The sequence below is a fragment of the Vibrio sp. 10N.261.55.F4 genome (genome assembly GCF_041470465.1).
Taxonomy (GTDB): Bacteria; Pseudomonadota; Gammaproteobacteria; order Enterobacterales; family Vibrionaceae; genus Vibrio; species Vibrio crassostreae_C.
Genome location: NZ_JBFRMM010000008.1, coordinates 57,672 through 173,014, shown reverse-complemented (window position 1 = coordinate 173,014; position 115,343 = coordinate 57,672). Strand labels below are relative to the sequence as shown.

Here is a 115,343-nt window from a genome sequence, read left to right as displayed (position 1 = left end):
TAAGGTGTCGATGATGGAACACCAAAACCATGCGACTTACCAAGGCTTACCTTCGCCATTGGCTATCGCTCGCTACCACTCTTTAGTGGCAACGCATGTATCTGATAGCCTAACAGTGACCGCTGAAGTAGATGATTTGGTGATGTCTGTGGTTCAAGAACAAGACAAGGTGTGTGGATTCCAATTCCACCCTGAATCAATTATGACGACCTACGGTGCAACGCTTCTAGCAAACGCTATCGAATGGGCTCTTGAGAAACCTCTTCGCCTTGAAAAGACTGGAAAATAGGAAACGATCATGGAACAGATTAATAAACTTTACGAACAGCAGTCTCTTACTCAAGAAGAAAGCCAACAGTTATTTGATGTGATCATCAAGGGTGAACTAGACCCAATCTTGATGGCTTCTGCGCTAACTGCACTGAAAATCAAAGGCGAAACGCCCGATGAAATTGCAGGCGCAGCAAAAGCACTACTTGCGAATGCAAACCCGTTCCCGCGCCCTGATTACGATTTCGCAGACATCGTAGGTACAGGTGGCGACGGTCACAACACCATCAATATCTCGACGACTTCTGCATTTGTTGCCGCAGCGTGTGGCTTAAAAGTCGCGAAGCACGGTAACCGCAGCGTATCGAGCAAATCAGGCTCTTCTGACTTACTGGATTCGTTCGGTATCAACCTAGCGATGACAGCTGAAGACACACGTACGGCTGTTGATGAACTTGGCGTAGCATTCCTATTTGCTCCGCAATATCACGTTGGTGTACGTCACGCGATGCCGGTTCGTCAAACAATGAAAACGCGCACTATCTTCAATATTCTTGGCCCACTGATTAACCCTGCTCGCCCTAACATCGAGCTAATGGGTGTTTACAGCAAAGAGCTGGTACGCCCTATCGCAGAAACCATGCTGCAAATGGGCATGAAGCGTGCAGCTGTTGTGCACGGTAGCGGCCTAGATGAAGTAGCGATTCACGGCGAGACTATCGTTGCTGAGATTAAAGATGGCAAGATTCACGAGTACACAGTGACTCCGGCTGACTTTGGTTTGAACACTCACCCTCTTGAAGCGATTAAGGGCGGCGAGCCAGAAGAGAACAAAGCCATCACAACTGATATCCTGACGGGTAAAGGCACTGATGCTCAAGTTGGCGCAGTGGCAGTCAACGTAGCTCTGCTGATGCGTCTATTTGGTCACGAAGACCTAAAAGCCAACGCTCAGCAAGCGATTGACGCGATGAACTCTGGCAAAGCGTACGAGCTTGTACATAAGCTTGCTGCACACGCCTAACGAACGACGAATTGAGACAAAGAACATGACACAGACTACCGATAAACTGTCGACCCACGTTTCAGTCAAAGAAGCTGAAATGGCGGAAGTATTAGCAAAAATCGTTCGTGATAAATACCAATGGGTTGAAGCGCGTAAGCAGACTCAACCATTAGACGAGTTTAAAGCGTCACTAACTGCAACAGACCGCAGCTTTTATGACGCTCTGAGCGGAGAACAAACGGTTTTCATCACTGAATGTAAAAAGGCCTCTCCGTCAAAAGGTTTAATCCGTGACGAGTTTGACCTCGACTACATTGCTTCTGTTTACAACAACCACGCAAACGCGATTTCTGTGCTGACAGACGAGAAGTACTTCCAAGGTGACTTTGAGTTTTTACCTAAAGTTCGCAGCATTGCTAAGCAGCCTATCCTGTGTAAAGACTTCATGGTTGATACCTACCAAGTGTATCTAGCTCGTCATTACTCAGCTGATGCTATCTTGCTAATGCTATCGGTATTAGATGACGAAGAGTACAAAGCGCTGGCGGAAGTCGCTCACTCACTCAACATGGGTGTATTGACCGAAGTCAGCAACGAAGAAGAGCTTCACCGTGCAGTCGCTCTAAACGCTAAGGTGATCGGCATTAACAACCGTAATCTTCGTGACCTTTCGACTGATTTGAACCGTACTAAAGAGTTGGCGCCGCTGATTCGCGAACTGGCTCCAAACGCAGTTGTGATTTCAGAGTCTGGCATCTACACACATCAACAAGTTCGTGACCTTTCAACGTTTGCAGATGGCTTCCTAATCGGTAGCTCTCTAATGGCAGAGAAGAACCTCGAGCTTGCGGTACGCAAAGTAACACTGGGTGAAAACAAGGTGTGTGGTTTAACTCACTCTGACGATGCAGCAAAGGCTTATCAAGCTGGTGCGGTATTCGGTGGTCTGATATTCGTTGAAGCATCTAAGCGTCATGTGGATATCGAAGCGGCTCGTTTGACTATGAGCGGCGCACCTTTGAACTACGTGGGTGTGTTCCAAAACCACAGCGTTACTGACGTTGCGAAAACGGTTTCTGAGCTAGGCCTGTTCGCTGTGCAATTGCACGGTGATGAGTCTCAAGCGTTTGTCGATGAGCTAAAACAGTCACTACCTGAAAGCGTTGAGATTTGGAAAGCTTACGGTGTTTCTCCCGATGCTGAGAGCTCGCTACCAGAATTACTGGAAAGCAACGTGACTCGTCACCTGCTAGATACTAAAGTGGGTTCTCAAACTGGTGGCACAGGCCAAGTGTTCGATTGGAACCTAATCAACAACCAAAGCGCAATCATGTTAGCGGGTGGCCTAAACCCAGACAATGCTAACCAAGCGGCTAAGTTGGGTTGTTTAGGGCTAGACCTAAACTCAGGCGTTGAATCAGCTCCAGGTAAAAAAGACGCAGACAAACTGCAACGCGCTTTTGCAGCGATTCGCAATTACTAGTCCAAACTCGGCGCTAGAAATTAGAAAGCAGAAACTAAAAACATATTTGTGAGCTTTGCCTTTTGCGAAGCTCAAACAAGATTAAATGACTTGGTGTGAATACACATCAGTAGAATTGAAGGAATAACACAATGGCTAAACTCGATGCCTACTTTGGTGAATACGGTGGTCAATACGTACCGCAGATCCTAGTGCCAGCACTAGACCAACTTGAACAAGCATTTATCGATGCACAAGCCGATCCTGAGTTCCGCAGCGAATTCATGACGCTTCTTCAAGAGTACGCTGGTCGTCCAACGGCGCTAACGCTAGCACGCAACCTAACAAAAGGTACAAAAACCAAACTGTACCTAAAGCGTGAAGATCTACTTCACGGCGGTGCTCACAAGACAAACCAAGTTCTTGGTCAGGCATTGCTAGCAAAACGTATGGGTAAGCAGGAAATCATCGCTGAAACTGGGGCAGGCCAACACGGTGTGGCAACGGCTCTAGCGTGTGCTCTACTAGGTCTTAAGTGTCGTGTATACATGGGTGCAAAAGACGTTGAACGTCAAAGCCCGAACGTGTTCCGTATGAAGCTAATGGGCGCAGAGGTTATCCCTGTTCATTCTGGCTCTTCAACGCTAAAAGATGCATGTAACGAAGCGCTACGTGACTGGTCGGCAACTTATGAAGACGCGCACTACCTATTGGGTACTGCAGCGGGCCCTCACCCATTCCCAACGATTGTTCGTGATTTCCAACGCATGATTGGTGAAGAAACGAAGAACCAAATTCTAGCTCGTGAAGGTCGCCTTCCTGATGCAGTTATCGCGTGTGTCGGCGGTGGTTCAAACGCTATCGGTATGTTCGCGGATTTCATTGAAGAAGAGTCTGTACGCCTAATCGGTGTAGAGCCTGCTGGTAAAGGTATTGATACCGACCAACACGGCGCGCCGCTTAAACACGGTAAAACTGGTATCTTCTTCGGTATGAAAGCACCACTGATGCAAGATGAGAATGGTCAAGTAGAAGAGTCTTACTCTGTATCTGCGGGTCTAGACTTCCCATCAGTTGGCCCTCAACACGCGCACCTAAATGCTATTGGCCGTGCTGAATACGACAACGTAACCGATGACGAAGCACTAGAAGCTTTCCAAGCTATCGCACGTAACGAAGGTATTATCGCAGCGCTAGAGTCATCTCATGCTTTGGCTCATGCTGTTAAAATGGCTCACGATGACCCAGAGAAAGAACAGCTATTAGTGGTTAATCTATCTGGTCGTGGTGATAAAGACATCTTCTCTGTACACGACATTCTTAAAGAGAAAGGAGCATTATAATGGATCGCTATCAATCACTCTTCACTCGCTTAGCTGAAAAGAATCAGGGCGCATTTGTACCATTCGTAACGGTTGGCGATCCTAACCCTCAGCAGTCTCTTAAGATCATGGAAACTTTGGTTGAAGCGGGTGCAGATGCACTTGAGCTTGGTATTCCATTCTCCGATCCGCTTGCAGATGGCCCGACAATCCAAGGCGCAAATATTCGCGCGTTAGATTCAAAAGTAACGCCAGATGTGTGTTTTGATCTTATTGGTCAAATTCGTGCTAAATACCCAGATCTGCCAATCGGCCTACTGATGTACGCAAACTTGGTGTACGCACGTGGTATCGAGAACTTCTACGAGCGTTGTGCGAATGCAGGTATCGATTCAGTATTGATTGCTGATGTACCAACCAACGAGAGTGGCGAGTTTGTTGCTGCAGCTAAGAAGTTTGGTATTCACCCAATCTTTATTGCTCCACCAACAGCAAGTGATGAGACGCTTCAATCGGTTTCTGAGCTAGGTGGTGGTTACACTTACCTACTTTCTCGTGCTGGCGTAACGGGTGCAGAAACCAAAGCAAACATGCCTGTGACAGCCCTACTTGACCGTTTGAACAAGTTTGATGCGCCACCAGCACTGCTTGGTTTCGGTATCTCTGCTCCTGAGCAAGTAAAAGAAGCCATCGAAGCTGGCGCTGCTGGTGCTATCTCTGGCTCTGCGGTTGTGAAAATCATTGAAAACAACGTTGAACAACCAGAAGCAATGCTTAAAGCACTTGCTGAGTTTGTTACGCCAATGAAAGCGGCAACGCAAAAATAATAAATAGGCTCCCACTAGTGCGATAATTTGCGCTGTGGGAGTTTTTCTCCGAGAACACGTCCAAACCCTCTCAATTGTTAAATTTCTGATAAAAACAACACCTCATACAAACCTGTAGCACACCTATAATACCCCACCAAAACATCACCACCATTTATAAAAATAATGACAAACCAAAAGGCAAACGTTTGCTTTAGTGTGAAAAATCATCAAATGACATTTGATTACTGCTTTTTGGTGTTCTTTCATCTCTGCTCATATTGATAAATGTAAAAGATACGTGTAAAACTTCTCGCGAAATATTAATCCAATGGTACATCGTACATTGGTGAGTAGTTCTGGGATTTTTATATTTAGTAGCACAGAGGTTATGGAAGTGTTAAAAGAAAAGAGTTTACTAAGCAACATCGGCGTTCAAGTCGTTATTGCAATGATCATCGGTACCCTAGTCGGTGCGATGATGGGTGACAGCGCAACTATGTTCGCTCCACTGGGTGCTATCTTCATCAATTTGATCAAGATGCTGGTTATCCCTCTAGTCGCGGTTGCCCTAATTTCAGGTGCTGCTGGTCTAGGCAACAGCTCATCAGCAGGTAAAGTGGGCGTGACCACTCTAGGTTACTTTGCACTAACGTCTGCACTTGCTGTAGCACTAGCGCTAGTAATGGGTGAAATATTCGAACCAGGTCGTGGTATCGATGTTTCTGGCGTTGAAGGCATGTTCTCTTCTGAATACGCTGCGAAAGGTGAACTTCCTACGTTCTGGGCAACCATCACAGGCATGATCCCGACCAACGTTTTCCAATCACTGAATGAAGCAAACATTCTGCAAATTCTAGTTTTCTGCTTATTCTTCGGTATTGCGATTTCTAAACAAGCGAAAGAGAAACGTGACCCTATCATCAATGGCGTAAACGCGATTGTTGACGCTATGGTTTGGATGATCAACAAGGTTATGATCATTGCACCACTAGGCGTATTCGGCCTAATGGCAGAAGCTGTGGGTACATTCGGCTTTGGCGCACTTATGGTTGTGTTCAAACTGTTCGTTGTCTACATCGCTGCGATTCTGATCTTCGGCTTTGTTGCTTACCCGCTAATGATTCAAATCTTCACTAAGACTTCTGCTAAGAAGTTCCTAGTGGCAATGAAGAAGCCTCAAGCGGTTGCACTATCAACAGCCTCTTCAATGGCGACACTGCCAGTAACAATGGAAACGGTAGAGAAAGAACTTGGCGTTCGTAACTCTACGGCTTCATTCGTTCTGCCACTTGGTGCGACGATCAACATGTCTGGTAACGCAATTTACTACGGCCTAGTTGCTATCTTCTTCGCACAGCTGTTCAACATCGACCTGTCTATGGGCGCTTACATTGCTATCATCGTAACGTCGACTCTAGGCGCAGTTGGTCAAGCAGGTGTTCCAGGTCCTTCTTTCCTAGTGGTTGCGGTTCTTCTAGCAGCTGGTATCCCTATTGAAGGTCTACCTCTGTTGTTCGCTCTAGACCGTATCTTCGACATGATCCGTACTGCTCTAAACATCACTGGTGATGCAGCATGTGCAGTCATCGTTGATTCTCTAATCGAAGACGAAGCGAAAGAAGCTGAGCTACAAAAACAGCAAGCGTAATATTAAGCTTCAGTTTGATTGATAAATAAAACCGCCTTCATGAGGCGGTTTTTTTATTAGGTAATGATCGATATTGATTCGGTAAATCTCACCCTTGTCAGGCTAATTGATGAGTCCAAACGCACGAGGCAGAGCCAAACTAATTTCAGGAATAAAAGTAATGGCCAACAGTGTGACGATCAATACGGCACAAAACGGCATGATACTTCTTATAACGTTTTCAATCTTAGAGCCACTGACACTACAACCCACAAATAGCGCCGTACCAACGGGTGGCGTTGCAATGCCAATACATAAGTTGAAGATAATCATCATCGCGAAGTGAATTGGATGCATGCCTAAATGCTCAGCAATCGGCATAAAGATAGGGGTAAAGATCAATACGGCTGGCGTAAGGTCCATAAACATACCCACAATCAGTAGAATCAGGTTCATCAGAATAAAGATGATAATTGGATTGTCTGAAATAGAGAGCATCCAATCACTGATCATGGTTGGTAGACCGGTAAACGCCATTGCCCATGACATAATGGTAGAAGCACCAATCAAGAACAGCATAATGCCAGTAACCTGAACCGTTTCTCTACAAATTATCGGAAAGTGTGCCCATTTGAGGGTTCGGTAACAGAGTGACAGTATAAAAGAGTATAGAACCGCTATACATGCCCCTTCTGTTGCAGTGAATATACCACCAATAATACCGCCAATAACAACAACAATAAGCCCTAAGCTTGGTGTTGCTTGCCAAACAATATTCAGCACATCTTTCGTTGTGAAGCCGTCATTCGCACTTGTTTTGTAGCCCTTCTTTTTAGCGATGAAATAGGCGACGACCATACAACTTAAGCCCATTAGAATACCTGGGACATACCCTGCGATAAACAACGCCGCAACGGATGTTCCACCCGATACCACTGAAAATACGATCAGTGAATTACTCGGCGGTATTAATAAGCCTGCCGGGCAAGATGCAACGTTTACTGCTGTTGCTAAGTTTTTATCATAACCATCTTTTTCTAATTCTGGGCCTAAGGTTTTACCAACCGCAGCTGCTGCTGCAACGGCTGATCCTGAAACGGCGCCAAACATCATATTGGCGAAGATGTTCACGTGAAAAAGTGAGCCCGGGATCCAACCAACCAAGAGCTTTGCAAGGTTGATGAGTCGACTCGCGATGCCACCTACATTCATTATATTCCCCGCGAGGATAAAGAAAGGGATGGCTAATAAACTGAAACTATCAATACCGGTAATGATTTTTTGACCCGCAGTAATACTGGCGACTTCAAACGGTAAGATGAAATACATGATGGTTAAAGATGACATGGCAATTGCAATCGCAATCGGCATGCTTATCGCGATCATGAATAAGAATAGGCCTAGCAGCCAAACACCAATGGACAAATCCATAATATAGAGTCCTTTTAAAACTTATTTTTTGTTGGGTTCACAAAAAAGATCAAACGTATTCATGACCAAATAGATGAGGATAATAACGGCTGAAATCGGCAAGATTGAATACACCGTCGACATCGGTAATTGTAGTGCTGGAGAGAGTTGTTGTGTGGTTCTTCCCATTAAGGCGATGCCACCTTGAAGCATTGCTAGAAATACAAATGCGCCAGAAATGAAATTGATGAGCACATGTAATGCGATATGTGCTTTACCCTTAAGATAACCATCCAATAACGTTATTGCTAAGTGTCCTTTGATACCGAATAAGTAGCTTGCTCCTAATAAGCCAAGCCATACCATCGCATAACGAGCAAGTTCATCAGTCCAGTTACTTGGATCATTCAAAACATAGCGACTAAAGACCTGCCAAGTGACAGTAACGACAAGTAACATTAGTGCAAAAGAAGAGACAAAAAGAATCAGCCTATCAAGTAGGTTTCTGAAAGTTGCTAACATGGTGTGATACCTCAAAAAATTTTGCCTTAGCAAAGCCAAGGCAAAATTATATTTTCACTAAGACTGATTAAAGAGCTTCAATTTTTTCAATGAATGGAGCTAGTTTTGGATCTTTTTTCGCCTCATCAATCATAGGTTTAACAGCTGCACGGAAAGGGGCTTTATCAACTTCAACAAACGTGACACCTTCTTTCATTCCTTTCTCTTTGTTCATGTCATCTGTTGCATCCCAGATTTTGATCTGCTCTTCAAGAGACTCAGCAGCAGCTTCTTTTAAGATCTTTTGCTCTTCTGCCGTTAATGAACCCCATTTGTATTCTGAAATGATGATCACGTCAGGTGTCATCATGTGCTGGTCCATAGAGTAAAATTTGGCAACTTCACTGTGTTTCATTTCAACTAAGCTAGAAATATTATTCTCAGCACCATCAATTACACCTTGTTGCAGAGCCGTGTATACCTCATTGAAAGGTACAGGTGTTGCTTTACCACCAAGTAAGTTAACCATTTCCATCATGGTTGGAGAACCAGGAACTCGAACTTTCATGCCAGCTAGATCTGCTGGTGAGTTGATGGCTTTCTTAGCGTAGAAGCTACGTGTGCCTGAATCATAGAATGTAAGACCGATGAAACCTTTACCTTCGCTTGAAAGCAGCATCTCTTGTGCAGCTTCACTTCGCATGAAGGTTCTCATATGTGGAACGTCACGGAATAAGAAAGGCAGTGCATTAACCTTAAACGTTGGTTCAAAAGATTCGGCTAACCCACCATTGATTTTGGCCATATCAATCGCGCCAGTAACAACTTGCTCCGCTTGGTCACGTTCAGAGCCTAATTGACCGTTTGGAAAGATCTTAATCGTAAGTTCACCATTCGATTTTTCTTTAACTTTATCAGCCATGATCACCATGCCTTGGTGAGCTGCGCTTTCTAATGACATTGCATGCCCTAACGTCAAAGTTTTTGCTTGAGCGCCAAATGCCATAAGAATTGAAGCCGCTGCAATCGTCAGTAGGTGTTTTTTCATGTTCTTCTCCAGAATCCATTTTGTAAGAGGTACAGTTTTTATATGCAACGCTATAGCTAAGTTTGAAATCTAACGTTCAATTGCACATCGCTCATAGCAGTAACGTTTCATTACAATATTCTTACCCTATGAATCTTGTATTACAATACTATATGTATATTTTGTGAACTAAGGTTTATCTATTGGCCTGAGAACCTAATTGATTGTGATACCAATCATATTTGGGACTAATTAGACCATTAATCAGTTCTACTTTGGATTTTTTTGTAATTTCGATTACTTTCAACTGCTTTAAGAACAATCTCTTAGTAAAAGAGTATCGATCTATTTATGTTATTTTAAGACATTAAATTCAGTTATGGAGCACGACAAAGAAGGTCTCCTCGCTCGAAAACGCGAGTCGTGAACAGTGCTTTGTGAGGTGATGAAGGCAAGGTTTTCGGTTGGATTTAGGTAACAAGAATAGATAAAAGCAATAGAGAGAAGCTTGAGAGGATGAATTGTTTGTAACAAAAATCCGAGAGCCTTACAGCCCTCGGATTTTTGTTTTTGGTGTTCTAATTTTTAGGCGTTAAACGAATTACAAATCAGCGCCATAGATATCAAACGTGAAGTACTTAGCGGCGATCTTGTCGTAAGTACCGTTTGCTCTGATCTCTTCAATCGCAGCATTGAATTGTTTCGCCAATTTTGAATCCTGCTTTCTTAATGCTAACGCCGTACCCTCACCGATGTAGGCTTTGTCGGTAACGGCTTTGCCTTTGAACTCAAAACCCTCGCCTTCTTTCTTATCTAAGAAAGCCAATGACAGTTGATCTGAGTTGCCGAAGGTTAGATCTAAGCGACCGTTTTGCAGATCCAGATACACTTCATCTTGCCCTGTGTAACGCTTAATGTTGGCAACACTACCAAACTTGTCGGTTACGTAGCGATCGTGAATCGTACCTTGCTGAACACCGATGGTTTTACCCGCTAAGCCTGCCTCATCAACGCTGAATTCTGCGCTTTTAGCAGCAACAAATACGGCTGGTGTTTGGTAGTACTTGTCAGTAAATAAGATTTTACGCTTACGCTCTTCGGTAATGCGCATCGAAGCCATGATCACATCCGACTTTCTTGCCAACAAACTTGGAATTAGCGAATCCCAGCTTTGTGAAACCCAAGTACAATCGAGTTTAGCTTGCTCACACAAAGCATCAGCTATCTCAATATCAAACCCGACAGGCACACCGTCGCTGTTTTTATAGTTGAATGGCGGATACGTAAAGTCCGACGCTAAACGGATTTCTTTCGCCTGTACCGTTGTACCAAGTAAAGCGGCCGCACAAGCGAGTCCTAGTATTATCTTTTTCATCATTGCCATCCTAGATATGATCTTTATCGAGTTGAGATTGAATTTCTTTATGTTGAGCTTGTTGAATTTGTTTGCCTTGTTGACTCTGTTCTAATTCGGTTTGGTAACGTGTTAGTGACGTTATCACTTCTAGCATGCTCTCTTGGCTACCAATACTGATTCGAACACAGTTACGCAAAGCCGGTTCATGGTTTTGGTTCCTTGTCACAATGCCGTCCTTCGCCAAGACACTGAACACTTGGTGCCCTGCTTTTTGACGCAGCAAAATGAAGTTTGTCGATGAAGGGTAAACAGACTCGATGAAATCAAACCGCGTTAGCTCACAAGCAAACCAGTTACGTAGTTCAACCAGCTTTTGCGTCGCGTCTTGCATCACTGAGACTCGTTCATCGGACAAAGCGTCTAGCACGATTTGAGATGAGCAATCTGGCATCGGATACGGTGGAATCAGCTTCGCGACATACTGCATCACATTTTGACTCGCTAAGATAAAACCACAACGAACCGCAGCCAGTCCAAATGCCTTAGACAAGGTGCGAATCACAACCAAATGTGGATAGCGTTCAATAAGACTAACGGCTGACGTTTGTGGTTCAAATTCGATATACGCTTCATCGACGACCACTAGCGACTTCCCAATCGTGCCTTCCAATACCTGAATCAAATCCGATTTAGGAATCACATTGCCCGTTGGATTGTTTGGTGAGCAAAGAAACACGATATTCGCCAGTTCTGCCTTATTCACAATATCAGCGACGTTCAGGCTAAAGTCTTCCTGCAATGGAGAGTCCAAGGTATTAATCGCCAATGCATCAGCGCAAAACTCATACATCGCATACGTTGGAGAGCAGATAAGTATGTTGTCGCACGCCGGTTTACAGAATGTTCTGATCAGCAAATCAATCGCTTCATCTGCACCACGAACAGCCACAGTCGCGGCATCGGTACTACAGTAATCTTGATAAGCCTTAGCAATATCTTGTGGTAAGAAGTCTGGGTATCGGTTGTGACTTGCTTCTCCTTGAAACAGCGAGCTTTCCAATTCATTGGCGTTTAGCCAGACACGTCCATCACCACCAATTCTTCTTGCCGATTGATAAGGTATTAATTTTTTTACAGCCTGAGGCACTAAGCTATCAATAAAAGATGTCAAGAAGCTATCCCTTTCACAAAATCACAATGTCTTCATCATTGCCTTCATATTCAAAAAATGTGACTTATACACATATTGAATCACAAATGATGATTAAGCATTTACATTCAAACAGAACACTATTGATAAATGAATCGAAATAATCACATAATAGCCATGATAAAAAGTCATAGGTAAAGATATGAATCGCACACTTCCTTCAACCAAAACCTTGCTCGCGTTTTTGTCTACGGCAAGGCACCTCAACTTTACACGCGCGGCACATGAGCTCAATGTTACGCAAGGTGCAGTGAGTCGTCAGGTATTGTCGTTTGAAGAAAGCCTTGGCTGTGATCTCTTCTATCGCCATGCTCGCGGATTGTCTTTAACGCCGAAAGGAGAAGAACTGGTTCCCCTGATACAAGGAACGATTCATCAGCTGCAATCGGCTCTAAATCAAGTGGCTAGCTCTCCGTCTAAGATCAAACTCAACGCACCGAGCTGTATTACCTCTTGGCTACTACCTAAGTTGATGTCTTTTCAGCAAGCCTATCCTGAAATTGATGTCGAACTGACGTCGACCATCAAGCACGTCTTCGAACCAAGCTTTGATCCGTTTGACGCCGTAATTACCTATGGTAAGAAGCCAAACCAACAATCGATTATCAGCCAATTATTGTTTAACGAGCAGCTAGCGCCCGTTTGCCAAGCACAAAGCATTACACAGAGCCATCTTGTCGACGACGCATCGACCATCATCAAGCCACACAAGCTTGCCCAATACACTTGGCTACACGCCAACAATGAGCAAAGTGATTGGCGACTTTGGTTAGAGCACATAGGCAGCCACGACCTTTCAAGCAAGAACAACCAACAATTTGCGACACTCGATCAAGCTATGAACGCCGCCATTCAAGGGTTTGGCATTGCCATAGGCGACATCACACTGGCCAAGCAAGATATTGATTTAGGTAGATTGGTAAAAGTGAGTGAAGGCAGTGTTTTCTCTGGAAATGGTTACTTCTTGCTGCAACCCAAGAATCGACAAAATACATCCTTATCTACGCTTGTTGATTGGCTCGTCGATTAGCGGCAATCATTGTTGGTAGGCCTCTTTATAAGCGGCAGGAGAGCGTCATAATGAGAATTTTTCCGTTCTCAAAATGAAACTATTTGATGTCTGTTTCGTATTGATTGTCAGAGAATAGAACGTACCTTCCTTTAACTATTTGAAAAGAAGTTCAATTCTATTTAGCCGGGAATTTATTCTGTTCCGTTGGAGAAAATGGCATTCGAGTTGCTTTGTCATAGATAACCCAACCAATATACAGCAGGTTGCACCAGTTTCACTGCAGCTTGTCACGGAGGATAGGCTATGACCTTACAAAGACACACGTATTACGGCTTGATTCACCATGGAATTAAAACCCTATTAATGGACAGAATTGGCCACTTCACAGAGCGTGAATATCACGAGTATCTCGACTTAACGACCGGTAAATCGACATGTTTTGCCATGAGTGAGCAAGAGCTCGAAAACACCTTAGACAGCTTAAAGAGCGAAGGTTACCTTGAAGATATCAAAAAGCTGATACCTCGCTATCAAACCTCGTCAATGCGATAACCTGCTTCAACTCTTTAAACACGATGAGTGGTTAGATTGAATTAATTGGCACCCAATTGTCTCGAGCTATTTAGCATCGAGACAGTTTTCGTTAGACTGTCAGCAACTCAACTAACTGGATAGTCAGTGTCTCATGAAACAAATTCTTGATTTCATTCCTCTCATTATTTTCTTTGCGCTTTATAAGATGTACGACATCTATACCGCGACCGGCGCTTTGATCGTTGCCTCTGCAGTTCAAATTATTTTGACTTATTTCATCTACAAGAAAGTCGAAAAAATGCAGGTCATCACCTTTCTAATGGTTGCCGTATTTGGTGGCATGACCATCTTCTTGCACGACGACAACTTCATTAAATGGAAAGTCACCATCGTTTACGCACTGTTTGCGATTGGCCTGACGGTCAGTCACATCATGGGCAAATCAGCGATTAAAGGTATGTTAGGCAAAGAGATCACACTGCCTGATTCGGTATGGGGCAAGATCAACTGGGCATGGACGCTGTTCTTTACCCTATGTGCCGTTCTCAACGTTTACGTTGCTTTCAGCCTACCGTTGGATGTTTGGGTCAACTTCAAAGTGTTTGGTCTACTCATCGCGACCTTGCTCTTCACCTTGCTCACTGGTGTTTATATCTATAAGCATCTACCAAAAGACCAGCAGAAAGAGTTAACGGATAAAAATACCGACGAGAAGTAACCCTAAGGGATGAGTCCTCATCCCCTTTTTGATACAATTATTATCAATATGCTATTTAACAGTGGCCAATGATACTCGTGATCATTGGCCACTGATTGTTTGTGTTCGGTGAATACGTTAAAAATACGACCACCGCGAGCGCGGCAAACACATCTATTTAAATTTAAAACAATCAATACCATTAAGAGTACAACAATGACTATTCAATCAACTTTGAACCCGATTGGTTCTTTACTTCTTCGCACATTGGCGATGCCTTCTGATACCAATGCAGCAGGCCAGATTTTCGGTGGTTGGATAATGTCTCAGCTTGACCTTGCTGGCGGCATACTGGCGAAGGAGATCTCTAACGGCAAGATTGTCACTGTTTCAGTATCGAGTATTGAGTTCAAACAGCCGGTTTCAGTGGGTGATGTTGTGTGTGTTTATGGTGACTGCACCAAGATTGGCCGTAGCTCGATGAATATCGACCTAGAAGTGTGGGTTAAGCCTGTACTTGATCACGGCATCGGCGACCGATATAAGGTTTGTGGAGCAACGTTCAACTACGTTGCTGTCGATGAGGGTGGTAAGCCTCGCCCGATCAATAAGTAGTACTTTTCACCAAGCTGCTAATGTAGACGGTCTTTAGTTTCAACGAATGAAATCGCTAAAGACCATACTTCTCTCTCGCACCATTTCACAATTTCTTATCATTAGCTCTTCCAATACCAATTAGTTCGCGTAAATTAGCAAGATAGCGAATTTAAACGCCCCAATTTAGTGAAGTAAAATAAGGATATCTCAATATGTGGTACGTGATTTTTTCTCAAGACGTCGAAAATTCATTAGAAAAGCGCCTAAGTGTTCGCCCACAACATCTAGAACGCCTACAAACACTTCACGATGAAGGCCGACTGTTAACAGCAGGCCCAATGCCAGCCATTGACTCAGATAACCCTGGTGAAGCTGGCTTCACAGGCTCTACTGTAATTGCTGAGTTTAATTCTTTAGAGGACGCACAGGTATGGGCAGACGCAGATCCGTACATTGAGGCAGGTGTCTACCAAAATGTCATTGTAAAACCATTCAAGAAAGTATTTTAACGTGAAAAAATGGATTATTGGCTCTCTGGCTTTAGCTCTGCTCGCAGGCTGTGCTTCAAGTGAGCAAGACCAACAAAGACAGCTTGAAATGATGGCGCAACACCGTGCTGGCGTTTTATCTGCCGGCCTGCCGATTGAGTATGGCCCACTGTCAGTCATGCGTGTACTGGCAAAAAACACCGTTATCGAGATCATGATGATCTACAACCAAGACGCTAAAGGTGCTAAGCCTTTAAACCAAGTCGTAGATATGAGTGTTAACAGCTACTGCACCAACTCTGAAGTTAGAGCAAACCTTGACATGGGCTTGGCTTACAACATTAAGGTTCGCAACACTCGCGGACAACTGATGGTTGAAAAGCTAATCAGCAAAGAGACATGTCAGAGCATTAACTAGATTTGATTTCTAACGTTAAGCTAGTAACAAACAAGAAAGGCCTTGCAGATGCGAGGCCTTTGTTGTGGTTCATCGTGGATTAGCAGGTCAATCAAAATCCTAGACTGAATTATGCCTCGGCTGATCCCCACTCTTTACGCAGTGCTTTAGTTGCCGACACAAGGTTTGTCAGTGCGGCTTCTGTTTCTGCCCAGTTACGAGTCTTTAATCCACAATCTGGGTTCGCCCACAAACGTTCTGCTGGGATTCTTTCTGCCGCTTTCTTAAGTAAATCCACAATCCACTCCTCTGAAGGAATGTTTGGCGAGTGAATGTCATAAACGCCAGGCCCAATCGCATTCGGGTAGTTGAACTCTTCAAACGCTTTCAGCAGTTCCATGTTCGAACGAGAAGTCTCTATGGTAATCACATCGGCGTCTAGCGCAGCGACTGAATCAATGATCTCGTTGAACTCGCTGTAACACATGTGGGTGTGAATCTGAGTTTCTGGTTTAGCACTCGCAGCTGAAATCTTAAAGGCATCCACTGCCCACTCTAAGTATTCTGCATGGTCACGCTTTTTCAATGGCAAACCTTCACGAATGGCAGGCTCATCAATTTGAATAATGTTGATACCTGCGTCTTGCAAATCAGACACCTCATCTCGCAACGCAAACGCCAGTTGATTGGTTATCTCTTTGCGTGAAATATCTTCACGTGGGAATGTCCAACACAAGATAGTAACAGGCCCAGTTAGCATGCCTTTCATCTGCTTTGAAGTCAGAGATTGAGCATAGGTCGACCATTCCACCGTCATTGGTTTTTCACGCTCGATATCCGCAACCACAATCGCAGGTTTCACGCAACGAGAGCCATAACTTTGTACCCAACCAAATTTGGTAGTTTGGAAGCCTGCTAGATTTTCAGCAAAGTACTCCACCATATCATTACGTTCAGCTTCACCATGAACCAGTACATCCAAATCCAGTGCTTCTTGACGTTTAACGGCATCCGCAATATGGCCTTTCAATGCAGTGTTATATTCCGCTTCACTCAGTTTGCCAGTGCGGTAAGCGCTACGTTGAACACGGATCTCGCCTGTCTGTGGGAATGAACCAATGGTTGTGGTTGGTAACAGCGGTAAGCCTAACACCTCAGACTGGTGCGCGGCACGTTCTGCGTATGGAGCAGTGCGCTCTGCTAGCGCTTTAGTTATCGTGTTAATACGAGCTTGAACTTGCGGCTTATTCACATGAGTCGCGCTCTTGCGTGCAACAATCGGCTGGCTGTAGGTTTCACACGCCAAGATAGCATTGTGGTTACCGTCTAGTGCAGCACCCAATATACTCACCTCGGTCACTTTCTGTTTCGCGAAAGCAAACCAACTCTTCACTTCATCGCTGAGTGAATCTTCTAACTCAAGGTCGACTGGACTATGCAAAAGTGAACATGAACTTGCTACCCAAAGTTTGTCTCCTAGCTTCTCTTTCACTGGTTGTAGTAACTCTAGTTGAGCGGCTAAATCAGCTCGCCAAACGTTTCGTCCATTAATCACCCCTGCTGAAAGTACCCAGTGTTCAGGTAACTTACCCACTACTTCATCAAGTTGCTGTGGTGCTGCTGCTAAGTCGATATGTAGGCCATTAACTGGTAGCTCTACTATCTTATCTAAGGTATCAGTCACCGAATCAAAATAAGTAGTGAGCAGCAGTTTTACATCACCTTGAATCACTTGATACGCCAACTTGAATGAATCTGCCCATTGACTCTCAAGCTCAAGCGAAAGAATTGGTTCATCGATTTGAACCCACTCAACCCCCAACTTAGCGAGTTTTGCCAAAATTGCTTGGTAAGCGGTAAGAAGGCGCGGAAGAAGAGATAAACGATCAAAACCCTCCTCCACTTCTTTACCAAGATATAAATAAGATAACGGGCCTAACAAAACTGGCTTCACCTTATGCCCGGATTTTATCGCTTCACTCACTTCGTCAAACAGTTGTGGCCAGCTCACTTCAAAGGAATCGTCTTTGCTGAACTCAGGCACAATGTAATGGTAGTTGGTGTTGAACCACTTAGTCATATCAGAAGCCGCAGAGCTATCTTTAGTGCCGTCACTAGACGTATGCGTACCACCGCAACAAGTCGACTGAACCTGAGATTGACCACGCCCCACACGGAACAAAGTATCTAAATCTGGGAAGGATTTTTCATCTTCAGAACCACCAGTATGGCGCTTTGGTACGTGGCCTAGAAGTAAAGTCGTTGTTAATACATGGTCGTACCATGCGAAGTCACCCGCAGTTGCAAAGCTAAGATTCGCGTCAGCTTGTACATTCCAGTTACGATTTCTTAGTTCGCTACCGAGTTGCTTTAAATCTGATTGGCTAATCTCACCGCGCCAGTATTTTTCTAAAGTGAATTTGAGTTCGCGTTTTTCGCCGATACGTGGGTAGCCTAAAATATGCGTTGTCGTAGTCATGAACCTGTTCCTTATTCAATAATTTTTAGTGTTCGATCAAACTGCCTAGCTTATGGTTTAAGTTCTTTATAAGGCGTCTGGATGGCTAAACTATCTCCCTAATCTGAACGATGAACAACGTCCAAATATTCATCTTGTTTATTAAAAATATTCATCTTGAATAATCTAAAGCTGAAAAAATTAAATCCATCTGGACATCTAGACGTTTACAAATGGAAGAAAACCCCGTAGGGTGATTATTAAGAAATATTGAATTAGCTTAGGGAATATGAGGAAAACTCATGATAGAGCTTAAACACCTTCGAACATTGACTACCTTAAGAGACAGCGGCTCGCTAACAGCGACGGCAACTTCTCTTCACTTGACTCAGTCGGCGCTTTCTCACCAACTGAAAGACCTTGAGGCGCGTATCGGTGGTCAGCTTTTCCTACGTAAAACTAGACCAGTTAAGTTCACCTCTGAAGGTGAGATTTTGCTTAGGCTTGCCGATGAGATACAGCCAAGAATAGCTAAAGCGGAGAACGAACTCGCGAGCCTGAAAGAGGATGTGAATGGTCGTTTGCACATGGCGATTGAATGTCACTCATGCTTCCAATGGTTAATGCCTGCTTTGAAGGAATATCAAGTGGCTTGGCCAAGCGTAACGCTAGATTTCTCGTCAGGCTTTGGGTTTGAGCCGCTACCCGCGCTAATGGCAGGCGAGCTAGATTTGGTGATCACCTCTGATATACAGCCTCGCTCTGAGGTTCACTACGAACCACTCTTTGATTTTGAGATGCGTTTGATCACCGCAATCAACTCACCTTTGGCAGAAAAAGCGAGCATTGAACCGCAAGATCTTAGCGATCTCACCATGCTCACCTACCCTGTTCAAAAACAGCGTTTAGATGTCGTGAAGCACTTTTTACAGCCTGCGGGTGTAGAACCTAAAAAGTGGAAACAAGCGGACAACACGTTAATGCTAGTTCAAATGGTATCAGCAGGTTTGGGAGTAGCGGCTCTACCAAACTGGGCGATCAGTGAATTCTCAAGACAAGGGCTGATTGCCAGCAAGCCATTAGGCAAAGGACTATCAAGAAGACTATTCGCAGCGGTAAGAAACTCTGAGAAAGATAAACGTTACCTGCAAGCTTTCTTTAGCACGGCAAGACAGCAAAGTAAGAGTCACTTAGATGGCATAGAGGTCGTTTAAAGATGATTTATGGCTAAGTTAAGCTCGATCGATTCGTCAGAAACAAAAAAGTCACAGATAATCTGTGACTTTTTTTCTCTCAACACCCACAACACGCGATGCATGTCATTTTCGATAAAAGATGCGCTAATCTTTAGCTTATCTCGAGTAAGACTTAAACTGGTTAGTCAATGGATCGTATTGATAGCCAAGCATATCGAGCTTGCCCACAACACTTTCTGTATCCATTTCATACATGCTGATCAGCTCTTCAAAGCTATCGCATTCTAGGCGAAGTTTTTCATTAACGATTCCTAGCAAAATAATGCTATCGAAACCTTTGACGTTGCTTAAATCCATCTCGTACTCCTTACGAACACACTGACTAGAGTTAAGTTTAGAACGCTTACCAACGTCACGCTAAAAAACAGATCACACTTCTTAACAAGAATACGTAATTAATGAAAGTGCGTGATTAAAGCGCCCAAACTGGCGTTAAACCCACAACGGCCACCAATAACATCAACAACGAAATACTCAGTTGAAGCTTTTCAGGCGTTCTTGCGAACAGTAAATGCCAGCACCACACCACGATTGAGGAGATCAACAAAGCAAAACTAAATAGCAAAGTGGAAATCACAGGTTCTAATTGAGCTTCAGACAAAGAGTAAACACTCACGACGGTCGCCAGTACTACCAACATACCGGTTAGCACGCCCACAACAGGAAGCACTCGATGAAATGCCTGCAACCGTGTCCTTGCAATCGTCAGTAGTAGATGGCCAAACGCTGCTCCTAACAGTACCACTAGCAGCAAAGTAGTAATGATACCAACAGCGGTTGCTTGCTCAGTCGCTTGTATAGCAACATATGACAACGCTAAACCACAGGCCAAGTACATCACCCAGATAGGACCAGAATCGCGAGTCTTCTTGGTTTGAACTTGAGAATAGAAATAAAAGATCGCGAACACGACCAGAAAGGCTTCAATTTTTACTGAAGCGACGGCAAGCCACAGCACGCCAATCGCAGGTAACATCTTGTGGATCCGACCACGCTGCCCCGGACAAATATCCCCTTTCACCAAGATGAGGGTTAAGATCAGTTGGGTTCCTAAAAGCATCGGAGCAAATTGTACTAATAACGTTTCGACCATTGTGGATCCACTTCTTCAGACTTATTTTCGCGAATAATATCAAAAACTGCTGCGAACACTAATCAAAATCACAAATTAGCGACGTTATTCAAGGCTTCAACTATGCTGTTGTATGGCTCTTTTATCGCCATTTACCGTAAAAAGACGAAAGACACCAGAACTAACAGGGGCATGTTCTACTGGCTAGTCTAGGCTCATGCCGCTATAATTCCCGCCTCAAAAATCAGAGGTTGAAATATGTACAGCGATATCACTCCTATTCACGAACACAAAAAATACTGGGCCGAGTGCTACGGAACTGCACCCTTTTTGCCTACCAGTAGAAAGGAGATGGATGCTCTTGGATGGGATAGCTGTGACATTATTATTGTAACTGGTGACGCTTATGTCGATCACCCGAGCTTTGGTATGGCTATCATCGGCCGTCTGCTTGAAGCTCAAGGTTTCCGCGTGGGCATTATTGCTCAACCAAAGTGGGACAATAAAGATGCCTTCATGAAGCTAGGTAAACCTAACCTATTCTTCGGCATCACAGCGGGTAACATGGACTCCATGATCAACCGCTACACCTCTGATCGCAAATTACGTCACGATGATGCTTATACTCCGAACAATGAAGGTGGCAAGCGTCCTGATCGTGCAACTCTGGTTTATTCTCAACGTTGTCGTGAAGCTTACAAAGGCACGCCAATCGTGCTTGGTGGTATTGAAGCGAGCTTACGTCGTGTAGCTCACTACGACTACTGGTCAGATAAAGTTCGCCGCTCTGTATTGTTTGATGCAAAAGCTGACATTCTTCTTTTTGGTAACGCTGAGCGTGCATTGGTTGAAGTAGCACACCGCATTGCCGATGGTGAAGACATGTCTACGCTGACCAATATCCGCGGTACTGCTATCAATCTTCCTGCGGCCCCTGAAGGCTTCAAGATCATTGACTCTTCTCGTATCGAAAAGCCGAACAAAGCGTATGTTCCGGTTAACCCGTACGAAGTTGAAACTCAGTGTGATACCAAGAAAGACGAAAAAGAAGAAGTAAAAGCGCAACCTATTACTATTCGCCCTTCTCGTCACGATGCAAAAACTACAGCGGTTCGTATCCCAGCTTACGAAAAGCTAAACAATGACCGTATTCTTTACGCTCACGCTAGTCGTATCCTGCACCTTGAGACAAACCCGTACTCAGGTCGTGCTCTGATTCAACGTCACGGTGATCGCGAGCTTTGGATTAACCAAGCGCCTATTCCATTGACCACAGAAGAGATGGACTACGTGTTTGGCCTTGCGTACAAGCGTGTTCCGCACCCGATGTACGGCAAAGCGAAAATCCCAGCATACGACATGATCAAAACCTCGGTTAACATCATGCGTGGTTGTTTTGGTGGTTGTTCTTTCTGTTCAATCACAGAGCACGAAGGTCGCATCATTCAGAACCGTTCGAAAGAATCTATCTTGGATGAGATCGAAGACATTAAAGATAAAGTACCGGGCTTCACAGGTACTATTTCTGACTTGGGCGGCCCAACGGCGAACATGTACCGTTTAGGTTGTTCAGATCCAAAAGCTGAAATTAACTGTCGTCGTCCATCATGTGTGTTCCCGAAAATCTGTGAAAAGCTAAACACAGACCATCAACACACTATCGACCTGTACCGCTCTGCGAGAAAAGTACCGGGTGTTAAGAAGATCATGATCGCTTCTGGTGTACGTTACGACTTAGCGATTGAATCTCCAGAATACGTTCGTGAGCTTGTGACTCACCACGTTGGTGGTTACTTGAAGATTGCTCCAGAGCATACTGAAAAAGGCCCACTGGATCTGATGATGAAGCCGGGCATGGGCACTTACGATCGTTTCAAAGAGATGTTCGAGAAGTACAGCGCTGAAGCCGGTAAGAAACAGTACTTAATTCCTTACTTTATCTCTGCTCACCCGGGCACAGAAGATGAAGACATGCTTAACCTAGCAATGTGGCTGAAAAAGCACAACTACGAGTGTGACCAAGTACAGAACTTCTACCCATCGCCAATGTGTAATGCAACGTCGATGTACTACTCAGAGACTAACCCTCTGAAACGCGTGAAATATAAGAAGCGTGAAGATGTTCCTGTGCCGAAAGGTGATCGTCAACGTCGTCTGCATAAAGCACTGCTTCGTTACCACGATCCTGAAAACTGGAAAATCATCCGTGAAGCACTGATCAGCATGGGTAAACAGCACCTAATTGGTGACAAAGCAAACTGCCTAGTACCAGCAGAAGACTTTGATGCACAAACACCGGCACAACGTCGTAAGTCTGGTCGTCACGGTTCACAACGCTTTGCGACTAAGCACAGTAAATCTCAGCCAGGTCTTGGTGGCGAAAGCCCACGTAACCACTCTGGTAAGAAACCGGGTGGCAAGAAGCCTAATGGTAACGGCAACGGTAGCCAAGGTGGCGGTAATGGCAATGCTCGTAAACCAGCGACTGGCTTCATTAAGAAAGGTCCTGGTGGTCAGCAATCACAAGGTAATGGCGGCGGAAATGGCAAACCAAACCGTAACAAAGCGGGCAATGGTCAAGGTGGCAAACCTGCAAGTAACGGCAAGAACCGCCAGCGCGCAGCACAACGCTAATATCGCGAACCGATTGACTTCGCTATCGTAAAAACACAAAGCGCAGCTATTTAGCTGCGCTTTTTTGTGTCTGTTACAAGATAGCCTAACGAGCAAACACCCAATACTGACTAAGCAAATAGTTACTGACCATGCCCACCAAGATGCCAACCGCCATTGCGATAAACACTGCCCCAGTAAATGCAGGCAGCAATTCAGTCATCAACTTAAAGCACAGCAAATTAGGTATCGCCGATATTGATGCAGAGAACATGAACTTTTGCCATTGAATCAGCTTTTCGGACCAATTCCCCTGCCCTTTGAATTCAAAGGTCAACACTCGATTTCCAAACCAGGTTGTCGTTGCTGCAACGATGAAAGAGCCAATTCGAGCACTCATTAACGGCAGCCCAATAACGTAATGCAGCAACGCAAACACGGCACAATCGACAACAAAGCCACCCGACCCCACCATAGCGAATTTAATCATCTTATGATGAGGTTGTAGTTTTTGGTTTAGCACGTCGAACTTGTGGCTAAACAGTCTCGATGACGAGTTAAAATTGAACATCGCCATCACTTCGAATATGGCTCAACGATAGATTTGGTTTGATGTTTTGGCTATGACAACTAAATAGAGCGCGCTTGATCTTCACCGTCGGCTCTAAAATACAGGTCAACGCATTGTCTTTAATCTTGGTTTCCACTTCCGCTCTTTTACCAATCAGATAGAACTTGTCGATACCATCTAACTGTTTAACATCAAGTAGCTTTTTCGCTTGTCCATGACTGTAAAATTGCCCAGAGAACGGTCGTTTACCGATGTAAAAGCTCGGCGCTTCATCCGTGATCTGCTCGAAGATAATACGGTCACTTTTCTCGTTCGCTTTGCCTAGGTTGAGGTAGACCATCGCAATCATTAACAGCACAGGTAGCACCAAAGCCACACTCGAGAACCACTTCTTATCTTTTTCTACCACAAGCGTTGCCACCAGCAAGCCAAGGGCTGGAATACCCGGTAGGACGTAAGCTGGAAGAATATTACCCGCCATAGTGAAAAGAATTAGAGGAGAGACCAACCAACACACAAGGAATGAAAACAACCCACTATGTTCAGCGTTAACTTCTGCGATTTTCTTACGACGGGCGAAAGTCAAAATAGGCAACACAATCGACCACGGCGCAGCCGCTTGAATCCAGAAAATCCAAATCATGCCTCTTGCTTGGTCATGGGCAGAACCGTATAAATCGCCCTCCCAACCACTCACAACAAAACGCTTAAAGTGCTCGCCAACAATAAAGTAATCAATAAAACCCGGTGTTGCCATTTCAGCCATGATGTACCACGGCAAAGCAATCGCTAGCATCACGCCTAAGCCTGACAACAGTGGAAAGCGTTGCCATAACACTTTAAAAGCGCCAAAAAATCCATGTTGCAATACTAACCAAGGGAAAACGGCGATACCCATAATCACAATCGCTACCGGCCCTTTTGCCAGCAAGCCTAGTGCTAAGCCAATGAAACCGACATAGCCCCAAGACCGATTAGTCTTCGCGCTCCCTTCTCCCTTCGAACCCTCTCCTCCTAACCAACATAGGTAGAAACCTAACATGGCTATGGTCATCGCTAACGTTAATGCCATGTCAGTCATAACAGCACCCGCCGCAATAGAGAAAATCCCACATGTCGCCAATACCACGGCCGCCACCAAGGCACTTTGTCCGGTGCGCTTAGCCATGTACGCAACCAACAAAATCGTCGCAAAACCTGCTAACCAGTGTGGCGCACGCACAGCAAACTCACTCAAACCAAACAGCTCAATGCCAATCGCGCTCATCCAGGTAAACATCGGAGGCTTACCCCAGAAAGGGATGCCGTAATCAAATTGAGGGGTTAACCAATTGCCGGTTTCGACCATCAAGCGAGCCATCTCACCGTAGCGCGCTTCCGTAGTGTCCATTAAAGGGTATGTCGCCAGAGATAAGAGCCTTAGAACCAATGCAAAAGCCAACAAATACCATAGGTGCGTTCGGTTCAGGCTCATGCTGACTCCTCTAATTTAAAATGCGTTTTTAATGCAGGGGTATCGACCACCGATTGGATCAGATACAAAGGACGGTTCTTGGTTTCGATGAAAATACGACCTATGTATTCCCCCATTAAACCAATACTCAGAAGTTGAATGCCGCCAAGGGCAAGTTGAACCACCATCATTGACGGGTAGCCCGTAATAGGCTCACCAAACATCATGGTTTTGAGCACGATGAAGACGCCATACACGAAAGCAGTAAGCGCCACTAATCCACCAACGGCCGTCGCAATACGCAGTGGGCGGATAGAAAATGATGTGATGCCATCCATCGCCAATCCGATGAGTTTCAGGTAGTTCCACTTGGTCTCGCCACAGAAGCGAGCGTCGCGCTTAAACTGAATCGTTGCTTGTCTAAAACCTGGCCATGAAAAGATGCCTTTCATGTAACGGTTACGTTCAGGCAGTTGGTTGATATGGTCGACAACCTCTCGGCTTAACAGTCGGAAATCACCGACATTTTCTGGAACATCGATCTTCGCTGCCACGTTCATGACTTTGTAAAAGCTTGCTGCTGAAAACTTCTTAAACCACGTTTCACCATCACGTTGGCTACGCTGCATATTGACGACGTCATAACCTTCGCGCCATTTGGCAATCATTTGAGGAATCAGCTCGGGTGGGTCTTGTAGATCGGCATCGAGCAAGATCACAGCTTGTCCTCGGCAGTGTTCGAGGCCAGCACTCATCGCTGATTCTTTACCAAAGTTACGGCTTAAACCGATCACAGAAATTGAGCTATTGATTGAAGTGAATGAACTCACCAAATCCAAGCTGTTGTCTTTGCTGCCATCATCGACATAAACAATTTCACTGGTGATGGGTAAGCTATCCAGTACCTTGGTTAAGCGAGAATGAAACTCTTCTAACACCTCTTGTTCATCGTAAAACGGCACAATGATCGATAGTGAAACGGCGGGATTGATCCGTGATGTGGAGACTTTAGGTCGGCTAATATGAAGTTCAGACATAATACGTTCTTCTATTTTTTAATCTGAATCCAATCTACCCCCTCATAAGTGAAAGTTATGTTATTGACATATTTTTCACGCTCACTCAGGATAATGTTACCGTCTATTTCTGTATGAGAATCAAAATGAAACGAGTTCTATTAGTCGAAGATAACCGTGAAATCGCAGGTGTCTTGTTTGATTATTTTGAGTGTATTGGCATGGAACTCGATTATGCGGACAACGGCGAACTCGGCCTGCAACTCGCGTTGGAAAACTCATTTGATATCATCATATTGGATCTGATGTTGCCAAGAATGGACGGCCTCACGGTTTGTAATAAACTGCGAGACCAAGGCAACGCGACACCTATTTTGATGTTGACTGCGTTAGATAGCCGCGATGATATGTTAAAAGGGTTTGAGCATGGTGCCGATGACTATCTAACCAAACCTTTTGATTTGGATATTTTGGAAGCCAGAATGAAAGCGCTTGTTCGTCGTTACCGAGGAAAAGTGGCTTCTTCTAAATTGCAGTTTGATGAACTCACCATCGACCAAAAAACGCGTAAAGCGTACCGTCAAGATAAGTTACTCGCACTCAACCCAACCACTTACACCATCCTTGAGATGTTGTGCCAAAAAGCACCAGAAGTGGTTACTCGCGAAGATATTTCCTACAAACTCTGGGAAGAAGACGAACCCAACAATGACGTGTTGCGCAGTCACATCTATCAATTACGTAACCAACTCGACAAGCCGTTTGATACTCAGATGTTGATTACCGTCCCTAAAGTTGGATTCCGTCTGGAGTCATCGAATTGATTTTAAATGTTCTCACGAGCACCAAAACCCTAACCGGCCGCTTAGCGGTTTTCTTTGGGTTAATGGCCGTGATTGTATCGGCCTTTGTCTATTTAGTCTTTGTTGCCGCACTCTACATGTCAGAAGATCGCGTCGGTGAAAGACGCATCCTGATCGACCGTAACTATGCGGTTGGTTTATTCCAAGCAGGGGAAAGCGGTACGTTAAGAATTGATGACCTGACAATCGCCTACAATGATCTTTCATTGATACCTGCCGAATACCTCAAATACATTAAAGGCAAAGAAAGCTTTGTTGGCGAGGTAGGTGAAGAACCTAACTCTCGCATGGTGTATGTTGGTGAGTATTCTGATAAAGGTCAAACCCACCCAATCGTTCTGCTTTCCGAGATCGACCGCGTCGAGTTTGAGATTTACGAACTGGTTTATGCGACCACCTTTGTACTAACATTACTCTCTATTCTAATTTTTAGCTTTGGTGCTCTGCTCTATCGATTATCTAAACGACTGATTGAACCCTTCAATTCTATTTCCGAACAATTGGAATCCAATAAGCTCAACCTCAATGAAGAATTTAGTGTCAATGACGACGCCGCAGTTGAGTTTCGTCAGCTCACAGATCAACTCAATCAGTACCGAAGAGAAATCAATTCCTTACTCAAACGTGAACAAGCCTTTGCTCGCTACTCAAGTCATGAACTAAGAACACCGTTAACGGTCGCTCGTGGCGCAAATAAATTACTGCTAAGAAGCGAAACCACCGAGTTTCAATCTCGCCAGATTGAGCGCATTGATGAAGCCATTGTTCAGATGTCAGAGATGGTCGATGCCCTACTCGGCCTCGTGCGTTACGAAAGAAACAGTGACGATGCGCCACTGCGATTGTTTAGCCAACAAGAGTTAGAGACTATCGTCTCAAAAAACTCAGCACAGGCGGATGAGAAAGACGTCGACATCTCCATGTACGTTCAATCAGAACCCACAATTCAGGCCACCAGCGCGATAATGAATATGTTGGTCGGAAACTTGTTGAGAAATGCCATTGCAGCGACCAATAGTGGCACCGTAACGGTCACTCTGTCCCACGAGAGTGTTGTGATTGAAGACCAAGGAGAAGGCCTCCAAGAACAATACAATCCAAATGGGCATGGGTTAGGTTTATTGATTGTCGAGGACTTATGTCAACGCTTCCAATGGGGCTTTGAATTGGTCAATCGCAGCTGTGGTGGATGTACCGCTAAGATCACCTTTCAAACCGATCTATCCGCATCCACCCCAGAGTAAATGAGTTCATAGTTCGAAGCTCAATATCGAACGAAAACTTGATTTAGTTGGTTTACAGCGGTCCCTAGCTACTAGATACTCGTCAGTCCTATTTGAACTATAAATGCTGGCTCTGAGTCAGCATTTTGTCTAAGTGCGATGAAACTAAATAATAGCCCTGTAACTCAACATCAATACAACGAGCACACCTTTTTCTTAAAGCGTGACGATCAGCTTCACTCCCACTTTTGCGGCAACAAAGCCAGAAAGTTCATGAAGCTACTGGAAGACGATAGCCCAAACACCACCACTCTAATAAGCTATGGTTCCGCTCAGGCTAACTCCTTGTTCTCACTCGCCGCACTTGCGAAAATCAAAGGCTGGACGCTTGAGTTTTACGTCGACCACCTGCCTCAATGGCTACAAGAACGCCCACTCGGCAACTACCGTGGCGCTATCGATCTCGGGGCTAAGGTTATTTCAGTCAAAGAAACAGGCTCTGAGCTTCATCCTCAGGAGTATATTGAGCAAATAAGACAGCCAGATTCTCAGTGCATTGTATTGCCTGAAGGTGGACGCTCTCAGCTTTCTGAATACGGCGTGAAGCAACTGGCGATGGAAATACTCAGCTGGACGCGTTTCGAAAACAAACACGATTTCGTGGTCGCACTACCAGCAGGCACCGGCAGTACGGCTCTGTATCTGCATAAGCATTTAAAAGTGCACAACATCCCGGTGTTAACCTGTGCGTGTGTTGGCGGTAATGACTATTTAACGCAGCAATTCAATGAACTTGGCGAATCCGATCACCCACAGATCTTACCGCTCAAAACCAAGCACCACTTTGGTAAGTTGTATCAACAGGACTATCAAACCTGGTTGGATCTACAAGAACAAACGGATATTGAATTCGACCTACTCTACGACCCATTGATGTGGCAATGCCTAGAGCGATGGCAAGAAGACAACCCAACCAAAACCGTCATCTATATCCATCAAGGTGGCATCTTAGGTAATGAGTCGATGTTGCCGCGCTATCAACGTAAGTATCCAGAGATGAGCATTAGCAAAACCAACGCATCTTGGTAGTTGTTTTCCTTTATTCCCCAGTTTAGCTATTCAAGTTTTGGTAAGCTGAGACATCACAAAACAGCCATCGCACTCACTCTCGATGGCTATTCATCAGCAATAGCCCCCGGCTATCCCTGCCATACATTTCAAGTTAGAAACAGAAATCTGGCGAGAATCATCGCGTTATCTATACTTTCGATTGGAACGTCAATTGTCATCGAAAGGAATCACGCATGCGAACAATCACTACGCTCGGCCTGTTTTCAGTTTTACTGCCCTTCTCTGCGATTTCAGGAGAAAACATCACTTACCAAGTCGATGGTATGGATTACGAAGGTTATTGGAGTGAGGCCAGTAACCAAGCGCCTTTGGTGCTGCTAATTCACGATTGGGATGGCTTAACTGATTACGAAAAGAAACGTTCTGAGATGCTCAACGAACTCGGTTACAACGTGTTCGCCATCGATCTATTTGGTAAAGGCATTCGCCCGACCGAAGTGAAAGATAAAAAGCAACACACAGGCGAACTGTATAAAGACAGAGAAAAAATGCGTACGTTGCTCAACGCTGGTGCCATGGAAGCGAAAAGACTTGGCGGCAACTTAGATAACAACGTAATGATGGGATACTGTTTCGGCGGAGCCGCTGTATTGGAAGCCGCTCGTGCGGGCATTCCTTCGAAGGCTTATGTCACCTTCCATGGCGGTTTATCAACACCAAAAGGTCAAGACTACTCGCAGACAAAGGCTCCGGTTGTCGTGTTCCACGGTACGGCTGATGCCATGATTTCAATGCAAGACTTTGGCAACCTTGCCGCTGAACTTGAAACAACCAAAGTTCCGCATGAAATGATCACCTACAGTGGGGCGCCGCATGCCTTTACCGTATTCGGCTCAAACAACTATCAACAAGAAGCTGACCAAAAATCCTGGGATAGATTTACCCATGTGCTAGAAACCACCACCAGATAACCTTCGACATCCACCCAGAAAAACAACCCTATTCTAAAACTTAAGAATGGGGTTACTTTCACTATCATTACATCATGTTGTTACAAATAACGATGAATACTCAAGTCATCTGTTTTGATATCACTTGAAGAACCACTGACTACGCTTGCCAAGATCTTTCCTGAACCACACGCCATCGTCCAACCTAATGTTCCATGGCCCGTATTGGTAAATAAGTTCTCAATCGGAGTCTTGCCGATAATAGGAGTGCCATCTGGCGTCATTGGCCTTAGCCCAGTCCAGTATTCAGCCTTAGAAAAGTCACCCGCTTGTGGAAAGAGATCTTTGACAACCATATCAATCGTGGCTTTGCGTTTTTCTGGGATTAGGTAGTCAAAACCAGCGAGCTCTGCCGTACCCGCAATACGAATTCGGTCATCAAAACGCGTCATCGCTACTTTGTAGGTTTCATCCATTACAGTCGAGGCCGGTGACTTATCTGCATTCACGATCGGTAGTGTTAGCGAGTACCCTTTCACTGGATAAACAGGAATAGACAGGTCAACTTGCTTCAACAAGTCTCGAGAATAGCTTCCTGAAGCGACCACGTAAGCGTCCGCTTTGAATTCACCTTGAGTCGTAGTAATACTCTCAATGGTTTGATTCTGATAATTGAGCTTGACCACTTCAGTATCAAACACGAACCTAACACCGAGTTGCTTGGCTTTTTCGGTCAAGGTTAAACAGAACTGATGACAATCACCGGTTTCATCATGAGGTAAGTATAAGCCGCCCACCAGCTTGTATTTAACGTCCGCTAAACCCGACTCCACTGACAGACACTGCTCAACATCAAACAACGAATGCTCGATCCCGCTCTCTTGTAGCAACTTCATGTCTTGCTGAATGAAATCCAATTGCTTTTCGCTTCGAAACACTTGTAGCGTCCCTTTCTGCCTACCTTCATAAGCCAATTGCTCACTGGTTCTTAGCTCAGTCAGACAATCTCGGCTGTAGTTTGCGACTCTCAACATCCGCGATTTGTTCTGTGCATATCTAGCTTCGTTACAGTTGGCGAGCATCTTCGTCGCCCAAGAAACTAACTCAGGAGAAAGCGAAGGCTTTACTTTGAGAGGGGCATGTTCTTGGGTTAACCATTTCATCGCTTTCAAAGGGATACCAGGCGCAGCCCATGGTGAAGAATAGCCATAAGAAATTTGCCCTGCATTCGCAAAGCTGGTTTCTTTGCCACTGCAATCTTGACGATCAATAACCGTGACCGAGTGACCTTCTTTTGCCAGATACCAAGCACTGGTCAATCCAATAACACCGCTGCCAATTACAATAACTTCCATTCTCTTCCCCTAATGCCCGACAAAGCCAAAACCAGCCGAACACAACTGTCAGTGTAAAACTCGTTTCGTTAATGGTTTGTAACTTATTCCGCACGTGTTGACTTAACAATAGAGAAAGTGTTGACAAAAACTCAATTCGACTTAAAAACGAATTCGGCAGTTTGGAACTGTGATATTGAGGGGTATTTGAAAGCTTGGGAGGGATAGCTACATAAATCTACAATGCCTAGATATTGTAAGCGTCATGACTCAAGAAAGTGGCGTTTTCAAGTAAGAAATCCAACAAGGTTTCGGCCTGTAACGTAAGTGCGCGACCTTTCAAAGATTGAACCTTAACCGTCGCCTTCGATAGCATCTCCAACTCGGTCGCAACCACTTCGATCTGCCCTGACTTTATCTCATCGATCACGGTGAGTTTGGGCATAAAGGTTACGCCCAGCCCTGCTGAAACAAAGTTAGTCAGTGCAGTGACCGAGTTAGTTTGAAGCTTGGGCTGCAAGGTAAGATGGGAAATTTGTTCGGCCTGCTTTACCAACCTCCCCATGCCGGTCGAATTATCGATTAAGGCGAGAGAAGCGTCTTGAATATCTTGCATTACCACAGGCGATTCTTTCATCGTAAGGAAGTGCCCTTTCGGAGCAATCAATTCGAGCGGATGGCTGCGTTCAACGTGAGAGTGCAGTTTAGGGTGCGGTGCAGAAGCATAGGTAATCGCGAAATCGATCTGTTGATCTTCCAACATTTTTACGGCGTCCAATGCCCCAGCAATCTCAATTGATAAGTTGATATCAGGGTATCGAGCCATGAAGGTTTGCATCGGCTTTGACACCAAGTTGGTAATAAACCCTTCACCGATGGCAATGCTGACATTGCCTCCTTTGAGGTTTTTAAGCTTGGTTAGTCGAGCAAGTACTGCGGCCTCTCCACGAACAATGGAACGGTAGTAATTCAGCAGTTCATTACCCGCTTCAGTTAACAGTGATTGGCGGTTATTGCGCTCCCATACTTTCATTTCCGCTTGCGCTTCTAACTGTGTCAGCATCCGACTCATTGCCGCAGGATCAACGTTCATCATCTTAGATGCCTTACGCAATGACCCGTATTTCGATAAAGCATTAAGGTATTCCAGCGCGCGGATATTAAAGTGGTGCATTCAACTTCCTTGTGATTCAACTGACACTGATTCAAGCGTCTCACAAATTTACTGCGAACATGTATCCCAATTTATCAAGATCGTGTTTGCACTTACTAACTTGTGCACCGAGTCACTTCAAGTGCATTACATCAAAGGCTGATATACGTATTTTTAACTTGCTGTAGATAAAACAAAGGCGACAACTTTCGTTATCGCCTTTGTGGTCATTATCCTGATGTAAACATCGAGCAGTTAATAACCGGTCACTTCACTACATCCCAACAAAAAAGCTAATCACCAACGCATTAATCAAATCAACAAAGAAACCACACACTAATGGCACCACAATGAATGCTTGTGGGCTTGCGCCATAGCGGTGAGTTACCGCGGTCATGTTAACAATTGCTGTTGCTGTCGAGCCAAGAGTGATACCACCGAAGCCTGAACATATCACCACAGAATCATAGTTTCGCCCCATTAGGTAATAAACGACAAATATCGTAAACAGCAGTGAAAGCAGGATCTGGATACTCATGACAACAGAGATATAGCCAAACAGTCCATCGAGATCCCAGATACGCAGCCCCATCAAGGCCATGGTCAAGAACATACCTAAACAGATGTCAGAGATCATCGCTAAGCCTTTGCGGCCTTGAGCAATTTTCTCTTGTGTACGGCGCTTCTTGAACAGCGCTCGACCAATGTTTCCGATCAGGATACCGGCAATTAAGCAGCTTACGAATAACGGCAGTTTTAGGCCCATCGAGTCGATAACTTCGCTCAGGCTGTAACCGAGCATCAGTGTTAAGTTGAGAATCAACCACGCCCACAAGACACCGTAATGGCTCAATTCACTGCGAGTTTCACTTTCTTGGTATGCACCAACTGTCACTTCTTCTTCATTGGATGGGCTCACTTTGTGCTTGTTTAGTAGGTAGTTGGCAATTGGACCACCAATCACACACGCAGCAATTAAACCAACCGTATTTGACGCCACACCTAGCTCTAGCGCGTTAGCGATACCAAACTCTTCCACAAACATTGGCGCCCACGCTAACGTTGTACCTACGCCACCGATTAAGCTAACAGAGCCCGATAACAAACCAGCTTTAGGATCCATTCCAAAGCCAGAAGCTACTGCCATCCCTACCACGTTTTGCAGAACGATAAAGACGGCAGCAAGAAACAATAGAATGAACAACGGTCGCCCACCCTTAATCAGTGTCTTAATATCCGCTTGGAGTCCGATACCAGCAAAAAAGTAGAGAAGTAAAAAGTCTCTGACATCTAGGCTAAAGGTGATTTGGATTTCAAAAATATAGTAAAGCGCCGCTACGGTCGCAGCACAAACAAAGCCACCAATTACAGGCTCTGGTAGTGAATACTTTCTTAATACTTCAGATCGTTCAATCAAACCTTTACCGATAAACAGTAACGAAATCGCGATAGTAAAAGAGAGCATTGGAGAAACTAGGGTTTCTGTCATGGGGTAATGGATTCCTAATAGTTAGATTATTAATAATATTTCATACTATTAATAATCTAGATTCATACCAAAAGATCAAGCGTTTATCGATGATAAAAACACCAAATATGGTTCATTCTGCGACGCCATTAATAGAGGAAATAACTATAAAGAAATGATTAAAGGAACTGATACTAGGGATGGATGTAGATGACGTGAAATATAGGGGCTCTAAAACGAGAAAACCCCAGCATTTCTGCTAGGGTTTTGAATAGTGGTGGAAGGATGGGGATTTGAACCCCAGATACGCTATAAACGTATACTCGCTTTCCAGGCGAGCGCCTTAAGCCACTCAGCCATCCTTCCACAAATTGTGTGTTGAGCTTGTACTCAACGAGGCGCTACTTTATTGATTCTGCTTGCTTTGGTCAAGGGGCATTGTCAAAAAAAGTGCCTTTTTCGGTTTGTTCGATTACAAATTAACTCATTAGATCAAAAACAAACCAAATTTCATTCTTTCGTTGCACTTACGCTTGTTGCTTTTCTTAAGCTTGTTGATAGTAGCCCGGAACTCGAAACCATTTACGGCACATATCTAGGAAGTAGCCATAAAGTACGCCCATACCACACGAGATAACCGCATTACTGGTTACAGCCGTAACGATCTGGTCGCTTGAAGCACCCACCGCCAATAAAATACCGGCATACACAGGCGACTGGAACAACACGTAAGCTAAAAGGTCAGAAATATTCTTCATCAACGAACTTTGTGAAAGCTTTGCACCATTACGTAAAAACCAATCACGAAAAAGACCATAAGGCCAAGCAATAGCAATGTTCACTGGGATAGATAACGTTCGAGAAGCGAGAGACTGCTCAAATGTCATACCAGAAATAAACACTTCTACGATCATGCCTGAAATAAAACAGAAAACGACCATAGCAAATGTATCCGCAGCTGCGTTTCGAATACAAAATGGACCACGAGACTTCATCGACGCCAAACCTAAAATATATCACTGCCTATTGAGTGAATTAGTAACATATAAACAAGGTGTATTTACACCCTACCAGATAATGTCGCTATTAAATCACAAGATTAGCAGTCATACATTCCAAATTAAAAATAAAGTTGTAAATTAACAACCAAAAACCTCTTCAAAAGCAGTAGCTTCCACCAAAAAATCAAACCAAGGTCAAATATTGGACAATTCGTCATTTACTTACCGTAATTAAACAACATTTAAGCCATCGGTAGATTTACGGTAATGATATTAATGACATCTTGTGTAGGTGGTGCTCCTAAAGAAACCTGCTCTAGCGCTTTATCGACTTGTTCAGTAAGTTCAGCGTTGTTCATAGGTTCAACGTGGACACGTAGGCTCTCTAGTGCAAATTGAATCAGTTCTAGGTTGTTGTCTTCTAGCGCCACATACAGAGTCACCAATAGCTCTTCGGTGTTATCTTTATTTCGCAGATCAGGTTTAGGCAGTGACTCGCTTTTACTTTTCGAGTCGTGTTTTTTTACATCTTGGCTTTCGAGAGCATCCGCTTTTACTTCATGGTATTGGTAAAGCTTATTTGAATAACGGAACAAGGCGTCATCCAGTTCACGCTCATCAATCGGCTTAGCGATAATGTAGTCCACACCCGCCCCTAGCATACGTTCGCGAGTCTCTTTAAAGACATCAGCCGTACAACCAAATACCAGTACCGATGACACATCACCTATCAAAGCACGAATCGCAGTGGTTGATTCAACGCCATCCATCACAGGCATATGGTTATCCATGAGTACCAAATCAAAGCGCTCGGCAACCACGGCTTGTATTGCAAGTTCACCATTTTCGACGCTCTTACAAGTGAAACCTTTGCTGCTCATGAAGGTTTCAATGATCACCGTATTCGTTCGGTTATCCTCGACAATCAATACTTTTAAGCCTGAGTAGTCCAACTTCTTATGTGGCAAGCTCTCTATCTCGCCAGGCTGGCATGGCTGAATCTTCAAGCGAACATCAAAGCTCGTGCCTATCCCTTCTTCACTGGTGACGGTAATACTGCCATCCATGAGTTGGGCAATTTTCTTCACTATCGCTAAGCCAAGGCCTGTGCCGCCAAAACGCCTTGTTGTGGAAGACTCCGCTTGTTCGAAAGGTTTGAAAATACGCTTTTGAGCCTCCTTAGAAATACCAATTCCGGTGTCGCGAACTCGAATACTAAGGTAGGTGTCACTCCCCTCTATGACTTCTTTCAGGTACACCTCGACAAAGCCTCTGGAAGTAAACTTCACCGCGTTGTTCAAAAGATTAAACAAGATTTGTCTTAGACGTGCTTTATCTGAGAAGTACCAACGACCAGAAGGCACCTCAGAATACACTTTGAATTGCAGCCCTTTCTCTGAAGAGAGTGTGAAGTAGACACTGTTGATACTGCCGATGATCGAATCGAGTGGGAAGCGAGTCTCATCAAGATCCAACCTTCCCTGCTCGATCTTCGAAAAGTCTAAGATCTCGTTAAGTAAGGTCATCATGTGATCACCAGACTCATACAAACTCTTAAGATGCTTCTCTTGTTCAGAATTTAGAGGCGTTTTTAATAGGATCTGAGCAGTACCCAATACCCCATTCATAGGGGTACGAATTTCATGTGACAGGGTCGCAAGGAAAGCGGTTTTTGCATTGGTGGATGCCTGAGCTTTAACCTTTTCCGCTTCAAGATAAATGGTCTTTTCGTTGAACGTTTTAATCAAGTGACCAATTTCGTCTTCACTTGAGTAGTCAACATCTATGATTTCGCCTGCTTTCGAGCTATCTAGCTGTGCGGCAATCGTTGTAATTGGACTAATCAAATAACAGTTCAATAAGTAATAGCCCGCCATCACACAAAGTAGCAAGAGCGGAACAATACCGCCTTCAATGCTCATCACCTGACGAAACACTTCGTCTTCTACTCGTGATTTGGAGTTCACCACATCCACTTGCCAGCCGAAATCACCAAATTGATTGCTACTGATGTAAATGCCTTCAACGAGATTAAAGTTATGCGAAACCAACACTTGGTTAAGCTTATCTCTGAGCGTAATGCCAAGGTTGTATTCTTCGGCGTGGTTCTTGATAAAACCAAGCAGCTCTTCGAGCGAGAGATCCACCGTGGCAACACCGGCAAAAGTACCGTCGTAATAATAAGGGGAAGACGCCGTAATCATTCGAACGTGTGTGTATGGATCGATATACACATCGCTCCAAGAGATCGTGCCTTGTTTTTGGTTGACGACAGAGGTGTACCAATACTCTTCTTGATAAGGGGCATTTTGGGGGTTGTTGTAAGAATATATCTGGTCGATTATTCCATCGTCGGCTTTATTAAAAAAGTAACTGTTGAGAAGCTTTTTAGAATCAAGCGCATAAGGTTCGGGCCAAATACCGGCACTGACAATCGTATCGTCGCTCGCCGCCAATATGGACTTAAAGAGCGGAATAACATCATCACCGTTACGATGCGCTTGAGCAAACCCAACGAGACTGTCTACGAAGCCTCGAGAACTACTGAGTGGCTCTGTAATCAATGCGGATAACAGTTGCGTACGCAAGTCGAGGTTTTGTTGTAATTTGGCGCGCACAGGGGATTCTACGACGTAATACGTCACACTACCGACAATGGCAATAAACATCGCAAGGTATAATCCAAGCGCTACCATGCTTTTTTTCTTTAAAGACGACCGTATCTGCATAATTCTTTTATTGTTTTCTTTTCTGTTAAACCTAGTGTTTATCATCCATGACATCAAGCCTTTTTAGATTGAAGCTTGATTGGCACAAGTTCATTGGTACTATAAGCGCAAATATGTTCCCTTTTACGGTACCTCACTTTGACTTTACAAGATATTCTTGCGCTTCCAGAGTTGGAAGGAAAGCTAATCACAGAACACAAAACAATGGGCTTTGTCACTGCAATGGCAGCGGCACCGAATGTGTTAACCCCGCATGAGTGGCTACCGTTCTTATGGGGTGGCGAAGAAGTCGCACCTTTTACGGATGGTGAACAGCTAGAAAGCTACATTGAAGTTATCATCGAGCTTTGGAATAAAACCCGCCCAGAACTGATTGAAGGGACTTGGGTTTGGCCTGAAGCTTGTCAATTAGACGACGAAGAAGTGGTGAACACTGCCGCTCGTGATTTTTGTGAAGGCTTGCTTCAAGGCTGGCAGATTGCTCGCGACGATTGGGAAACACTAATGCCTGAAGAGAGCGAAGATAACGCACTCGTTGGCGGTGTCCTGCTGTCACTGAGCATGCTTTACGATCCAGAAACGTCAATTGCTACGCTTGCAGAGCAAGGCATCGAAGGCCTAGAGCAGTTCGAAGAGATCTTTAACGCTGTTCCTGTGATGCTTTGCGGACTAACGCAGCGTGGCATTGCACTGGCTGAAGCTCAATAACAGTTAGCTTTATACAAGCCAAAAGGCCTCATTATGAGGCCTTTTTTAGTTTTCAGACGAAATAAAATAGTCGCTTTAGAAGCCTTTCCAATCGAAGTCATCAATTCGCTCATCAGCAATATAAAACAGCTTAGTGCCACTGCTGACCACTTGATCTAACTCTGGGTTGAGTTCAATACCGCTCCCCGTATCAATGGCGATCAGAGTTGCTTGATACTTCTCTTTAAACACTGAGAAAATAGGCGCGACGGTGACAGACTCAGCGTCTTCAGGGAAATACGTTGAATACTGTGTCATGCCTCTTGTTGAGCTCAATAATTCTTGGTGAAGCGCACTGGAACCTGGGTCTACCGCAGCCTTTGCTAGCATCTCAGCACCCACCGCTGGAATACATTCTGAGTTAGGGCAATGCTTGTGTAACAAATCGCTCAGCGCTTCATCTTTAAAGTAAACAAGAAGGTGCGCTTTAGGGTTTCGGTTGGCACAGTAAAGCGCCGCAGATAACGTAATGTCGTCTTCTGGGTTATCAATCAGGATGCAACTTGCAGACTCAATGCCCGTTTTCTCCATCTCTTTGCCATCGGTGTAGCTGTTTACTTTGACGAAATTGATTTCACCGGGTAACGGGTTCTCGATATCTGAACGCGTACATAGCACGATTGGTCGTTTACCCGTTTCTTCGTGTTGTAGCATGCGGATGAGATGAATGGTTCTTTGCTCATTCCACCCCAACATCAAAATGTGGTTGTCCACTCTAACTCTCCTTTTTCCTAGCAAGCCCGCTCGCCAATATTCAACACCTTCTGTCGCCACTTTACCGAGCAACGCGGCAAAAAGGCTCAACCCGCCTGGAATCACAAATAGAATAACGATCCACTGCCCCGCTACCGTGGTCGGTGATAAATCACCATAACCAACCGTAGAAGCCGTCACCACCAAGTAGTAAGCGAATACGGTAACCGAACTGGTTAAATCTGTTTCACCCGCCAAATACAGCATCGACCACGATAAAGCGATGTAGCCAAGAAAAGTGAACAGTAAGTTTTTGCCATTCAAAACAAAGATGTTTGCTTTGATCCAGCGTTTGAGTTGTAACCAGATTATCATTCGAGCCTCTAATCTTTTCCTCTTACTTACATGCTAGAAAAAATACGCGATATCAACAAGATGTATCATCAGAAAAAGATACATGACCACAAGATTGATATTGGCGGCCTATACGCAGATACAAAAAACCAGCACTATTGGCTGGTTTTTTTATTGGTTAGATAAAAGAACGACTTACGCGTTACCTTTTACCTGCACATTTAACTGCTCTGCAAAATCTAGCATGCGGTTCAATGGAATAAGAGACTTCACGCGTAATTCGTCAGAAACGAAGATTTCGTGTTGCTCACCACCATTCTCAAGCGCGTTTTCAATCGCTTCAAGGCCGTTCATTGCCATCCAAGGACAGTGTGCGCAGCTACGACACGTTGCACCAACACCCGCTGTCGGCGCTTCAATCAGCTCTTTTTCAGGAACCAATTGCTGCATCTTGAAGAAGATGCCTTTGTCTGTCGCAACAATCATCTGTGGATGAGGCAGCTCTTTTGCTTTCTTGATCAGTTGGCTTGTTGAGCCTACAGCGTCAGCCAGTTCAACCACGCTTGCTGGTGATTCTGGGTGAACCAAGATAGCCGCTTCTGGGTATACCGATTTCATTTTCTTCAAAGCATCAGCTGAGAACTCATCATGAACGATACACTCACCTTGCCAAAGCAACATGTCAGCGCCAGTTTGATTTGCAATGTAAGAACCTAGGTGACGGTCTGGCCCCCAAATAATGGGTTTGCCTTCAGCGTCTAGGCTTTCAACGATTTCTAAAGCGATGCTCGACGTAACTACCCAGTCTGCACGAGCTTTAACAGCTGCAGAGGTGTTCGCGTATACAACCACAGTGTGGTCAGGGTGAGCATCACAAAATTCTGTAAATTTGTCAGCTGGGCAGCCAAGATCAAGCGAACATTCAGCTTCAAGTGTTGGCATTAAAATGCGTTTTTCAGGAGTAAGAATCTTTGCAGACTCACCCATGAAACGAACACCAGCGATGATCAAAGTGCTTGCTGAGTGACGGTTACCGAACTTAGCCATCTCTAATGAATCGCCAACGAAACCACCAGTTTCTTCTGCCAGAGCCTGAATTTCAGGATCGGTGTAGTAGTGTGCAATTAGAACTGCATCTTTTTCTTGAAGTAGTTTTTTGATGTTTGCGATGTGGGCCTGTTTCTGAGCGTCGCTCAATGGAACTGGCTTAGGCGGAAACGGGTAAACTGTATCGATTTTATCTAGTATATGACTCATTGCTCTTGCTCTACGCAACTTCTTCCGAGAATCCGAGTATTCTACACAGGACAGCGATTGGGATCAAAAAGGATTGGTTGCAAGCGGTGACTAGCTAATGCTTAAAACGCATAAACAAGGCGATGTGTTGTCATCACTAGCAAGAGAAGTAAACACTAAACGGAAGTGAACAGGTATAAAAAAGAGGCGCCTAAGCACCCCTATTTTGGTTATAAGTGGGTTTTGGCCACTTTAGCCGAAGCACTGTTTGGGTGCTCGGTTACGACTTGTTGGTAATATTTCTTAGCTTGCGTCGCGTTGTTGTTGCGCGCTGCTATGTCACCAAGCTTAACCAGTGCATCTGCTCGCTTGTTTGAGTCTTTGTACGACACAACAGCAGCGAAGCTCTTCACGGCTTCTTTATCTTGCTTCTTAGCGAAATAAAGCTGACCTAACCAGTAATGTGAGTTAGGTGTGAAGGTAGAATCTGGGAAGTCTTTTTGAAACTTTTGGAATGCAGCGATAGCACCCGTGTAGTCTCGTTGCTTTAGAATCATATCTACAGCATTTTGATAAGCAGTTTGCTCATCCACATCAGTACTGAACGTACCAGAAGCGTCTTTAGAGCCTTCGCTCGCCGCCACTGCTACCGTTGCTGTTCCTGCTGCTTTCACCTCGCCTCTTACGCGATCCAGTTCAATGAACAGTTCACGCTGACGCTCTAGCATTTGCTTCATATCGTAGCTGTTTCGTTCCAGATCACCACGAAGTTCACTGATCTCCAGTGCCATGTCGTCGATTTGCTGTTGCATTTGAAGCTGAACGAGATTGCGATTTTGAAGCAGGCGCTCTAAACGCTCAATATCTGATTCGTTAGATGCTGATCGAGAGGAAGATGATGAATTGGTTGCGGTGCTATTGAGATCGGATACTGGAGCTGGTGCAGCGAACGCGGTGTTCGCTGCACTTGCCAGTAACGAAAGCAAAATGACTCGCTTTGTGTTACTGAACATGAGGCAATTCCTCAATTATATAGTCTACTAAAATTAGTAAACTAGTACTGCGCGACGGTTTTTAGCGTACACATCTTCAGATTGACCTAGAAGAAGTGGCTTCTCTTCACCGTAGCTTACGATAGAGATTTGGTCAGCTTGAACACCTAGAGCTTGTAGGTATTTCGCTACAGCTTGTGCACGACGCTCGCCAAGTGCGATGTTGTACTCAGGAGTACCGCGCTCATCAGCGTGACCTTCGATAGTAACGTTCATGTCAACGTTCTTAACTAGGTATGCTGCGTGAGCTGCTAGCATTTCTTCGTAATCGCCAGCGATAGTAGAGTTATCGAATGCGAAGTAGATTGTTTGAGTTTCACGTAGCGCTTGCTCTTTAAGCTCTTGCTCAGACAGTTGACCGTTAGCGTCAATTGGCGTTACAACAGTTGTGTCTACATTGCCTTCTGAACCTGAAGTTGTTTGGTTGCTTTCAGTACCAGATGTTGCAGATGTTGCTTCATCAGTTGAGCTACATGCCGTTACTGCCATCACTGGTAGTGCAATCATCAAGCCTTTAAGAACTTTGTTAAGTTGCATCTTTTTTTCCTTACGTTATCAAACTTAGTTTCTACAGCGACTAAGAGTGCTATAGATAGTTAAATGCCACAATAGTTAACACTATCAATAGCTAAAAGAATATGTAATTTTCCCTAGAGGAACGGTGACCATGCAGGCGCTCTTACGCGTCCGTTAGTTGCCGGTAATCTAGCTTTAAAACGTCCATCGATAGAAACCATCGATAGTACATTTGTTTTGTTGTAAATAGAGCTATAGATAACCATACCTCCATTCGGTGCAATACTTGGAGACTCATCTAACAATGTTTTTGTTAGTACCTGAACCGCACCGGTTTCCAAATCTTGCTTAGCCAAGTTAAAACCTGAGTTGCTGCGATTCACCATGATCATGAATCGACCATCAGGAGTGATCTGGCCACCTAAGTTTTGGCTACCTTGCCAAGTAATACGAGAAGTCGAATTATTGGACAAATTTACATTATAAATCTGTGGTTTACCACCACGATCCGATGTGAAAATAAGAGACTTGCCATCTGGGTGCCAGAATGGTTCAGTATTATTCGAACGGCCGCGGGTAATTTGAGTCAGCTTACGGCTAGCAAGGTCAAGTGTGTACACCTGAAGGCTGCCCGTTTTCGACAATACCAATGCCAATGTTTTACCATCTGGCGAGAATCTTGGCGCACCATTGTGACGAGGGTATGACGTCACTTTCTCACGTTCACCCGTGTAAATATTCATGATGAATATTTCAGCTTGGCCATTCTGGAAGCTCACATAAGCTAGCTTTTTGCCGTCTGGTGACCATGCTGGAGACATGAGAGGCTGCTTAGAACGAAGTACTAAACGCTCGTTAAAGCCATCGTAGTCAGCAACACGAAGTTGATACGGGTACTTGTCTTTATCGTTCACTACCACGTAAGAGATACGAGTTAAGAACGCGCCTTTCTCACCAGTTAGCTCTTCATACACTAGGTCTGAGATACGGTGTGCGTACTCTCTCAAGCGATTACCAGGAACCGTAGCCTTCTTATTGAATAGAACGTGATCTTTAGAAAGCACTAATTGGCCTTCATCACTCAGCGCACGACTTTGTCCTTTGGTCAGTTGACCACGAACAATATCGATCAATTGGTAATTCACCACATACTGCCCTTCGGCATTTTTAGTGATACTACCGGTAAGCAATGAGTCAACACCTAGGTTAGTCCAAGCATCAAAGTTAACCTCAGTTTCGCTGTAAGGCGTTTGAGGCATTTTGCTTGTCGCAACTGGGCTGAATTTACCACTGCGCTGTAAGTCAGAAGCGATAACCGCTGATACATCGTGTGGCAATGGCTCTGAGCCTTCCCAACGGAAAGGTACAATAGCGATAGGTCTTGCAGAGTTAATACCGTCTGTAATAACCAGCTCCAGCGCTGCATGTGCAAACTGGCTGCTTGTAGCTATTAAGAAAACAAAACTCAGTAATAGTTTCTTTAACACAAGTTCGTCCTTTTACTCTGGTGATACAGTTAAGTTAATGTCTTTCAGTGAGTTCACAATGTCTGGGTCTTTAGGCAACGGGTAAGATTGTACTTGTGCCACCGCACGCTTGGTTGCTGCACATAAACGGCTATCGCCATCTAAGATACTCAAACTACCCAATATCGCGTTAGAGCCCGTTGGAATCAGCTTAAGGTTCACTCGACATGAGCGTCCTCGATAGCTGTCTTCTAACAACAGGTTCTGTTGAATCAGTTGGGTATAGATAGCCCCGTAACGTTGCGCTTCATCAGTGATAAATTGTTGTCTTGCTGAAGAGTTTTGAGTCGCTTCCGTTTCAAGCCCAGCAAAGATATCGTTCAATGCGGCTTCTTGTTGTTTACGCTCTTTTTCTGCTTTTGCTGCAGCTTCTTTTGCCTTACGGGCTTTCTCTGCTGCCGCTGCCGCTTCTTTCTCTTTCGCTATGCGTTGCTTTTCCGCGAGTTCAGCGGCTTCTTTCTCTTTACGAGCTTTGTCTGCTGCCTCTTTCGCTGCTTTTTCTTTTGCCACGCGTTCTTGTTCAGCTTTTGCGATTGCCGCTTCTTTGGCTTTACGCTCGTTCTCGGCTTTCACTAACGCAGCTTCTTTTAGCTTACGGTTAGCTTCGGCTTTAGCGGCTTTCTTTTGCTCTTGCTGTAAACGCGCTTCTTCAGCTTTGCGTTGTTTCTCTTTCTCAACTCGACGCTTTTCAGCTTCACGAGTTGCTTTAGCTTCTTTCGCTTGCTGTTCTTTTAGCTTGCGAATATTTTCTTCTTCAGCTTTACGATTCTTTTCAAGTCGTTCGCTTTCACGTCTGAGTTTGTCAAGACGCTCTTGCTCTTTCTTGCTTGCCGCTTCTCTTTGTTGACGAATCTGTTGAGCTTGCTGGCGAACCAACTGAGGATCAATCACCACTGCTTGAACCATCTGCCCTGTAGGCTTTGGCTCTGACATCGTGAAATCCGCCCCCCAAATGAGCGCAACGAATAAAATGACGTGCAGCCCAAGAGAAATAAGAAGCGGTGATCTGAAATTATTGGATTTTTTATTATTCGCTTTCATGAATGCTACGGAGCTATTCCCTTATATCCGTTAAAAGGCCAACCTTTGGCACACCTGCACGGCTTAATTCATCAAGTAATAAAACCACTTCAGCGTATGGCGTTGCGGCATCACCACCAACCGCCACTGGAGAGTTTGGCTTCAGAGACAACTCGGCTTTCACACGGACGATAATATCTTCCATTGATAAGCCACGCTGTACTTCTTCGTCATTAACGCTCAAGCCAAGTTCACCGTCTTTGTTCACTTCAACGATGATGAAACTTGCATTGTCGTCACCCAGTAGGTCTTGTGCCGATTTAGCCGTTGAAGCCTGAGGCAATTCAACGTCAACGCCTTGAGTAACAAACGGCGAAGTCACCATAAAAATGATCAGCAAAACAAGCATAACGTCGATGTAAGGTACAACGTTAATCTCTGCTGTCATTTTGCGTTTTTTAGGTTGGTATCCAGCCATCTATTATTCCCTGCCAGCCATCGCTTGACGGTGAAGAATACTGTGAAACTCTTCAGAGAAAGTCGCGTAGTTGTGTTCTAGCTTGCCTACTCGGCTGCTGAAGCGGTTGTACGCCATTACCGCTGGAATCGCAGCGAATAGACCCATTGCTGTTGCGATCAGTGCTTCTGCAATACCAGGAGCAACCATTGCGAGCGTCGCTTGCTTCACTTCACCTAATGCGATGAATGAGTGCATGATGCCCCAAACCGTACCAAATAGGCCGATGTATGGGCTGATAGAGCCAACGGTCGCCAAGAAAGGTAAGTTAGTTTCTAGTTCATCAACCTCACGAGCAACGGCAACGCGCATCGCACGGCCAGTGCCTTCCATAATGAAGTCAGGTGATGTTGCATTCGATTTACGAAGGCGAGCGAACTCAGTAAAGCCTGCGTAGAAAATTTCTTCAGTACCAGAAAGCTCGTCTTTGCGTTTGTTGCTCTCTTGGTACAGTTTTGCAAGATCAACGCCTGACCAAAATTTGTCTTCAAACACTTCTGTTTGTTTAGAAGCTTGAGATAACACTTTACTTCTTTTTATGATCATCGCCCAAGAAACAACAGACATGCCCATAAGAGTCAGCATGACCATCTTAACTAGTAAACTAGCTTCTAAAATTAGGCCTAAGATTGAGATTTCAGCAGTCACTATTCGTTAGCTCCGTGAGAATAAATGTTGGCATTGCTTTGGGTTTCATTTTTTGATTATCGATACATGCTACCTTAACCATTGCTTTACACAATGCCTTGCCATCAGGATTTACGATCTCTTGACAGAAGACCAAGGTAGCTCGCTTCAACTCGTAAATATTTGTAATGACTTGTAAAGAATCATCAAGACGCGCGCCTTGAATAAAATCAATGTCCATATGTCGGACTACAAAACCGATGTTTTGTTCTAACAATACTTGCTGAGAAACGCCAATTGAGCGCAACATCTCAGTTCGAGCGCGTTCGAAAAACTTAAGATAGTTTGAATGGTATACAACGCCACCCGCATCGGTGTCTTCGTAATACACAGTCACTGGCCACGTAAATAGCTTAGATAATCCCTGCAATTTGCTACCACAATCCAAAACGATAAAGATCTCACTATAACCTAACTCCTTATCATTAATAGTATATCGCTGTGAATTTTTTGATTTGAGAGACGAAAAAAAAGGCCATCTGTATAAGATGACCTCTTTTTGGCTAAAAACCCAACAAGTATAAAGGCTCACGTTGTTATGAACCTAAATCCTTTGCCTTTTATAGAAGGCGCAGCACCGTTAGGTAGAGCAAAATTGTGAGTGAAACATATGGGCTAAACAGTAGCTGCCACATCCAAGCTCTTGGCTTAAATCCGATACCGTAAACCATGCTTGAGCATACTGCCCAAATAAACATTGGTCCGATGATCGCGTTAAAGCCACCGATGCTTGTCGCATACGCTTCAGGATCCCACATCACTAAACCCACATGCATGAAACCCAATACTAGGGCTAAGGCTCTAAGCAGAGTCTTATCCATTGGTTGATGCAGCTTAGCGATTTGCTCTGCGAGATTACTCACTGTCTTTGTCCATCATTTCTGAATGCTCTAGCCATAGAGCATTGATGATGCCGAATGCACATGCTAGAAGTACACCCAAAATCCATGCGAAATACCACATAAAATTTCTCCTAAGTTATTTAACTTCTAGCTTAGTAAGCTGAAACGTCGTTATCTTCGATGTGTTTCTTATCTAGACGACCGAACATTTTGTAATATGTCCAAGTTGTGTAGCCAAGAATCACAGGAACCATTACCGCCGCAACGACAGTCATAAGACCAAGCGTTAGCTCACTCGCTGTTGAATCCCACATAGTCAAGCTTTGGTTAGGGTTCAGGCTTGATGGCATTACGAATGGGAACATTGCAAAACCAGCCGTTAGAATAACACCAGCGTTCGATAGGCTTGAGAACAAGAATGCGAAACCACCACGCTCAAAGCGAGATGCAATCACAGCAAGCAGTGGCATTGCTACACCAAGGATCGGCGCAGCCCACATTGCTGGATAAGTTTCGAAGTTTGTCATCCAAGCACCCACTTGAAGTGATACTTCTTTGTTTAGTGGGTTTGAGTCAGCAAACGTATCGATAGTGCTCGTAATTACATAGCCTTCGATAGATTGAACCCAGAAACCACCAATAACGAATAGAGCAATAGCAATTAGGCCAGTGATCTGAGCAACGTTACGAGCACGAGCGTGCAGCGCTTCTGTTGTCTTCATTTGAAGCCATGTTGCACCTTGCATCACGAACAACATCAGAGCCAACACACCACATAGCAATGCAAACGGATTTAGCAGAGCGAAGAATGTGCCGTGGTACTTAGACATCATTAGATCGTTAAGGTCAAATGGAACACCTTGTAGTAGGTTACCAAATGCTACACCGAAGATGATTGGCGGAACTGTGCCACTAAAGCAAAGTGCGTAGTCCCACGTTTTACGCCATTTTGGGTCTTCGATTTTAGAACGGTAATCAAGTGCAAGTGGTCGTAACCAAAGCGCTGCTAACGTCGCGTACATTGCGAAGTAGAAGCCAGAAAACGACGTTGCGTAAACCAGTGGCCAAGCTGCGAACAGTGCACCACCAGCCGTGATCAACCAAACTTGGTTACCATCCCAGTGAGGGGCGATCGTATTCAGCATGATACGACGTTCAGTGTCACTCTTACCGATAACCGGTGAAAGTGCTGCAACACCCATATCAAAGCCATCTGTTACTGCGAAACCTACCAGTAATACACCAATTAGGATCCACCAGATGAGTCGTAAGCTTTCGTAATCAAACATTAATATTCCCTCACTTATACTTCAACTGAACGGCTAACTTTGTCTTCAACAGAGTTATCGTTTTGTTCGAAGTGGTAACGGCCTGTCTTCAAGCTACTTGGACCTTTACGTGCGAATTTCAGCATTAGGTAAACTTCTGCAATCAGGAACACTGTGTACAGTGCCAGGATAGCGAATAGAGAAGTCCATAGCTGTTCAATAGTTAGTGCTGATGCAGCAACGTTAACCGGTAGGATTTCACCAACCGCCCATGGTTGACGACCAAACTCAGCAACGAACCAACCTGCTTCAATCGCAATCCAAGGTAGTGGGATTGAGAATAGTGCTGCTTTAAGTACCCATGGTTTCTGTTCGATCTTCTGACGACACGTTTGAACAAACGCCGCACCGAATACAAACAGCATGATGAAGCCACAAGCAACCATCAGACGGAATGACCAGAATAGAGGCCAAACTGTTGGGATAGAATCATCCGCAGCCATTTGGATTTGATCTTCTGTTGCGTCAACAACGTTGTCTGTGTAGCGCTTAAGAAGTAGACCGTAACCTAGGTCACCTTTCACTTCGTCGAACGCTGCCATGTTTTCTTCAGACTTATCGCCTGCACGTAGTTTTTCTAGAAGTTCGTAAGCGTACATACCAGTACGGATACGATCAACGTGATCATCACGTAGGTCACGCAAGCCCGTTACTTCTTTATCAAGAGAACGCGTCGCAATGATACCCATTACGTAAGGGATCTTAATTGCGTAGTCAGTATCCATTGTTTCTTGGTTAGGAATACCAAAAACAGTAAATGCTGCTGGTGCTTCTTCCGTGTGCCACTCTGCTTCTACCGCAGCGAGCTTCACTTTCTGAACTTCACCAAGCTCGTAACCAGATTCATCACCTAGTACGATTACTGACAAGATCGCCGCCATACCGAAAGATGCTGCAATCGCGAAAGAACGACGAGCAAAGGCAAGGTCACGACCTTTAAGAATGTAGTATGAGCTGATACCAAGGATGAACATCGCACCCGTTGTGTAACCAGACGCTACTGTGTGTACGAATTTAACTTGCGCTACTGGGTTTAGTACAACTTCAGCGAAGCTCACCATTTCCATACGCATGGTTTCAAAGTTAAATTCCGCACCCACTGGGTTTTGCATCCAGCCGTTTGCTACCAAGATCCAAAGCGCAGAGAAGTTAGAGCCTAGTGCTACTAACCAAGTTACCGCTAAGTGTTGACGCTTTGACAGTCTGTCCCAACCGAAGAAGAAAAGGCCAACAAAAGTAGACTCTAGGAAGAATGCAACAAGCGCTTCGATAGCTAGCGGAGCACCAAAGATGTCGCCAACATAGTGAGAATAGTAAGACCAGTTAGTACCAAACTGGAACTCCATGGTTAAGCCTGTCGCTACACCAAGAGCAAAGTTAATACCAAACAATTTACCCCAGAACTTGGTCATGTCCTTGTAAATTTGCTTGCCAGTCATTACATAAACAGACTCCATGATGGCAAGTAGAAATGCCATACCTAAAGTCAGTGGAACAAATAGGAAGTGATACATCGCTGTAAATGCAAACTGCAATCGCGACAGATCAACAACATCAATCATGGTAACTCCTTTGTGTCGGCTGAATGACACTTGTGTGATTATTCACCTCAAAAATCTATGTTAAAACAATTTGTAGAATTGTTATTACAACTTGAAATTTGTAGCAAAAACGTACCGTTATAGTTAGATTATTGTTAAGCATAAGCTAATATAGCTGGCGCTAATATTACTGGTAAAATCAGTATGTTTCAAAAGGTTTATGGGAGAACCCTGCGTTGATTTGTATCAAATTTATTCGTGCAAAATAGGGTTAATTTTGTACAATTATGATTAAAATCACACCAATTCGGCTTGTCTTAATAACACTGCATGATAGCTGTGACAAAACCTCAGCACACCATCAACATTCAAGTCACAACTACCCATAAAGTATTAACAAGAAATATGACAACTTATTTCAATTTTTGTTAGCCAAATCAAACCTGAAATCAAAGTTTTCATTTTTGAACAGCCCTATTTGAGTTTTATAGCGACTCGCGCAAAGAGTTGTTATTCAGTAAAATGCAAAAAACCCCAGTGCTTATGCAACTGGGATCTTTAAAAATGAATAAATTAGCGATTGGAGGGTTTATCTATTCCAAAGTGTAAATACGCTCTGTCAGTGGTGATTCGACCTCTTGGCGTTCTTTGTAGATAACCTTGCTGTATCAAATAAGGCTCTAACACATCTTCAATGGTGTCTCTCTCTTCACCAATCGCGGCTGCCATGTTATCGATACCCACTGGACCGCCACCAAACTTCTCCATAATTGCGAGTAGAAGCTTTCTATCCATGTAGTCGAAACCTTTAGCATCGACATCCAACATGTTAAGCGCTTTATCGGCAACCTCTGGACAGATATGGCCATCCCCTTTCACTTCCGCATAGTCGCGAACGCGGCGCAGTAAACGGTTAGCAATACGAGGTGTACCACGAGCACGACGAGCAACTTCCAATGCGCCTTCAGACTCCATAGATAAACCTAAGCAATCGGCACTACGCTGAACGATGTTTTGCAGGTCTTCAACTTTGTAGTACTCAAGACGCTGAGTAATACCAAAACGGTCACGCAGCGGAGACGTCAGAGAACCAGCACGAGTCGTCGCGCCAATCAAAGTGAAAGGTGGAAGATCTATCTTGATTGAGCGCGCCGCAGGGCCTTCACCAATCATGATGTCCAGTTGGTAATCTTCCATCGCTGGATACAACACCTCTTCAACCACAGGGCTTAAACGGTGGATCTCATCGATGAACAGCACATCATTTTCTTCAAGGTTGGTCAGCAATGCCGCCAAATCACCTGCTTTCTCTAATACAGGCCCTGAAGTGGTACGAATGTTAACGTCCATTTCATTGGCAACGATATTCGCCAAGGTGGTTTTACCCAAGCCAGGAGGACCAAATATCAATAGATGATCGAGCGCCTCGTTACGTAGTTGAGCTGCTTTGATGAAGATTTCCATCTGACCACGAACGTGATCCTGACCTTGATAGTCGGCTAATGCTTTCGGTCTTATCGCGCGGTCAATAACATCTTCATCTTTAAAGACCGGATTATCAGGAGCAATGAGGCGATCAGCTTCAATCATAGAGGGTTCCAATTTAAGAGTGTTAACTCTGTTATCTTTAAGTCTTGCTTAGTCGCTCACCAATAGTGGAGCACATGAATACTAAGCATATTCTAACGAGATAGTACTCGCTATAGATAAACGTGATGCAATACTGAGCTTATATCGCGATTTAGGTTTTAATTAAACCATCGACTTCAAGGCATCACGAATCAGTTGTTCGCTTGTCATGCCTTCTTTAGCCACTTGAGAAACAACCTTAGAAGCTTGAGTGGGCTTGTAGCCTAATGCAAGTAGTGCACTTACCGCTTCTTCTTCAGCGTCATGAACCGTTGGCATAGAGTCAATCGGTGCTGCATCCGTTGCAGGCGTAAACAAGTCTCCTGCGCCCCATCCTTTCAGGCGGTCTTTCATTTCAACAACAAGACGTTCTGCGGTTTTCTTACCGACACCCGGTAGTTTCACTAGTGTAGAAATATCTTCACGTTCAACACTCTGAACAAACTGACTCGCCGTCATACCTGAAAGGATACCAAGGCCAAGCTTAGGACCAACACCATTCGCTTTAATGACTTCACGGAACAGCGCGCGTTCTTTAACTGTGTTGAAGCCGTAAAGCAGTTGTGCATCTTCACGAACAACAAAGTGAGTGTAGATAATTGCCTCTTCGCCAACGTTTGGTAATTCATAAAAACAGCTCATTGGCATTTGAACTTCATAGCCAACGCCACTCACTTCAATTAATAACTCTGGTGGCTGTTTTTCTATTAATGTACCGCGTAGACGTCCGATCACAATTCACTCTCTTGGTGGAATATAATTTGAGGGACAGAATATAAAAGAACTGGATGCTTATCCAGTTCTTTGTGTTTATTCGGGTGATTTATTTACGCTTGTTTGGCTTGTGAAACCACGTTATTTAGGCTTTCGACCAGCTCTTTGACAGAGGTAACATGTCCTGTGAGTTCAGAACCATAATTGGCCACTAACCCTGAAACAGATTTAGTTTCCGCGACACTTTGCGCCACTTCTGAACTCGCGAGATCGAGCTCTTTCAAGGAATTCATCTGCATCGCCATAATGTTGGTCAGCTGATTGAAGTCAGTCGAGATAGTTTGAACCTCGGAGATGATGCCGTTCATCTCATTCGCAGTCGTCTCAATAATCGCTCGTCCATGCTCCACTTCGTCTTTACTGCGGTCCAACAGGGTTCGAATTTCTATTGCGGAATGACTGCTTTTCGCCGATAACTCTCTCACTTGGTCGGCAACTACCGCAAATCCTCTTCCCTGTTCTCCTGCGCGAGCCGCTTCTATGGCCGCATTTAATGCCAACAAATTAGTTTGTTCAGCAACCGACGTAATCAGATCCGCGACCTTCATGATCTCTTGGTTGCTTTGAATAATTTGGCTGATTGCACTGGTCGAGGCCTCAAGTGACTCAGAACTTTTTTGAGCTTTGGTGCCAACGGCTTCGCTGCGCTCTTTTAGTTCACCCACAAATGAATTAGATTCCTCGATGCCTTGTGTCATCTGATGCAGTTGTTGGCTCATCTGTTCTGCCGCACTCGCTTGGGATTCACAATTTATGTTCAACACCTCGACTTGACCATGTAAGTCTTGTGACTGTTGTTCTAGATGAACAGAGACACCCTGTAAGCTGTCTGAATTCGAATTGGCTTGGTCTAGCACAACCGATAAGCGCGCTTCACTTTGAGTTGCTTGATTGGCAACCTGCTGGCTTTCTGAAATCGCTTCTTCCGCTATTTCGATTGCGATCTCTTTTTGCTTCGCGGTAAACGCTTGAGCAATGCAAATAACCACCAACGGCATGATCACACCAGACCAGGTTTCAACCACCACCGCTTCAGGAGTAAGTACTAACTGCGGAAATTCAAAGCCATTAAGGTGAGCCGACGTCATCACCAATGAAACCCCGATCACTAACCCACTCCATACCAAGGCGACAATGCGTGTTCCGGACAAGAAAAAAGCGACCACTAACAAAGGCACCCAATAAGCCTGTGTTGACGCCACCACACCACCGCTTTGATAGATAATATTGAGGGCGTGTACCGCCATCCCCACAAAGCCAAAATTGAGAGCAAGACTGGGCTTACTGGTAACACGCAACAGCAGTGCAGAGATCAGTTCGAACACGATAAGGAACACAGATGTGGCGATCAGAAGTTGCTCTTCGTGCTTGGTCCATTTGATTAAGCTGTAGACACCCACAAAGAAGGCGATAAAGGTAAAGAGTAATAAGATATCGGCTTGTCTGACTTCGTTGTTACTCCACCCATTACTTTTGGGTAAAAACAGCGCGCGCCACAGCTTGATAGGGTTCATCAGTGATCATCCTTGATTAACTTGTTAGACCTCCGACCAATGTTAATAACATGTTAAATGATACGCAATGTTATTATCTGGGTTCTGTTCGAAAGATCTCATTTCATCAAGGATTTAGCAGCGTAGTGTTTTGATATGAGCCAAACAGGGCGTGAGGCTCATCGATGGAATAGGTCTAAAGGCTGTATGTTAGGAGCTTACAAGAGAATGAGAATTAACGGTAACGCCCTTTTCTTGCACCCGTTGCTTTACCCGCAAGCGCTATCAAAGTTTTATTGGTGTTGGCGTGAGTGATCGCTACGCCTAGAGCATCGGCAGCATCGGCCTGTGGTTTAGCGGGTAACTTAAGCATGCTCATCACCATGTTCTGAACCATAGACTTGTCCGCACCACCATTACCCGTCACTGCTTGCTTAATTAAACGAGCCGCGTATTCATGAACAGGCAAATCCGCATTTACAGCCGCTACGATCGCGCTGCCCCTAGCTTGCCCAAGCTTAAGCGCTGAGTCTGCATTCTTAGCCATGAAGACCTGCTCTATCGCAAACACATCCGGTTGGAACTGAGTAATAATTTCGCTCACACCTGCATAGATCTGCTTGAGTCGACCCGGCAACTCTTTTTCTGAGGTGCGAATGCAACCACTCCCTAAGTAATATAGGTGGCGGCCATTTTGATGAATAACACCGTAACCGGTAATGCGTGAGCCAGGGTCAATCCCTAAGATAATAGACATAACTTCAAATACTGATTATTTATACATGCTTTATGAGCTTAGTATATCGAACGCAAAAAAAAATGCCCGTCAAATTAACGGGCATTTTATTGTTCTACTACAAAATTTAGCTCTATCGAAAACTCAAAGCTTCAGTAGAAAGTTAGGCTAATCGCTTGATTAGTCTTCTTTCTTCGCTAGTTTAACTGCGATTGCTAGCTCTTCCAGTGATGCTGGGTTCGCTAGGCTTGGCGCGTCTGTTAGTAGACATGCTGCAGCTGTTGTTTTCGGAAATGCGATAACGTCACGGATGTTCTCAGTACCACAAAGCAGCATTGCTAGACGGTCAAGACCGAATGCTAGACCAGCGTGCGGTGGCGTGCCGTACTTAAGCGCTTCAAGTAGGAAGCCGAACTTCTCTTGTTGCTCTTGTGCTTCGATACCTAGGATACCAAATACCGCTGTTTGCATTTCTGCGTTGTGGATACGTACAGAACCGCCGCCTACTTCGTAGCCGTTGATTACCATGTCGTATGCATCAGAATTTGCTGCTGCTGGGTTCGCTTTTAGCTCTTCCGCGTTCACACCTAGTGGTGATGTGAATGGGTGGTGCATTGCGTGTAGGTTACCTTCGCCGTCTTCTTCAAACATTGGGAAGTCAACAACCCACAGTGGAGCCCATGCAGATGTGTCTGTTAGCTCTAGATCCGTACCTAGTTTAAGACGAAGTGCGCCCATTGCTTCAGCAACGATGCCCGCTTTGTCTGCGCCGAACAGAATGATATCGCCAGATTCAGCTTGAGTACGATCTAGAATACCGTTGATTACGTCTTCGCTTAGGAATTTAGCAACTGGAGATTGAATACCTTCCATGCCTGCAGCACGGTCGTTAACCTTCATCCAAGCTAGGCCTTTCGCGCCGTAGATGTTTACGTGTTCAGCGTAGCCGTCGATTTGCTTACGAGTTAGCTTAGCACCACCTGGAACACGGATAACTGCTACGCGACCTTTTTCGTCGTTAGCTGGGCCAGAGAATACCTTGAATTCAACATCTTTAACCAAGTCAGCAACGTCCACTAGCTCTATTGGGTTACGTAGATCTGGCTTATCAGAACCGAAACGACGAATCGCTTCAGAGAAAGGCATTACTGGGAATTGACCTAGTTCAACATCTAGAAGTTCTTTCCACATATCGTGAACAAGCTTCTCAGTCACGTTACGTACTTCTTGAGAAGTCATGAAAGATGTTTCGATATCGATTTGAGTAAATTCAGGCTGACGGTCAGCACGTAAATCTTCATCACGGAAACATTTAACGATTTGGTAGTAACGGTCAAAACCAGACATCATCAGCAGTTGCTTGAAAAGCTGAGGAGATTGAGGAAGTGCGTAGAAGCTACCTTTGTGAACACGGCTTGGTACTAGGTAGTCACGAGCACCTTCTGGTGTCGCTTTCGTTAGTACTGGCGTTTCGATGTCTAGGAATAAGTTCTCATCTAGGAAACGACGAACGAAGCTAGAAGCACGTGCACGAAGCTTAATACGGTCGCTCATTTCTGGACGACGAAGATCGATGTAACGGTACTTAAGACGCTGCTCTTCAGAGTTCGTTTGGTTGAAGTCTAGTGGAAGCGCTTCTGAACGGTTAATGATCTCTAGACCCGTCGCGTAAAGTTCTACTTCACCAGTAGCCATGTCTTTATTTACTTGGCTGTCCGGACGAACTCGTACTTCACCAGTAAACTTGATACAGAATTCATTACGCAGTTGGTTAGCGATCGGGAAGATATCTTTCATATCTGGATCGACAACAACCTGAACGATGCCTTCACGATCACGCATATCAATAAAGATAAGACCGCCTAAATCACGGCGACGGTTTACCCAGCCGCACAATTCTACAGTTTGTCCCGCCAGGGACTTGTTCAGGTTACCACAGTAATGGGTACGCATAATGAATTTCCCAATCTCTTAATTATTTACTAATTTCCAAGCTGTCAGTGGTCATTCCACACAACAGAGCAAAGGAACATTTATACGCGGAAACTCGCTTAAAATCGACCTTCCACATTCGAATTTATTGTGTTTTATCTGGCTTTGCTGCTTTTTAGCCCATCAAGTGCGCAAAGATTCATCAAAACCGAAAAAATTGCGATAATTATATCTCGAAAGTACCTTAATCAGCAAAACTCTCGTAAAGTAGATTTTCGTTTCAACCCAAAAACTTTTTGTAATGACTGATGGCGTGATGGATAACGGTGTAATAGATGGATAATCGTGTAATAACAACAGAAACTTTACCTCTAAGACTTGGATTAACTATGTGGTCTCATTCTGAGTGGCAAAGTCAGTTCTACGGTAAAGGCACCAAGCCTGCCGAACGCTTGGAAAAATACACCCAAGTTTTCCATACCGTTGAGGGCAACACCACCTTTTACGCTACGCCAAGTATGTCTACCGTTCACAATTGGAAAGCCGCCAGTCACGATGATTTCAAGTTCACCTTCAAATTGCCCAAATTCATCACCCACCAGCAACAACTGAGACACTGCCAAGCCGAACTCAAAGAGTTCTTGATGACGATGTCGCCACTGCATGATCGTATTGGTCAATGGACGATTCAGCTGCCGCACAGTTTTGAGCCCAGCATGCTGCCTGCCCTACAAAAGTTTTGCACCTTATTCCCAAAAGATATGCAGCTTGGCGTCGAAGTTCGACACTTAGGTTTCTTTGATAAGGGCGATGCGGAAAAACGCTTCAACCAATGGCTGGTTGAGGAAGGCATCAATCGCATCATTATGGACAGCCGCCCCGTTTTCTCTGCGCCACCCACCACAGAAGCGGTGATCGATGCGCATCAGAAAAAACCGCGTGTTCCTGTTCATGCAATTGCTACCGCCAATAACCCGATGATTCGATTTATTGGTCACCCAGACCAAGAACCTAATATTGAGTTTTTTAAGCCTTGGTTTGCCAAAATCCCAAACTGGCTTAATGAAGGCAAGCAGCCCTATTTAATGATCCACACCCCAGACAATAACCACGCACCTGAACTTGCGATTGCTATTTATAAGAGGCTACAAAAGCAAGTCTCTGAAAATACATCATTATTACTGCCCGAACTGGCTCAGTTTCCAGCTCAAAAAGGCAATCACCAAATCTCGATGTTTTAACCTCTCACTTGTAAGTAGCTTCGAACCTTGAGCTAAATCTCAGTTTTCGTGACAGTGGCGTTTTTTTTACGTAAAATACGCCCCCTTTTATTTGGTACGAATTTTGTGCCAATTACGCTGACTGTCGAGAGAAAATGCTATGAGCAACACAGACAATATCTTTTCCGCTCCTATTGATAAAATTGGAGACTTCACCTTTGATGCAAGGGTTGCTGAAGTATTTCCGGATATGATTCAACGTTCGGTGCCTGGCTATAGCAATATCATCTCTGCAATCGGCATGCTGGCTGAGCGCTTTGTAAAGCCACACTCAAATATTTACGACCTTGGCTGCTCGCTTGGTGCTGCGACACTTTCTATGCGTCGTCACATTCAGCAAGAAGGCTGCACGATTTTCGCGATCGATAATTCAGAAGCCATGGTTGAGCGCTGCAAATTGCACGTAAATGCTTACCGCAGTGACACACCGGTAGAAGTGATTGAAGCCGACATCCGTGAAGTGGAAATCAAAGACGCTTCTGTTGTGGTGCTTAACTTTACGCTGCAATTTCTTTCTCCAGACGATCGATACGCTCTGCTTGAGAAAATTCATGCTGGCTTGCGCCCAGGCGGGATCTTAATCCTGTCAGAAAAATACGTATTCGAAGATGAAAGCTCAAATGAACTGCTTATCGACCTGCACCATGATTTCAAACGTGCTAACGGGTACAGCGAGCTAGAAGTAAGTCAGAAACGTAGCGCAATTGAAAACGTGATGCGCCCGGATTCGATCCCTGTTCACAGAGAGCGATTTGATAAGATTGGCTTCTCAAGCAGCGAAGTCTGGTTCCAATGTTTCAACTTTGGTTCAATGTTCGCGATAAAGTAAACATTTTAGATTACGTAACCGTCGCGACACCGTTAGCACGTACTAAAATGTCATCCTCAAGAGCGAGGAACAAACGAATTGGGGATCTCTTATCAAACACGATAAACGAGATTCCCTAGCATGTTTGTCCACACTCTTAATGGAGTGACAAATTTAATTTCTACACCACCAACTCAGTGAAAACCTATGTTTAATTTTGCCAATTTTTATCAACTTATTGCCCAAGATACTCGCCTTCAGCCGTGGCTAAATGTCCTGCCACAGCAACTGACCGATTGGCAAAATGCAGAGCACGGTGACTTTGACCGCTGGCTACGTGCACTAAACAAGATTCCACAAGACGTGCCAGATCAAGTTGACCTGAAAAATTCAGTGACGATTGGTAGTTCTACGCCATACCACACAGGCGAACTGAAAAAGCTAGAAAGCTTATTGAAGACTTTCCACCCGTGGAGAAAAGGTCCTTACACGGTTCACGACATTCATATCGATACAGAGTGGCGCAGTGACTGGAAATGGGATCGTGTGCTTCCACATATCTCACCACTTAAAAACCGTTCTGTGCTCGATGTAGGTTGTGGCAATGGTTACCACATGTGGCGCATGCTTGGCCAAGGCGCTCGTCTTACAGTAGGTATCGACCCTTCTCACCTTTTCTTGGTTCAGTTTGAAGCGATCCGTAAGTTGATGGGCGATGACCAACGTGCGCACCTTTTACCTCTAGGTATTGAACAACTACCAAAACTGGAAGCGTACGACACTGTATTCAGCATGGGCGTGCTATACCACCGTCGCTCTCCGCTTGATCACTTGATTCAACTGAAAGACCAATTGGTGTCTGGCGGTGAATTAGTGCTTGAAACCTTAGTGATTGAAGGCGATGAAAATGCAGTTCTGGTTCCTGTTGACCGTTACGCGCAGATGAGAAACGTGTACTTCTTCCCCTCTGCTCGAGCTCTGAAACGCTGGCTTGAACAGGTCGGCTTTGAAGACGTGCGCATCGTGGATGAGAATGTCACGACAATCGGCGAGCAACGCACGACAGAATGGATGACACACAACTCTCTACCAGATTACTTAGACCCGAATGATCCAAGTAAAACGGTTGAAGGTCACCCAGCACCAAGACGTGCCATTCTTGTGGCGACCAAGCCATAAATGTGATGCCCGAAAGCCATTATTTAGCCGATAACAGAGTAATGGCTTTTTGGTGGCTACAGCGCCACCTTTTGCTTCGCTGTGAGCTTTCACAAAAATGCGCGCAAATTGAACAAAAATTGACTTATGCTTAATAAGTGAGCTATTTAAAATTACAATAATTGGCGTAGCGCTCACATTGCGATTCAATATGACCAGACTCTTACAATAGGATGCTTCACGCATCCTTTTTTGTGGGCTAAACTTCTAAATAGTCTGAACTATTCTCTAATTTCCAAAGGTTTTTTTATGTTTAAGCGATTATCGCCTATTGTGGCGGTTGGTTTGCTCTCTGGTTGTACCCTTACTAACGGTGCTGCCTACCACCAAGAAACTCTCGATGCTATTGCCCGCTCAGAGACAAACATCGCAAATAAGGTTCAAAATCTTGAACTGCAAGTCAGTAATCAAAGTGATTACATTGAAAGCTTAGAAGACGAAATCATCACCCTTTCAAATCAGTTAGATGTTCATCTAACAAGCATGGAACACAAAGTCATTGAAGAGCTAGAGGAAGAAGAACCCGTGGCAGTTGCAGCGGCTCCTATCGCTCCTACCTCACAACCGACTATCCTTGGCGGAATCGAAAAAGTGTCTATCGACTCAATCAAACAAAGCTTTGATGCGCGAGTGGATACCGGCGCAACAACCTCTTCTTTGAATGCCGTCGATATTAAAGAATTCGAACGAAATGGTAAGAACTGGGTTAAATTTCACCTAGACGACAAAGCCCAAGCTAAAGAAGACCAGAAATGGATTGAAGCGCCTGTTGTACGTTATGTGAAAATCCGCCAATCAACGAATGATCAGACAGAACGTCGAGCTGTGATTGAATTATGGGTTAAAGTTGGAAAAATCCATGAAAAAGCGCAATTTACATTGGCGGATCGCTCTCAAATGAGTCACCCTGTATTACTAGGGCGCGAATTTATCAAAGACATAGCGCTAGTAGATGTAAGTAAAAAGTACGTACAAACGGAAGTTAAATAACAATAGTAGGGTAAGCTATGACGTCAAGAATTCCATTTTATATCTCTATATTCCTGCTTATCGTGGCAGGCATAACACTGAGTATGTTCAGACATACGACCTACGGTGTACCTTGGACTCCAGGGGAAACCAGGCAGGTTTGGGACGTTGAAGCTCGTATTGAGTTCAACGCAGTAGGCAAAGAAGCAAAAGTTTCCTTAGCGGCTCCTCATACTCAGTCTAACTACACACTTATCGGCGAATCGGCTTCATCACCAGGTTACGGTATTTCTTACTTAAATACTGAGTCAGGTCGTCGTGCAGAGTGGTCTATTCGTTACGCAGATGGCCCTCAAACCATCTACTACAAGACACAATTCCTAGTCGACAACCAAGCTAAAGTGAACGACACACCACCAGAAGGTGAAGTGGTTCAACCAAGCTTCGACGGCCCGGAAGAAGCGGCGTCTCTAGCTCTTATTGACAGAGCAACAAAGCGTTCTGCAGACAATCTAACGTTCACTCGTGAGCTCATCAAAACACTTAATGATCCAGACAGTCAAAACTCTGCGCTGATTCTGAACAACATGACCAAAGTGGAAGCGACACACAAGCTACTTTCAGCAGCGAAAATACACAACAAAGTGGTTGGTGTTATCGAGCTAGAAGATGGCCGTCGTCGTCAATCAATTCAGAACATGATTCAGATTTGGGATAACGATGAGTGGATTCTGTTCTCTCCTGAATCCAGCGAACAGCAAGTTCAACCAAACCTACTTATCTGGGACGAGTCAAACGTTTCTCTACTGGATGTAGTTGGCGGTCAAAACAGTAAAGTTCACTTCTCTATGATTGCTCAAGAGGTTTCACCAACTGAAGCAACCAACAGTAAAGTCTCGGCTGACCAGCTGTTAAACCTATCGATTCATAGCCTACCGCTAGAAGAGCAAGCGATGTTTAAAACCATCATGCTGATTCCTATCGGTGCACTTATTGTTGTGTTCTTGCGTGTCATCATCGGTTTGAAAACGTCTGGTACCTTCATGCCAGTTCTGATTGCGGTGGCCTTTGTTCAAACACAACTGGTAACGGGTATTGTTGGCTTCCTACTGATCGTCGGTACGGGTCTTATTATTCGAAGTTACTTATCCAAACTCAACTTGCTCTTGGTAGCCAGGATATCCGCCGTAATCATTACGGTAATCATGATTATCTCTGTGTTTACTGTAGTGGCGTTTAAAGTGGGTCTGACTGAAGGTCTATCTATTACGTTCTTCCCTATGATTATCCTATCTTGGACTATCGAACGTATGTCTATCCTATGGGAAGAAGAAGGCGCGAAAGAAGTAATGCTGCAAGGTGGTGGTTCTCTATTCACTGCGGTTCTTGTTTACTTAGGCATGACTAACCCGTTCATTCAGCACTTAACGTTTAACTTTATTGGTTTACAACTTGTTATTCTAGCGACCATCTTGCTACTAGGTAACTACACAGGCTACCGTCTAACTGAGCTTCGTCGCTTTAAACCGCTAGCGGAGGACTAAGTTATGTTTGATCAGTTTACTTCACCGTTTAGGTTGAAAGACAAAGGCATAATGGGAATGAACAAGCGTAACCATAGTTATATTGGTCGCTACAATGATCGTTCCAAGTATCCACTGGTTGATGACAAGCTTAAGACTAAGATCATTGCTGAACAAGCAGGTGCAACCGTACCAAAGTTGATTGGCGTGATTGGTCATCAAGCTGAAGTAAAAACAATCCACAAGATGGTTAAAGAGTGGCCAGGTTTTGTAATCAAGCCAGCTCAAGGTAGTGGCGGTAAAGGCATTCTTGTTGTGACCTCTCATAAGGACGGCGTTTATACCAAACCATCCGGTTCAACCATTAATGAAGAAGATGTAGAGCGCCACATCAGTAACGCGCTAGCTGGCCTTTTCTCACTCGGTGGTAAGAATGATGTCGCTGTAGTTGAAAACCTGATTAAGTTCGATGAGTGTTTTGACGGCTTCAGTTACGAGGGTGTGCCAGATGTTCGAATCATTGTATTCAAGGGCTACCCTGTAATGGCAATGATGCGTCTATCCACTTCCGCATCTGATGGTAAGGCGAACTTGCACCAAGGTGCTGTGGGTGTCGGTATTTGTATCGCAACCGGCAAGGCCGTTCGTGCGGTTCAGTTTGACCACCCAGTCACTCACCACCCAGATACGGGTAAAGAGTTGGCGCTACTTCAAGTGCCGCATTGGGAAAAACTGCTAACACTGGCATCAAGCGCTTGGGAAATGACGGGGCTTGGCTACATGGGTACCGACATGGTTCTAGACCAAGAAGAAGGCCCAATGGTACTTGAGCTTAACGCACGTCCAGGTTTGGCTATCCAAATCGCGAACGGTGCTGGTCTGCTTCCTCGATTGCACCATATTGAGAACCTTGGTACACCGGCTGAATACCCGAAACCTGCAGAGCGCGTGGCATACGCAGCTAAGCAATTCGGTGTTCACGGTAACGAGATTGTTCCGAACTGAGCTATTTGCTAACTAGGTCACTTGATACCTAATAGAGCTCAATAAATAAGCCGCATAACTCTGAGAGTTACGCGGCTTTTTAGTATCTGCCATTTGTTAACGAATTGGGCTAAGCCTCTGTCGCTTCAATTTCAGGCTCACGAATCGGATCAATGCGCACTGCCGCAACCTTAAACTCAGGGATCTTGGCATGCGGATCGGTCGCCGTTGTCGTCAAACGGTTCACAGGAGACTCCACGAAATGGAAGGGAATAAACACCACACCTTTCTGCATTCGCTTGGTTACAAAAGCCGCGATTTCAATTTCACCACGACGTGTTGAGACTTTAAGCATCTGACCATTCGAGATCCCTAACGCTTCAGCATCATGAACACTGACCATCGCACGTGGCCCAGCTAAGTTATCCAGCCCTTTAGTTTTACGCGTCATGGTTCCGGTGTGGAACTGTTCTAGAATACGGCCTGTCGTTAATACTAACGGGTATTCCGCATCCGGTAGCTCAGCAGCGTATCTAAACGGAATCGCCTCCATTTGACCACGCCCACGCGTAAATTGGGTCTGGTGCATGATACGTGTGCCATCAGGGTTGTTCTTATTACTTGGCCATTGCACGCCGTTCACCGTAATGTTCTCCCAACGTAAACCACCATACTGTGGCGTGACACGCGCTATCTCATTGGTGATATCAGCAACCGAGTCATATTCCCAATTGCCGCCCATCGCATTAGCCAACATTTGGATAATCACCCAATCTTCTTTCGCTTCACCTGGAGGCAATACCGCCGGGTTAATACGCTGAACACGACGCTCGGTATTAGTAAAATGACCAGACTTCTCAGCAAACGAGCAAGACGGTAGCACCACATCGGCATATTGAGCGGTTTCGGTTAAGAAAATATCTTGAACCACGAGGAAATCTAACGCTTCAAGACCTTCAATCACATGCGCTTGGTTCGGGTCACTCAGCACTGGGTTCTCGCCCATTACGTACAGACCACGAACATCTCGATGACACGCTCCATCAATAATTTCGGTCAACGTTAAGCCCGTTTCAGCCGGTAGGTCAGAAACACCCCACTCCATCGCGAATTTTTGACGAACCATTGGGTTGTACACTTTCTGATAACCCGGAAGGTTATTTGGCAATGCGCCCATGTCACACGCACCCTGAACATTGGATTGACCACGTAATGGGTTGATACCGCCGCCTTCAATTCCGATATTGCCACACAAGAGCTGTAGGTTAGCGATTGATCGAACGTTATCGTGACCAGTGGTATGTTGCGTAATGCCCATCGAGTAGTACACCGCTGTACGCTCTGCAGTACCAATCAATCGCGCCATTGCGAAGATGTCTTCCGCTTTAACGCCAGTTACCAGCTCCACTTTGTCTAGTGAATAACTTGGTGACATTACCTCTTGAAGCAAGGTATCAAAGCCATCCACACGGTCTTCGATATACTCTTGGTCGTACCAACCGTGTTTGATGATTTGCTGCATCACACCATTGATCAACATTACATCAGTACCCGGTCGGTGCGCTAAATAAAGTTCAGCATGGTCAGCAATATCGATTCGTTTTGGATCGGCAACGATCAATCTCGCTCCACCATGTCTCACAGCTTGCTTGATATGCGAGCCAATAATTGGGTGTGCTGACGTGGTGTCGGAGCCAATAATAAAGATCACATCTGAGTGCTTGATGCTTGGAATATCATTGGTCATCGCCCCGCTACCTAGCGAAGCCTCTAAACCAGTAACAGTAGATGCGTGACAAAGGCGCGCACAGTGATCGACGTTATTGGTACCGAGTTCACGACGTATGAATTTTTGGAAGGCATAGTTATCTTCATTGGTGGTTTTCGCCGACGAGAACCCCGCTAAAGCGTTACTGCCAAAGCCTTGCTTAATCGCAGTAAACTTCTCGGCAATAAGCTTAACTGCCTCATCCCAACTTGCAGGTTGCAACCAGCCATCTTTACGAATTAATGGTGTGGTTAAACGCGCATCGCTGCCCACAAAATCGAAGCCAAATCGTCCCTTAACACACAACATGCCTTCATTAACCGGAGAGTCTCCGCCTTCGATATAGCGGATTTTGTTTTTCTGCTCATCGATATGCATGGTTAGCTTGCAGCCGACACCGCAATAGGTGCAGATGGTATCGACTTTCTTGAGTACGTCTGTGTCTCCCTGCTTTCTGTCGCGAGCATCCACCATTGCACCGGTTGGACACGCCTGAATACACGATCCACATTGAACGCAGTTTGAGTCGCCCATTAAGGTCTTGTCCGCCCCAAAGTTAGGGCGACATTCGGGTCTTGATGCAGGTTTGCCATCGGATTGGTTCATGAAGCTCAGAACGCCATGAACATTCTGTTCGCGACAGGCTTGGATACACTGGCCACAACTGATACAGCGGTTGGCGTCAAAGATAATGAACTCAGAACTGTCATCGACCGAAAATTTTTGTCTTGTTAACCCGACCTTCGCTTCTTCAGCACGAATCGCCTGCCAACTCTCATTCGAAGCCACATCGATTTTGTACTCTGGATGCGTTTGCGTTGCTTTGTATTCGGTCGAGTAGTCTCGTAGGTCGCAATCGGTATTGGCTTGGCAACCACACTCTAGACATCTTGCTGCTTCCGCTATTGCATCAGCACTATCAAACCCTGTTTCTACTTCATCAAAGCTTTGTTCACGCTGCTCGGGCGTTAGTTCTGGCATGATCTTACGAGCCATACGTTGTATCGACTGGTATTGCTCAGGATCCACCGCTTTGAGCTGTTTGTGTTTTCTTGAGTTAAACGGTTTGGCCGGAATATTTTCCATATCACCGTGGAAGAAGCGATCGATCGCTTGTGCAGCAATACGCCCATCCCCCACCGCTTCGACTGCGGTTGCAGGGCCGCGTCGGAAATCACCAATACTGAAAATATTTCCGGTTCCGGTATGCATGGTTTGTGGATCAGCATCTGCGGTATTCCAACGAGTAAGAGGAATATCAATCGCTTCATTGTCCATAAAGCTCAGATCAGGCTTTTGCGACACGGCAGCAATAACCGTATCAAACGCTTCAACAAAGAACTCGCCAGTTGGTTTAGGGCTGCGGCGGCCTGAAGCATCAGCAGGACCCAAAGCCATTCGTTCTAATCGTATTTCTGATACATGACCATTTTCATCGGCTATGTTTTCTGCAGGGTTGGTTAAGAAGTGGAACTTCACACCCTCATGTTCAGCTTCTTCGATTTCGTAATCTTCTGCTGGCATCTCATCTCGAGTACGACGATAAATCAGCGTAGTATCCGCGCCATCACGAACTGCGGTTCGAGCGCAGTCAATCGCTGTATTACCGCCACCGATCACGGCAACCTTTTTACCAGTGACGTACTGCTGATCGGTCACGTAATCTTTCAGATAATCGACACCCAAATAACAACCTCCGAGTTCGCTACCCGGGTAATTCATCTCGACCGCTTGCGATGCACCAACGGCTAAACAAACCGCATCAAAATCGTTACTTAAATCAGACAGTGTAAAATCAACACCGAGTTTTTTACCGCACTCAACCACCATTCCGTTGCGACACATCAACTCGATTTCTTTATCTAGAATCGACTTAGGTAAGCGATATTCAGGGATACCGTAACGCAGCCAACCACCCGCTTGCGGCATCGACTCATAGACACTGACATCATAGCCTTCGTTAGATAGGTAATAACCCGCCGTAAGCCCACCGGGGCCACTACCGACAATTGCAATACTCTTGCCTTTATTCGGTTTCTTAGCTGGCATGTAGCTCTCTTGAGCCGCTAAATCCGCGTCGGCAGCGTGTCGTTTGAGTTGGCGAATCGCGATAGATTCATCAACCAAGTTACGACGACATTCGGTTTCACAGAAAGCAGGACACACACGACCAATTGAAAGCGGCATTGGTAATGTCTTTTTGATCACCTCAATCGCTTTGATGTGATCATTTTGAGCAATATGGTGCAGGTAAGATTGGATGTCGACCCCAGCAGGACAGGCTGTTTGGCATGGCGCTTCACAGTCAGCGTAGTGATCGGTCATAATGCGATTCAACGCTTCTTGTCGATGATTCGTTAACTGTTTTGACTGAGTGGTAATATTCAGCCCATTAGACACTTCAAGCTGACAAGAGCGAGTAACACCAACGCCATCAACTTCCACAACACACAAATCACACGGCACTTTATCCGCTGTTTTATTCAAACCACATAAAGATGGGATTTCCAAACCACATGTTTTTGCCGCTTCAAGAACGGTTTGTCCTTGCTCGACGATTCGATATTTCCCATCAATAACGATTTGAATCATACCTAAGTCCTACCTTTACCTTTCGCACACGCGAGTTATCAACAATTAAAATTTAAGTAATACAATATTATTAATATTATTAAATCTATGTCATTACCATACATTATTTGTGGTTTTGTGCGTGTGACCTCAAACAAGTTCCATTGATAATAACCATAATGTATGAGTGGTCTTATCAGTATCGATAAAAGAATTAGGCGAGAGGAGTTCAGTTGAGGAAATTAGATTCAAGATACAAAAAAGCCCCTATTGATTAGGGGCTTTGTACAAATATCATTGAGTCGCTTTCGAGCTTATAACTCAGTTATCAAGCTTATTGCTCGGCTATCAAAGTTATTGCTCAGTTTCTTCGATAAGCTCTTGCACCGGAGATGCTGGTTTGTTTTGAGCAAAACCGCGCAGGCCAACAACATGTACGTGTTCGTGGTCTTTGAAGACCTTACGAACCAGTTTGTAGGTTGTACCTTTCTCTGGGCTAATGTTTTCAGGTGCTGCAATCAGAAGTTGCATACCCAAACGGTCACACAGTTCAAACAGCGTAGAGATCGACTTAGAATCCAAACGTGCTGCTTCATCAAGGAACAACAAACGACATGGAACGATGTCTTTACTGCGAAGTCGACGAGATTCCTCTTCCCAGCTCTGAATAACCATCAATAGGATTGACTGACCCGTACCGATCGCCTCACCCGTAGACAATGCGCCCGATTCAGCTTGTAACCAACCATCTGAACCACGGTTAACTTCAACACTCAGCTCTAGGTAGTTACGGTAATCCAGTAGCTCTTCACCAAGAACCTGTGGAGAACGTTGACCCATATCGATATGCGGGTTCACTCGTTGGAACAACTTCGCCATCGCTTCTGAGAAGGTAAAGCGCGTTGATTCAAACAAGTCTTTGTGTTGCTCTTGTTGAGTTGCTAGCCCTGATAGCAAGATCTCGTGGCTTTCACGGATCTTAACGTTCAGACGTACGCCTTTAACCTGACCAAAGTAAATGTTAGACAAACCTTGGTTCAGCATTCGAATACGGTTCTGCTCGCGCTGAATCGTTTTCTTGATGATGCTTGCTACGGACTCAGAGCTGATTGCCAGGCGATTTTCACGCTGCGTCAACTCTTCTGTTAGTCGAGCTAGCTCCACTTCCATCTCTTCGATTGCTTCAACCGGATCATCCGTGTGAATAATATCTTGGCGAATACGCTCACGAAGGTGTTGGTAAACCGCAATGTAGAACAGAACTTTACGCTCTGGATGCGCGTTGTCTTCAGATAAACGCAGCGAATCACGCAGGTCGTCATTGTCGGCTACCGCCAGACGTAGCGCACCCAGTGATTTATCCGACATAGAGCGAAGCTCGCCTGCCGTTAGATAAGCCAGTTCACGTTTATGCAGACGACGTTCAACATCATTCTCACGCGCTAAACGAAGTACTGAACACCAACCCGCTTTCGCTGCAACAACGAAAGTACGAAGCTCGGTGTACTCTTTTTGAACTTTCTTAAGACGCTTAGCCAGTGCTTTCATCTCAAGTTCAGTTGACGTAATCGTACGCTCGTATTCACTCTTACGGCTGCGAGATGTGTGCAGACGCTCTTGAAGCTCGTCACGACGACGTACAGCACGCTCTTCAGCGCCTTCGTCAGCGTTTACGCCGAACTCTTGTAGCTCTTGTTTGAACTCTTGAACCGTTTCTTGCTTCGCTTGATGTGAGCTCTTCAGTGCCGCTAATACTTGGTTGTATTGGTTCATCTGTTCGCGAGCTTGCTTCAAGCCATCGCGGCCTTTGGTTCTTGCTTGTTCAGCTTGAACCAACTTCGCTTTCAGTTGCTCGCTCAGTTCACTGCTCTTGTTAAGCAAATCAACAGAATCCGCGTAAGCAAAGTAATGACGACGCTCAATCAGATCAGACAGTGCGAACACTTTGCCTTTTAGCGTTTGTAGCGCGTTGTCTGCTTGACGGTACTCTGCTTCCAAAGCTTCGAATTGCTCTGGGTCAGCGTCTAGTGCAGATACGAACTGTTCTAGAGAAGTAAGCGCCTTGCCGTGCGTCTTCAAGTAAGATTTCGCTTCACTTAAACGCTCTAGTTGCGCTTCTAATTCAGCTAAACGCTCAGCCAATGTTTCGTCTTCTAAAATACGAACCATTGGTGCTAATTTATCTAGCGCACCAAGTGCCTGCTTGCTTTGTAGAAGCTGACTGCGTTGCTGCTGCTCTTTAGAGTTAAGCTCAGCCAGAGAACGAACAATTTGATTACGCTTATCACGAATCGCAGCAAGTGCTTGCTCTGGGTCTGCGTTAAACGCAACGTGCAGGTGCTTCGCAACAAAGCTGTTGAATGCTTGGTATAGGCGATTCAGTTTTTGAGAGTCAAACGCTGCCTTCGCGTGGTTTTCAACCACAACGTCACGCTCTTCGCGCAATTTCTCTAGACGTTGTTCACGAGCCGCACGGCCAAACAGTGGGATCTCAGGGAAACGAGAGTAACGCATTTGGCGATCGTTCAGCTGAACACACACTGCGCCTTCAAGCTCATCGGCATTGAATGAACTGTCATCAAACGCGTCGACATCGCCTTCTAGGATGTAAAGGTCTTCTGGACAATCATCAAGATCCACCAGCTTCTCTTTAATACCATCAAGATCAGAAACCACAATTGCGTGACGAGCCGGGCCGTACATCGCACTGAAGTACGGCGCATCACCAATAGTGATATCATCGTAGATCTCAGAAAGCAGCACGCCACCAAGCGTATCCGCTAGGCCTTTGAGGCGAGGATCGTTAGAACCACCTGGAGACGCTAAACGCTCAATTTCGTGCTCAAGTTCAGCTCGGCGCGTAGCCAACTGATCTTTTGCTACCGCTTGAGATTTCTCATCTTCAAGCACTTGTTGCATTTGAGTCATCACCGCTTGGCTATCTTCTAGCTCAGCGTCGGTTTGATCTCTTAATGCTTCAAGCGCATCGTTTGCCGTGATCCATGCTGGAGCAATAGACTCAAGTTTTTGAATCTCTTGATCGTGGTTTTGTTGTACACGACGTTGCTCACTCTTCGCTTCACGCAGCTCTTCTTGAGCGTACTCAAGAGACTCGATCTGCATAGCATGACGTTCACGTTCTTCATCGAAAACCGCTTCATCAGTCAGTGAGATGTTGTGCTGTTTTTGGTATTCAGTCGCAAGCTCTTTTGCTTGACGCTGCTGAGCCACATCACGAGCCATGTCGCGGTGCTGAGCGCGCCACTGCTGTTCGTTCTCAACAACGTGTTTTGCGTTACGACCTTTTTCTAAAGCTTGCTTAGCGCTGCTAGACGCTTCTTTGCGCTCCACGTCACCAACGATGCTCTCAACTAAAGACAGTGCTTTGTCGAACTGTGCTGAAGCTGCAGAAGACATATCTAGCTTGTGCTTAGTAGCCAGTAGCGCTTGAGTGCTTGATTCTTCTTGTGCTTTTAGCTCAGAAACAAGAGTTAATGCACTTTCTGCCGTAATCGATTCATCACCAAGCAACTGCTTAGTTTTCTCTAATGCTTGAACCGCTTGCTGGTACTGAAGTGCACGAGTCTGCTGAACATCCAACGCTTGTTGGTAATCAGCAAGCTGAGTTTTCAGGCTATCCACTTCTTCTTCAGTGATGGTTGCCTGCTCTTCAGCAAGAAGTACTCGCTCTTGAGCTTCTTCCACTACCATCATCTGCTCTTCTAGACGCTCATTAAGCTCTTCTAGATCTTCGCTATAGCGAGCAATCTTCTCTTGCTGGCGAAGTGCAGTTTGAACCAATTGAAGATGATCCGAAGCCGCTTGATAATCTTGCTCTAGTGCCGACTCTTGATCGACCAACAGCTCTAATTCTTCTTGAACACGGTTCAACAAGTTGTTTTGATCATGCAAGGTTTCACGCGAACCAAACAGTTCACCACGGAACTTCATGGTTTGATCAAGCTTGTTACGACGGTCGTTGGCATGGCGCATGTAATCTGCTGCCACGTAGTTCGTCGATTCAGTGATCAAGTGTTTGAACAGGTCACGGTCCGACTGAGTTGTCTTGATCGCTTCTAGCGTCATGCGGTTCTCACGCAGTGCTGATTCCATGTCTTGGAATGCTTTCTTCACACCACCGTTTTGCGGTAGAAGATAATCGCGCAGAGAACGCGTAATCGCACTAGAAATACCGCCGTAAAGCGATGCTTCGATCAAACGGTAGAACTTAGAGCGGTCGCTGCTGTTACGCAGTTTCTTAGGTACCACACCGTATTCAAACATTTGCGAGTGGTAATCAACAATCGAAGAGAAGGCTTTAAAATGAGCGCCTTCGTATTGCGCTACCGCCGCTTTCACATCATTCAACTGACATACGCGAGCGTGGCTGTCTGAAACATTCTGAATCAACACATCCGTTGGTTTCACATGGCTTGGAAGGCCTTGGATTACGAACGGTTTGATGTCTACTTTCTTGTCACGACCGGCAACTTGCTGCAGTTTTACTGCAAACAATAGGCGTTGATTACGAGAGTTCACAACATCTAGTGCAGCATAACATGCGCCAGGTTGAAGCTTACCGTAAAGGCCTTTATCACGAGATGACTGTGAGCTACCCGCTTCCGTTGTGTTACGGAAATGCAGAAGGCTTTGGTCAGGGATCAGTGCTGTGATGAATGCCGCCATTGTGGTCGACTTACCCGCACCGTTACCGCCAGAAAGCGTTGTAACCAATCCATCAATATCAAAAGTACGCGCAAAGAAGCCGTTCCAGTTGACCATGGTTAATGATTGATACTTACCTCTTTCAATCATGATTCACCTTCTACTTTTGTTTGTTCGCCAGCATTTGACTCAAGGTCAAAGTCAGCTTGATCGTTAAAAATGTCTTGTTGACCGTTTTCGTCTACGTCTGCATCTACTTCTGATGTGGCTTCCGCTTGTTCTTCATTCAACAAGCTACCTTGGTTAGGCTCTTGGGTATGCACCACAGCTTCACCATCACGGATAAGACGTAACTGCGCTTCTTTCATATCATCGCCAACACGAACGTCAGCGCCAAAACGGAATACCGCTTCGCTGATACGGAACTTGCCGGTTTCACCAATCGCAATCAACATACCGATACGGCGTAAGCGACGTAGAGAAGTACGTACTTTTTCGAACAGCTTTTCTTTATCTAGGTCAGAACCAGACGCACGGTTGGTTGCTAGCTTCATGAGTTTTTTCTCATCCGCTAACGACATCAACTCATCAAACAGTTCTTGGTTGGTGAAGATACCTTCATGAGCAAGACGTTCTGGGCTTAGGTATAAGAAACACAACACCTTTCCAACCAACATGTCGAGCTCAGACAACACACTACGACCAATCAGAGACGTAGAACGCGGACGCAGGTAATAGAAACCTTCCGGCGCTTTTACCAATTCCGTATTGTAGCGTTGATAGAAATGCTGAAGCTCAACTTCAAAATCAGAAAGCAACGCGTGGTTGTCTAGATCTTCTGTTGAAACATGCTTACCTGAACGCAGCATGCTATCTAGCGCAGGGAACAACGGGTTCGCTATCGCTTTTACCAGTTTCTCTGGCATGTAATCATCAGTACTTGTTAATGACATTTGCTTGTACCTTTGCACCGAAATCGTTGATTGCCTGCCAATCCGGCTGAATAGCCTGATAGTCAGACTCTGAGTAACCTAAGCGCACGGCTTGGTCGACAACAATTCTGGCTAAATCAAAATGGTGTGTGCGAGGGTGTGCTGCGAGGTAATCGCGTAGCACAAGGCCAAGGTCAATTGGCGCGCCTTGCTGTTTGTGAGCTTTTAACATCTCTGCAATTCGTTCTGAAAGCAGATCATTCACTTGCTCAAATTCTTCGTACTCAACGTCGATTGGCGCTTGTCCCATCACTTCATCATCACGAAGCACGAGCGCTTCATCACGAAGATCCGTCAGCTTCTCAGCATCGGCGTAGGTCAATAACCAAGGCGCATCAAAGTAGTCAGTGACTGACTGACGCAAGCGCTGGCTAAAGGCGCGGTTTTTATCCATATCAATCGCGGTACGGATGAACTTGTGAACATGGCGGTCGTAGCCGATCCATAAATCGATGGCTTGTTGGCCCCAACTGGTGATTCGGTCAAGCTTCATTTGCAAACCGAACAGGGTTTCGCCAACGAACTCGAGTTCATCGTCACCGTAAACAATTTCTTGAATATCGAGGATCTGTGTTTGCAGTTCATCCCCCGCCGCTTGCAAGGTGTCTTGCAATTCTTTTAGTGTGGACGAGGTTTCTGAAAGCAAGGTTTCACAGTTGTTAATCGCCTCTCGCCAATCCTTGTTTAAAAGGTCGGCAATTTGCTGTTTAACGGTTTGCTGCTGCTCATCCATAACACGTTGGTTAAGATCAATCTGATCGAAAATTTCACCAACAGAATACTTGAGCACGCCGTAAACATTCTTTCTCCAATGTCCTGGAGTTCCGCCTTTTTGTGCTGCTTCAATGGCTTTTGCCATCTCGTCCGCAACCATAGAAAGCTGGATAGACAGTTTTAACTTAGAGAACTGACGGTGGCGTAAGTAATAATCTGAAATACCAATCGCCAATGGTGATAAGCGATAAATACTCGCACCATCGGTGATTTCGCTGGTAAAGCGGCTAATCAACTTCTGTTTAACTAACTCGTTGATGGCATTGTTGGCACGAAACGCGGACGCTTCGCCAGTATCTTCAAACAGTCGAGTGACGATGGTAAATGCATCGTGCAGTTCACCCTCGCCCAACTCTTCATCGAACCTTTCATTGCTTAGTACTGCGATAGCAATCAAAAATGCTAAGCGCTCTGGTGGCAAGTTTAATGAAAAATCATGCTGCTTGACCCAGCCCACCAACTCATCAATTGGCTGCTCTTCGGCAGTTTGAGTCATTTCACTCATTGTGGTTCCTGTTACTGTTCTTCGTCATATCGAATGTATTAGATATGACGCCTATTTCTTTATGACGCGGGCTTCTTACGATTGCATAGCGCATGTTGTGGCTTCTTTTACCACATTCACCGCTGTTATTGCGCAGGTTTTTGAGCCCAAACGTGAATATAACGGCCTAGTGACAGATATGGCTCTTGGCGACATAGCTGTTTTTCCAGTTCCAATACATCTTCAAATTGGTAATCGCCCATGTACTCCATATTACCTATGTAGTCACTGAAAGAGCGAATGCCTGATTTACCACAGATTTCTAGACCAGCGTCTTCTATCCATTGATAAACCTCTTCCGGCTTCAAGCCTTTTTGTGGTTGCAGCTTAAACCGTTTTCGATGTGGCATCCCATTCAATACATGAGGAATGTTGCCACAAATCACATTTTTCAGGACTAATCCGTGGTGGTTGTAAAACATTATCGAGGCAACACCACCTGGCTTAACTTGTTCAAGCAATAAATCAAGCGCCTCTTTAGGATCGGCTAACCATTCCATTACGGCATGAAACATCACAAAATCGACTTTCTCATCGAGATGTTCTGCGACTTTTTGTACCGGTGAATGAATAAATCGATATTGCTCTAGCAAACCCGCTTCGCTGATACTTTCTTCGGCGAGCTTCAGCATTTCAGAAGAGAGATCACACAGAGAAACGTTATGCCCAAGCGACGCAATTTTTTGCGACATCTGCGCAAGGCCGCCTCCAGCATCAAGCACATGCAGCGGCGAAGCTGATTGCTCAAACTTGCTCAAAGCTTGTTCTAAATCTTCCCATGCGATGATCTGACGGATCTCTCCTTTGTCAGAGCCGTAAATATTTTTTGCAAATTTGTGGGCAATATCGTCGAAATTACGGTCTTCAGTCACGGCTACTTGAGTTATTATGTCCTATCGTGCCTGCTATTCTGTCACAGGAATTTCAGGAATAAAGAGGCGATGTCTCTTTTTACTACTAAGTGATGTTTTTTCGGACTATTCGGATATGTTTGAGCTGAAAAAAGTAGTGTCTTCGCTATTGATGCCACTGCCAGCAATGTTAATTCTCGCTTTTCTGGGTTTAGCCCTAGTGATGTTTACTACCAAAAGGAAGACTGGTTGCCTAATCACCCTCTCAGCCCTATGTGGTATTTTCCTAATCGCTTTCCAGCCAGTTTCTAGTCAACTTTTAATGCCAATGGAAAGGCAACACACCGCATTTTTACCTGTCGATGAAACCGTCGATTACGTGATGGTTCTTGGAAGTGGTCACGTCGTAGACGACCAAATTCCACCGACATCAGAACTTAGCCGCACCGGCCTGATGCGTTTAAGTGAAGGGATTCGTATTCTACGCCTCTACCCTGGTGCAAAACTCATTTTGTCTGGCTATGGCGCAGGCACTGAAGTAAGTAACGCAAGAATGATGGCTAAAGTGGCTTTAGCACTTGGCGTAGCAAAGCCCGACATCATTCTGCTTGAAACCGCAAAAGACACTTGGGAAGAAGCCCGCCAAGCCGCTGCGTTCGTTAAGAATAAAAGAATGGTGTTGGTGACTTCAGCGAGCCATATGACTCGCGCACTGAACGAATTCAATGCTGCTGGAATGAAACCACTGCCGGCACCAACTAACTACCTTGCACAAGAAGGTATAGTTGAGCCGTGGGAAAAGTACATGCCGAAAGCGCTATACCTTGAGCAGACTGAGCGTTACTGGCACGAAACCATGGGATTGGTTTGGCAAAGCCTGCGTGATTGGCTAGATACAAGCAATGACATTGTTGAAGAGCCTGTTATTCCAGAAGCTTCCAGCTTAATTGAAGATGACGGTGACGTTTCCGCGGCTCAGCCTCAATAAGCCCATTGAATCTTTAAACTCATCTTAAGCATACAGAGTCGCCAAGTATTTGTAGATTCTCTGGTTGTTAACAGTAAAAGCTGAGTAATAAAAAAGCCGAGACATCAATGATGTCTCGGCTTTTTACGTTTAAATGTCGTTGTTAATTAATCACTCCCGAAGGAAATCAATCACCAGCGAACATGTAACCTTCACCGTGAACCGTCACAAAGATTTGTGGGTTCTTAGGATCGAACTCCATTTTTGCACGCATACGACGAATCAGCACGTCGATAGTACGGTCATTAGGCGCGTCCACTCGGTGGCTAATCATATTCAAAATACGTTCGCGGCTTAATACTTGATTAGGGTAAGAAGACAAAGCCACTAGCAGTTCGTATTCTGCTTTGGTCAGTTTCACTGGTTCGCCGTTCTTGCTTAACGCACGACGAGGGATATCAAATGTCCACTCACCAAAACGAACCACAGACTCATCTGATGTTTCTTCTACAGCGCCCGCTGCTGTTTTACGAGCAGCAGAGATACGCCAAAGTAGGTTTTTAACTCGAACTAATAACTCGCGAAGTTCGAAGGGTTTAGTAACGTAATCGTCAGCGCCCATTTCAAGGCCTACGATCTTGTCGATGCTATCCGTGCGTCCAGTAACTAAAATAATTCCAATGTCTGATTGACTGCGTAATTCGCGAGTTAGCATCAATCCATCTTCGCCTGGTAAGTTGATGTCCAGCATAATGAGGTCAACGTTGTTTTCTTCTAACACGTTTCTCATTTGAGCGCCGCTTTCTGCTTCGCTCACTGTGTAACCCTCGTTCTGGAAGTATCCAACCAGTTTACTGCGGGTTACCACATCATCTTCTACGACTAATACGTGATAGCTCATCTACACCACTTTTCTTATTTAATAGTTTCAGTGACTATTCTATTCATAACTAGTAACAATTCTAGTGGTACAGAAGATAAAAGCCAGAAACATGGATTTTTTTTGATACAAGACAATCTTAAACCTTGCTATTTATCGTCCATCGCAATTCAATATAGGCATTACTACTAACGAGTAACTTTGCGTTTCGCAAATAACCTTGTTATTCAGCCTTGGTGTGCTTATGCCCAAGTGACTTCAAGATGCATATAAGCAACATCACAAGACTAAGTCAGGATCTAACAAATGAAAGATACGAAAGCGTTCAACGAGCAAAGAGCAGAAATATACTGGTGGCTATCAAGCTTATTTGCCAAAGAGCTCACTCAAGAAGAACTCGATCACTACCACTCTGTTGAAATTCGTTCTTTCCTAACTGGTTTAGGCGAAAATGAGACACTAAAGCCAGCGATTGATAAGTTAGTGGATGCGCTGAACCGCCTACAAACTCGTGAAGATGCTCAGCTAGAACTGTCTGCAGACTTTTGCGATCTTTTCTTAAAGACAGATAAGCACGGCGCTCTTCCTTACGCTTCTATGTATATCGGCGAAACTGGCCTTTTGAATGATAAGCCAGCAAAAGATATGGAAGAGATCATGGCTAAGCACAACTTAATCGTGAACCAAGATCTAAAAGAGCCAGCAGACCACATTGCTATTGAACTCGATTTCCTTGGTAACTTGATCATTCGTTCAAACGAAACAGATATTGAAGAAGAGCTAGAGAAATTATTTGCCGTTCAACAGCAGTTTATCGAACAACAACTGCTGACTTGGGTACCAAAGTTCAACGTAAAATGTCATGACGTTGATGAATTCGGTTTCTACGCTAGTGTCTCATCTTTGCTACTCGCATTCTGTCAATTAGACACTCAATATTTAGCTGGTGAATAGCTTCTTGGATGACTAGGTAAATAAATTCAGTAGAATGTGACAATTCACCCGGATTTCTGGGTGAATTTTATTGCGAGTAATTTCTAGTCAGTCTAAAATTGTGACCGCAAACGATAAAATATGAAACATTCACGAAATGCTATGCTTATTAAAGTTCAGAGCATTTCGGTGTTAAGACAAGCCGCTCAATAGCGGTTTTTTGTTTTTTAGCACTTTAGTACCCAAAGAGCCCTACAAATTTAAGCTCTTAGTTAGGTAGCTTAACGGCTACTTTATTCCGTACTTTGGGAAAGTAGCTTCTAATAGGATAAAACCATGGCCACTATAAAAGATGTCGCTCGCTTAGCCGGCGTATCAACAACAACCGTTTCTCACGTAATCAACAAAACTCGCTTTGTTGCAGAAGCAACTCAAGAAAAAGTAAACAAAGCCGTAGATGAACTGAACTATGCACCAAGTGCTGTTGCTCGTAGTTTGAAGTGTAATACAACACGCACCATCGGCATGCTAGTGACTCAATCAACTAACCTATTCTTCTCTGAAGTTATCGATGGTGTTGAGAGCTACTGCTACCGTCAAGGTTACACTTTGATCCTGTGTAATACGGGCGGTATCTATGAGAAGCAACGTGACTACATTCGAATGCTTGCAGAGAAACGTGTAGATGGCATCTTAGTTATGTGTTCAGACCTAACTGAAGAACTAAGAGAGATGTTAGACCGTCACGCTGACATCCCTAAAGTTATCATGGACTGGGGCCCTGAGAGCTCTCAGGCTGATAAGATCATCGATAACTCAGAAGAAGGTGGCTACCTAGCGACCAAATACCTTATTGAACGCGGTCACTCTAAGATTGCATGTTTAAGTGGCCACTTAGACAAAGCAGCATGTGTTGAACGTATTGCCGGTTACAAGCGCGCACTCAACGAAGCAAAGATTTCTGCTGATGAAAATATGATCATCGAAGGCAACTTTGAGTGTGATACGGCTGTTCTTGCTGCAGAACAAATCGTTGAGATGGAAGATCGTCCAACAGCGGTATTCTGCTTTAACGATACAATGGCACTCGGCTTAATGAGCCGCCTGCAAGAAAAAGGCATTCGCATTCCAGAAGATATCTCAGTGATCGGTTACGACAACATCGAACTGGCTGAATACTTCTCTCCGCCGCTAACGACCGTTCACCAACCAAAACGTCGTGTTGGTAAGAATGCATTCGAAATTCTATTAGAGCGCATCAAAGACAAAGACCACGAAAAACGCGTCTTCGAAATGCACCCTGAAATTGTTGAACGAAGTACAGTTAAAACGTTAAATTAGTTGATAATTCGAGTTTAATTTCATCAAGCGCACCTTTAGGTGCGCTTTTTTTATCAGCAACTATAATGAACCCTTATGCATAAATGAAAGATCATTAATTGAAGCAATGTCACATTTTGAAATATCAACTGTGAGCTTCATTCAACAAAAACTTTATTCTATTCAATCAGTCACGCACAGGGCAAACCACTCGAAAGAGTGAGACGCAAAGCTTCCGGCCTAAACCACTCGTTGGTATGGTAGCGGGGTTACCGATGGCAAAATGCAGTAACTACTAATAATTTAGTAATTTACGGCTTATTGACAATTTAATTGCAACATTTTGCTAATCTCTCGGACCTGCTTATTTGGTGGCGTAGTTCAAATACACCGAGATAAATAACATGGATAAACCGATACTAAAGGACTCGATGAAGTTATTTGAGTCCCTAGGAAAAATAAAATCACGCTCAATGTTTGGTGGCTTCGGTCTTTTTGCTGATGACACTATGTTTGCTCTGGTTGTAAATGACCAGTTGCACATACGCGCAGACAAAGGCACAACGAAACAATTCGAACAACAAGGGTTTCAACCGTACGTCTACAAAAAACGTGGTTTCCCTGTCGTTACTAAATATTTCGCTTTACCTGAAGGCCTCTGGCAAGACCAAGAGAAAATCTTGCAGCTTGCAACCACGTCTCTAGGTTTTGCTAAAGAAGAAAAAGCTGAGCAGTCTTCTGCTAAGCCGACCCGACTCAAAGATCTGCCTAATCTTCGACTCGCTACCGAGCGTATGTTGAAAAAGGCAGGGATCGATTCTGTAGAACGTTTATATGAATCTGGCTCTGTAAACGCATTTAACGCCATCAAAGAATCGCATGCGTCTTCTGTCAGTATTGAACTACTTTGGGCGCTAGAAGGCGCGATTAATGGTACACATTGGTCTGTTATACCGCAGCAGCGTCGCGAAGAGCTTATCAATCGCGTCAATTAACATTGTCAGTGCAATCTATATACATAACTAAGCCGCATTTACTGCGGCTTTTTTTATATCTGGTGAAAGTTAATCTATGCTTTGCCTGTCTATCTATACTATCGGTATGCATTGAAAATTTAGAGGAAGTATCAATGAGTAAGAAAATGATATTGGGTATTGTGTTGGTCGTAACCATCGTCTTGTTAGGCATCAATTTCGGCCAGTACTTAACGCTTGAAAATGCTAAGGCCCAACAAGCTGTGTTAAATGACTACATTGACAGCAACTTTATTGCGGCTGCCGCTATCTATTTTGTCGCGTATGTCATGATTACGGCTTTCTCCATTCCTGGTGCCGCTGTTGTAACCTTATTAGGGGCCGCGCTATTTGGCTTCTGGAACAGCTTGCTACTGGTATCTTTCGCAAGTGCGATCGGTGCGACCTTAGCTTTCTTAAGTAGCCGTTACCTGTTGCGTGACTGGATTCAAACCAAGTTTGGTGACAAATTGGCGACGATTAACAAGGGGGTTGAAAAAGACGGCGCATTTTACCTGTTTTCTCTGCGTCTGATTCCTGTATTCCCATTTTTCCTTATCAACCTATTGATGGGTCTAACACCGATGTCAGTGAGTCGTTACTACATTACGAGTCAAATCGGGATGTTACCGGGGACGGCGGTTTTCTTGAATGCTGGTACTCAGCTCGCAGAAATTGATTCACTTTCGGGCATCGTCTCCCCTTCAGTACTATTGTCATTTGCATTATTGGGGATATTCCCAATAGTGGCTAAATGGTTGATGGGTAAGTTTCGCTCAGCACCCGTAGCTGAATAATGTATATAGCAGAATAGTTTATAATATCTAAACAACACAGATAGCCGAATAAGGTTCTATTTCAATGAAAATCTTCAGTGCATCGAATCCGACAGAAGCTCATATCATCTGTGGATTGTTAGAAAGCGAGAATATTGCCTGTGAAGTCCGTGGTGAGGGGTTGTTCGGATTAAAGGGGGAAATCCCATTCACTGAAGAAACTGACCCTTACGTATGGTTATATGAGCCAGAATTGGCCAGTAAAGCTCGCATGCTCGTCAATGACTACCAAAAGCAGCAAGATTCGATCATCTATGAAGAGTGGCGTTGTGGTGAGTGTCATGAAGTCAACGAAGCGCAATTCGGCTCTTGCTGGCAGTGCGGTGCTGCCTCACCTGAATAGCAGGGTTTCAGTGACCTGATAGAACGATTCGGTCAGATACCTCCTCCAATTAAAAACGGGAAGCTAAAGTTAGCTTCCCGTTTTTATTTCAATTCGATTAACTCATCATCTTTGATTTCACGCCTAGAAAATCACTGAATTTGTTTTTGAATAAACGCAATCGAACGCTGATTAAACTCTTCAGGGTTTTCCACGTTACACACGTGTCCACAATTCGGGATTTCTACTAGCTCACTCGATTCATGCGCTGCAACCATTTCTTTTACAGGCTTAATAAACATGTAGTCACGTTCACCCATCAAATAAAGAGTCGGTATTGGTAGCTCTCTATCTTTAAAATATTTCATCAAGGGGTTTACATCAGCCGTTAAGATAAACCAGCGTTTAAATTCTTTCTGGCACAGTTTTTTGGCTTCGCGGATAAAAAGGTGACGAGACTCTTTTTGGCTTTTTTGTGGCATCACAACATAAGCAAAAAGGCTGTATAACCACATGTAAGGAATGATGTGCTTGCTGAGGTTACCCAACTTGATTAACACTTGAGAGCGAGTGTTTAGCTTGGTGACAGCGCCACCCAGTACCATTGAACGTACACGGCCAGCCGCCAGTTCGGCAACGTTACGCACAATAATCGTGCCCAAAGACATGCCAACGAAATGTGCAGAACGGATCTTAAGATGGTCTAACACTTTAAGAATATCAAGCGTCACCGATTTGAACGTATAACGATTCGAAATCAGCCCTTTAAGTATATTGTCTGATTTACCGTGCCCTCTCAGATCAATGAGAAGTAAGTTGAAATGCTGTTTATACGCTTTGATCTGCTTGAACCAGATGGAGGAACTGCCTCCTGCGCCATGCACAAATACAACCCACTCATCGCTCGTAGGGTGAGTAAATGTTTTATGAAATAGTAAACTCTCAGACATACCTATCGCTTTAATTATTGGAATGGAGCTATGCCTCATCACGAGGCGATGACTAAGGATACCACGCTATTAAGAACTTTAAGTGATAATAGTGTCAAACCTATCATTAGTCATGTGAATACCTACCTCACCTTTTCTACCTGACAAAAATGAGTTTGCAAGCTTTGTCTTCGTAAACGTGATGTGCTCTGACCAGGAAACAAAAAGGCACTCAACAATTAGAGCGCCTTCATTTATTACGAGCTGTTGTTGCCCGCCCGCTAATTTTAAAGCTAAGTCAACAAGTTAAAATGCTGAATGATACATAGCTAGGTATTCTTTAGCCGCATCTTCCCAACTAAAATCTTGCTGCATCGCATAAAGCTGAGCACGCTTAATTTCAGATGGGTTTTGTGCATAAAGCAGTAATGAACGATGTAACACAGCCAATAACGCCTGCGGTGTTGGCTCTTCAAAAGCAAACCCAGTCGCGACTTCAGGATCTTCATCGTAATCATTCACGCTGTCTTTTAAACCTCCCACAGAACGAACAATCGGCAAAGTACCGTAAGCCATGCTGTAGATTTGGTTTAAGCCACACGGTTCAAATTCCGAAGGCATCAAGAAGAAATCAGAGCCTGCTTCAACCAAGTGCGCAAGTTCATTATTGTACGCTTCTACGAACGAGAACTTATCTGAGTGAAGCGCTGATAGCTCTTTCAATTGACTCGCCAAAACCGGATCGCCAGTACCGACAATCACGATCTGAAGATCATTTTTCAAAAACTGTTCGATGATAGGCAGTAAGTAATGAACACCTTTTTGATTCGTCAAGCGACAAACCATGCCATAAACCGCGCAATCGGCAACGGGTAAACCTACATCTTGTTGCAGTTTTTGCTTACAAGCTGATTTTCCGCGAGCCATGCTGTGCTTGGTCGCTTTGTATTTACGAGGAAGGAAAGCATCAGTTTCCGGATTCCAAGCCCCATAATCACACCCATTCAAAATGCCGAACAGATCAGCAGATCTGTGTTGGAATTCTGCAGCCATACCGTGGCTACCTAATTCCGTTTTCAACTCTTCTGCATAGGTAGGACTTACTGCGTTCACTTTATCCGCACACATCACTCCAGCTCTTAGCATAGTGACATGAGTGTCACTCACTGAAGCTTCAGGCGCATGGTAACTGTGCATCTCTGGCAGGAATTGAAGTTCATCGTAGGCGAACACACCTTTGAAAACCGCATTGTGAATCGAAATAACACTGCGCGTATTTTCAAAGAAATCGTGTTGTTGATAACGCGATTTAAGCAAGAAAGGAACGAAACCAGTATGCCAGTCATTTGCATGAATGATATCCGGTTGGAAACCAAGCTTAGGAAGCATATCAAGACAGGCTGCACTAAAGAACGAGAAGCGCTCTCCGTTATCAGCATAAGCTTGATTGTTTTCTGCGTACATTTCCGGGCGGTCGAAATACTTGGCACATTCAATACCAAAAACTGGAACGCCTTCTACGCTCAGTTTTTTAACTTGATAAGCCGTATGAGGCCAATGATCGAGTTCAGTCGATAAAATAACTTCTGCTGAATCAATGTTTGGAATGTTTCTATATGCGGGGATAGTCACTCGAACGTCCTGTTCGAGTGTTTGCAACGCTTTCGGCAGTGCCTTGGCTACATCAGCCAAGCCACCACTTTTAATCAAGCCTTCAACTTCAGACGCTACAAAAAGTACCGAGAGAGTCTTAGTAACCAACTCGTGCTCCTTTAGAAATCACTACGACACCATCGTCAGATACGTGGTAATGCTTTTTGTCTTCTGTCAGATTTACACCAATCTGTGTACCCGGTGCGATATCTGCGTCTTTATCAATGATAACGCGGCGCAAGATACAACCCTCACCCACTTTTACATCACCGAGTAAGATGCTTTCGCTAATATCACACGCTGATGCGATATTGCTGCGGAAGCCCAGTACACTCTTTTCAATACGCGAACCACGTACATAACTACCGCTACACACAAGGCTATCAATGATCTGAATTCGACCATTTGCCGAATCAGTAAACGTAGCTGGTGGTAGTGGCGGGTAATAAGTGTGTAGAGGCCATTTACGGTTGTATAGCGAGAATGGCGCATCTTTCTTAAGAAGGTCCATGTGCGCTTGCCAGTACGCGTCAATCGTACCTACATCGCGCCAGTAAACTTCTTCTTTCTCACCAGTAATACGGTTGGTGCTGAAATCATAAACAAACACATCACCACGTGGGAACATGTTTGGAATAATGTCTTTGCCGAAATCGTGTGTCGAACCTTCTCTATCAGCATCTTCCGTTAGTTCGGCAAAAAGCTCTTTCGCTTCGAACACGTAGTTGCCCATTGAAACGAGCGCTGATTCTGGATCGCCCGGGATCGACTTCGGATTTGCAGGTTTCTCTTCAAAGCCAATCATACGGCCGTCAGCATCAACCTCAATAACACCGAATTCTGATGCTTCAGCAAGCGGCATGCGCAATGCTGATACTGTTAGAGCCGCTTTCTTCTCTTTATGGAAATCAAGCATCTGTTTGATGTCCATCTTATAGATATGGTCTGAACCAAAAATACATACTTGATCAGGTTCTTCCAACTCCATAAAGCCCATGTTTTGGTAGATAGCATCTGCTGTGCCTTCATACCAACGCTTTCCTTTACGCATTTGCGCAGGAATTGGGTCGATAAAACGGTCTGTTATGCCACTGATATTCCAGCCTTTTTTCATATGGTGGAACAGTGACTGTGACTTAAATTGTGTTAATACGTAGATCTTCATTAGATCAGCATTAACGAAGTTGTTCAAAGCGAAATCAATTAAGCGGTAACTACCACCGAAAGGAACCGAGGGTTTGCTGCGAGATTCAGTTAAAGGTCTTAAGCGAGAGCCTTCACCACCAGCAAGAATCATTCCCAATACACCAGCCATTTTATTCTCCATATATCTATAGCTTGTCGATGTTAGTACTCGTAGAGGTATCTTCCTCTGGGGGATGAGCACCAACACTTATTTCGGTATTTAGCGAATATCCATTCACATACAGTGACAATATCCTAAGCCAAACGTTGTTATGTGTGCACTATTCTTTGCACTTGGTTTTATATACGTTATCGACTTTTCGGCCGAATTCAATTTTTAATACGCCATTCTGTGGTACGTAAGCTGATTGCTTTCCCAAGACTTAAAGCAGCTCACATTACACCGTCCAGACGAAACATTACATTAACACCCGACACACATCAGGTATACAACTAAACGCTGATCTGTGAGTTACAATATTTTAATTAAGTTACATTCTCGTTAAAGTTGCATAAGAAAATCTGATTAATTGGCATTATTTATTTTGCGATGTGAATTTAATAAATTCTCGCAGACGAAACACCAGGTCAACAAGTTGCATATTTAGTCATATTGAGATCAAAAAAAAGCAGCCATTAGGCTGCTTTTTCATCAATAACGTTCAGTTATTTCTCTTTAGACTTTTTACGCTTATCCGTAACTTCCCACTTACCGTCGATGTACAACGCAGTCCAACCGGACGGTTTTCCATCTACTTCAGTACGCACGTAGTTTTCTTTGGTCTTACGACTAAAACGAACCACTGTCGGCTTACCATCAGGGTCAGCAACTGGCGCTGATGCTAGGTATTGGAACTTAGGTGAGATACGGTCTTTAAAACGAACCAGCTCTTCCACTAATGGTGCACGTGTTTCACGTGATTTAGGGAAGTTGCTCGCAGCCATAAATAGACCAGAAGCACCATCACGAAGAACAAAGTACGCGTCTGAATTTTCACACGGAAGTTCAGGGAAATGCACCGGGTCTTCTTTTGGTGGCGCAACTTCGCCATTTTTCAGAATCTTACGAGTGTTCTTACAATCTTCACTCGTACAGTCCATGTATTTACCAAAACGACCGTTCTTCAGAACCATGTCAGAACCACACTTGTCACACTCAACAAGTGGACCATCGTAGCCTTTCACTTTAAATTCGCCGTGCTCAACCACATAACCTTCACAGTTCGGGTTGTTACCACATACGTGCATCTTACGCTTATCATCGATTAGATAGGCATCCATTGCCGTTTCACAAATAGGACAACGCTTTTTAGCTCGAAGTGCTGCTGTTTCAACGTCTTCTTCAAGCACGTTGATAATGCCTTCTTCATCACCAAGGTTGATTGTTGTCTTACAACGCTCTTTTGGTGGAAGTGCATAGCCAGAACAACCAAGGAATACGCCTGTCGAAGCAGTACGAATACCCATTTTACGGCTACAAGTCGGACACTCAATATCGGTTTCCACGATATGATTTGGCTTCATGCCACCAGCGTCTTCGTCTAAGTCTGCTTTTTCCAAATCGCCAGTAAAGTCTTCGAAGAAGTTATCTAGCACGCCTTTCCAGCTTGCTTCGCCTTCTGCGATTTGGTCCAACTTCTGCTCCATACGAGCAGTGAAGTCGTAGTTCATTAGGTCATTGAAGCTGCCATCTAGACGGTCAGTAACAATTTCACCCATCTTCTCAGCATAGAAACGACGCTGTTCAACTTTTACATAACCGCGATCTTGAATCGTTGAGATGATTGATGCGTATGTTGAAGGACGACCAATACCACGCTTCTCAAGCTCTTTAACTAGCGCCGCTTCAGTGAAACGAGCCGGTGGCTTAGTGAAGTGCTGTTTAGGGTCTAGCGCAATCAGATCAAGCTTATCGCCGATCTGTACTGCTGGAAGGATCGTATCTTCGTTCTTGCCCATTGGACGCTGAACACGAGTCCAACCATCAAATTTAAGGATACGACCTTTCGCTTTCAACGTGTACTCATCTGCTTTAACGCTTACTGTCGTTGAATCGTATTGAGCTGGCGTCATTTGACACGCTACGAATTGATTCCAAATTAGCGAGTAAAGCTTGTGTGCGTCTGCGTCTACGCCGTTTAGATCTTCCGACTTAACATCTACACTTGAAGGACGAATCGCTTCGTGGGCCTCTTGAGCGCCCTCTTTGCTGCCGTATGCAAGTGCTTTAGGTGGAAGGTATTGCGCGCCGTACTCAGAACCAATGTATTCACGAGCGGCTTCTACAGCTTCTGAACTCAAGTTGGTTGAATCAGTACGCATATAAGTGATGTAACCCGCTTCATACAGGCGTTGAGCCAGCATCATGGTTTTCTTTACGCCATAACCAAGACGCGTACTCGCCGCTTGTTGCAGCGTCGACGTGATGTAAGGTGCAGACGGCTTACTCTTTGTTGGGCGGTCTTCACGTTTACATACTTCGTATTGCGCTTTTTCTAAAACGCTAACAGCAGCTTGTGTTTGCGCTTCATTTTCAGGTTTAAACGCAACACCGTCTTTCTGTGCAACTTGCAGTCTAAAGTCGGTTTTCTCTGCTGTTTTAGTATCAGCATGCACATCCCAGAACTCTTCAGGGATAAAGGCGTTGATCTCGCGCTCACGCTCTACCAGTAGTTTTACCGCTACTGATTGAACACGGCCAGCGGACAGGCCTCGTGCTACTTTTTTCCAAAGCAGAGGTGACACCATAAAGCCAACAACACGGTCCATAAAACGTCGTGCTTGTTGTGCGTTTACGCCATCAATATTTAGCTCACCTGGAGTTTCGAAAGCTTGTTGAATAGCATTCTTGGTGATTTCGTTAAAAACCACTCGCTTGTATCGCGTTTCATCGCCACCGATGATCTCACGAAGGTGCCATGCGATAGCTTCTCCTTCGCGGTCCAAATCGGTTGCGAGATAAACATGGTCTGCGTTCTCAGCCAGTTTTTGCAATTCAGCGACGACTTTCTCTTTACCAGGTAGGATTTGGTAGTTCGCTTCCCACTCTTTATATGGGTTGATACCCATCTTTTTGATAAGAGCTTTGCGATCTTTTTCTTTCTTGATACGAGCTTTGTCTTCTGGGCTCATACCCTTGGTTGAAACTGCAGCAGCCTTTTGACCAGTACTTTGACCTGCCGTTGGTAAATCACGTACGTGACCTACACTCGACTTAACGACAAAGTCTTTGCCAAGATATTTATTGATAGTTTTAGCCTTGGCTGGCGACTCCACTATAACGAGCGATTTACCCATATTGACTCTAACGTCCTTAATCACGATGCTTCAGCACCAACAATTTAGCTTGTGGGCTTTTACGCATGATATTCTAAATTCATTGCTTCTTTTTTTACTATTGTGCGAGATTACTAGAAGATCAACCGCTTTTTTCAAAATTGGATCTGATCGCTCGACAATTCGACGACTCATAGATAAAAGGGTCACAATATAAAGAAGCTATAAAGTACTCACTAAGAATACTTGCAAGAGCCTATTCATCAGGCATTACGTCTAAACGGGCTCATACTAAGCTTGTCCGCGAATCTAACGCGAGCCCCATTCAATTATTTTTGCCGTAAATCACAAAATAAATTGTGGATGTTTGAAAAGACTCTCTTAATCGGTTGTGAAATCATTGAATTTCTAGTTCGACACCATAAACTCAACGTTATATTCAGTTATCAGAGATAAACTCATGACAAAGAAAGTAATAGCAGAATTTGATTTACTGCTTATCGCAAACCAAATTATCCAATCACATGATGACTACATTGAAGGCATGCGCGCAAACAGCGTAGTAGAAAAAGACGATGTACTCGTCTTCAAAGGTGAATGCTTCTTAGACAGCAATGGAATGCCGACCGAGAATACAACCGCGGTATTTAACATGTTTAAATACTTAGCGCACCACCTTTCGAAAGAATTTACAATTCAGCAATAATTAAAAAGCTTGCCACTTAGGCAAGCTTTTTTGTTCCTAAACCTTTACATACTAAGCATTTTTATAGACTTAGCATTTTCAGCTTGTCGAAGTAATCAGGGAATGTCTTTGACGTACAACCTGGATCATTAATCGTCACAGGCGTATCGCTCAAGGCAACCAGCGAGAAACACATCGCCATACGGTGATCATCGTAAGTATCAATCGCCGCATGAGTCAGTTCAGCCACAGGGTTAACAATAATGTAATCTTCACCCTCTTCCACTTCAGCGCCGACTTTGCGTAGCTCTGTTGCCATTGCAGCCAAGCGGTCTGTCTCTTTCACACGCCAGTTGTAGACATTACGGATTGCCGTTGTGCCTTTCGCAAACAATGCGGTTGTCGCGATAGTCATCGCAGCATCTGGGATATGGTTATAGTCCATATCAATGCCTTTCAGCTCGCCACAACGAGAAATAACGTAGTCGTCACCCCATTCGATTTCCGCACCCATTTTCTCAAGCGCATCAGCGAATTGGATATCACCTTGGATACTGTTTTTACCAATACCAGTGACCTTAATCTCACCACCTTTGATAGCAGCGGCTGCAAGGAAATATGACGCAGATGATGCATCACCTTCAACCAAGAAATCACCCGGTGCCGAGTAAGATTGCCCGGTAGGAATCACAAACTCTTGGTAATCATTATTGATCACGTCCACACCAAATTGCTTCATGATGTGCAGCGTAATATCGATGTAAGGTTTAGAAACCAATTCACCGTCAATTTTAATGGTCACTTCACCTTCAGCTAAGGGCGCAGCCATCAAAAATGCCGTCAAGAATTGACTAGAGATAGAACCGTCGATAGAAACTGTACCGCTCTTCAGACCTGTACCTGTGATCTTCAATGGTGGGTAGTTTTCGTTCTCTAAGTATTCAACATCGGCACCGGCTTCTCGCAGTGCTGTTACCAAGTGGCCAATTGGGCGCTCTTTCATACGAGGCTCACCAGTAAGAACGTATTCACCGCGACCTAAACATAGTGCAGCCGCCAACGGACGCATCGCCGTACCCGCATTACCTAAGAAAAGCTCTAGGGCTTTGTCACTTGAAAATGCACCACCAACACCTGTCACTTCACAAACGGTTTTGTCTGCAGACAACTGATAATCAACACCTAACTGAGTTAATGCATTCAACATATGACGAATATCATCACTGTCTAGCAAGTTTGTTAGGCGAGTGGTTCCCGTAGAAAGTGCAGCCAAAAGAAGTGCACGGTTGGAAACGCTTTTTGAACCAGGTAGGTTAACTTCCCCGTTCACTTTTTGAATTGGTTGTAACGTAAGGCTTTCCATTAAATCTTATAGTCCTTGTACCACCCGAAGTCACTGGCGCGTATTTATTTTCGGGTGATGAATAATTCTTCGTACTTGCAGACTAACGAACTTTCCCAACGAACTCCAGAGCTAATCCGGCCCAAACCGGTGATTAATTAGCCAATCAATCGTATTTATATACTAGTACACGAGATCAACTCGAACACCATCTGAAAAATAGAGAATTCGTACATCATCGCCTCGGTTGAACAGCATCGAGTTATCGACATCTTGGATAATGTTGACCAACTTGTCGTCTTTGGTTTTGACCAATAACTCGACCAGTTTGTACTCTACTTTATATTGTGTGTTACCTCGGTTACGAGCAATACCCGCACCTGCTACTGCACCTACAGCTGTCGCCACTTCTTTACCAGTGCCGCCGCCAAACTGGTTACCAATCAAGCCACCAATCGCCGCACCTAACAAGGTTTCCCAACCATTCGCTTTCGACTCAACGATCTCTTGCTGAGTGATGTATCTGACCGTATCAATCTCACCATAAACCACCTCGTTTACTGGTCGAGCTTGGTTTCTGTTGTAAGCTGCATTTGCCAACATGGGCAAAACAAGTAAAATCCAAAGCAACTTCTTCATGGTAAAACTCCTAAAGACCTCTTGGTCAGTGATTAATCTGTAATGCGGTACTTATGACTATATACCTAACCGAACTTGATACTACTAGTATAGAGTTTCCTTCGCCTTTCGACGCGCTTGATGACCCCAACGGTCTGCTCGCCTTCGGTGGTGATTTATCACCAATGCGAATTTTAAACGCTTATAGCCAAGGTATATTTCCATGGTATGGCCCAGGTGAGCCTATACTTTGGTGGAGCCCTGCACCGCGAGCGGTATTTAATCCTAAGACATTCGAACCGTCAAAAAGTCTTAAAAAGTTTCAAAGAAAGCACAATTACCGAGTCAGCATCAACCAAGCGACGGACAGAGTAATTGGTTATTGCTCTTCACTAAGACCCGAAGAAGAAACCTGGCTAAACAGCGACATGCAGTCAGCCTACCGCAAACTCGCTTCATTAGGTTTCTGCCACTCGGTTGAGGTTTGGCAAGATGATGAACTGATCGGTGGACTTTACGGCTTACAAAGAGGCCAAGTCTTTTGCGGTGAATCGATGTTCAGCCTAAAGACCAATGCCTCTAAAATTGCGCTGTGGTACTTTTGTAAACACTTTACCCGATTCGGCGGACAACTGATTGATTGCCAAGTCATGAACCCTCACTTGGAATCCTTGGGCGCTATCGAGGTTGATAGGGATGAATTCCTAGGCTCTCTGCAATTACTCAAAGAGTTCTCCGTTGACGATGCATGCTTTAAAACCCAATGGCTAAAGGAAATGCCTTAATGAATCCAGATTTACAACAAATCAGAATTGGATTAACAGACAATCACGCTTGCAGCTACTTACCTCACTTCGAAGAGAGAGTGGCGGTCACGCTTGACGAACACATGCACACCTCAGATAACTATGAAGTTCTGCTTGCGAATGGATTTCGCCGCAGTGGTTCAACCATTTATAAGCCACATTGCGATAATTGCTCAGCATGCCAAGCGATTCGGCTTTCAATTCCTGAGGTTAAGCTTTCCAAAAGCCAACGACGGATCCTTAACAAAGGAAAATCACTACGTTGGGAACTGAAAGATGAGATGGATGACAACTGGTTTGACTTATACAGTCGCTATATCACCGCTCGTCACCGTTCGGGAACCATGTACCCACCCAAGAAAGAAGAGTTTCTACAATTCTCTAAAAATGAGTGGCTTACTACAAAGTTCATGCACATCTATGATGAGAACAAGTTGGTTGGTATCGCCGTAACCGACATCATGGCTCACTGTACGAGCGCGTTTTATACCTTCTTCGCTCCTGATATAGACATTTCGATGGGAACACTTGGCGTTCTATTTCAGATCCAACATGCCCAGAAAGAACAAAAACAATGGTTATATTTGGGTTATCAAATCGATGAATGCCCTGCGATGAACTATAAAGTACGATTTCAACGTCATCAAAGGCTAGTAAATCAGCGGTGGCAAGGGTAGAATACGCGACAACTTTACATATTTTGATTTTAACGGCACAATCAAGCCGTTGAAAACCGCCAAATTTCGAAAGAGGATTAGATGGCTAAAGAAGACGTAATCGAGATGCAAGGCACTGTCCTTGATACTCTACCAAACACAATGTTCCGTGTTGAGCTTGAAAACGGTCACGTAGTGACAGCACACATCTCTGGTAAAATGCGTAAGAACTACATCCGTATTCTTACTGGTGATAAAGTAACTGTTGAGATGACTCCATACGACCTTTCTAAAGGCCGCATCGTCTTCCGTGCTCGTTAATTTTTAATTAGCGAATACAATAAGAAGCGGAGCTTAAGGCTCCGTTTTTTATTGCCTGAGCTTTTTACTACACAAGCACATCAATCTCGCATCTCGCATCTCGCATCTCGCATCTCGCATCTCGCATCTCGCATCTCGCATCTCGCATCTCGCATCTCGCAAGCATAAAAAAACGCACAACCTAAGTCATGCGTTTTATATTTAAGCCTTTGATTTATCAATCACTTCGTTAGTGCATGACCTCTTCTTTAGCACCAACATAGATGAAATCCAATTCATCTTTTTTCAGGGATACTTTAACCGTACCGCCATCAACCAAGCTACCGAACAGTAACTCGTTAGCAAGTGGTTTCTTAAGCTTCTCTTGAATAACACGTCCCATTGGACGAGCACCCATGGTCTTGTCATAGCCTTTATCAGCTAACCAGTGACGAGCATCCTCAGAAACCTCTAAAGACACGCCACGAGCGTCCAGTTGAACCTGAAGCTCGACAATGAACTTATCAACTACTTGGCTAATCACACTTGGGTCAAGGCTGTTGAACCAAATGATATTATCAAGACGGTTACGGAACTCAGGAGTAAATACCTTCTTGATTTCGCCCATCGCATCTGGCGCATGATCTTGTTGGATCAGGCCGATCGATTTCTTCTCGGTTTCAGCCACACCTGCGTTGGTCGTCATCACTAGAATCACATTGCGGAAGTCCGCTTTGCGACCATTGTTGTCAGTTAGCGTGCCGTTATCCATTACCTGCAGTAGCAAGTTAAAGATATCTGGGTGAGCTTTCTCGATTTCATCCAGTAACACAACAGAGTGCGGGTTCTTGATTACGGCATCCGTTAGCAAACCACCTTGGTCGTAACCAACATAACCAGGAGGCGCACCAATCAAGCGGCTCACTGAGTGTCGCTCACCGTACTCAGACATATCAAAGCGCAGAAGCTCAATACCCATCAACTTAGACAGCTGAACAGTCACCTCTGTTTTACCGACACCAGTAGGACCAGCAAACAAGAATGAACCAACAGGTTTATTGTCTGCACCCAATCCAGCACGGGTCAGCTTAATCGCTTCACTCAATACATCGATTGCAGGGTCTTGTCCGAATACCAACATTTTCATGCGCTCATCCAGTTTCTGGAGTGTATCTTTGTCTGAAGACGATACTGACTTTTCAGGAATACGCGCCATTTTCGCAACCATTGACTCAATATCAGCCACGCTTACCGTTTTCTTACGACGGCTTGCAGGTGCCAAACGACTACGAGCGCCCGCTTCATCGATTACGTCAATGGCCTTATCAGGAAGGTGGCGTTCATTAATGTATTTAGCTGACAGTTCCACAGCGGCACGCAACGCTTTGTTGGTGTAGCGCACTTCGTGGTGAGCTTCGTATTTTGGCTTCAAGCCAATCAGGATCTTGGTCGTATCGTCTAGCGATGGTTCAATAATATCTATTTTCTGGAAGCGACGAGCTAAAGCACGCTCCTTCTCAAAAATACTGCTGTACTCTTGGTACGTTGTTGAACCGATGCAACGTAATTTGCCACTGCTTAGTAGTGGTTTAATTAAGTTTGCCGCATCAACCTGACCACCCGATGCAGCCCCGGCACCGATAATGGTGTGGATCTCATCGATGAACAGAATCGCGTCTTCTTCTTTCTCCAGTTGCTTAAGAATCGCTTTAAAACGTTTCTCAAAGTCACCACGATATTTGGTTCCGGCTAACAGTGAACCGATATCTAGAGAATAAATTACGCTGCTCTGAATGATTTCAGGCACTTGTCCTTCAACGATGCGCCATGCAAGACCTTCCGCGATGGCAGTTTTACCTACCCCCGCTTCACCCACTAACAGAGGGTTGTTCTTACGACGACGACACAGAACTTGGATAGTGCGTTCTAGTTCTTTGTCACGACCGATTAGTGGGTCAATATTGCCCTGCTTTGCGACTTCGTTAAGGTTAGTAGCAAAATTTTCTAAACGGTCTTCAGAGTTAGCTTCTTCAGCATTTTCTGCACCACCAAATGAATCGGATGATGAAGGACTGTCGCCTTCGTTGCTCGCTTTGGTAATACCGTGTGAGATGAAGTTAACAATATCTAAGCGACTAATGTCGTTTTTCTTAAGAAGATATGCCGCGTGAGATTCTTGCTCACTAAAAATAGCCACAAGTACGTTAGCACCTGTTACTTCGCTGCGACCTGAAGATTGAACATGAAAAACAGCGCGTTGAAGTACTCGTTGGAAGCTCAACGTAGGCTGAGTTTCGCGAGTTTCGTCGCTTTCGGGGATAAGTGGGGTCGTTTGATCGATAAAAATATCGAGCTCATTGCGAAGAGCATCGAGATCAGCCTGACAAGCTTGGAGCGCTTCCTTGGCCGCATCATTTTCTAATAATGCTAGTAGGAGGTGTTCGACAGTCATGAATTCATGTCGCTTGTCTCGCGCACGAGCAAATGCGCCATTTAAACTCGTCTCTAATTCTTTATTTAGCATAAGTACCTCCTAAGGGAACAACAGTGTTGTTCGAGCAATTTATACTTGCTCCATTGTACATAGTAGCGGATGCTCATTTTCCTTTGAGTACATCGTGACCTGCGCTACCTTTGTTTCCGCTATTTCAGCGCTGTATGTGCCGCATATAGCTTTACCTTCATAATGAACCTTGAGCATCACTTCCGTTGCTTTTTCGATATCTAGTGAGAAGAATCGCTCTAGGATCTCGATTACAAAGTCCATGGGCGTGTAGTCATCGTTATTCAACACAACGTTATACATCGCCGGTGGCTTTACTTTTGTTGCTTCTTTCTCCAGTAAATCTGAGCCTGGAGATGCCCATTCAAAGTTTCTGCTCATATCGCTTTGCTAAGGGTTATTTTTCGGAAGTCGTGAGTGTTTACCTAACTCAAATTTACCACATTCACGCTTTACCGTGTACTAAGAAACTGCACCTAGAAACAGTACCAAAAAATATTCCTCTATACTGAGCCTAATCCACCATTTCCATCGCTGCAAATAAAAGATCTCGATTAACAAGATTAACATATGTGATTGATTAAAAAGACGCCATAACTATTGATACTAACGATAATATTACCGCTAAGTTACTATTTGGTTAATAGTTTACGGTTAATCTCGAATGTGATTTGTTATTAAAATTGATCAATTTTATACCAATTTACTATTGACTGTGCTCAATCATTAGCTACATTGGAGCTAAAAGGTTTTTTAATACACTTTTGCAACATGAATTAAAATCAGTAACACGCTTCAAAAATTAACAATAAGGAATAATTACGCAGGGTAGCGTTAATTTCCGTAAGCAATGTACGAGATTCAAGCTATTAGCTGAAATTCTTTAGCTGGTAGGAATGATATCAATCGCACTTACAACAATTGATATAACAACGTTAGTAACAAAATGCATGAGGGATGTATAGCATGGCTACAGGTACAGTAAAATGGTTTAACAATGCCAAAGGGTTTGGCTTTATTTGTCCAGAAGGCGAAGACGGCGATATTTTCGCGCACTACTCCACAATACAAATGGAAGGTTATCGAACCTTAAAGGCTGGTCAGCAGGTCGACTATGAAGTAGAAAGTGGACCTAAAGGCTCGCATGCTAGCTCCGTTGTTCCTGTAGAAGGCAGCGCCGCAAAATAGGCGAATGCAAACTCATGTTAACCTCCATCAGTCGTCATTAACGGCTGACAGGTAAACAGAATATTGAAACCGCTCATTTAATACCTGTAACACAGGATTACGTGAGCGGTTTTTTTCGTTTTGGGGGCTCTAAAGTTGCTCACTGGACAATGAGCTCGAAGAGCTACTCCCCTTAAGCTAGGTCTTAAGAAGTATTAGACAGAAAAAAGACGCTTTAACATTATCGTTAAAGCGTCTTTCGTTTTGACTTTATCTATAACTTAGCTATCAGCCTAAGCAACTCGTTAGCAAATCACGCTCATGAGTGACTAACGATGAGTCCAATCACTATGCATCAATAAACGCGTTTAGCGTTGAGCTTGGGCGCATTAGTGTTGAAACCAATGCATCGTCAAGTAGGTAGTAACCACCTAAGTCGCCAGCCACACCTTGAGCGTTGTTCAGCTCTGCAACGATCGCTTCTTCACTTTCAGCCAGTTGACTTGCCACACCTGCAAACTCAGCAGCAAGATCAGCGTCAGCCGTTTGCTCAGCAAGCGCCTTAGCCCAGTATGCCGCTAGATAGTAGTGGCTACCACGGTTATCAAGCTCACCTACTCGACGTGAAGGAGACTTGTTGTTATCAAGGAACTCACCCGTCGCTTTATCAAGCGCATCAGCTAGAACTTGTGCTTTAGCGTTACCTGTTACTACGCTCAGGTGCTCTAGAGATGCCGCTAGTGCCAAGAATTCACCTAGAGAATCCCAACGCAGGTGGTTTTCTTTCTCTACTTGTTGAACATGTTTAGGAGCAGAGCCGCCAGCACCTGTTTCAAACAGACCACCACCGTTCATTAGTGGAACAATCGATAGCATCTTAGCTGATGTACCAAGCTCTAAAATCGGGAACAAGTCAGTTAGGTAATCACGTAATACGTTACCAGTAACCGAAATAGTATCTAGGCCTTCTTTGATACGAACCAGTGAGTATTGAGTCGCTTCAAGTGGAGCAAGGATCTTAATTTCAAGACCATCGGTATCGTATTCAGGAAGGTATGCTTCAACTTTCTTGATAAGCTGAGCATCATGTGCGCGTGACGCATCTAGCCAAAATACCGCTGGAACACCCGATGCACGAGCACGCGTTACCGCAAGCTTAACCCAGTCTTGGATTGGTGCATCTTTAACCTGACACATACGGAAGATATCGCCTTCCTCTACGTCTTGCTCAAGAAGCACAGCGCCTGAAGCGTCAACAACTTGAACCTGACCAGCAGCTTCAAGGATGAAAGTCTTATCATGAGAACCGTACTCTTCCGCTTTTTGAGCCATCAAGCCAACGTTTGGTACGCTACCCATCGTTGTTGGATCGAACGCGCCGTTCTCTTTACAGAAATCAATAACCGCTTGGTAAATGCTCGCGTAGCTACGATCTGGGATCATTGCTTTGGTATCTTTTTGCTTACCTTCTGGATCCCACATTTGACCAGAAGAACGCAGCATTGCAGGCATAGATGCATCCACAATGATATCGCTTGGTACGTGTAGGTTAGTAATGCCACGGTCCGAATCAACCATCGCTAGTGGTGGCTGAGTCTCGTATACCGCTTGCAGGTCAGCTTCGATTGCTTCTTTCTGCTCTTGAGGAAGCGCATCAATCTTCGCGTAGACATCACCGATGCCGTTATTTACATCAACGCCTAGCTCTTCAAACAGCTGACCGTGTTTAGCAAATACGTCTTTGTAGTAAACCTTAACCGCGTGACCAAAGATCACTGGGTCAGATACTTTCATCATCGTCGCTTTCAAGTGAAGAGAAAGCAGTACACCTTGCTCTTTAGCCGATGCGATTTCTTTTTCGAAGAATGCAACCAAAGCGGCCTTATTCATCACTGACGCATCAATGATCTCTTTATCTTGCAGTGCAAAAGCTGGCTTCAATGTTTTCTTCGCACCATCTTTGCCAACGAATTCAATGCTAACTTCTGTAGCACCTTCAATGGTTACTGACTTTTCGCTACCGAAGAAGTCTTTGTCGTCCATACTTGAAACGTGCGACTTAGAATCTGCAGACCAAGCACCCATTGAGTGTGGGTTCTTCTTCGCGTAGTTTTTAACAGAAAGTGGAGCGCGGCGATCCGAGTTACCTTCACGCAATACTGGATTTACTGCACTGCCTTTGATTTTGTCGTAAGTCGCTTTTACTGCTTTCTCTTCGTCAGTGTTTGCTTCTTCTGGGTAATTAGGAAGTGCGTAACCTTTTGACTGTAGCTCTTTGATTGTTGCTTGAAGCTGAGGTACAGATGCAGAGATGTTTGGAAGCTTGATAATGTTTGCTTCTGGTGTCTTAGCCAATTCACCTAGTTCTGCTAATGCATCACCAATACGTTGCTCTTCGTTCAAATAGTCAGGGAAGTTGGCAATAATACGCCCTGCAAGTGAAATGTCGCGAGTATCAACGTTAATACCAGAAGAAGCTGTAAAAGATTGAATGATAGGCAGCAGAGAGTATGTTGCTAGCGCCGGAGCTTCGTCTGTAATGGTATAGATGATCGTTGGTTTTTCAGTAGGCATGAAATTTCCCTATAGTTCTTACAAGCTCATTTAAAGTAGTGAGCGTGTTATAAATTGACCAGTAAGCCACTCTAAGAGTGAAAACTGCTTACTCGATAGTCTTACTCTATCTTATTTTTCATACAATCTTGATGACAGCATGAACCAAATCCGTGAGTGCGTTGTTATAATAAAACACGAAGGTATAATTAAACAAATCAGGCTTAAGAGTCCATCAACTTGTTCTATTTTGTGTCTTTTAGGCGCGCAAATGATAGCTCAATTCCGTTTCAGTGAAAACTTTTCAGCACACTTCGTTTACATTTTTGCAAGGTAGTTAACATGTCTACTCGCTCACGCAGCGCATCTCGTTCAGACAAACCGGCTCGTTCTGGTGCAACATTAAAACAAAGCGGTAATAGACAAAGCCGAAGCAGTGATAAGAATAACACTGGCAATTCGCACAACAAATCTCACTCAAGCAAGCACCGATATAAAGGCAAGCCTACCAATGCAAAACCTAAGGTTGCGCTCGAAGATCGCAAAGTAATTCTGTTCAACAAGCCTTTCGATACTCTAAGCCAATTTACAGATGGCGAAGGGAGAAAAACGCTAGCGGACTTTATTCCAGTGAAAGACGTTTATGCTGCAGGTCGCCTTGACCGCGACAGCGAAGGGTTAATGGTCTTGACCAACGATGGTATTTTTCAAGCTAAGCTAACTCAACCAAACTCAAAATCCCCAAAGACTTACTGGGTACAGGTTGAAGGCGCACCTTCTGAGGAAGATTTAGATAAATTGAGAAAAGGTGTCGAACTAAAAGACGGCATGACACTGCCCGCTCAGGTTGAGGTGATGTCTGAACCTGTTGTGTGGGATAGAACCCCTCCAGTACGCTTCAGAGCCGCGATACCGACAACATGGTTGGCTATTACAATCATTGAAGGACGTAACCGTCAGGTAAGACGAATGACAGCCAATATCGGCTTCCCTACCCTGCGTCTTATCCGTTACTCAATGGGTAATATGAATGTGGGGCAGCTGCAGCCTGGTGAGTGGAAAGAGATTTAACTCATAGCAATATATTAAAGCGAGATTTACGTCTCGCTTTTTTGTACGTGAAGATTGATTACTCTTGGTCAATCATCCATTTACGGAATACTTTACGGTCTTCTTTTGAAGTGCTCAGATACAAAGCTTTAAGTTGTTTCAAAGACTCCGATTTATCTACAACCTGAGCTGATGTGTTAGCCGTTAAACCTTCAGCGTTTACTAGCGTGTTTTCTTCTAAACTTGTAGCATTAACCTTAACTGCAGGACGAACTTGGTTTTCTACAACTAAATAACTCATGGTTACAGCAGCAGCACCACCAACTTTATTATATTCTGTAGCTTCTTCAGAATAACTTCTATTTAGTTGAACTCCGTCACTAGCTAAAATGTCTTCATTTTTGATTAAGGCTTGTCCTTGCTTGTTTTTAATTTCCCAATTCAAGTTTCCAATGTTTTCTTGAGCAGAACGCAAGTTTTTAAACTCAGGCATAGATAAGGTAAGTTCTTCGTTTTTTGCCTCAAATTTAGCGATAATAACAGAACTGTAGACTTTCCTTTGATTATCTCTTTCATCAAATACTGGTTCATATTGAAAAACGATTTGGTTTTCACCGTCAGGTAAAAGCACTGTCTTATCTGCAGAAAACAACCCTTGTTCAAAGTCAGGAACACTCATGTTTACTGAAAGTAAATTTACATTTTCAGGGACATCCAATATTACTTCGGCATCAACTACTGTAGAAGCAACTAACAGCCCCAAAAAAGAATATTTGAAACTTTGCATTATTGTATCCATCCTTATAAAAAATAGGCAAAAAAAAGCCCAACTCTATGTTGGGCTTTTTCTAACAATATATCAAATTACCAGTAAACACGAGCACCGATACCGAAATTGTTTTCGCCCTCAACAGTCTGAGGCGCTACAACCATATCACTACCTTGAGCGTTGAAACCTAGAGTACTACCGTCTGCATAACCATACTCAGCATAGACACGTGCCCAGCTAGCGTACTTGTATTCAGCACCAACGTAAACAACGTTGCTATCTTCTAATAAATCGTGATCTTGAGACACGAACTCATAACCACCATATACTGTTGTTTTATCAGCAACGCCATACGTAGCAGCTACTGAGAAACCTGTTTGGTCTGCTTTATCAATAGCAGATTCAACAGAAGATGCCGCAACAGTTGCACCAACTGTTAGAACATCTTTAGAGTACTCAACAGTACCTTCGTAGTATGTGTTTTCAAGGCCTGTAAAACCAGAACCAGCTACATCATCAGTTGTTTGACCACCACCAACGTGGATATTTACGTCACCAACAGAAAAACCAACGTAAAGTTCAGCTAGCTCTTGATTAGAATCATCTTCTGCTAATCCGTATCCTGCTTTTACCCAGAAGTTGTCAGAATCGTAAGAGTACTTTACTTGTGAGTCATGAAGAGCACCGTTCAAAGCAGAGTAAAGCAGTGCAGAACCACCAAAGAAGTATGAGTAATCAGCGCCGTATACATCATCTGATGTAGTCCATTGCTTACCAAATTTGATTGTTCCCGCTTGATCGCTGCTAAAGCCAAAAATGTGGTTACGTACATACATGTCGCCACTGTCTTTCAATGCAAATTCTACTTTACCAAGAACTTTAAGATCATCAGATACATTATATTGAGCGTCAACACCAGCACGCGAAGAACCTGAACCTAATTTGGCATCTTGCCCGTCTAGGAACTTAAGCTCTGTACGTAGTTGACCGTAAAAGTCTACTGCGCCGTCTTCTGATTTATAAATTTCCGCTGCGTTTACTGAGCCTGCTGCTGCAACAACTGCAAGTGCTAATAGAGTCTTTTTCATAATAAATCCACTGCCTTTTCTAAGAATGGGAGATCCTTGCCCGGTTCCCTTTTATTTTTATGACTGGTCATTACCACTCTTTGTTGGTTAATCACCGTCACTAAATTTCGAGGTCTAGATTGCAAAAGATTATCCTGCGTGTCAAATAAACTAAAAACAAACCTAAAAAAAACACAAAACTTTCAAAATCAATCGCTTACATTTTTTTTCATTGTTTTACGAGCAGCTTATCCTTAGTTTTATCAGGAAATATAATAATCCAAAAAAAGAACAAAACAGCATTTAACACCACAATTAACTCATGCAAACGTCAATTTTCAGAACTTAACACCTACAAGCCAGTCTTTTTTAATATTTATATTTCGCAACATAAATAAAATAGTTAAGTTCCTGATGGTTCAGTTTTTTTTTGTGAACAAGATCTACCTTTGATTCAAAAGCAAGCTATTTCACCGTAAATGTACCGACTAGTGATATGTGCTACTATCCTCGCTCCGTTACGTAGGTCACAGTATGCTAACTACTAAAATTCAAAAATCTATTCGCACCAGTTATCAAAACCTCCAAGATCAGTTGGACAACTTTGTACCTAGACGTGCTCAAAATTACCTTGTTGCAGAAATAGCGAAGACACTTTGTGGTCAATACCACAAACGTAATCGCATGATCGTTGCAGAAGCCGGGACAGGGATCGGGAAATCACTGGCTTATTTAATGGCTACTATTCCTGTCGCTGTGCTCAATAATCGAAAAATAGTCATATCGACGGCGACGGTTGCGCTACAAGAACAGCTCGTCAATAAAGATCTCCCTCTATATAGAAGACTGACTGATCGAGAGTTTTCTTTCATATTAGCGAAGGGTAGACAGCGTTATTGTTGCTCCGAAAAGCTAGCCGCTGCCTGCGGGGTTGATGGCGGACAAATAGCCATGTTCGAATCTAAGCCAAAGAAGAAAGATATCGAGCAACTTCAAACCATGTATCGAAGCCTAACCCAAGGTAAATGGGATGGTGACCGCGATTCGTGGCCAAAACCCATCGACAACATGATTTGGCAGATGATTGTTAGTGATAAGCACAGCTGTAATAACAGTATGCCTACTCATAGAGACTGCCCTTTCCAAAAAGCGCGCTCAGAGCTAGATAAAGCAGACGTGATTATCGCCAATCACAGTTTAGTGATGGCAGATGCTGACTTAGGCGGCGGTGTGATACTGCCTGAGCCAGAAAATAGCATCTATATATTCGATGAAGCTCACCATTTACCGCATGTAGCCAGAGATCACTCTTCTGCGGCGGCAAGTCTAAAGGGTGCCGCTTCATGGTTAGAGCGTTTAAACCAATCCATCACTAAGCTTTCAGGCCTCGCTGACGAGAAACGTGTCCACCGGTTTCGAAATGAACTGCAAGACTCAGTGCAACAGCTGATCCCTACCCTGACTCAAATGAGTAAACAGTTTGACGCTAACCACTTTGAAGACGGCTTGTATCGCTTCGAACATGGCGACTTACCAGAGTGGCTTGAGAATGAATCTAAAGATCTCAAGCAGCTCACGCAAAAGGCGAGCCAAGCCGTTGCGAAGATTGCAGACCTAATTGCAGAACGAGTTAAAGACGGCGAGCTTTCAGCAAAACTTGCAGAGCCTGCGTTGGCAGAAATTGGCTTCTATATACAAAGAACAGAAAACCTTGCTCAAGTTTGGCGCTTAATGGCTGAACCGAAGAGAGAAAAAGGTGCTCCTTTGGCTCGTTGGCTCGAACTGAATAAAGAAAGCGAAGGCGATTTCGTTGTGAATGTTTCGCCACTAGAGGTAGGTTGGCAACTGGATCAACAAATCTGGAGCCGCTGTGTGGGTGCCGTATTAGTATCTGCGACCATGAGGGCGCTCAACTCTTTCAGCTTTTTCTGTCATCAAGCAGGTATCAGCCAAAAAGCAGAAGATGGCGTACAGTTTTTGGCTTTGGCATCACCGTTTGATTACCAGAATCAGGCTGAGCTTATCGTTCCAGCAATGAAGTACGAACCACAAGCACCTCAGTTTACCGAATATCTTATTGAAATTTTGCCTAAGGTAATAGAAGACAAAAAAGCCAATCTCGTTCTATTCTCTTCTTACTGGCAAATGAACAAAGTTGCAGAGGCTTTAGCAACAGATTTCGTTAAAAAATCGTGGGCATTGCAGGTTCAAGGTGATACTTCACGAACTGAAATCCTAAAAAAACATAAAAAGCTAATAGACCAAGGTAAAACCAGCGTTCTTTTTGGAACTGGCAGCTTTTCTGAAGGTCTTGATCTACCGGGTGAGCTTCTTGAAAACCTCGTTATTACCAAGATTCCTTTTGGTGTTCCTACCTCTCCCGTAGAGCAAGCACATTCAGAATATATTGAATCACGCGGTGGTAACCCTTTTATGCAGATTACTGTTCCAGATGCGAGTAAAAAGCTTATTCAATCTGTGGGTAGACTACTGCGTAAGGAAAGAGATTCTGGTAAAGTCACGATCCTTGATAGACGCATAGTAACGAAGCGATACGGAAAGTCCCTACTCGATTCACTACCGCCTTTTAAAAGAACAATAAAATACTAATATCCCCTGCCCTTGAGGTAGTTATGGGCCTTCATCGCTAGGCCCTTGCATTCACAACCCAACATGACTAATCCATAGATTTTTCATGTGGCTGCCCTATCAGCCGATAACGAGAACACTAGCTATTTATGGAAATGATTGAGCCAACCATGTTGGTCATACTTGCTCTGGTTGCATTTGCAGCAGGCTTTATTGATGCTGTCGCAGGTGGCGGAGGGATGTTAACCGTTCCAGCTTTACTGTCACTTGGTTTACCGCCACACATCGCATTGGGTACTAACAAGCTTGCAGCAACCTTCGCTTCATCTACAGCTGCATTCACTTACTACCGTAAAAAGCTGTTCAAGCCTGAGTGTTGGGTCAATGCATTCATATCTACTTTAATAGGTGCGACCATCGGCACACTCACTGTTGATGCCATTAGCACCGAGTGGTTAGAGAAGGTATTGCCGTTAGTCATTCTTGCCGCAGCGGTCTATACCATTTTTCATAAGACTCCAGATGTGAGCCATAATGTGTCTCCTAAGCCATGCCCTGTGCTTAAGAGAAAACAAAAGTACCAAGGATTCATTCTTGGCTTTTATGATGGGGTTGCTGGCCCAGGAACTGGCGCGTTTTGGACGGTAAGCTCTATGGCGCTTTATCGCTTAAACATCTTACTTGCCTCTGGTCTATCCAAAGCCATGAACTTTACCAGTAACTTTACCTCTTTGGTGACCTTCGCGATTCTTGGTCATATTGATTGGGTTCTAGGTTTAACCATGGGCCTTTGTTTGATGGCCGGTGCATTTGTTGGCGCTCACTCTGCTATTCGGTTCGGTGCAACATTTATAAGACCTGTGTTTGTTACAGTTGTAAGCGTACTTGCAATTAAACTGGCATACGAAGCTTGGTTTGTGAACTTATAGGCAGTAGCCAACGGGAAGTGAAATGAATCAATTTTCAAAGCTAAAAAGTGTTATTGATACCTTGATTGGCCATTGCTCGCAGGTTGACAAATCTCGAGGGGCTTATCATCAAGCCTTGTTTGACCGAGCCTTATTTAAATGCGGCGCCTCTGTTTTGCTTCCCTATGCACTTGAAACTCAGGCAACGTACCGCACCATTGTACGTGAACAAACCTCAAATCAACTGACCGCGTCCAGAGCCAACTACCTGACAGAAAAGCTGACCAATCAGATTGCAGCAATCCAAAGAGAGTTAGCCAACCACGATTTACGCTTGGACCGAAAAAGCAAGTCAGGGAAAACCCTGAACGACCTATACAACGAACTCGCCCAGCACCAAGACTGGCAAAAGCGATTGGTCGATTTAGTACGAGTACGAAAGTTAACGTTTGATTCTGCGCCTCGCCACAGTAAGAAAAAAGCGGAAGAGGCTTGGCAGTTAGCAAAAGAGCGATTAGAACGCTGTGAAGACTCAATGAAAAATATTGAGAGACTGATTAACTTAGAGAACCCTAAGCGAAATGAACACTGATAACACACCATCACCACTGGATAACGCACCAGAAGAAGTTAAGTTAGCTGTCGACCTGATCTATCTGCTCGAAAGCAACGAAATCGATCCAAAAGTCGCGTTAGAAGCAATCAAAATTGTCCAGCAAGATTTACAAGCCAAACTAGCATCTAGCATCTAGCATCTAGCATCTAGCATCTAGCATAAAAATATACAGGATTCACATGTACCAACTCAGCTTTTCTATGCCCGAGTTTCTTGAAAACTACTGGCATAAAAAACCAACCATCTTAAAGGGTGGCTTCCAAAACTTCGTCGACCCAATTTCGCCGGAAGAACTTGCTGGTTTATCGATGGAAGAAGAAGTGGATTCTCGCTTTGTCTCTAACCTCGACAATCAGTGGACTGCAGAACACGGCCCATTCTCTGAAGAAAAGTTTGGCGAATTAACCGAAACTCATTGGCAACTGATCGTTCAAGCAGCGAACCACTGGCACCAAGGCGCAAATCAGCTGACTGAGGCGTTCCAAGCGTTACCAAACTGGTTATTCGACGATCTCATGATCTGCTACTCAGCACCTGAAGGCGGCGTAGGCCCACATATTGATCAATACGATGTCTTCATCATTCAAGGTCAAGGCAAACGTCAATGGAAGGTTGGCGCTAAAGATGTTGGCCAATACAAAGAGACTGTTCAAGCGTCTGCACTTCGTCAAATTGAAGGTTTTGACCCAATCATTGATGAAACTTTAGAGCCGGGCGATATCCTTTATATCCCACCAGGTTTCCCACATGAAGGGAGCACGTTAGAGCCGTCAATGAGCTACTCTATTGGCTACCGCTCGCCTAAAGAACAAGAACTGATCAGCAACTTTGCCGATTTTGTGCTTGCTCATGATATGGGTGACGTACACCTGCACGATCCAGAATTCAAAATGCAAGAAGGCTACGGAAAAATTCGTTCATCGGATTTAAGTAATCTCACAGGCATGTTGAAATCTGCACTAGAGCAACCTGAAACCATCAGTGAATTCATGGGTTGTCTGCTAAGCCAATCACGCCACCAGCTTGATATCGTTGCTCCAGAGCCACTATGGACTCAAGAAGAGATCGCTCAACACTTAGAGTCTGAAGGTGAGATTCACCGAGTATCAGGCTTAAAGGCGCTCTACCACGAAAATGAAAGCAACACTGCTTACATCAATGGCGAAGTGGTTAAGGTGGATGAAGCGGATTCTTCGTTACTCAACATACTTTGCGATGAGACCATGATTACCTCGGCTACTGCCCTATCTCCTTCGGGCATAACTGTCGTGACTGAATTGGTCAACAAAGGCTACTGGTTTATCGAAGAGTAAGCAGCGTCAACCGCTGGTTATTGCATAGCCTCTAAATAAACAATTAAAAAAGGGACAAATGAAATCTTCATTTGTCCCTTTTTCTATTCAAGAACTGGTTAAGGCTTAATGCTTATACCTTGAACTGATTGACCAACTTCTGTTGTTGTTGAGACAGTTGGTCAATTTCATTGCCGACTTGCTCAGAAGCCGCGGCTTGCTCCAAGATCTTCGCACTCAAATCGCGAATATTAACCACGCTTTGATTTACTTCACCGGAAACCGATTGTTGCTCTTCGGCTGCTCGAACGATCTGACTGTTCATATCACTGATCGCCTCAATAGAAGTAAAGATCGACCCCAGATCTTCAACTGCTTTCTGAACGTGTAGTGCTGTATCGTTAGCTAGGATATTGCCTTCTTGTATTGCTTCAACGACATCTTGAGTTCCAGCATGAACCTTGTCGATCACCGCTCTGATCTCACCAACCGATGACTGGGTGCGACTTGCGAGGTTTCTTACCTCATCCGCAACAACAGCAAAACCTCGACCTTGTTCGCCAGCACGAGCCGCTTCAATCGCCGCGTTCAATGCCAGTAAGTTAGTTTGCTCAGAGATCCCTTCAATCACACTTAAGATCTCGGTGATGTTTCCGTTATTTTTTGCCAATTCTTCAACAATAGGAACAGCACTCGACATACGCTCAACCAGCTTTCTCATTTCACCGGCTGAAAGTTCGATGACTTGTTGCCCTTGTTGAGCAGAACGATTCGCTTCACAAGCAGCATCAACGGCCACTTCTGCGTTTTGTACCACTAAGCCCGCAGTTTGAGTCATCTCTTCTGCCGCTGTCGCCACAAGATCCACTTCTTTAAATTGAGATTCACTGCTTTCTCGAGTGCTTGATGCCGATGCTTTAGCCTGGCTTGTCGTGCTCGCCACTTGCTCAGTGGTGTGAATCACTTCTTTGATCGTGTGTTGTAGCTTGTCTAAGAATAAGTTGAACCCTTTGGATAGCTGACCAATTTCGTCTTGAGATTTCACTTCCAAACGTTGGGTCAAATCACCTTCACCAGAAGCAATATCATTAAGTCGCTCAACCACTTGTCGAATAGGCTTCACAATTGAAAGGGAAGCAAATGCGATAATGGCTAAGCCAAAGATAATAAACACTGTACCGGCGATCACTTCTGTTTTGATGCCTTCACTTAGCTTAGTGCTAATGATGGAATCCAATTTATTTGCGTCAGCGACGACACTGTCTCTTGGGATCTCAAACAACACCCCCCAAGTTTGGTTAGCTGCAACAACAGGTGCAAAGGCAAGTAACCACTCACCGTTCTCGCTCCATTGCGTTGTCACTTCACCACCAAAGATAAAGTCGGTCATTAAATCACTGTTTGTATTGCCACTTTGGAAAGTTGAACCGACTGCAATGCTTGAATCATCAGAAGCGATGACCGAACCATCTAGACTAACCACGTAAGCTTTACCCGCACCGTTAAACAAGCTCTGGTCAGATTGAGTAATCACACTGGTTAAACCATCAAGTCTTAGATCAATACCAAGAAAACCAATAGCAACGTCGTCAACCAAAATAGGGACTGAAATAGAGGACGTAAGTAGTGCTACACCACCGCTGTTCAGGACTCTCGGCGTACTAATACACGTTTGCCCTGAAGACAAAGGACAGTAAAAACGTTCGCTATTGCTGTCATCATTCAAGATAGATTCTGAAAGAACGTTCGCTAGAACATTTTCACCGTTATCTGCCACCTTCCAGTAAGGAGCAAAACGACCTTTTTCGTTAGAACCAACATAATCAGCATCGACATAATTCGCATCTTCACTATCGAGCAAGTCAGGCTTGAAAACTAGATACGCTCCTTGAATAGAGTCGAAGTTTAAAACCGAGCGACGAACCATTTCATCCAAGGCGGTACGAAGCTCTTCACTTGGTGTAAAGTTTTCGTCTGCATTGTTTTTTAGAAACTGAGCACTGGCCGCAAGCATCTCTGCGCGGTAAATAGCTTCGTCTACATAACGTTGAGTTTCTTGAGCGTTTAGCTGAGAAACAGACGCCAGCAACTGCTGAGTTTTATTGATAACTGATTCTGAACTTTGAGATTTGATGACTTGTTGATTGCTCGTCGCGTTGTAGATCGAGAAACCAATAAGAGACAGTGACGTAATGATTAAACAACAACCTGCTAAGAGGGTTATTTTCCACTGTACCGATAGAGAGCGCATTTAATATCCTTATTTAAGCCAAAAGACTTCCATAACCATAACTATCACATCGACAACGAATTGCTGTACACAATGTAAATGAGTTAGACGAATAGCTTAGCGGATAATTACAGCACAAATTGCTTACATATAAAACGAAAGTTTATACAAATGTTAATAGAGCGTGTTTTCTTCCTTTTTTCTGTGATTTCAAATGATGTACTCATATAATCATTAGCTGTGTTGCTTAGGTTTTAGCGCTTTGGACATAGCCAGAACATCGATATTTAAAGGAAGCCCACTCCACCCTCTCCCTCTTTAAAATGCAGTAACTTCGGATTAGTTTTTGTAATCCAAGTTATAGATTTTTATCTTGCTCAACTTCACACTTTTTGATTGCTAAGCCCGCAATCAAGATCTAATATCTCGCGCCTAGATTCCCTGAACACTTTATTCATTTGGCTCTCCTTTAATGGAGCGCTAAGGCTTTTTACGTCTTAATTTTTGGAGAGATACGCAAATGTCCGCCTCGTTTCCATTAGCGAAACTTACCTTTTTAATCGCTATTCTGACTGCCGTAGGTCAAATGACTCAAACGATGTACGTGCCTTCTATCGGTCATATGGCAGGTGAGTTCTTAGTTTCGGCATCTTCACTGCAGGCAGTGATGGCGTGTTACTTGATCCCTTATGGTCTGTCGCAATTTGTTTACGGCCCACTTTCAGATCGCCTAGGTCGTAAACCGATCATCGTGATTGGTTTGATCATCTACATCATCGGTACTTTGGTAGCATTGTTCGCTCACGAATATGAATGGTTCTTAGCGGGCAGCTTTATCCAAGGTTTGGGCATCGGTTGTGGTGGTGCGATGTCTCGTACATTGACTCGCGACTGTTTTGAAGGCGCAGAGCTGCACCGTGCAAACAGCTTGATTAGCATGTGTGTGATTTTCTCACCATTGATGGCTCCTGTACTGGGTGGTTACCTAACAGAAGTTTTCGGCTGGCGTTCTAGCTACTTATTCCTTGCGCTGTTTGGTATTGCTGTTGTGATCACTATGATGACGAGCATGATGGAAACACTGCCGAAAGAACGACGCAAGCATGAATCGGTTGCCAACAGCTACAAGTTCGTTCTGTCTGATAAACGTTTCCAAGGTTTCTTATTGGTATTAGTCGCAACCTTTGCTGGTGTAGCCGTATTTGAAGCAGCGGCAGGTGTGTTGCTTGGTGGCGTACTTGGCTTACCGGCAACCACAGTAAGCTTGCTGTTTGTCTTGCCTATTCCAGGTTACTTAGTCGGTGCAGGCTTATCTAGTTACATCGCACAACGTCGCTCTGAGCGCCGTGCATTGAATGTTGGTCTGGTTGCGATATTGGTAGGCTCAACAGTGGTATTGATACCGGGTCTGTTTGGTCAAACAACAGCATTAACTTTGATTGGCGGTGCCACAATTTACTTCTTGGGCGCTGGCATATTATTCCCAGCAGCAACAACAGGGGCACTTTCGCCATTCCCGTACCACGCTGGTACTGGAGGTGCGATTTTAGGTGGTATGCAAAACCTAGGTGCTGGCATCGCAACACTATTGGCATCGTTCTTCCCAGCTCAAGACCAACTGCCACTCGGTTGCCTGATGATTGCTATGTCATTCATCGCTATGCTTGGTTTACGTTGGGTTAATCGTAAACCTGACCACTCAAACGAAATGCCATTGGCTATTTAACGTAAAACTCGAATCTTGCTAAACAAAGGAAAGGGACATACTGAAAAGTGTGTCCCTTTTTGTTGCACATTTATTCCTTCCACTCTCACGTATCAGTAATTTCATTTAACATTGCTTTGATTTTTTGAAAACAATAACAGACACTTACGATGAAGGTGCATATCCAGAATCCAATTATAAATAGTATCACTGGAAGATACCCAACCAACAAAGGATGCTGGCATCAAAAAGAGTAAGGTGCACACTAAGGATATATAGATGCGTATCGCTTTAACCACATTAGTCGTATCAATAGCGCTTGTCGCCGGATGCAGCAATCAAGGAATCTCAACCATGAACCACTACTCTCAATCACAGCTCGTCGCTCAGCAAACCCAAGCACCCGTTGCTAAGAAAGTCCCTCACGCAATGACGATTCATGGTGACACCCGAATCGATGATTACTACTGGATGCGCGACGATGCACGCCAAGATCCAGAGATTTTGCAACAACTTGAGCAAGAGAATCAGTACGCAGATACAGTGTTGAAACATACAGAAGCAGCACAAAAACAATTATTTGAAGAGATCAAAGGCCGAATCGCAAAAGACGACAATTCGGTACCGGTTCGCAAAGGCAGTTACTACTACTCGAATAAGGTCACAGGTGACAACGAATACCCAGTTCACCTGCGTGAAAAAAACTTTTTAGGCACAGACAAGCAAGTCATCTTAGATGTTAACGAGCTAGCAAAAGAACATGAATTCTTCAGTATTGGTGGCTTAACGATCAGCCCAGACGAAAACTTGTTGGCCTATGGCGAAGATACGCTAAGCCGCCGCATTTACACCATCAAGATCAAAGACCTCACAACAGGTGAATACCTAAAAGATGAAATTGAAGGCGCTTCGAGTGCAATCGCATGGCAAAACGACAACCAAGCCTTCTACTACATCAAAAAAGATCCACAAACATTGCTGGGTTATCAAGTTTACCGCCACGTATTAGGCACAGATCAAGCAAGCGATGAGTTAATCTACGAAGAGACCGATAGCGCTTACTACACCTCTTTGAGCAAAAGCAAAGATGGTGAACAGGTCTACATTTGGCACTCGAGCACAGAAACCAGCGGTGTTTCAGTCATCGATGCCAACAACCCAAAGGCTACAGCTGAGGCTTTCTACCCAAAAGAGACCGGCATAGAGTACAGCATCGCTAAGCTAGGTGATTGGTATTACATCTACACCAACTACCAAGCGGTCAACTTCCGTTTAATGAAAGTCACCGCCGAAGAGATGCATGATCGCTCAAAATGGGTCGATGTCATCCCAGCAGACGATAATACTCAGCTTGTAGATTTCGAGTTGTTTGATGACCATCTTGTTTACGAACAACGCGCGGATGGCTTGTCTACAGTGAAAGTTCGCCAACTCTCAACAGGCAACGAGTTCCCACTTGAATTTAACGACACCGCATTTGCCGCTTACCTAACGCGTAACTATGAATTAGATAACGCAAAAGTTCGTATCTATTACAGCAGCTTAACCACGCCAGGTACTTACTATGATTTCGACCTAAGTACAGGTGAATCCGAACTCATGAAGCAAACACCCGTATTAGGTGGTTTCGAAGCGGATAACTACCAATCAGAGCGAATCATGATTACGGCTCGCGATGGTAAGCAAGTTCCTGTCTCTTTGGTTTATCGTAAAGACTTATTTAAGAAAGACGGCACTAACCCAATCTACCAATACGGCTATGGGTCTTACGGCTCTACGATTGAACCTACCTTCAGCTCAACTCGCCTAAGCCTACTGGATAGAGGTTTTGTTTATGCCATCGCACATGTCCGCGGTTCAGAAATGCTTGGTCGCCCTTGGTATGAAGATGGCAAAAAACTGACCAAACAAAACACGTTCAACGACTTTATTGATGTAACCAAAGAGCTTGTTGAAGAAGGCTACGGCGCGAAAGATAAAGTGTTCGCCGTTGGGGGGTCTGCTGGCGGTCTATTGATGGGAGCAATCATCAACCAAGCACCAGAACTGTACCGTGGTATTGGTGCACATGTTCCGTTTGTAGACATTGTGACAACCATGCTCGATGAATCGATCCCTCTAACCACCAATGAGTATGACGAATGGGGTAACCCGAACGATAAAGCCTACTACGATTACATGCTGGGGTACTCACCGTACGACAACATTAAGGTACAAAACTACCCGAACATGTTGGTAACGACAGGCCTGCATGACTCACAGGTGCAGTACTTTGAGCCAATGAAATGGGTTGCGAAGCTGCGTGAAATGAAAACAGACAACAACGTATTGCTGTTCAAAACCGATATGGAAGCCGGTCACGGTGGCGCTTCTGGCCGATTTAAACGATTAAAAGAAGACGCACTTGAATACGCGTTCTTTTTGGATTTACTTAAGACTCAATAGATTCTACGTAACTGTAAGTATTCACATCATTTAATGTCGCCATTTTGTCTCTACAAAGTGGCGACAGAAATTATTAAGCATGGTTAAATACGATGAACCATGAAATCCACCAAATCAAAAACCTTTAAAAACAAGCAGTGACAAAGGTTTACGAGAGGTATAAAAACAAATGAAAGTAATTAGCTTCAACATCAACGGTCTTAGAGCCCGCCTTCACCAACTGCAAGCTATTATCGACAAACACCAACCCGACGTGATTGGTCTGCAAGAGATAAAAGTGCACGATGAAGCCTTCCCAATTGCTGATGTTGAAGCAATGGGCTATAAGGTTTACTTCCACGGTCAAAAAGCCCACTACGGTGTGGCAATGTTGTGTAAGCAAGAGCCTATTTCTGTGCAGAAGGGTTTCCCAACAGATAATGAAGACCATCAAAAACGCATGATCATGGCGACGTTTGAAGATGAAAATGGTGAAAAGGTTACCGTGCTAAATGGCTACTTCCCTCAAGGGGATAACATCAAGCATGAAACAAAATACCCGTACAAACGCCAGTTCTATAAAGACTTAATGACTTACTTAAACGATTATCACAACAAAGATGAGCAAGTGATTGTGATGGGCGACATTAATATCAGCCCTATCGACGCAGACATCGGCATTGGTGAACCTAATGCGAAACGTTGGTTAAAAACTGGTAAATGTTCTTTCCAACCAGAAGAGCGCGAATGGTTGAAAACATTGATGGATTGGGGCTTTGTGGATAGCTTCCGCTTACTGCACCCTGAAGTAAACGACCAATACTCGTGGTTTGACTACCGCTCGAAAGGTTTCGTGGACAACCGCGGCCTGCGTATTGATGTAGTCCTAGCGACTCAAAAGCTTGCCGATAAGTGTACTGAAGCTGGCATCGATTACGAGCTACGCGGCATTGAAAAACCGTCAGATCACGCTCCGATTTGGTCGACGTTTAAATAAAATCCAAATTAAATTTCAAATCAAAAATGCACAAGCTTTTGTTTAGCTTGTGCATTTTTTTTACTTAGCTCAAATCCACTCAAAAAGCTTGAGATAGTTCACATTCTCGCCACTGCCCATCTATACTATTTGGACAACCAATGGAGAGAGTTTTGTATGGACGCAAAGCCTTGGGCCGGTATAAATCCAATTAATCTGCGTAGTTTACTTCCGATGATGGTGGTC

The 115,343-nt window shown here is 44.4% G+C and carries 98 protein-coding genes, 1 tRNA gene and 1 riboswitch (2 of these 100 cut by a window edge); of the genes, 46 read left to right on the top strand and 53 right to left on the bottom strand.

Annotation, left to right across the window (positions count from 1 at the left end; genetic code table 11):
• The 6 genes from AB4249_RS06255 to AB4249_RS06230 form a co-directional block, all read left to right on the top strand.
• Positions 1 to 289: the 3' portion of an aminodeoxychorismate/anthranilate synthase component II gene (locus AB4249_RS06255; RefSeq protein ID WP_017063544.1), read on the top strand. Its footprint begins 320 nt before the window's first position; only the last 289 of its 609 coding nucleotides appear in the window; its start codon lies off the left edge, out of view; its stop codon occupies positions 287 to 289.
• Positions 290 to 298: 9 nt separating this feature from the next.
• Positions 299 to 1,294 (top strand): anthranilate phosphoribosyltransferase, encoded by a 996-nt coding sequence (trpD, locus tag AB4249_RS06250; RefSeq protein ID WP_136977869.1) that lies wholly within the window; start codon positions 299 to 301, stop codon positions 1,292 to 1,294.
• A gap of 25 nt (positions 1,295 to 1,319) precedes the next feature.
• On the top strand, positions 1,320 to 2,759 hold the full coding sequence (trpCF, locus tag AB4249_RS06245) for a bifunctional indole-3-glycerol-phosphate synthase TrpC/phosphoribosylanthranilate isomerase TrpF (protein ID WP_372102549.1): 1,440 nt from the start codon (positions 1,320 to 1,322) through the stop codon (positions 2,757 to 2,759).
• A gap of 131 nt (positions 2,760 to 2,890) precedes the next feature.
• Positions 2,891 to 4,081: a tryptophan synthase subunit beta gene (gene trpB, locus AB4249_RS06240; protein WP_102429051.1), complete on the top strand. Its 1,191-nt coding sequence runs from the start codon at positions 2,891 to 2,893 to the stop codon at positions 4,079 to 4,081.
• Positions 4,081 to 4,887, top strand: coding sequence for a tryptophan synthase subunit alpha (trpA, locus tag AB4249_RS06235; protein WP_017070760.1), 807 nt, complete (start codon positions 4,081 to 4,083; stop codon positions 4,885 to 4,887). The genes trpB and trpA overlap by 1 nt, the downstream gene beginning before the upstream one ends.
• Positions 4,888 to 5,197: 310 nt before the next feature.
• Positions 5,198 to 6,517: a dicarboxylate/amino acid:cation symporter gene (locus AB4249_RS06230; protein ID WP_346393668.1), complete on the top strand. Its 1,320-nt coding sequence runs from the start codon at positions 5,198 to 5,200 to the stop codon at positions 6,515 to 6,517.
• 102 nt (positions 6,518 to 6,619) lie between these two features.
• On the opposite strand, the gene AB4249_RS06225 is transcribed toward AB4249_RS06230, so the two are convergent.
• The 5 genes from AB4249_RS06225 to hisC all read right to left on the bottom strand — a co-directional run bounded on the left by AB4249_RS06225 (position 6,620) and on the right by hisC (position 11,962).
• Positions 6,620 to 7,927 carry a TRAP transporter large permease gene (locus AB4249_RS06225; RefSeq protein WP_010438025.1) on the bottom strand — a complete coding sequence of 436 codons (1,308 nt, stop codon included), beginning with the start codon at positions 7,925 to 7,927 and terminating at the stop codon, positions 6,620 to 6,622.
• A gap of 21 nt (positions 7,928 to 7,948) precedes the next feature.
• A complete protein-coding gene (locus tag AB4249_RS06220; protein WP_017094468.1) occupies positions 7,949 to 8,428 on the bottom strand; it encodes a TRAP transporter small permease in 480 nt (159 codons plus the stop codon).
• A 67-nt stretch (positions 8,429 to 8,495) separates the two neighbouring features.
• Positions 8,496 to 9,455, bottom strand: a complete 960-nt coding sequence (locus tag AB4249_RS06215) for a TRAP transporter substrate-binding protein (RefSeq protein ID WP_017063537.1) — start codon at positions 9,453 to 9,455, stop codon at positions 8,496 to 8,498.
• A 580-nt stretch (positions 9,456 to 10,035) separates the two neighbouring features.
• Positions 10,036 to 10,809, bottom strand: a complete 774-nt coding sequence (locus AB4249_RS06210; RefSeq protein ID WP_029235360.1) for an ABC transporter substrate-binding protein — start codon at positions 10,807 to 10,809, stop codon at positions 10,036 to 10,038.
• A gap of 10 nt (positions 10,810 to 10,819) precedes the next feature.
• The gene (hisC, locus tag AB4249_RS06205; RefSeq protein ID WP_102427834.1) at positions 10,820 to 11,962 is read right to left on the bottom strand and encodes a histidinol-phosphate transaminase; all 1,143 of its coding nucleotides are present in this window, start codon (positions 11,960 to 11,962) and stop codon (positions 10,820 to 10,822) included.
• A gap of 181 nt (positions 11,963 to 12,143) precedes the next feature.
• Here hisC and AB4249_RS06200 point away from each other — a divergent pair, with 181 nt between their 5' ends.
• The 6 genes from AB4249_RS06200 (at position 12,144) to AB4249_RS06175 (ending at position 15,747) form a co-directional block, all read left to right on the top strand.
• On the top strand, positions 12,144 to 13,031 hold the full coding sequence (locus tag AB4249_RS06200) for a LysR substrate-binding domain-containing protein (RefSeq protein ID WP_017063534.1): 888 nt from the start codon (positions 12,144 to 12,146) through the stop codon (positions 13,029 to 13,031).
• Positions 13,032 to 13,316: 285 nt separating this feature from the next.
• Entirely contained in the window at positions 13,317 to 13,565 is a 249-nt protein-coding gene (locus AB4249_RS06195) for a hypothetical protein (RefSeq protein ID WP_017069991.1), read from the top strand.
• 133 nt (positions 13,566 to 13,698) lie between these two features.
• The gene (locus AB4249_RS06190) at positions 13,699 to 14,265 is read left to right on the top strand and encodes a septation protein A (protein ID WP_017061509.1); all 567 of its coding nucleotides are present in this window, start codon (positions 13,699 to 13,701) and stop codon (positions 14,263 to 14,265) included.
• 195 nt (positions 14,266 to 14,460) lie between these two features.
• Positions 14,461 to 14,859 carry an acyl-CoA thioester hydrolase YciA gene (gene yciA, locus AB4249_RS06185; protein WP_010438001.1) on the top strand — a complete coding sequence of 133 codons (399 nt, stop codon included), beginning with the start codon at positions 14,461 to 14,463 and terminating at the stop codon, positions 14,857 to 14,859.
• Positions 14,860 to 15,053: 194 nt separating this feature from the next.
• Positions 15,054 to 15,350 (top strand): YciI family protein, encoded by a 297-nt coding sequence (locus AB4249_RS06180; protein WP_010437999.1) that lies wholly within the window; start codon positions 15,054 to 15,056, stop codon positions 15,348 to 15,350.
• A 1-nt stretch (position 15,351) separates the two neighbouring features.
• Positions 15,352 to 15,747 (top strand): GspS/AspS pilotin family protein, encoded by a 396-nt coding sequence (locus tag AB4249_RS06175; protein WP_010437997.1) that lies wholly within the window; start codon positions 15,352 to 15,354, stop codon positions 15,745 to 15,747.
• A gap of 109 nt (positions 15,748 to 15,856) precedes the next feature.
• Here the strand turns inward: AB4249_RS06175 and metE are convergent, their stop codons facing one another.
• A complete protein-coding gene (gene metE, locus AB4249_RS06170) occupies positions 15,857 to 18,205 on the bottom strand; it encodes a 5-methyltetrahydropteroyltriglutamate--homocysteine S-methyltransferase (RefSeq protein ID WP_372102546.1) in 2,349 nt (782 codons plus the stop codon).
• Between the two features lie 281 nt (positions 18,206 to 18,486).
• On the opposite strand from metE, the gene AB4249_RS06165 reads away from it, so the two are divergent.
• On the top strand, positions 18,487 to 19,398 hold the full coding sequence (locus AB4249_RS06165; RefSeq protein ID WP_010437993.1) for a LysR substrate-binding domain-containing protein: 912 nt from the start codon (positions 18,487 to 18,489) through the stop codon (positions 19,396 to 19,398).
• Positions 19,399 to 19,536: 138 nt separating this feature from the next.
• Here AB4249_RS06165 and AB4249_RS06160 read toward each other — a convergent pair whose 3' ends face one another.
• Both AB4249_RS06160 and AB4249_RS06155 read right to left on the bottom strand, forming a co-directional pair.
• Entirely contained in the window at positions 19,537 to 19,737 is a 201-nt protein-coding gene (locus AB4249_RS06160) for a DUF4250 domain-containing protein (protein ID WP_010437991.1), read from the bottom strand.
• Between the two features lie 115 nt (positions 19,738 to 19,852).
• Positions 19,853 to 20,533: a hypothetical protein gene (locus tag AB4249_RS06155; RefSeq protein ID WP_029235143.1), complete on the bottom strand. Its 681-nt coding sequence runs from the start codon at positions 20,531 to 20,533 to the stop codon at positions 19,853 to 19,855.
• A 330-nt stretch (positions 20,534 to 20,863) separates the two neighbouring features.
• Here AB4249_RS06155 and AB4249_RS06150 point away from each other — a divergent pair, with 330 nt between their 5' ends.
• Positions 20,864 to 23,146, top strand: coding sequence for a YgiQ family radical SAM protein (locus AB4249_RS06150; RefSeq protein ID WP_372102544.1), 2,283 nt, complete (start codon positions 20,864 to 20,866; stop codon positions 23,144 to 23,146).
• A gap of 85 nt (positions 23,147 to 23,231) precedes the next feature.
• Here AB4249_RS06150 and AB4249_RS06145 read toward each other — a convergent pair whose 3' ends face one another.
• The 3 genes from AB4249_RS06145 to AB4249_RS06135 are packed head-to-tail and all read right to left on the bottom strand — an operon-like array spanning position 23,232 to position 26,186.
• Positions 23,232 to 23,696 carry a GtrA family protein gene (locus AB4249_RS06145; RefSeq protein ID WP_017062031.1) on the bottom strand — a complete coding sequence of 155 codons (465 nt, stop codon included), beginning with the start codon at positions 23,694 to 23,696 and terminating at the stop codon, positions 23,232 to 23,234.
• Positions 23,683 to 25,170 (bottom strand): glycosyltransferase family 39 protein, encoded by a 1,488-nt coding sequence (locus AB4249_RS06140; protein ID WP_017063527.1) that lies wholly within the window; start codon positions 25,168 to 25,170, stop codon positions 23,683 to 23,685. Before AB4249_RS06140 ends, AB4249_RS06145 begins: the two co-directional genes overlap by 14 nt.
• On the bottom strand, positions 25,167 to 26,186 hold the full coding sequence (locus AB4249_RS06135; protein ID WP_372102542.1) for a glycosyltransferase: 1,020 nt from the start codon (positions 26,184 to 26,186) through the stop codon (positions 25,167 to 25,169). Before AB4249_RS06135 ends, AB4249_RS06140 begins: the two co-directional genes overlap by 4 nt.
• Positions 26,187 to 26,311: 125 nt before the next feature.
• Between AB4249_RS06135 and AB4249_RS06130 the strand changes: the two genes are divergently transcribed.
• From AB4249_RS06130 to AB4249_RS06115, 4 genes are all read left to right on the top strand, one after another.
• Positions 26,312 to 26,989, top strand: a complete 678-nt coding sequence (locus tag AB4249_RS06130) for a response regulator transcription factor (protein ID WP_065585153.1) — start codon at positions 26,312 to 26,314, stop codon at positions 26,987 to 26,989.
• Positions 26,986 to 28,272: a sensor histidine kinase gene (locus tag AB4249_RS06125; RefSeq protein WP_372102540.1), complete on the top strand. Its 1,287-nt coding sequence runs from the start codon at positions 26,986 to 26,988 to the stop codon at positions 28,270 to 28,272. The genes AB4249_RS06130 and AB4249_RS06125 overlap by 4 nt, the downstream gene beginning before the upstream one ends.
• A gap of 138 nt (positions 28,273 to 28,410) precedes the next feature.
• Positions 28,411 to 29,340, top strand: a complete 930-nt coding sequence (locus tag AB4249_RS06120; protein ID WP_017080949.1) for a pyridoxal-phosphate dependent enzyme — start codon at positions 28,411 to 28,413, stop codon at positions 29,338 to 29,340.
• 215 nt (positions 29,341 to 29,555) lie between these two features.
• The gene (locus tag AB4249_RS06115) at positions 29,556 to 30,293 is read left to right on the top strand and encodes a dienelactone hydrolase family protein (RefSeq protein ID WP_372102537.1); all 738 of its coding nucleotides are present in this window, start codon (positions 29,556 to 29,558) and stop codon (positions 30,291 to 30,293) included.
• Positions 30,294 to 30,373: 80 nt separating this feature from the next.
• Here AB4249_RS06115 and AB4249_RS06110 read toward each other — a convergent pair whose 3' ends face one another.
• From AB4249_RS06110 to AB4249_RS06085, 6 genes are all read right to left on the bottom strand, one after another.
• Positions 30,374 to 31,627, bottom strand: coding sequence for a D-amino acid dehydrogenase (locus AB4249_RS06110; RefSeq protein WP_372102535.1), 1,254 nt, complete (start codon positions 31,625 to 31,627; stop codon positions 30,374 to 30,376).
• Positions 31,628 to 31,853: 226 nt separating this feature from the next.
• A complete protein-coding gene (locus AB4249_RS06105; RefSeq protein ID WP_017087671.1) occupies positions 31,854 to 32,780 on the bottom strand; it encodes a LysR family transcriptional regulator in 927 nt (308 codons plus the stop codon).
• 253 nt (positions 32,781 to 33,033) lie between these two features.
• Complete coding sequence (gene gltS, locus AB4249_RS06100) at positions 33,034 to 34,248, bottom strand: sodium/glutamate symporter (protein WP_017078190.1); 1,215 nt, start codon at positions 34,246 to 34,248, stop codon at positions 33,034 to 33,036.
• Between the two features lie 254 nt (positions 34,249 to 34,502).
• Positions 34,503 to 34,593, bottom strand: a tRNA-Ser gene (locus tag AB4249_RS06095).
• A gap of 179 nt (positions 34,594 to 34,772) precedes the next feature.
• Positions 34,773 to 35,222 (bottom strand): L-alanine exporter AlaE, encoded by a 450-nt coding sequence (locus AB4249_RS06090; RefSeq protein WP_004736492.1) that lies wholly within the window; start codon positions 35,220 to 35,222, stop codon positions 34,773 to 34,775.
• 248 nt (positions 35,223 to 35,470) lie between these two features.
• Entirely contained in the window at positions 35,471 to 37,924 is a 2,454-nt protein-coding gene (locus tag AB4249_RS06085) for an ATP-binding protein (protein WP_372102532.1), read from the bottom strand.
• Positions 37,925 to 38,095: 171 nt separating this feature from the next.
• Between AB4249_RS06085 and AB4249_RS06080 the strand changes: the two genes are divergently transcribed.
• Positions 38,096 to 38,665 (top strand): UPF0149 family protein, encoded by a 570-nt coding sequence (locus tag AB4249_RS06080; RefSeq protein ID WP_017062064.1) that lies wholly within the window; start codon positions 38,096 to 38,098, stop codon positions 38,663 to 38,665.
• Between the two features lie 75 nt (positions 38,666 to 38,740).
• On the opposite strand, the gene AB4249_RS06075 is transcribed toward AB4249_RS06080, so the two are convergent.
• From AB4249_RS06075 to aspS, 18 genes are all read right to left on the bottom strand, one after another.
• Positions 38,741 to 39,772: a potassium channel family protein gene (locus tag AB4249_RS06075; RefSeq protein ID WP_017063519.1), complete on the bottom strand. Its 1,032-nt coding sequence runs from the start codon at positions 39,770 to 39,772 to the stop codon at positions 38,741 to 38,743.
• Positions 39,773 to 39,946: 174 nt separating this feature from the next.
• Entirely contained in the window at positions 39,947 to 41,008 is a 1,062-nt protein-coding gene (gene nadA / locus AB4249_RS06070) for a quinolinate synthase NadA (RefSeq protein WP_136973580.1), read from the bottom strand.
• Between the two features lie 209 nt (positions 41,009 to 41,217).
• On the bottom strand, positions 41,218 to 42,000 hold the full coding sequence (gene ybgF / locus AB4249_RS06065) for a tol-pal system protein YbgF (protein ID WP_017062068.1): 783 nt from the start codon (positions 41,998 to 42,000) through the stop codon (positions 41,218 to 41,220).
• A gap of 33 nt (positions 42,001 to 42,033) precedes the next feature.
• Complete coding sequence (pal, locus tag AB4249_RS06060; RefSeq protein ID WP_017062069.1) at positions 42,034 to 42,576, bottom strand: peptidoglycan-associated lipoprotein Pal; 543 nt, start codon at positions 42,574 to 42,576, stop codon at positions 42,034 to 42,036.
• A 113-nt stretch (positions 42,577 to 42,689) separates the two neighbouring features.
• Positions 42,690 to 44,042 (bottom strand): Tol-Pal system beta propeller repeat protein TolB, encoded by a 1,353-nt coding sequence (gene tolB / locus AB4249_RS06055; protein ID WP_017062070.1) that lies wholly within the window; start codon positions 44,040 to 44,042, stop codon positions 42,690 to 42,692.
• Between the two features lie 12 nt (positions 44,043 to 44,054).
• Entirely contained in the window at positions 44,055 to 45,122 is a 1,068-nt protein-coding gene (tolA, locus tag AB4249_RS06050; protein WP_372102530.1) for a cell envelope integrity protein TolA, read from the bottom strand.
• A gap of 13 nt (positions 45,123 to 45,135) precedes the next feature.
• On the bottom strand, positions 45,136 to 45,579 hold the full coding sequence (gene tolR / locus AB4249_RS06045) for a protein TolR (RefSeq protein WP_017062072.1): 444 nt from the start codon (positions 45,577 to 45,579) through the stop codon (positions 45,136 to 45,138).
• 3 nt (positions 45,580 to 45,582) lie between these two features.
• Positions 45,583 to 46,266 carry a protein TolQ gene (gene tolQ, locus AB4249_RS06040; protein ID WP_017062073.1) on the bottom strand — a complete coding sequence of 228 codons (684 nt, stop codon included), beginning with the start codon at positions 46,264 to 46,266 and terminating at the stop codon, positions 45,583 to 45,585.
• Positions 46,256 to 46,693: a tol-pal system-associated acyl-CoA thioesterase gene (gene ybgC, locus AB4249_RS06035; protein ID WP_017062074.1), complete on the bottom strand. Its 438-nt coding sequence runs from the start codon at positions 46,691 to 46,693 to the stop codon at positions 46,256 to 46,258. The genes tolQ and ybgC overlap by 11 nt, the downstream gene beginning before the upstream one ends.
• A 172-nt stretch (positions 46,694 to 46,865) precedes the next feature.
• A complete protein-coding gene (ybgE, locus tag AB4249_RS06030) occupies positions 46,866 to 47,168 on the bottom strand; it encodes a cyd operon protein YbgE (protein ID WP_017062075.1) in 303 nt (100 codons plus the stop codon).
• A complete protein-coding gene (cydX, locus tag AB4249_RS06025) occupies positions 47,161 to 47,268 on the bottom strand; it encodes a cytochrome bd-I oxidase subunit CydX (protein ID WP_000270284.1) in 108 nt (35 codons plus the stop codon). The genes ybgE and cydX overlap by 8 nt, the downstream gene beginning before the upstream one ends.
• 31 nt (positions 47,269 to 47,299) lie before the next feature.
• Positions 47,300 to 48,436, bottom strand: coding sequence for a cytochrome d ubiquinol oxidase subunit II (cydB, locus tag AB4249_RS06020; RefSeq protein ID WP_372102528.1), 1,137 nt, complete (start codon positions 48,434 to 48,436; stop codon positions 47,300 to 47,302).
• Positions 48,437 to 48,450: 14 nt separating this feature from the next.
• Complete coding sequence (gene cydA / locus AB4249_RS06015; protein ID WP_061032863.1) at positions 48,451 to 50,037, bottom strand: cytochrome ubiquinol oxidase subunit I; 1,587 nt, start codon at positions 50,035 to 50,037, stop codon at positions 48,451 to 48,453.
• Between the two features lie 552 nt (positions 50,038 to 50,589).
• Positions 50,590 to 51,606, bottom strand: coding sequence for a Holliday junction branch migration DNA helicase RuvB (gene ruvB / locus AB4249_RS06010; RefSeq protein ID WP_371724950.1), 1,017 nt, complete (start codon positions 51,604 to 51,606; stop codon positions 50,590 to 50,592).
• Positions 51,607 to 51,768: 162 nt separating this feature from the next.
• On the bottom strand, positions 51,769 to 52,380 hold the full coding sequence (gene ruvA / locus AB4249_RS06005) for a Holliday junction branch migration protein RuvA (protein WP_008219934.1): 612 nt from the start codon (positions 52,378 to 52,380) through the stop codon (positions 51,769 to 51,771).
• 92 nt (positions 52,381 to 52,472) lie between these two features.
• The gene (locus tag AB4249_RS06000) at positions 52,473 to 53,933 is read right to left on the bottom strand and encodes a methyl-accepting chemotaxis protein (RefSeq protein WP_372102525.1); all 1,461 of its coding nucleotides are present in this window, start codon (positions 53,931 to 53,933) and stop codon (positions 52,473 to 52,475) included.
• Between the two features lie 214 nt (positions 53,934 to 54,147).
• Positions 54,148 to 54,669, bottom strand: coding sequence for a crossover junction endodeoxyribonuclease RuvC (gene ruvC / locus AB4249_RS05995; protein ID WP_372102524.1), 522 nt, complete (start codon positions 54,667 to 54,669; stop codon positions 54,148 to 54,150).
• 159 nt (positions 54,670 to 54,828) lie between these two features.
• The gene (gene aspS, locus AB4249_RS05990) at positions 54,829 to 56,601 is read right to left on the bottom strand and encodes an aspartate--tRNA ligase (protein WP_372102523.1); all 1,773 of its coding nucleotides are present in this window, start codon (positions 56,599 to 56,601) and stop codon (positions 54,829 to 54,831) included.
• Between the two features lie 314 nt (positions 56,602 to 56,915).
• Between aspS and AB4249_RS05985 the strand changes: the two genes are divergently transcribed.
• From AB4249_RS05985 to AB4249_RS05960, 6 genes are all read left to right on the top strand, one after another.
• Positions 56,916 to 57,821 (top strand): DUF72 domain-containing protein, encoded by a 906-nt coding sequence (locus tag AB4249_RS05985; RefSeq protein ID WP_029235140.1) that lies wholly within the window; start codon positions 56,916 to 56,918, stop codon positions 57,819 to 57,821.
• 139 nt (positions 57,822 to 57,960) lie between these two features.
• Positions 57,961 to 58,689: a carboxy-S-adenosyl-L-methionine synthase CmoA gene (gene cmoA / locus AB4249_RS05980; RefSeq protein ID WP_017062083.1), complete on the top strand. Its 729-nt coding sequence runs from the start codon at positions 57,961 to 57,963 to the stop codon at positions 58,687 to 58,689.
• A 186-nt stretch (positions 58,690 to 58,875) separates the two neighbouring features.
• Complete coding sequence (cmoB, locus tag AB4249_RS05975) at positions 58,876 to 59,847, top strand: tRNA 5-methoxyuridine(34)/uridine 5-oxyacetic acid(34) synthase CmoB (RefSeq protein ID WP_372102521.1); 972 nt, start codon at positions 58,876 to 58,878, stop codon at positions 59,845 to 59,847.
• A 288-nt stretch (positions 59,848 to 60,135) separates the two neighbouring features.
• The gene (locus AB4249_RS05970) at positions 60,136 to 60,876 is read left to right on the top strand and encodes an ATP-dependent zinc protease (protein ID WP_372102519.1); all 741 of its coding nucleotides are present in this window, start codon (positions 60,136 to 60,138) and stop codon (positions 60,874 to 60,876) included.
• Positions 60,877 to 60,893: 17 nt separating this feature from the next.
• A complete protein-coding gene (locus AB4249_RS05965; protein WP_065585128.1) occupies positions 60,894 to 62,399 on the top strand; it encodes an inactive transglutaminase family protein in 1,506 nt (501 codons plus the stop codon).
• A gap of 3 nt (positions 62,400 to 62,402) precedes the next feature.
• Positions 62,403 to 63,383 (top strand): alpha-L-glutamate ligase-like protein, encoded by a 981-nt coding sequence (locus AB4249_RS05960; protein ID WP_026084277.1) that lies wholly within the window; start codon positions 62,403 to 62,405, stop codon positions 63,381 to 63,383.
• 109 nt (positions 63,384 to 63,492) lie between these two features.
• Here AB4249_RS05960 and fdhF read toward each other — a convergent pair whose 3' ends face one another.
• From fdhF to cmoM, 5 genes are all read right to left on the bottom strand, one after another.
• Complete coding sequence (gene fdhF / locus AB4249_RS05955; protein WP_372102517.1) at positions 63,493 to 67,722, bottom strand: formate dehydrogenase subunit alpha; 4,230 nt, start codon at positions 67,720 to 67,722, stop codon at positions 63,493 to 63,495.
• A 333-nt stretch (positions 67,723 to 68,055) separates the two neighbouring features.
• Positions 68,056 to 72,516 carry a chromosome partition protein MukB gene (gene mukB, locus AB4249_RS05950; RefSeq protein WP_372102515.1) on the bottom strand — a complete coding sequence of 1,487 codons (4,461 nt, stop codon included), beginning with the start codon at positions 72,514 to 72,516 and terminating at the stop codon, positions 68,056 to 68,058.
• Entirely contained in the window at positions 72,513 to 73,319 is an 807-nt protein-coding gene (gene mukE / locus AB4249_RS05945) for a chromosome partition protein MukE (RefSeq protein ID WP_372102513.1), read from the bottom strand. The genes mukB and mukE overlap by 4 nt, the downstream gene beginning before the upstream one ends.
• Entirely contained in the window at positions 73,300 to 74,637 is a 1,338-nt protein-coding gene (gene mukF / locus AB4249_RS05940) for a chromosome partition protein MukF (protein WP_017062091.1), read from the bottom strand. The genes mukE and mukF overlap by 20 nt, the downstream gene beginning before the upstream one ends.
• Before the next feature lie 125 nt (positions 74,638 to 74,762).
• Positions 74,763 to 75,548 (bottom strand): tRNA uridine 5-oxyacetic acid(34) methyltransferase CmoM, encoded by a 786-nt coding sequence (cmoM, locus tag AB4249_RS05935; protein ID WP_372102511.1) that lies wholly within the window; start codon positions 75,546 to 75,548, stop codon positions 74,763 to 74,765.
• Between the two features lie 115 nt (positions 75,549 to 75,663).
• On the opposite strand from cmoM, the gene elyC reads away from it, so the two are divergent.
• Complete coding sequence (gene elyC, locus AB4249_RS05930; RefSeq protein ID WP_371724944.1) at positions 75,664 to 76,515, top strand: envelope biogenesis factor ElyC; 852 nt, start codon at positions 75,664 to 75,666, stop codon at positions 76,513 to 76,515.
• Positions 76,516 to 76,681: 166 nt separating this feature from the next.
• Here the strand turns inward: elyC and torR are convergent, their stop codons facing one another.
• Entirely contained in the window at positions 76,682 to 77,395 is a 714-nt protein-coding gene (torR, locus tag AB4249_RS05925) for a two-component system response regulator TorR (protein WP_017067841.1), read from the bottom strand.
• A gap of 285 nt (positions 77,396 to 77,680) precedes the next feature.
• On the opposite strand from torR, the gene torD reads away from it, so the two are divergent.
• The 5 genes from torD (at position 77,681) to AB4249_RS05900 (ending at position 81,819) form a co-directional block, all read left to right on the top strand.
• Positions 77,681 to 78,328: a molecular chaperone TorD gene (gene torD / locus AB4249_RS05920; protein WP_102332488.1), complete on the top strand. Its 648-nt coding sequence runs from the start codon at positions 77,681 to 77,683 to the stop codon at positions 78,326 to 78,328.
• A gap of 315 nt (positions 78,329 to 78,643) precedes the next feature.
• Positions 78,644 to 79,648: an HTH-type transcriptional repressor PurR gene (gene purR, locus AB4249_RS05915; protein WP_017062096.1), complete on the top strand. Its 1,005-nt coding sequence runs from the start codon at positions 78,644 to 78,646 to the stop codon at positions 79,646 to 79,648.
• A gap of 170 nt (positions 79,649 to 79,818) precedes the next feature.
• Positions 79,819 to 79,904: riboswitch (cyclic di-GMP riboswitch) on the top strand.
• Positions 79,905 to 80,031: 127 nt separating this feature from the next.
• Positions 80,032 to 80,622 carry a TfoX/Sxy family DNA transformation protein gene (locus AB4249_RS05910; protein WP_019820997.1) on the top strand — a complete coding sequence of 197 codons (591 nt, stop codon included), beginning with the start codon at positions 80,032 to 80,034 and terminating at the stop codon, positions 80,620 to 80,622.
• Positions 80,623 to 80,756: 134 nt separating this feature from the next.
• Positions 80,757 to 81,437: a TVP38/TMEM64 family protein gene (locus AB4249_RS05905; RefSeq protein ID WP_017072239.1), complete on the top strand. Its 681-nt coding sequence runs from the start codon at positions 80,757 to 80,759 to the stop codon at positions 81,435 to 81,437.
• A 64-nt stretch (positions 81,438 to 81,501) separates the two neighbouring features.
• Positions 81,502 to 81,819, top strand: a complete 318-nt coding sequence (locus AB4249_RS05900; protein WP_017062099.1) for a DUF2007 domain-containing protein — start codon at positions 81,502 to 81,504, stop codon at positions 81,817 to 81,819.
• 131 nt (positions 81,820 to 81,950) lie between these two features.
• Here the strand turns inward: AB4249_RS05900 and AB4249_RS05895 are convergent, their stop codons facing one another.
• The 4 genes from AB4249_RS05895 to topA all read right to left on the bottom strand — a co-directional run bounded on the left by AB4249_RS05895 (position 81,951) and on the right by topA (position 88,862).
• Positions 81,951 to 82,748 (bottom strand): alpha/beta fold hydrolase, encoded by a 798-nt coding sequence (locus tag AB4249_RS05895; protein WP_017062100.1) that lies wholly within the window; start codon positions 82,746 to 82,748, stop codon positions 81,951 to 81,953.
• Positions 82,749 to 83,033: 285 nt separating this feature from the next.
• Complete coding sequence (glgA, locus tag AB4249_RS05890; protein ID WP_017070017.1) at positions 83,034 to 84,488, bottom strand: glycogen synthase GlgA; 1,455 nt, start codon at positions 84,486 to 84,488, stop codon at positions 83,034 to 83,036.
• Positions 84,478 to 85,707 carry a glucose-1-phosphate adenylyltransferase gene (gene glgC, locus AB4249_RS05885; protein ID WP_080582251.1) on the bottom strand — a complete coding sequence of 410 codons (1,230 nt, stop codon included), beginning with the start codon at positions 85,705 to 85,707 and terminating at the stop codon, positions 84,478 to 84,480. Before glgC ends, glgA begins: the two co-directional genes overlap by 11 nt.
• A gap of 524 nt (positions 85,708 to 86,231) precedes the next feature.
• Complete coding sequence (gene topA, locus AB4249_RS05880; RefSeq protein WP_372102508.1) at positions 86,232 to 88,862, bottom strand: type I DNA topoisomerase; 2,631 nt, start codon at positions 88,860 to 88,862, stop codon at positions 86,232 to 86,234.
• 439 nt (positions 88,863 to 89,301) lie between these two features.
• Here topA and AB4249_RS05875 point away from each other — a divergent pair, with 439 nt between their 5' ends.
• Positions 89,302 to 89,547, top strand: a complete 246-nt coding sequence (locus tag AB4249_RS05875) for a YciN family protein (RefSeq protein ID WP_372102506.1) — start codon at positions 89,302 to 89,304, stop codon at positions 89,545 to 89,547.
• 61 nt (positions 89,548 to 89,608) lie between these two features.
• Here AB4249_RS05875 and aroA read toward each other — a convergent pair whose 3' ends face one another.
• On the bottom strand, positions 89,609 to 90,889 hold the full coding sequence (gene aroA / locus AB4249_RS05870; protein ID WP_017062105.1) for a 3-phosphoshikimate 1-carboxyvinyltransferase: 1,281 nt from the start codon (positions 90,887 to 90,889) through the stop codon (positions 89,609 to 89,611).
• A 162-nt stretch (positions 90,890 to 91,051) separates the two neighbouring features.
• On the bottom strand, positions 91,052 to 91,507 hold the full coding sequence (locus AB4249_RS05865) for a glycine zipper 2TM domain-containing protein (RefSeq protein WP_004736438.1): 456 nt from the start codon (positions 91,505 to 91,507) through the stop codon (positions 91,052 to 91,054).
• 53 nt (positions 91,508 to 91,560) lie between these two features.
• On the opposite strand from AB4249_RS05865, the gene aat reads away from it, so the two are divergent.
• The 3 genes from aat to infA all read left to right on the top strand — a co-directional run bounded on the left by aat (position 91,561) and on the right by infA (position 93,269).
• Positions 91,561 to 92,271 (top strand): leucyl/phenylalanyl-tRNA--protein transferase, encoded by a 711-nt coding sequence (aat, locus tag AB4249_RS05860; protein WP_017063504.1) that lies wholly within the window; start codon positions 91,561 to 91,563, stop codon positions 92,269 to 92,271.
• Positions 92,271 to 92,969, top strand: coding sequence for an arginyltransferase (locus tag AB4249_RS05855; protein WP_017062107.1), 699 nt, complete (start codon positions 92,271 to 92,273; stop codon positions 92,967 to 92,969). Before aat ends, AB4249_RS05855 begins: the two co-directional genes overlap by 1 nt.
• An 81-nt stretch (positions 92,970 to 93,050) precedes the next feature.
• A complete protein-coding gene (gene infA / locus AB4249_RS05850) occupies positions 93,051 to 93,269 on the top strand; it encodes a translation initiation factor IF-1 (RefSeq protein ID WP_001040192.1) in 219 nt (72 codons plus the stop codon).
• 229 nt (positions 93,270 to 93,498) lie between these two features.
• Here the strand turns inward: infA and clpA are convergent, their stop codons facing one another.
• Positions 93,499 to 95,772, bottom strand: a complete 2,274-nt coding sequence (clpA, locus tag AB4249_RS05845; RefSeq protein WP_017062108.1) for an ATP-dependent Clp protease ATP-binding subunit ClpA — start codon at positions 95,770 to 95,772, stop codon at positions 93,499 to 93,501.
• Between the two features lie 39 nt (positions 95,773 to 95,811).
• Complete coding sequence (gene clpS / locus AB4249_RS05840; RefSeq protein WP_004737430.1) at positions 95,812 to 96,132, bottom strand: ATP-dependent Clp protease adapter ClpS; 321 nt, start codon at positions 96,130 to 96,132, stop codon at positions 95,812 to 95,814.
• 585 nt (positions 96,133 to 96,717) lie between these two features.
• On the opposite strand from clpS, the gene cspD reads away from it, so the two are divergent.
• Positions 96,718 to 96,939, top strand: a complete 222-nt coding sequence (gene cspD, locus AB4249_RS05835; protein WP_004736548.1) for a cold shock domain-containing protein CspD — start codon at positions 96,718 to 96,720, stop codon at positions 96,937 to 96,939.
• Between the two features lie 327 nt (positions 96,940 to 97,266).
• Here cspD and AB4249_RS05830 read toward each other — a convergent pair whose 3' ends face one another.
• Positions 97,267 to 99,492 (bottom strand): NADP-dependent isocitrate dehydrogenase, encoded by a 2,226-nt coding sequence (locus tag AB4249_RS05830; protein ID WP_017067848.1) that lies wholly within the window; start codon positions 99,490 to 99,492, stop codon positions 97,267 to 97,269.
• A 321-nt stretch (positions 99,493 to 99,813) separates the two neighbouring features.
• Here AB4249_RS05830 and AB4249_RS05825 point away from each other — a divergent pair, with 321 nt between their 5' ends.
• Entirely contained in the window at positions 99,814 to 100,542 is a 729-nt protein-coding gene (locus tag AB4249_RS05825) for a pseudouridine synthase (protein ID WP_017062110.1), read from the top strand.
• A 58-nt stretch (positions 100,543 to 100,600) separates the two neighbouring features.
• On the opposite strand, the gene AB4249_RS05820 is transcribed toward AB4249_RS05825, so the two are convergent.
• Positions 100,601 to 101,308 carry a DUF2057 family protein gene (locus AB4249_RS05820; RefSeq protein ID WP_017062111.1) on the bottom strand — a complete coding sequence of 236 codons (708 nt, stop codon included), beginning with the start codon at positions 101,306 to 101,308 and terminating at the stop codon, positions 100,601 to 100,603.
• A 77-nt stretch (positions 101,309 to 101,385) separates the two neighbouring features.
• A complete protein-coding gene (locus AB4249_RS05815) occupies positions 101,386 to 102,378 on the bottom strand; it encodes a porin (RefSeq protein WP_372102504.1) in 993 nt (330 codons plus the stop codon).
• A 513-nt stretch (positions 102,379 to 102,891) separates the two neighbouring features.
• Here AB4249_RS05815 and dinG point away from each other — a divergent pair.
• The 5 genes from dinG to AB4249_RS05790 all read left to right on the top strand — a co-directional run bounded on the left by dinG (position 102,892) and on the right by AB4249_RS05790 (position 107,783).
• Positions 102,892 to 104,967, top strand: coding sequence for an ATP-dependent DNA helicase DinG (gene dinG, locus AB4249_RS05810; protein ID WP_372102502.1), 2,076 nt, complete (start codon positions 102,892 to 102,894; stop codon positions 104,965 to 104,967).
• A 128-nt stretch (positions 104,968 to 105,095) separates the two neighbouring features.
• Positions 105,096 to 105,875 carry a TSUP family transporter gene (locus tag AB4249_RS05805; protein ID WP_017062114.1) on the top strand — a complete coding sequence of 260 codons (780 nt, stop codon included), beginning with the start codon at positions 105,096 to 105,098 and terminating at the stop codon, positions 105,873 to 105,875.
• Positions 105,876 to 105,897: 22 nt separating this feature from the next.
• Positions 105,898 to 106,446, top strand: a complete 549-nt coding sequence (locus AB4249_RS05800; protein ID WP_017062115.1) for a primosomal replication protein — start codon at positions 105,898 to 105,900, stop codon at positions 106,444 to 106,446.
• A complete protein-coding gene (gene rsmS, locus AB4249_RS05795; protein ID WP_017055021.1) occupies positions 106,436 to 106,606 on the top strand; it encodes a pleiotropic regulatory protein RsmS in 171 nt (56 codons plus the stop codon). The genes AB4249_RS05800 and rsmS overlap by 11 nt, the downstream gene beginning before the upstream one ends.
• Before the next feature lie 43 nt (positions 106,607 to 106,649).
• Positions 106,650 to 107,783, top strand: coding sequence for a cupin domain-containing protein (locus AB4249_RS05790; RefSeq protein WP_102332495.1), 1,134 nt, complete (start codon positions 106,650 to 106,652; stop codon positions 107,781 to 107,783).
• Between the two features lie 112 nt (positions 107,784 to 107,895).
• On the opposite strand, the gene AB4249_RS05785 is transcribed toward AB4249_RS05790, so the two are convergent.
• Complete coding sequence (locus AB4249_RS05785; RefSeq protein WP_102332496.1) at positions 107,896 to 110,013, bottom strand: methyl-accepting chemotaxis protein; 2,118 nt, start codon at positions 110,011 to 110,013, stop codon at positions 107,896 to 107,898.
• A gap of 499 nt (positions 110,014 to 110,512) precedes the next feature.
• On the opposite strand from AB4249_RS05785, the gene emrD reads away from it, so the two are divergent.
• From emrD to AB4249_RS05765, 4 genes are all read left to right on the top strand, one after another.
• Positions 110,513 to 111,718, top strand: a complete 1,206-nt coding sequence (gene emrD, locus AB4249_RS05780; protein ID WP_017065927.1) for a multidrug efflux MFS transporter EmrD — start codon at positions 110,513 to 110,515, stop codon at positions 111,716 to 111,718.
• A gap of 333 nt (positions 111,719 to 112,051) precedes the next feature.
• Positions 112,052 to 114,142 carry a S9 family peptidase gene (locus tag AB4249_RS05775; RefSeq protein ID WP_372102561.1) on the top strand — a complete coding sequence of 697 codons (2,091 nt, stop codon included), beginning with the start codon at positions 112,052 to 112,054 and terminating at the stop codon, positions 114,140 to 114,142.
• Positions 114,143 to 114,311: 169 nt separating this feature from the next.
• A complete protein-coding gene (gene xthA / locus AB4249_RS05770; protein WP_010437369.1) occupies positions 114,312 to 115,118 on the top strand; it encodes an exodeoxyribonuclease III in 807 nt (268 codons plus the stop codon).
• 156 nt (positions 115,119 to 115,274) lie between these two features.
• Positions 115,275 to 115,343, top strand: the beginning of a protein-coding gene (locus tag AB4249_RS05765) for a type I secretion system permease/ATPase (RefSeq protein WP_017062120.1). 1,617 nt of this gene lie beyond the right edge of the window; only the first 69 of its 1,686 coding nucleotides appear in the window; its start codon is at positions 115,275 to 115,277; its stop codon lies beyond the right edge, outside the window.

Coding starts and splice junctions, on each gene's coding strand:
- trpD (WP_136977869.1), top strand. CDS start 299: ATGGAACAGATTAATAAACTTTACGAACAGCAGTCTCTTACTCAAGAA.
- trpCF (WP_372102549.1), top strand. CDS start 1,320: ATGACACAGACTACCGATAAACTGTCGACCCACGTTTCAGTCAAAGAA.
- trpB (WP_102429051.1), top strand. CDS start 2,891: ATGGCTAAACTCGATGCCTACTTTGGTGAATACGGTGGTCAATACGTA.
- trpA (WP_017070760.1), top strand. CDS start 4,081: ATGGATCGCTATCAATCACTCTTCACTCGCTTAGCTGAAAAGAATCAG.
- AB4249_RS06230 (WP_346393668.1), top strand. CDS start 5,198: ATGGTACATCGTACATTGGTGAGTAGTTCTGGGATTTTTATATTTAGT.
- AB4249_RS06225 (WP_010438025.1), bottom strand. CDS start 7,927: ATGGATTTGTCCATTGGTGTTTGGCTGCTAGGCCTATTCTTATTCATG.
- AB4249_RS06220 (WP_017094468.1), bottom strand. CDS start 8,428: ATGTTAGCAACTTTCAGAAACCTACTTGATAGGCTGATTCTTTTTGTC.
- AB4249_RS06215 (WP_017063537.1), bottom strand. CDS start 9,455: ATGAAAAAACACCTACTGACGATTGCAGCGGCTTCAATTCTTATGGCA.
- AB4249_RS06210 (WP_029235360.1), bottom strand. CDS start 10,809: ATGAAAAAGATAATACTAGGACTCGCTTGTGCGGCCGCTTTACTTGGT.
- AB4249_RS06200 (WP_017063534.1), top strand. CDS start 12,144: ATGAATCGCACACTTCCTTCAACCAAAACCTTGCTCGCGTTTTTGTCT.
- AB4249_RS06195 (WP_017069991.1), top strand. CDS start 13,317: ATGACCTTACAAAGACACACGTATTACGGCTTGATTCACCATGGAATT.
- AB4249_RS06190 (WP_017061509.1), top strand. CDS start 13,699: ATGAAACAAATTCTTGATTTCATTCCTCTCATTATTTTCTTTGCGCTT.
- yciA (WP_010438001.1), top strand. CDS start 14,461: ATGACTATTCAATCAACTTTGAACCCGATTGGTTCTTTACTTCTTCGC.
- AB4249_RS06180 (WP_010437999.1), top strand. CDS start 15,054: ATGTGGTACGTGATTTTTTCTCAAGACGTCGAAAATTCATTAGAAAAG.
- metE (WP_372102546.1), bottom strand. CDS start 18,205: ATGACTACGACAACGCATATTTTAGGCTACCCACGTATCGGCGAAAAA.
- AB4249_RS06165 (WP_010437993.1), top strand. CDS start 18,487: ATGATAGAGCTTAAACACCTTCGAACATTGACTACCTTAAGAGACAGC.
- AB4249_RS06160 (WP_010437991.1), bottom strand. CDS start 19,737: ATGGATTTAAGCAACGTCAAAGGTTTCGATAGCATTATTTTGCTAGGA.
- AB4249_RS06155 (WP_029235143.1), bottom strand. CDS start 20,533: ATGGTCGAAACGTTATTAGTACAATTTGCTCCGATGCTTTTAGGAACC.
- AB4249_RS06150 (WP_372102544.1), top strand. CDS start 20,864: ATGGATGCTCTTGGATGGGATAGCTGTGACATTATTATTGTAACTGGT.
- AB4249_RS06145 (WP_017062031.1), bottom strand. CDS start 23,696: ATGTTCAATTTTAACTCGTCATCGAGACTGTTTAGCCACAAGTTCGAC.
- AB4249_RS06140 (WP_017063527.1), bottom strand. CDS start 25,170: ATGAGCCTGAACCGAACGCACCTATGGTATTTGTTGGCTTTTGCATTG.
- AB4249_RS06135 (WP_372102542.1), bottom strand. CDS start 26,186: ATGTCTGAACTTCATATTAGCCGACCTAAAGTCTCCACATCACGGATC.
- AB4249_RS06130 (WP_065585153.1), top strand. CDS start 26,312: ATGAAACGAGTTCTATTAGTCGAAGATAACCGTGAAATCGCAGGTGTC.
- AB4249_RS06120 (WP_017080949.1), top strand. CDS start 28,411: ATGAAACTAAATAATAGCCCTGTAACTCAACATCAATACAACGAGCAC.
- AB4249_RS06115 (WP_372102537.1), top strand. CDS start 29,556: ATGCGAACAATCACTACGCTCGGCCTGTTTTCAGTTTTACTGCCCTTC.
- AB4249_RS06110 (WP_372102535.1), bottom strand. CDS start 31,627: ATGGAAGTTATTGTAATTGGCAGCGGTGTTATTGGATTGACCAGTGCT.
- AB4249_RS06105 (WP_017087671.1), bottom strand. CDS start 32,780: ATGCACCACTTTAATATCCGCGCGCTGGAATACCTTAATGCTTTATCG.
- gltS (WP_017078190.1), bottom strand. CDS start 34,248: ATGACAGAAACCCTAGTTTCTCCAATGCTCTCTTTTACTATCGCGATT.
- AB4249_RS06090 (WP_004736492.1), bottom strand. CDS start 35,222: ATGAAGTCTCGTGGTCCATTTTGTATTCGAAACGCAGCTGCGGATACA.
- AB4249_RS06085 (WP_372102532.1), bottom strand. CDS start 37,924: ATGGTAGCGCTTGGATTATACCTTGCGATGTTTATTGCCATTGTCGGT.
- AB4249_RS06075 (WP_017063519.1), bottom strand. CDS start 39,772: ATGATAATCTGGTTACAACTCAAACGCTGGATCAAAGCAAACATCTTT.
- nadA (WP_136973580.1), bottom strand. CDS start 41,008: ATGAGTCATATACTAGATAAAATCGATACAGTTTACCCGTTTCCGCCT.
- ybgF (WP_017062068.1), bottom strand. CDS start 42,000: ATGTTCAGTAACACAAAGCGAGTCATTTTGCTTTCGTTACTGGCAAGT.
- pal (WP_017062069.1), bottom strand. CDS start 42,576: ATGCAACTTAACAAAGTTCTTAAAGGCTTGATGATTGCACTACCAGTG.
- tolA (WP_372102530.1), bottom strand. CDS start 45,122: ATGAAAGCGAATAATAAAAAATCCAATAATTTCAGATCACCGCTTCTT.
- tolR (WP_017062072.1), bottom strand. CDS start 45,579: ATGGCTGGATACCAACCTAAAAAACGCAAAATGACAGCAGAGATTAAC.
- cydX (WP_000270284.1), bottom strand. CDS start 47,268: ATGTGGTATTTCGCATGGATTTTGGGTGTACTTCTAGCATGTGCATTC.
- cydB (WP_372102528.1), bottom strand. CDS start 48,436: ATGTTTGATTACGAAAGCTTACGACTCATCTGGTGGATCCTAATTGGT.
- cydA (WP_061032863.1), bottom strand. CDS start 50,037: ATGATTGATGTTGTTGATCTGTCGCGATTGCAGTTTGCATTTACAGCG.
- ruvB (WP_371724950.1), bottom strand. CDS start 51,606: ATGATTGAAGCTGATCGCCTCATTGCTCCTGATAATCCGGTCTTTAAA.
- AB4249_RS06000 (WP_372102525.1), bottom strand. CDS start 53,933: ATGAACCCTATCAAGCTGTGGCGCGCGCTGTTTTTACCCAAAAGTAAT.
- ruvC (WP_372102524.1), bottom strand. CDS start 54,669: ATGTCTATTATCTTAGGGATTGACCCTGGCTCACGCATTACCGGTTAC.
- aspS (WP_372102523.1), bottom strand. CDS start 56,601: ATGCGTACCCATTACTGTGGTAACCTGAACAAGTCCCTGGCGGGACAA.
- AB4249_RS05985 (WP_029235140.1), top strand. CDS start 56,916: ATGGATAATCGTGTAATAACAACAGAAACTTTACCTCTAAGACTTGGA.
- cmoA (WP_017062083.1), top strand. CDS start 57,961: ATGAGCAACACAGACAATATCTTTTCCGCTCCTATTGATAAAATTGGA.
- cmoB (WP_372102521.1), top strand. CDS start 58,876: ATGTTTAATTTTGCCAATTTTTATCAACTTATTGCCCAAGATACTCGC.
- AB4249_RS05970 (WP_372102519.1), top strand. CDS start 60,136: ATGTTTAAGCGATTATCGCCTATTGTGGCGGTTGGTTTGCTCTCTGGT.
- AB4249_RS05965 (WP_065585128.1), top strand. CDS start 60,894: ATGACGTCAAGAATTCCATTTTATATCTCTATATTCCTGCTTATCGTG.
- AB4249_RS05960 (WP_026084277.1), top strand. CDS start 62,403: ATGTTTGATCAGTTTACTTCACCGTTTAGGTTGAAAGACAAAGGCATA.
- fdhF (WP_372102517.1), bottom strand. CDS start 67,722: ATGATTCAAATCGTTATTGATGGGAAATATCGAATCGTCGAGCAAGGA.
- mukB (WP_372102515.1), bottom strand. CDS start 72,516: ATGATTGAAAGAGGTAAGTATCAATCATTAACCATGGTCAACTGGAAC.
- mukE (WP_372102513.1), bottom strand. CDS start 73,319: ATGTCATTAACAAGTACTGATGATTACATGCCAGAGAAACTGGTAAAA.
- mukF (WP_017062091.1), bottom strand. CDS start 74,637: ATGAGTGAAATGACTCAAACTGCCGAAGAGCAGCCAATTGATGAGTTG.
- elyC (WP_371724944.1), top strand. CDS start 75,664: ATGTTTGAGCTGAAAAAAGTAGTGTCTTCGCTATTGATGCCACTGCCA.
- torR (WP_017067841.1), bottom strand. CDS start 77,395: ATGAGCTATCACGTATTAGTCGTAGAAGATGATGTGGTAACCCGCAGT.
- torD (WP_102332488.1), top strand. CDS start 77,681: ATGAAAGATACGAAAGCGTTCAACGAGCAAAGAGCAGAAATATACTGG.
- purR (WP_017062096.1), top strand. CDS start 78,644: ATGGCCACTATAAAAGATGTCGCTCGCTTAGCCGGCGTATCAACAACA.
- AB4249_RS05910 (WP_019820997.1), top strand. CDS start 80,032: ATGGATAAACCGATACTAAAGGACTCGATGAAGTTATTTGAGTCCCTA.
- AB4249_RS05905 (WP_017072239.1), top strand. CDS start 80,757: ATGAGTAAGAAAATGATATTGGGTATTGTGTTGGTCGTAACCATCGTC.
- AB4249_RS05900 (WP_017062099.1), top strand. CDS start 81,502: ATGAAAATCTTCAGTGCATCGAATCCGACAGAAGCTCATATCATCTGT.
- AB4249_RS05895 (WP_017062100.1), bottom strand. CDS start 82,748: ATGTCTGAGAGTTTACTATTTCATAAAACATTTACTCACCCTACGAGC.
- glgC (WP_080582251.1), bottom strand. CDS start 85,707: ATGGAGAATAAAATGGCTGGTGTATTGGGAATGATTCTTGCTGGTGGT.
- topA (WP_372102508.1), bottom strand. CDS start 88,862: ATGGGTAAATCGCTCGTTATAGTGGAGTCGCCAGCCAAGGCTAAAACT.
- AB4249_RS05875 (WP_372102506.1), top strand. CDS start 89,302: ATGACAAAGAAAGTAATAGCAGAATTTGATTTACTGCTTATCGCAAAC.
- aroA (WP_017062105.1), bottom strand. CDS start 90,889: ATGGAAAGCCTTACGTTACAACCAATTCAAAAAGTGAACGGGGAAGTT.
- AB4249_RS05865 (WP_004736438.1), bottom strand. CDS start 91,507: ATGAAGAAGTTGCTTTGGATTTTACTTGTTTTGCCCATGTTGGCAAAT.
- aat (WP_017063504.1), top strand. CDS start 91,561: ATGACTATATACCTAACCGAACTTGATACTACTAGTATAGAGTTTCCT.
- AB4249_RS05855 (WP_017062107.1), top strand. CDS start 92,271: ATGAATCCAGATTTACAACAAATCAGAATTGGATTAACAGACAATCAC.
- infA (WP_001040192.1), top strand. CDS start 93,051: ATGGCTAAAGAAGACGTAATCGAGATGCAAGGCACTGTCCTTGATACT.
- clpA (WP_017062108.1), bottom strand. CDS start 95,772: ATGCTAAATAAAGAATTAGAGACGAGTTTAAATGGCGCATTTGCTCGT.
- clpS (WP_004737430.1), bottom strand. CDS start 96,132: ATGAGCAGAAACTTTGAATGGGCATCTCCAGGCTCAGATTTACTGGAG.
- cspD (WP_004736548.1), top strand. CDS start 96,718: ATGGCTACAGGTACAGTAAAATGGTTTAACAATGCCAAAGGGTTTGGC.
- AB4249_RS05830 (WP_017067848.1), bottom strand. CDS start 99,492: ATGCCTACTGAAAAACCAACGATCATCTATACCATTACAGACGAAGCT.
- AB4249_RS05825 (WP_017062110.1), top strand. CDS start 99,814: ATGTCTACTCGCTCACGCAGCGCATCTCGTTCAGACAAACCGGCTCGT.
- AB4249_RS05820 (WP_017062111.1), bottom strand. CDS start 101,308: ATGCAAAGTTTCAAATATTCTTTTTTGGGGCTGTTAGTTGCTTCTACA.
- AB4249_RS05815 (WP_372102504.1), bottom strand. CDS start 102,378: ATGAAAAAGACTCTATTAGCACTTGCAGTTGTTGCAGCAGCAGGCTCA.
- dinG (WP_372102502.1), top strand. CDS start 102,892: ATGCTAACTACTAAAATTCAAAAATCTATTCGCACCAGTTATCAAAAC.
- AB4249_RS05805 (WP_017062114.1), top strand. CDS start 105,096: ATGGAAATGATTGAGCCAACCATGTTGGTCATACTTGCTCTGGTTGCA.
- AB4249_RS05800 (WP_017062115.1), top strand. CDS start 105,898: ATGAATCAATTTTCAAAGCTAAAAAGTGTTATTGATACCTTGATTGGC.
- rsmS (WP_017055021.1), top strand. CDS start 106,436: ATGAACACTGATAACACACCATCACCACTGGATAACGCACCAGAAGAA.
- AB4249_RS05790 (WP_102332495.1), top strand. CDS start 106,650: ATGTACCAACTCAGCTTTTCTATGCCCGAGTTTCTTGAAAACTACTGG.
- AB4249_RS05785 (WP_102332496.1), bottom strand. CDS start 110,013: ATGCGCTCTCTATCGGTACAGTGGAAAATAACCCTCTTAGCAGGTTGT.
- emrD (WP_017065927.1), top strand. CDS start 110,513: ATGTCCGCCTCGTTTCCATTAGCGAAACTTACCTTTTTAATCGCTATT.
- AB4249_RS05775 (WP_372102561.1), top strand. CDS start 112,052: ATGAACCACTACTCTCAATCACAGCTCGTCGCTCAGCAAACCCAAGCA.
- xthA (WP_010437369.1), top strand. CDS start 114,312: ATGAAAGTAATTAGCTTCAACATCAACGGTCTTAGAGCCCGCCTTCAC.